Source organism: Blastomonas natatoria (assembly GCF_003201955.1).
Lineage (GTDB): Bacteria > Pseudomonadota > Alphaproteobacteria > Sphingomonadales > Sphingomonadaceae > Blastomonas > Blastomonas natatoria.
In genome coordinates, this window is sequence record NZ_QJJM01000002.1 from 1 (window position 1) to 115,343 (window position 115,343).

Below are 115,343 nucleotides of genomic sequence, written 5' to 3' on the forward strand. Positions count from 1 at the left end.
TCTTGCGATCGGCATCGATGACACGGCACGCCCGCCGTTCGCTCATCCCGTGGCACGCTTGGAGATGAGCGACAGCTTCCCGCTTCGCGGCGGGCGTCAAAACTTTTTTGCCAGAAGATCCTTCAACGCAGCCTGGTCCAGCATCGCATCGGCCAGAAGCCGCTTGAGCCTGGCGTTCTCGCTCTCGAGCTCTCGCAGGCGCCGGGCCTCGGATACCTCTAGGCCTCCATACTTGGCCTTCCAGTTATAGATCGTCGCTTCTGACACACCGTGCCGCCGGGCGAGATCAGCGGTCTTCGCGCCCGCTTCTGCCTCCTTCAGCACCCCAATGATCTGCTCTTCTGAAAACCTTGCACGCTTCATCGTCTGTCATTCCTTCAGGCCAGACTCTAATCGTTCGTGGAGGAAAATCAGGGGGTCACGTCAACCGAGGTCGATTATCGAATGTTTTGCGACAATATCGACTGGGAAAAAATTCCCCTATTGTCTAAGCAGAACCTGACTATACGAGATCTAAATAGACGGCTTTTTTTGCCACAGCGTGATGAGGCTGCCTTAGCAGAAATTATTTCTGCGGCAGGGGAAGTGGGAAAACCAAGAATAATTGTATTTTCTCCTTCTATTTCTCATGCGGAAAAATTTGCAGATATTCTGAGTGCTTCCGGTATCCCTGCGAAGAACATTTCTGGCGTGAAGCGTCTCGACCGCCAGGCAGCCCTCATGGAATTCTCATCTGGACGAATTCAAGCTCTAACTGCCGTGGATCTTTTGAACGAAGGTATCGATGTCCCAGACGTAAATATCATTGCCTTCATGCGCGCGACGCACTCCCGGCGTATTTTCGTTCAACAGCTCGGTCGAGGCCTGCGCCTTGCTCCTGACAAGCCCAAAACCATTGTCTTGGACTTTGTTTCAGACCTTCGCAGAATATCAGAAGTTGTGAGCATGAACGAAGAAGCGAAGCGCTCGGACCCCGCTCCAGAGGCAATCTACATCAAAGATGGGTTCGTAACTTTTAGCGATCAAAAGGCCGAAACGTTAGCCAAAGAGTGGATCGCTGATGTGGCAGATCTCGACGCTAACGATTCGTCAAAACTTGTTTTCCCAGGGATTTGATATGGTGGACATGCCAAGGAAAGTCATGCTCGAGATTAGAGAGCGGATTTTTAATGTTCTTGACGAAAAAGAATATATGTCCACGAAGCGGAAGCGTTCTGGCGAAATAATGGACTCTTTAGTGTCTGATCCGACTATCGGTGCAAGAATAGCCGAGTACTACGGGAAAGAAAGGGTTCGTACCTATATTAAGGATGCCGTTCTCAACAGGTATACAAAGGAGAGAACGAAAGCACCCGATGACTGGACTCCATTCATCAAAGAAATCTTTGGTTCTGAATGCTCGCAAGTTGCGACTTCAAATGGCGTGAGGCTGTTCAGAAGCGAGGATGGTACAATCTTTGTCGCTAGCCACGGCCGCCTTTTGAAATGGGAAACGGCACTTCGAAAGTTGCTGGAATATCGTGCGGCTAACGCCAAGGCCTTGCTTGAACACGGGAAAATTGTCGAGTCTTGCCTTGTATTAATGAGTGGAGGCGCCCCGCAAACTGCAGCTGATGCCGATCTACTTAGAAGCGCACTTGCCAATATCAATGTTAAGGTAAAAGTCCTTTGAGTATGAATGCCGTTCCTGCAGATTTTTTCCGACACACTTTGCGGCAAGCATGCCTGATAATAGAGAGTTTGTATGCAGGCTCTCTCCCACCACCACTATCTTATTGCCAATCAATTAGATGGCCCTTCTTAGGGATGAAAAATCCCCAGCTTCGGCGAGACGACGAGACCCACAATCCGCTAATTTACGCCACGAGTTGTGCCGAATGTTCTGACAACGGACAGTCTTCAATCACCCGTTCATCCTACTAACCTCACGCGATCCCATTGGGTTGCGAACGCTATGGCCAGTTCGGCAAATTTCAGCAATTGCTCCGACTTCATTCATATAACCGCGCAAGCGCTCTTCGGTCCGTCGACGCGGCCGCCTGCCGGACTTCAGATCGGCGACCAGCCGTGGGTCTCCAACTGCCAACCTGCCGAAGGTGCTTGGCGACGTCTGGGTTCGCGCCAGATATTCCTCGATCTGCTCCAGAAGCTCCATAGTCCAGACTCGCTTCGCACTTGCGTTCCTGTTATGTTCTTACTAGGAAGGCTTCCTAGAGTCTAGGATCAATTTTCCTAGGAACCCGCGATAGGATTGGCAGTCATGGACGACGCACGCAGAGCCCTGGACGAACTGATCCAGCAACGAGGCTGCAATTATTCCTCGGTTTCGCGACTGCTCGGGCGCAACGCAGCCTATATCCAGCAGTACATTCGCCGCGGCAGCCCGAGACACCTGGACGAGCAGGATCGCTCGGTGCTCGCCCGCTTTTTCGGGGTGGACGAGAAGGTGCTTGGTGCCCCTGCCCGTCGCTCAGGTCCAGTCGTTGAACTGGTCCATGTGCCCGTTCTCAATGTCGAGGCATCGGCTGGCCACGGCGCTCTGGCCGAAATGGAATCCAAATCGGCGCAATTCGGCTTCGATGAGAAGTGGCTCCGCCGGCTTACCGCCAGCAAGGCTTCGAGCCTGTCGATCATCGCCGTGCATGGCGACTCGATGGAGCCCACCCTCCACGATGGCGACGAGGTCATGGTCGATCTTGCCGATAGCCAGGCCCGTCTGAGAGACGGGATCTATGTCCTGCGGATGGATGACATGCTGAGCGTCAAGCGGATTGCCCTCGAACCGCAGGGCAAGCGCGCTTCAGTTCTGAGCGACAACCCGGCCTATCCGAGCTGGCGCGGCCTCGAAAAACGGACGCTCAACATCGTCGGGCGGGTTCTCTGGTTCGGACGGGCGCTTTAAGGAGGTCATCTTATGCTAGCCCTCCTTGCCGCCTCGATCGTAGCCTCCAGTCAGACCTTCACCTGCACACCAACCCATGTCTGGGATGGAGATGGCCCGGTCTGGTGTGCGGAAGGGCCCCGCATTCGCATCGCTGGCATCGCTGCCCGAGAAATGGATGGCAGCTGCCGCACCAATCAGCCCTGCCCCGATGCCACGGCGATTGAGGCACGCGATGCGCTCGTCCAGCTGATGGGCGGCGCGCGCGGGGCAATCCCGACCGGTCACATTGTGGTTCGAGGTCTGCGGCTGTCGTGCCGCTCGGGAGGTTCCGCAGGCGGAAGCCGCACGGCTGCCTGGTGCCGCCTGCCATCCGGCGCAGATCTCTCCTGCGCGATGATCCGTACGCGAACGGTGCTGCGATGGGACCGGTACTGGAAAGGGCCAGCATGTCGGTAAGCCCCGACCTACACCTTCGTGGTGAGCTGGTTGAAGGGCCGCTTGGCCTCGTGCTCCAGGCAGGCGGCGGCCACTGGGAACTGGATGCGCCGAGATCGGCTCGACGCCTTGTCGGCCGCGAGGTCGAGATCACTGGCCACCGTGCAGGTTTCAACGGCTTGATCTGCAAGCAAGTCTGGCCGGCAGGGACAGCCCAACCTCGCCGAATACAGCTTCCAATCGAACGCCTGTTCGTTGGTGGTTTCGTGATTTACGGACTTCTGGCGACCCTGGCCGGGCTTGCCGGCCAGCTTTCTTGATGCTCAGCGATTGGGAACTCTGGGCCTGTGCCAACCATGTTCTGCAAACCCATGGCGACAAGGCACCGTTGCACGTCGCCGAGCAGATTGGCGCTCTCGCTCTCGCGGACGACCAGGCAGGAATTCGTGCGTGGCAGGCCATCGCCGAGCGGATTGTCCAGCTGACCTCCAACCGTGATGGCGCCCGGCTGCAGTAGCCGAATTCGGCGCTACTGCCTCGTTCATCCGATCGGCGATAGATCGCCTGGAAACAGGCATGCCTGCGCGCTGGATGGGCCACACGCATCGCCTTCGATCCTGAAACCATGCATGCGCTCCACCAGATGGCGGGCAAGATCGACACGGGCACCGCGCTGCACACGCGGATCATCGGCATTGAGGCGAACGAGGGTGTGCTCTGGCGCAACGGCCAGGGCGACTTCGAGGTGGGTCAGAAGAAGGTCGTCAGAGATTCGGCGCATATGCCCATGAGAACAAATAAAGAACTTATTGTCAACCGGCGGCGTGCGGAGAGGTGTGGAAGGGGCGACACTATATGCCGATCTCGAAGGGCTTGGCGATCGAGCGATCGAGCTCTGGAGGCTTGCGTTCAGGCGCAGGCGCACGGTCTTTGGCCTGCCCTTTGGCGGCTGCATCGCGGAGCAGATCAACCGTCTCTAGCGCCGAGCGCTTCATGCCGGCGTTGCGCTCGACCGCCGCTTCGAGTTTGCCGGCATTATCGACATACAGGGTGAGGCCATCGCGCAGCCGCGTAATCGTCACCAGGAACGTCTGCTGGTTGGCCAGATTGCGCTCACGGCTGTCCATGACCGCGATGCCGCGATCGGAGGTGAGCCCCTGAGCCATATGGGCATTGAGCGCATAGGCGAGATCGAGACGGCGGAGCATCGGGTCGCCCTGCTCCAGCCTGTGCTCTGCACCGAGAGATGTCTTCACAACGACCCCGGCGCTGTCGACTGTCCGAGCCATCGTCCGCCGGAACGACTTGGATCCCGCCGTCGGCTTCGGCAGGTTCAGCCTGTCGCTCGCCGTAGAACACGGGCTGGAGAACCGGCGTCGATCACGACCCGACGTTCTTCAAGGTGCGGCTAGATAAGGCGAGCTATGTCGCAGATCTTGGGGCAATGCCCCGGCGCAACGTCCATCGCATCTGGAAAGCGCTGACTTCAGCCCAGCGAAAAAAGGCGATCGAGCTCGGCCATTCCGCACCGCAGGAGTGAGGGTGCGGACAGGCAAAAGTCCGCGACGCAATTTCAGGGCCGCCAGACGATCTGATGGTTGGCGATGTCGCCAATGTTCCAGTTACGCGCGCGCAGCAGCACGAGTTCGGCATCCGTGAAGGCATCGCTCCGCATGGCCAGGCAAACCAAATGGGAAGGGCGAGTCACCGCAACATAATGCTGCTTCAGGCTCTTGCGTAGCTCGGGCTTGTTGGCGGTCAGTCCTGATCTCGCGCCCGTAAGCCAGTCCTTTATCCGAGTGAGGTGCGACCCTTTGTAGTGGGTATCAAAGACGAGCGTGGCGAGATGAGTCTCACCTTTGACAGAATGGATCGAGCCGACCTTGATCCGGACCGCAGGCTCCACGCTCGGGTAGGAGAAGATGTTGCCCGGCGTAGCCAGAGCACCGACCGCTCCCAGCTCGTCGTCCCACGCCATAAATTCATCCGCACTTCCCGCTGCGGCGCCCGCCAGCAAAGCGGTGGCAATATCTGTGATCGGCTTCTTCCAACTCTGCCACACCCGGGCGTTCGTAGGCAGTTCTCCGGCCGCAACCTTCAAGCACAAAAGATGAAACCGTCGGAGTGTCGCAGCATCGTGTTCGAGAAGCCGACCCAGCTGGCGGAAGCGGTTGGCCAGCTTCGGATGTCGAACGGACGGGTTGAGCATCGTCGCCAGCCGCAACACGGCGTCGGCGGCCTTCTCGGTTATGGGACGAACATCTCCTGTTCCGGCCGCGTCCCGGACACCGCGCCTGAGATAGCCGATCAGGGTGGCAGGTCGCCCTTCGATGTGGGCAAGCTCATGATCGTAACCCTCCCAATAATGGGCCACGCAATTTGGCGGGTCCGGTCGATTAGTATCGCGATGGATCGCACCGACAGCAGCGAAGATGCCAGTCGCGCGCTCTGCGGGACTGACACGATTAGGCGCAGCATAGGCCTTCAGCGCTCGCTCCTCGGCGAGAGCGCCTCCGGCATCATTGTCGATGAACAGGTAGAGCTCGCGCACGCTCTCCGGGATCGAAACCAGACCGAACCGCTCGTTTCCAAGCGTCGCCCAGCACGGGATCCCGAAGAGCTGCATTGCTGACAGGGCGCTCTCGATACCTTCGGCAAGACCCAGACGCCCCTGCACTGCCGGCGCAAGTCTGACGGCACCACAGCCAAGGGTGCCAAGCGCACGCTTGGGCCGCTCGAAACCGGCCAGCTTGCCTCTCGCCACGTCGAGAAATGTCCTGTGTACTGCGATAATGCCCATGTCAGTCGTGACTGCCGCCAACATCGCAGGGATAAATTGAACTGCCCCGCGTGGTCCGAGCGGCGTACGTTCCAGGTAACGGAACTGGTCAGATGCGCGCTGGAGACCGCGCTGTGAGAGATATCGTTCGACGGGACTGTCGGAGATCGCCGAAGCCGATTGCCACAAGCGTCGCGCATTGGGGCTGAAGTCACCATGATTGTGCCGATCGGCGGTAAAGGCGCCAGAACCGTCAAAGAGCTCGCGGCTGCGAACGCCCTGGCGATCCAATGCTGCAATGACGTCCTCATTCGAACATCCGGCGAAGCAATGGAACAGGATGGCCTTTCGCCCCAAGGTCACGCTGAGCGACGGTGTGCGGTCGTCGTGGGCGGGACAGCAGCACATGCCCTTGCCCTGGCGCCATGTTCCGTTGAGGCGTTCGACAATCGTGCGGGCGCGGCGTTCGAGTTGATGACTGTTCTTTAGCTGGGGCATCGACCTTCTCCGGTTGAGGTGCCCTCCCCGTGCAGCCTCCGCTCTGCACCAGCGCCAAAACATTTTCCTACGCCCTATGTTCTTTATATGTTCTCTCTCGATTCGGCTATAGAAGGATCGAGAAATGCCACTGAAAACCCTGATGATCGGCAGCATTGGCATCGCCATCGCGTTTGCCACTCCTGCCAGCGCGCAAGACCTGCCGGCTCCCCACATGCCCGAAGAAAGTGACAGCCGCTCCGATGGCATCCGGATTGCAGAGGCATCGAACGGGTTCCAGTTGGTCGAGCATGGGCTCTGGCAATCGGCGCAAGCCGCCCCAGCACCAAGTTCGAGCGTTGCAGAACATGGACGGGTCAACCTGCCGTACAGATACGAGCCCAAGGCCAAAACTGCCCCATCCGGGTTTCGGCGGGCGAGCTACCTGCCCCACGTCTATGCGGCGGAAGCGAAGTATTCATTGCCTACCGGCCTGCTCGACGCGCTCGTCTGGACGGAATCCCGCTATAACCCCCTTGCTGTCAGCCCGGCAGGAGCTGCGGGCCTTGGCCAGCTGATGCCAGCAACGGCAAAGGAACTCGGCGTCTTCAATCGCTTTGACCCCATGGCCAATATCTTCGGCGCGGCGCGGTATCTGAGGCAGATGCTCGACAGGTTCGGCGTGGTTCACCTCGCTGTCGCGGCCTACAATGCCGGTCCAGGTGCAGTCGAACGCGCGGGCGGTATACCGCGGAATGGCGAGACGCCCGGATATGTCCGCGACGTCCTTCGCCATTGGCGCTTTTAGCGGTCTATCCGCAAGTTAGCCGAAACAGAGGCAATCGACGGATTGTTGCCGGGCTGGACCATTTTGCAAGCAAGCGACTGCACGGGAGTTTAGCCGCTTTTGGCCTCGGCTGGGTACTTGGCTACAATCTGCATTACCTCCTTACCCCACAACGCCAACGCCTCGCGCTTCTCGTTGGTATACTGGTGTCGGTGATAGACCCCCGCCACACCGGCCATAGCTGATCCTGACTGGTGATTGAGGACCGCTTCAGAAACCACCAGAGGTATGCCGAGACGCTGGAGGCCAGTTGCCACCGTCCGCCGAATGTCATGCATTGTGAAGTGACCGGCTTCGTAGCCGAGCTTCTCGTCCACGCTTGCTCTGATCCGCTTCCATGCTTTCGAGAGGCCGCTAACGCTGTTCGTGCTGGTGACCTTCGATGCCAACAGAATCTGGGATTGCTTGTGAGCGTCGTCAGGGTCGATCCCTGCGGCCATGAATACCTCTGTGACGACTGCAAGAGCCTGCGCGGACAGCGGCACCACATTCGCTTTGCCATTTTTCGCTCGGTCGCCTGGGACGGTCCAGACCTTCGCCTTGAAATCGAACTCGTCACAAGCTGCATCGAGCACTTCTCCCCGGCGTTGAGCCGTAAGGACAAGCATCTGCACAAGGTGACCGAACGGATAGCCATCCTCGACCGCAGATTGCCATAGCGCCGCGAGTTCTCGGTCGCTGAGTACGCGATCACGAGGTTCATTCCGCTTCGGACGCCACGCGTCCCGGCAGGGATTAGCAGGCATATGCTCGAGTCTGGTGAGTGCCCACGTGTAGAAGGTCGAAAGATGGCGATAGACGATCCGCGCCATCGTCAGGGTTTCCTTGCCCCGCTCGAATGCGATCTTCTCAACAAAGCGGCTCACGTCACCTCGGGTAATGGAGTCCGCGAGGCGGTCTCCCAGCTCGGGCTCAATGTACTTTCGGAAGACCCGATCGAACTCCCTCGCGCTGCGCTTTTTGCCCTCGATCTGCTGGGACAGATACGTCTCGTAGAGCTCGGCGACCGTACCGACGCCCTTTGACCCCTTCCTCTTAGCACCCGGCTTCCTGGCAATGCTCTTGCCCTGCTCGACATCGACAAGCAGATCGCGCGCCTTCTTACGCGCATGGGCGAGGGTAAAACTCGGACCATGGCGTCCGATGGTCACATTCAACCACTTGCCCTGAACCCGCTTGCGCAGAATGTATGTCTTGATACCACTGGCACCCATGCGGAGCCTCAGGCCGGGGACGATACCATCGGCCAGCTCAATCTGACCAGCCGCCGGCGCCTTGAGCCCTGCGATCTTGGCGTCCGTCAAACCTACTTTGTTCGCCATATGTACCTGCTACCTTAGGTAGCTTTTTGTAGTGGATACTGGCGAACATTTCAAGAACAATGCGGACTATAAATCGCAGATTTCCGACATTCTTGGACACATGCGGACGCGCTAGGACCCTCTGATCATGGCTCTTAATCAGCGGGTCCTAGGTTCGAGCCCTAGTGCGTCCACCATTTTTTCCGACAAACCAAATAGCTGTACCTCTCCTCTGCCCAGGAATGGCGAGAGGCATCCCCTGGCAGCGGTCGGGGCAACATCCTGGCTGATTGGCAAAGACGGGAACTCGCAACTCGTGCGGGTCTTCCTTGTCCATTGCCGAGACGGCAAGGCATTACCCTGACCTTGCGTGGCACGCGGCCGATCTGGGCAGCGCACCGCTGGCCGGTCGCCCTGCGACTGTCGATGCCCCTGTTTTCCTGCCCCTTTAGCGGAGTCAGCGATGAAACAGGCGGATGGCAGCAGGCTGGCGGGGTACGGCGGCAGGAACAAGGACGGTGATCGCCTTCGGCATGACCTTGAAATGCGCAGGAGTGGCGGTGACGATCTCGCCGTCGGTATTGATCGGCATGGGACGCCGCGTCTCGATATCGAATTCCACGCAGCGGGCAGTCCGGACCTCTTTCCAGGCGCCATGCGTACCCGTCCGGAATGCCCGTACCATCAAGGCGAGCTTCCACAGGTTGCGCATCTCCAGACTGTAGAGATCCAGCGACCCGTCATCGATGGCAGCCGTCTCTTCCACGACATTGCCACCGCCGTAGAGACGTCCGTTGCCGATCGCGATCTGATAGGTCTTTACCCTCGTTCCGCTACCTTTCTCGACAATCCTGGCGCGAAACCTTCGCGCTCCTGCCAGAATGCGCAGTGCGGCGACGGCATACCCCAGTCGGCCGAACCGTTTCTTGATCGCGGGATCGAGCTTCTGCGCCAGATCGCTGCTGAGCCCGATGCTGGCCACATTGAAGAAGGCATGGCCATTCACCATGCCGACATCGATCTGCCGCGCGTGCCCGGCGACGATCACATCGGCAGCGGCAGCGAAATCGAGCGGGATCGACAGGGTCCGCGCAAGGTCGTTGGCGGTTCCAGCCGGAATGATCCCCAGCGGCAGCCCGCTTTCCATGATCGCCGGGGCCGCCGACGAGATCGATCCATCGCCGCCACAGACAGCAACGAGATCCGCCGATTGATGTAGCCGGGAAATGTCGCGCGCGATTTCGGGCAGGTTGGCAAAGGGTTCGACGATGACGGACAGCCCGCCAGCTTCAAGGCGTGCGCGCACCGGCTCCAGTGCAGCCGCGCCCTGCCGCGATTGTGCATTGTGAAGCAGCAGGACACGCTTGCCGGTATCGGATGGCACGAACAGACCTATCGCAGCAGGAAAAGAGCGCCGTCAGTCATAGCCGGTTCGCGGGCAAAGCCCTGCATAATCTTTGCAGCAGCGTCAGAAATCCAGGTCCAGAGCATTCGGCGCGCTTTTTCGAACGTCGCAAAGCGGACTTTCCACGCAGTCCCGGATCGTTCATCAACGCAGTGTTCGTTCAGAGGAGAAGCTGATGGAGTTTGACGAGGTCATTCTGGGTCGTCGGAGCATTCGCGGTTACAAGCCCGATCCGGTGCCGCGCGCGCTGATCGAGGAAATCCTGCAGATCGCGATGCGAGCCCCGTCGTCGATGAATACCCAGCCCTGGAACTTCTATGTCATCACCGGCGAGCCTCTCGATCGGATCCGGCGCGGCAATACCGAGCGGATGATCGCAGGCGTGCCGCAGTCGCGCGAATTTCGCACCGGAAAGCCCTTTGCGGGACCCCATCGCGAGCGGCAGATCGGAGTCGCCAAGCAGCTGTTCTCGGCGATGGGCATCGCCCGTAACGATGCGGATGCCCGGCAGGATTGGGTCCTGCGCGGCTTCCGTCAGTTCGATGCACCGGTTTGCGTCATCATCACCTATGACCGCGATCTCGATGGCAGCGACGACACGCCATTCGATTGCGGTGCTGTCGCGACGGCTCTGGTCAACGCCGCATGGTCACGCGGGCTGGGCGCGGTGATCAACAGCCAGGGCATCATGCAATCGCCAGTTGTGCGCGAACACGCCGGGATCGCAGACGATCAGGTAATCATGAAGAGCATTGCCCTGGGATGGCCAGACGAGACCTTTCCAGCGAACGCGGTGGTCTCGACCCGCAAGTCGGTGGATGAGGCAGCGGTGTTCGTCGGATTCGAATGATCATCAGCATCATTTGCCTCAGGGATCGTGCGCGACCGGGCTGAAGGGTGAGCAGAAAGCGATGGCCACCAGCATCCTTGCTGGAGGCTAGCACAGCTGTTTGGTTGCTGAACGCGCGGCAAGTGCGGATTGCCCAAATCGAAGATGAGATAATCGTGCAATCCATCGATGTTCGGCTGCAGCAAGGCTGCGCCTGATGCAGACTGCCGGTCCGCTTTCCGAGTAACCGCAATGCCCTTGTCCAGCCTGTTCTCGCCCCTAACCATCGGCCGACTGAAGCTCGAATCGCGCCTGGTGATGGCGCCGATGACGCGGCGGATGAGTCCTGGCGGCATGCCGGGGACGGAGGTTGCGGACTATTACCGGCGCCGCGCAGAAGGCGGCGTGGCGCTGATCATCTCCGAAGGCACGGGCATTGCCGATCCTGCAGCCCTGGCCGAAGCCGGCGTTCCCGAATTCCATGGCGCAGCGCTATCTGGCTGGGCAGAAGTGCTGCACCGCGTCCACGCTGCTGGGGGCAGAATGTTTCCGCAACTCTGGCATGTCGGCAGTGCGCGCAAGCCCGACCAGACCGGTACCCCGCATGTGCCTGCAGTTTCTCCATCCGGCCTGTTCGCACCCGGCAAGCCCAATGGAGAGACACTCGACGATGCGCGCATTGCTGCCATCATCGCAGCCTATGGGGATGCTGCGGCTGACGCACTGCGGCTGGGCTTTGACGGGATAGAGCTTCACGCGGCGCACGGTTATCTGATCGACCAGTTCTTCTGGGTCCCGACGAACCAGCGCAAGGATGTCTGGGGGCGCGAACCCTGGCGCTTTGCGCAGGAGGTCATTCGCGAGTGCCGCCGCCGCACCAGCCCGCAATTTCCCATCTGCCTGCGGTTCTCGCAGTGGAAGCAGCAGGACTATGCCGCCCGTCTGTTCGATGCGCCTGCAGCGCTCGAGCCCTTTGTGGCGGCGATGGCCGACGCCGGAACCGACATCTTCCATTGTTCCACCCGCCGCTTCTGGGAGCCCGAATTCGAGGGCAGCCGGATGAATCTGGCCGGCTGGACGCGCAAGCTTTCGGGCAAGCCCGTGATCACGGTCGGCTCTGTCGGACTGGACGAGGACTTTCTGATCACCCGGGTCGGCGATGATCCCATTCCGGACAGCGCGCGGCTTGATCTGCTGGACGACATGCTGGCAAGCGGGGAAATCGATCTCGTCGCCGTCGGCCGCGCACTGATCGGCGATGCACAATGGGGCAACAGGATGCGCGACGGGCACTTTGACCGGATCACGCCGTTTACGCGCGAAGCGCTGACGCGGCTGGATTAGCCGGGATTAAACAACAGCGTCTGCCCGCCGGTCGCGAGCAGAACGCCCTGCTCGCTCCAGAGCTCGACCCGCCCCTGGGCAAAGCCCGACGCCGCCGCCGCGATGGTGATATCGGCGAGGCACCAGCCCGGTGCTGCGCTGCGCACCATGCGCAGGCTGTTGTCGATGCTGTTGCCTCCGCCGGGCCGCCCGCTCATCCGGCCCAGCGCCACAGGAATGAAATCGGCAAACAGGGCAAGGCTCGCCATATCGATCGGCCCCGTGGCCTTGCGGCGCAGCCAGAAGCGTGCGCGTCCCGCAGGAAGGCAATCCTCGGGAAGTTCGCGGACCTCCATGGTGTCCAGAAAATGCGCGTTGTCATCCTGGCGCGGCAAGCGGGCGCTGGGCAGGCATTGATCGGGCGCAGGGACAAGCGGGGCATCGAGCCATTGCTGCTCGGCAAAGCCTGACCTCTCCCCCAGTGTCACGCCCGCCGACAGAACCAGACGGTTGTCCACCCGCCCGCTGACCTGCGCCTGTACCAGGGTCCGACCGGCCTGCAGGATGTCGACCGTCAGTTCGAGCCTTGCCCCCAGCGGGGTGAAGCTGACGAACTGCAGCGCCCCCTGAACCACGGGGCGCTGAACGGTCTCGGCCGCGGCCTCCAGCGCGAGTGCCAGGCACGCGCCACCGAACAGATAGGCGTGGCCCGGTGGGCCTACTGCCAGCGCCGGTGCAATGTCGATGGCAAAGCGGCCATCGCCCCGGCTCAGAAGATCGGGAAAGGCAGCCGTCATCTATGCTCGCGCAAAGGAGTAGACAGGATCGTCGGGCCAGCGTCCGCCCACGGGCTTGCGCGCGCCAAAGCGCTCGGCCTCGGTGCCAGGGGGCAGCGGCATCTCTTCCACCCAGTCGAACACCACCAGCCGGTTGAGCACGCGCCATTCGCCGTTGCGCTCGACAAACCAGTCGAGATAGCGGCCCTTCATGTCCCATTGGGTCAGCTTGCCATCGGCACCCGGCTGGCGCTGGAAGGCGGAGAAATAGCTCTCGACCGCCGCGCCGCCCTCGCGGAATTCGATCAGTACATTGTGGATCTGGTGAATGCCGCGCTCGATGTGCGGCAGCATCTTCATCGCCCAGTCGACAAAGCCCTCCGCGCTGCCATTATAGGGTCCGTGATTGTCGGTTCCGTCCGGCCAATAGGCAGAGCGCAGCATTGCTTCGTCCGCGCGATCGATGCCGCGGCAATAGCGCATCAGGCAATCACGGATGCGCTCGCGCGCAATCAGCTCGGCGACCTGCGGGTCGGGGGCGGCGGTCATGCTGCAAACCTCATGCGATGGTGATCGATGGAACCGTGCGCGATGGCAAGCATCATCTGACGCTTGAGGTGATGGCTGACGATCAGCTCGTCGCTGAACCCGACCCCGCCGTGCAGCTGTACCGCCTGCTGGCCGACATAGATGCCGCATTCGCTGATCCGCACCTTGGCGGCCGACACCGCGCGCTGGAAGGCGGCATCGCCCTTGGGGATCGACAGCGCAATATGGCACAGCATCGCCCGGGCCTCTTCGCATGCCACGGTCATGTCGACCATGCGGTGCTGTAGCACCTGGAAGCTGCCGATCGGCTTGCCGAACTGTTCGCGGGTCCGCAGATAATCGAGCGTGATCGCACTCACTGCCTCCATTGATCCCACCGCTTCGGCGAGATAGCCGCAACTTGCGCGCGCCACAGCGGCCTCGATATCGGCCAGCGCATCGCCCTGGCTCCCGATGAGCTGGCCCGCAACGCCCTCCAGCTCCAGACGGGCGTGGCGGTGGCCGTCGACAGCTCGAAACCGCTCGACCCTGAGGCCCGGGGCGCTGGCGGAGACGAGGAACAGCGACAGCCCGTCGCGATCCCGGACGCCGCCGGCCGTACGCGCAGGCACGATGAACCATTCGGCATCGCCGCCATCCTCGACATGCGCCTTGGCGCCATCCAGCGTCCATCCTTCATCCGATCCGGTCGCACGGGTGGCGACATGGTGCAGATCATAGCCGCCATCATCTTCCAGCAGAGCAGCCGCGACGATAGCTTCGCCGGCGCCGATCTGCTCGATCAGGTCGTCCTGCACCGCGCCGCCGCGCGCCAGCAGCGCCGGGGCGAGCACGCAACTGGCCATATAGGGGCCAGGCACCAGGTTGCGTCCGAAGCCTTCGCCCAGCGCCATCAGTTCGATGATGCCGCCGCCCAGCCCGCCACATTCCTCGGCGATCGGCAGCAGCAGCCAGCCGAGATCTGCCATCCTGGCCCAGGCATCCGTCTCGCCGCTCCGCCCCTGCCGGATCAGCCGGTGGCGTTCGGTCGGCGGAAAGTGCTCCTGGCCGAAGCGCAGAATGCTGTCGAGCAGCATCGCCTGTTCATCCGAATAGGTAAAACGCATCGCGCTATCCCTTCAGGCCCAGCGCGCGCTGGGCGATGATGTTGTGCTGGATCTCGCTCGACCCGCCATAGATGGAGGTGACACGGGCATAGAGTGCGCCCTGCATCGCATAAGGCATGTCGGCGGGCAGATCATGGCTATTGTCCAGCGGCGCGAAATGCGCGGCGCGCGGCCCCAGCGCGCCGACCCAAAGCGCAGTGCCTGCCTGGCTTAGCTGCGACCAGCGCAGCTTGATCATCGAACCCAGCGGGCCGGAGTCGGTCCCTGCCGCAGCATCGGCCATCACGCGCAGCACCATGGTCTGCAGCGCGGTGACCTCGATCTCATATTGCGCCAGCTTCGCCTTGAAACCCGGCATGTCGATCAGCCGCACACCGCCGATGGTGCGTCTGGATGCCGCCTCGCGGATGGCCTTGACCGTCTGGATCAGGAAGATCGCGACCGATGCGGTGACCATCCGCTCTCGGTCGAGCAGCACCTTGCCATATTCCCAGCCGCGTCCTTCCTCGCCGACCAGATTGGCGGCGGGCACGCGCACATCGTCGAGGAACATCTCGTTGGTGTGGTGCTTTTCGTCCATCGTCGCGACTGGGCGGATGGTGATGCCCGGAGTCTTCATGTCGACCAGCAGCAGCGAGATGCCCTGCTGTCTCTTGGGTTCGTCCGACGTGCGCGCCAGCACGAAACAATGGCTGGCGACATGGCCATAGCTGGTCCAGGCCTTTTGCCCGTTCAGCACATAATCGTCGCCGTCACGGACTGCACGGGTGCGCAGCGAGGCCAGATCGGACCCGGCATTGGGTTCCGAATAGCCCTGGCACCACCAGTCGTCGGCGTTGACGATGCCGGGCAGATAGCGGTCCTTTAGCTCCTGACTGCCATAGGTAAAGATGATCGGCCCGATCAGTTCCAGCCCCTGGTGGAACTGTGCCGGCGCATCCGCCTCGGCCGCTTCGGTCCAAAAGATATACTGGCGGATCGGGCTCCATCCGGTACCGCCATATTCGACCGGCCAGGTCGGCGCCCCCCAGCCGCGCGCGGCAAGGCGCTTCTGATAGGCGACCAGCTCTTCCGGATTCAGCCGCAGGCCGGCGCGCACGCGCGTGCGCCACTCATCGGGGATGCCGGTCGCAAAGAAGGCGCGCACCTCCTCGCGAAAGGCCAGGTCGGCAGGATCGAGTTCAAATTCCATGGGCAGCGCCTGTTGCAGGTTGGAAGGTGAGGCGGCTTTCGGCAATTCCCCGGACGCCGAGGCCGCGGACCACGGCGATCCGCCCGCCATCGGGATGGTCGGTCACCAGATTGTGGCCGGAATTGCCGATCGAGGTAACGTAAAGCGTCTCCATCCCTTCGCCGCCGAAAGCCGGGCACGAGGGAAAGGGCATGGGCATGTCGATCCGGCGAAGCAGCGTGCCATCGGGCGACACGCAGGCAAGCGCCTGATCCAGCACCAGTGCGATCCACAAATTGCCGTCGGCATCCACCGTCGCCCCATCGGGGGCCTGACCGATGCCGGCGAGGTCGATGCGGCCCGTCTGCGCCCCGATCGTGGCGGTTGCCGGATCATAATCATGGCAGCGGATGAAGCCGTCCAGGCTGTCGGCGCAATACAGGCGGCTGCCATCGGGGGAAAAGCAGATGGCATTGGATATGCGCATCCCCTGCGCGACCTCGCGCAACGCTGCATCGGCGGTAAGCTGGAACAGCGTGCCCGTTGCGGTTTCCTGCATCCGGGTATGGCCGCACACATAGCTGCGGCCCTCCCGGTCCACCTTGCCATCGTTGAGCCGCACCGCCCCGCCCTGCGATGGCACCGTCAGTACCGTTTCAGCCGCACCGGTCTGAGTGTCGATCAGCGCAAACCGATCCGCCAGGCCCGCGATCAGGCCGCCATCGCACAGGCCGATGCTTCCGAACATGCTGTCATAGCGCCAGGTGACCGGACCATTTCCGGCTTCGTCCGCACTATGTATGGCCTGGTCCACAGCATCGACCCACCACAGCCGCGCAAGCTCAGGGTCCCAGATCGGACTTTCGCCAAGCCGGCACCGGAAGTCGCCCAGAAAGCCGATATCGATATCCACGTCTGCGCCTCTCCACTGCCGGCCCATGCCGATCGTCTCAGTCAGCAATTATGGCGCGAGATCCGGGCTGCGCACGTGATCCGGCGCGCAGGCCCAGACTATCATGTCCGCGATAGTGCCAAGCTACCCGGCAGCCGGGCGGAATGAGGTGGTCAGATCGCGCAGGATCTCGACGATCGCGTCCTTGCGGTCGGCAATGCGTCCGGCAAGCCCGCCCACACCCAGCGCCAGCGGCACCCCGCCCAGATCGGCGTCGAGCGCCATGGTGATCGAAGATACCGCCGGCGTCGGCCGGTGGGGAACATAGGCATAACCGACCTGACGGACGTGTTCGACATCGCGCATGATCTGCGCGTAGGACACCCGGGCTGCATCGCCAGCATGATAGGCGTTCGAATAGCGGCAAAGCTTCTCGATTGCGCGATCGTCCATCCGGGCCATCAGCGAGAGACCAGCCGATGAGTCCACGAGCTTGCGCATCGCCCCGACCTGAGGTGCCATCTGGAACTCATGGGCAGGCGTCAGCAGGATGATATACTGGATGAACAGGTCGTTGCGGGTGATCAGTGCCACCGTCTCGTCGGTCCGGCGCTGAAGTTCCTCGACCAGCTCGCGATAGGCGCCCTGCGCCTGGATATAGTCGGGCAGCCAGTTGCCCAGTTCGCTGATCCGCGTCGTCGGCAGATAGGTGCGATGGTCGCGGTCGTAATTTAGATAGCCCTTCATCACCATGCTCTTGAGCAAGGCGGTGGTGCTCGATTGGGGATAGCCCAGCGTGCTGTGGATCTCGTGCAAGGGCAGCGGCGTACGCCGCTCCGCGAACAGTTCCAGAACCTCGAAGGTCCGGAGGGCCGATTTCACGGCTGGTTGCGACATTCTCCTCCCCTCCCCATGACTGGTACCGGACATGAGACTGCCCGTCCCTGCGGGCGCCGTAAAGGCGTCAGGCGCGCTGCCTGGCCTGGACCATGCGCAGATTGTTGCCGCCATCGCAGGCGATGACCTGCCCGCTTACCCCATCGGTCTGCAGCAGGGCAGCAGCCAGGTGCGCTGCAGCCATGGCCCTGCGATCATCGGTCGGATCCAGCGCGACCATGTTAACAGTCACGCCTTCGCGCATGAATTCGAGCGCCACGGACCGCATCAGACCGGTCGCGCCTGCGGCAAAACCCGCAGCGAGACTGGCGTCCCAATGGCCGAGCCCTTCGGTTGTGCCTATCAGCACGATGCGCCGATGGCCGGGAACCAGGCCCGAAAGCGTCTCGCCCAGAGCGGCCAGCGGCTGGATCAACCCCGCTTCAAGATCGTCATCACCCAGAGCGGCAAGCCCTGCCCTTGCCGTATGGGGCATGGCATCTACCAGCGCGGCAGGGTCGGCAAGCCCGGCGCCGCACAGATCATGGACTGCGGTTCCGATTGTCGCCGTCAGGCTTTCGGGCGCTGCGATGACCGTCAGCATGGAAACACCCCCAGCGATTTGCCGCCATCGACCAGCAGGACCTGCCCGTTGAGCGATCGGCCCGCTGGCGATGCGAGATATGCCACCGCTTCGGCGATCACATCGGGCGAGAGAGCAGCGCCGCTCGGTTCGAGCGACGTCAGCCGCTCGCGCATTTGCGGCGTGAAATCGGCGATCATGCGCGTCTCCACCATGCCGGGCGCAACCGCGTTGACGCTGATGCCGCGCCAGCGCAGTTCCACGGCCATCGCCCGGGTCATCCCGACCACCGCTGCCTTGGATACGACATAGTGCGCCGCGCCCGCACCGCCCAGATAGCCGCGCGAGGCTATGTTGATGATGGCGCCGCCCTGCATCCGCCGCGCTGCCTCGCGCGCGACCACTAAGGTGCCGCCGGTATTGATCCGCAGCATCTGTTCGAACGCCCTGCGGTCAATCTGCTTCAGCGGCAGCAGCTGCGCGGCTATCCCGGCGCAATTCACAACGATATCGGGGCCCGGGAATGCATCGAGCACGCGCGCCACAGCCTTTGCATCGGTTATGTCGAGCATGGTGGCGGTCACATCGTCCCGCCCGCTTGCCCAGCCCAGCGCCTCGCTATCCCGGTCGGCAGCGATGACGTGCCAGCCCAGAACTGCCAGGCGCTCGGCCACCGCACGGCCTATCCCCTGCGCCGCGCCCGTCACCAGCGCATGAGGGCGCAGCACGTCAGCCAAGGGTCGCCAGCGCCAGTTCGGTCGCGCGGCGATAGTCAGACTTTCCGCTGGCATGGCGCGGCAGCTCATCCAGCACGATCATCCGCCGCGGCAGCTTGTAGCGGGCCAGATCGGCCTCCAGCGCGGCGCGGGCACGCGGCTCTTCAAAGCCTGGGCCGGCGCGGACCAGCGCCACGACAGCCTTGCCCCAGGTTGCATCGGGGATGCCGACAACTATGGCATCCTCGATTCCGGGTGCGCGCTTCAGCGCCTCTTCGACCTCCTCGACGAACACCTTTTCGCCGCCGGTATTGATGCACAGATTGCCGCGCCCGATCAGCCGGATCAGTCCCTCGGGCGTCCGCTCCGCCATGTCGCCAGGGATGGCATAGACGGTGTCGCCGATCCGGCGGTAGGTCTGCGCGGTCTTCTCCGGATCACCGAAATAGCCCAGCGCAAAGGGCGGCCTGCGCGCCAGCCATCCAGTGCCGGGCTCGGCATCGGCCAGCACGCGGTCGGTATCGATATCGATGATCACGGTCTGCCGTCCAGGCTCGAAATAGCCGGTGGGGGTGGAACGCTGGGCCGTTGTCAGCGCATAGCCAAATCCCGAGGCTTCCGATGCGCCCAATATGTCGACCAGCGACAATTGGGGCAGCTGCTGCACCAGACCGCGCTTCACCTCCTCGCTCCACATCAGTCCGGCCGAGGAGATCACCTTGAGGCTGGACAGGTCCCAGCGTCCCGGGTGCGCTTCAAGCGCCTGGAGCATTGGCCGCGCGAAGACATCGCCGACGATCAGGATGCGGGTGACGCGGTGACGCTCGACCTGGTCCCACAATTCGGCGGCGTCGAAGCTGTCCTTTTCCAGCAGCACCGCCGTGCCACCCATCAGCAGCTCGGCCATCGAGCTGTTGAGCCCCGCGCCATGCATCAGCGGACATGCGGGCATGACCCTGCCCGGCGCGGCATTGGCGGCGACCTGGTGGGCATGATCCTCGAGCGTGGTGATTGTGGTACGCACGGTCGGCGATTCCAGCTGGACCTGGCGGGCATCACGCGCCGCCCACATCACACCCTTCGGGCGTCCTGTCGTCCCGCCAGTATAGAGCAGATAGCCATCGGTGGGCGATCGGGTGATGGCGAGCGGGCCTCCATCACCCTGCCCCACCATCGCCTCATAGCCGTCTGCATTTCCGCCGATCTGGACCACGAGCTTCAGGTGATCGAGAGCCGCAGGCAGCGGGGCTACCACGCCGGCAAACTCCTCCTGGTGAAATAGCGCGGCAGCCTGACAATCGGCCAGCACATATTCGATTTCTGCCGTCGTGTACCGATAGTTGATGTTGACGTGCGTCAGCCGCGCCTTGAACGCGGCACAGGCGATCTCGATGAATTCGGGGATGTTGCGCGCAAGAATTGCCACGCGATCGCCGCTTGCCAGCCCCGCAGCCAGCATCGCCCGCGCGAGCCGATTGGTGCGCGCGTCGAAATCCCCCCACAGGATCGTCCGGTCTCCACGCACCAGCGCGGGCCTGTCTGCCGGAACATGGGCTGCGGCCACGTCCAGCAGATCGCCGAAATTCCAGTCGCCGCCGGTCTCGTTCGTCATGGCCAGCCTCAACGTCCCTGGAAGACCGGCGGACGCTTCTCGACAAATGCTGCCACCGCCTCGGCCGCATCATGCGATGTCGCAAGCTTCGCGGTGTTGCCCTGCTCATAGATATAGCCGTCGCGCAGCGTCATGTTCTCGATCGTGCGCATGCTGTCCTTGGCCAGCCGCGTGGCGAGCGGGCTCTTGGCGGCGATGTTGCGTGCCATGTCCATCGCATAGGGCATCAGCTCTTCAGGCGGCAGGCAGGCTTCGATGATGCCGCGCCGGTAGAGCTCCTCGGCAGGGGCGCGATAGCCGGTCAGCATCATCCGGCGCACCAGCGAATGCGGCAGGATGCGCTCGGCATGCTTGCCGCCACCCATCAGGCCGACATCGACTTCGGGCAGGCCGAACACTGCATTCTGCGAGGCGATGATGATGTCGCAACTGGCCACCAGGCCCAGTCCCGCGCCCAGCGCGGGGCCGTTGACCGCCGCGATGGTCGGCTTGGCATTGTCCATGATGCAATAGCTGACCTCGCGCACCTTGCGGTTGCGCGCCCAGCGCGCGCCTGGGGCGGAAAGATCGGGCCGGTTGCGCAGATCGGCCCCGGCGGAAAAGCACTTGCCCTCGCCCGTCAGCACGACAACACGGACATCGTCGCGGTCGTTGAAGGTATCGAACGTGGCGATGATCTCGTCGACCAGATCCATGTTCTGCGCATTCACCGGAGGGTTGTCGATGGTCACCACCGCCACATAGTCCGCGACTTCCAACCTGACCTGACTCATCCTTACCTCTCCCGCAATTTGGCGTGTATCGCGGCAGACTATGGACCCAGCCAAGGCTTGGCACCTGCCGTCTGACCGACGCCCACCACTATTGCATATGCGATTTGCCCGGAGCTCGGCCGGGTCAGGGCATCGGCGCTCCTGATGGGTGACCGCTGGCCAGATAGCCGCCATCGGCCTGCACGGTAGTACCGGTGATATACGAGGCCGCGTCCGATGCCAGAAAAGCGACGAGCGCAGCAATCTCAGAGGGCTGGCCCAATCGGCCCATCGGAATTCGCGCGGTGATGGCCGCCATGTCGCGCACCCCGGCATCGATCATAGCCTCGACCGCTGGCGTGCGGATATAGCCCGGCGCCACGGCATTGACGCGGATGCCATGCTGCGCCCATTCACAAGCCATGCTGCGCGTCAGCATCGTCACCGCCGATTTGGAGGCACAATAGGCGTTGCGGCCGGGCAGCCCGAGCGATGCGGTGATCGATGACAGGTTGATGATGCGTCCGCCGCCATGGTCGCGCATCTGCCGGGCAGCAGCCCGCGCAGCATGGATTACCCCGGCGACATTCACATCCACCGTTCGGCGGAAGTCCGCCAGGTGCTGCTCTGCACTGGGCATCAAGGGCTCCACCACGCCTGCACTGTTGACCAGCAACGCGACCGGCGCCAGCCTTGCGGCGATCTGGGAAAATGCGTCTTCGACCTGGCGCTGGTCGGCGATATCCATCTGCCAGCTGGCAAACCGGTGACCGGATACCGGCTGCTTGTCCAGCACGGCCACCTGCCATCCCTGTGCTGCCAGCTCATCGGCAATCGCCGCGCCAATCCCGCTTGCGCCGCCGGTCACGCAGGCGACATCGCCGGTCCGGTGCATGCGCTGCGGCATGGTCATGGCCGAAGCACGGCCGGATCCACCAAAGGCATCGACCCCGCCATCGACGCTGAGCATGGTCCCGGCAAGATAGCCACGCTGCGAAAGGTGGAACACCGCTTCGGCGATCTCATGCCCCTGGCCCAGTCTGCCAGCCGGGATCGCGCGCGCGACCGATTCCCGGTCGAACCGGCCCTCGCGTTCGAGCGCCAGCAGGATTTCCGTGTCGATATAGCCGGGCAGCACTGCATTGACGGCAATGCCCTTCGGCGCGAGCTCCACAGCCAGGGCCCGGGTCATGCCGATCACTCCAGCCTTGGTCATGCCATAGGCGGCCCTGCCCGGCAGCGCGCGCAGGCCTGCCCCCGAGGCGATGTTGATGATGGCCCCGCTGCCCCGCTCTGCCATTGCCGGGATAGCAGCGCGCGCGGCAAGGAACGGCCCTTGCAGGTTGATGCTGATGAGGCGCTCGATATCGTCGGCAGGCACGTCCAGCAATGGTCGTGCGAAACGGTCGACCACGCCTGCATTGTTGACCAGCACGTCGAGCGGCCCGAACCGGGATCGAATGTCCGCCATGGCGCGCATGACATCATGCTCGGAAGACACATCCATGCACACGGCCATATGTCCGGCACCGAGCGATCGCGCAGCAAGCGTGCACGTCTCGGCATCGCGGTCGGCGAGAACCACCCTGTCCCCGGCTTCGACAAAGCGGCGGGCACAGGCCAGACCTATGCCGCGCGCAGCCCCCGTCACCAGGACCAGCCTCTGCCTCATGCTGTCACCGTGTTCCGCCATGGCTGCCGCTCCTGCGCGATAGTTCTGCTTGGGGGTCGAGCCTCACCTGCACGCGCGCAGGGGTCAAAGGGGGCCGGTAGCGCCCACACCACTATCATAAGCCGAATAATGCAGCCGCTCCCGCCGGTCATGCTGCCGCTCGCCAATCGCATCGGGCTAGGTATCGCCACAACAGGAAGGGATGAACATGGGCGGAGAACTGCAAGGCAAGGTAGCCGTTGTGACAGGTGCATCGCGTGGTCTGGGACGCGCCATTTCAGAGCTTTTTGCCCGCGAAGGCGCCAGCGTGGTCCTGATCGACCTGAAACAGCCCTGGGCGCAGGCAGCAGCCGATGCCATTGCATCCGACAGCGCGACGGCGATCGGCATCGGAGCCGATGTTTCCGACCGTGACGCACTGACCGCCGCCATCGACGATGCCGCCCGCAAGCTCGGCCGGATAGACATTCTGGTCAACAACGCGATGTGGAACAGCTACAATCTGATCCCCGATATCACGCCAGACATATTCGCCCGCATGATGGGCGTCGGGCTGGGCGGGATGGTCTGGGGCATCCAGGCCAGCGTTCCGCACATGCCGGAAGAAGGCGGCGCGATCATCAACATCGGATCGATGGCCGGTCGGCTGGGCAGCGCCGGCGCGCTGCTCTATGCTGCGGTCAAGGCAGGCGTCGATGGCCTGACCCGATCCGCTTCGGTCGAGCTTGGGCCCAGACATATCAGGGTGAATGCGATTGCGCCCTCGACTGTCGCCACCGAAGGGGTGATGGCCATCCTGAGCGAAGAACAGATCGCCAAGCGGGTCACGCAGACGCCGGTGGGCAGGCTTGGCGAAGCGGCAGACATCGCGCAAGCCGCGCTCTGGCTGGCGGGCGGGCGCTCCACCTTCGTCACCGGACAGTCTCTCGCGGTCGATGGCGGCATCGGCCATAGCCTGGTGCGGTGAGCAGGCATGGACCGGAGCCCCTGCGCAAATCGCCATTATGATTATGATGGCTCAATACCCGGCATGGATTGCCTGTTGCGACCCGATGCTGCGAGATCATCAGGCTAGAACAAAGCCAAATTCCGCATAACCGCGCTGCAAAAGACCGTCAGGCCTGCATGTCCTGTCGCGTTTCCTGCACGCGTGCTTGCGACAGGCACAGACAATGAGGGGATGGAGATGAGGGACCACATGATTTCACGGCTGCTGGCCGGGCTTGGCACCACCGCGCTTGCGCTGGCCATGGCATCGCAGGCCGCCGCGCAGGACAGTGCGGCCACTGGCGAGGCCGAAAGCGCACCTGGCTTTGACGAAATCGTCGTTACAGCCACCAAAAAGGCCAATGCACAGAACGTCCAGGACGTGGCGATCGCGATCACCGCGTTCGGAGCGGAACAGCTCGAAAACCAGCATATCCGAACGCTCGACAATCTCAGCTACAGCGCCCCCAACGTGCAGCTCGATGATGTCGGCACCGCGCCGGGCTTTGCCAATTTCTCCATTCGCGGGCTGGGCATCAACAGCTCGATCCCGTCGATCGACCCCACCGTCGGCGTCTTTGTCGATGGCGTGTACATGGGCATCAGCGCAGGGATCCTGTTCGACACTTTCGACCTTGAGGGCGTCGAGGTGCTGCGTGGGCCGCAGGGCCTGCTGTTCGGGCGCAACGTCACCGGCGGTGCGGTCGTCGTCCGCACCTCCACGCCGGGCAACGACCTGAAGGTCGAGGGCCGGCTCGCCGTTGAAACCGGGCTCAACAAGATCGCCAGCGCGGTAATTTCCGGCCCGCTGATCGAGGACAAGCTGGCCGCCAAACTTGCCGTCTATTACAATGACGACGACGGCTATTTCACCAACAGGTTCAACGGCAACAACGATTTCGGCGCATCGGAAACGCTGATCGTGCGGTCCGCGCTGAACTTCACTCCGACCGATACGATCAGCATCGTCGGGCGCTATGAACATGGCCGGGTGCGCGGCGATGGCGCAGTCGTCAGCAATTTCGGCCTGTTCCGGCGCGAAAGCTTCGACATCAGCGTCGATGAAGAGGGCGTGACCCGCAACGACTGGAACCAGGCATCGGTCGAGATCAATATCGACACCGCGTTTGGCGACGGCAAGATCACCAACATCACGGCCTATCGCGATTACAAGGGCTTCGTCGTCAGCGACATCGACTCCTCGCCCAGCTTCACCTTCCACGCCGATACGCTGACCCGGCAGGATCAGTTCAGCAACGAACTGCGCTATGCAGGAACGTTCGGCCGCGTCGATGTAACCACCGGCCTGTACTATTTCGAGCAGGATATCGACTATATCGAACTGCGCCGCCTGGCAGGCGGGGCGCTGCGCATCTCCGGCGGCGGCAAGCAGTCGCAGACCACGTTCGGCGCGTTCTTCTCCACCGACTGGCGGATGACCGACACGCTGACCGTCAGTGGCGGCCTGCGCTATTCGTGGGAGAAGAAGCGGGTGCAGGTGCAGAACCTGGCCGGCAATCTGTGCGACCCGATCGGAACGCGCACCTGCAGCAGCTATGGTTTCCGGGATAGCGAAAGCTGGCAGGACCCAACCTTCCGCGTCGGCCTGCAATGGCAGCCGACCAGCGATACGCTGGCTTATGCCTTTTTCGCGCGCGGCTTCCGCAGTGGCGGCTACAACTTCCGCAACGGCAACCCCGCCGAGGACCCAGGTCCCTTCGATGCGGAAAAGCAGAACAGCTACGAAATCGGCCTCAAGCAGGATTTCGGCAACGTGCTGCGCCTCAATCTGGCGGCCTTTCACAACACGGTGCTGGGCCTGCAGCGCGAGATCATTCTGCCGGTTCTGCCGATCGGCACCACTCAGGTTATCCGCAATTCCGCCGATCTGCGGCTGCGCGGGGTGGAGGCCGAGGCGACCTTGCGGATCGGCGACCATCTGACGCTGAACGGCCAGCTGGGCTATACCGATGCACAATACACCCGCATCTTCTTCGACCTGACTGGCGACCGGGTGATCGATGCGCGCGATTTTGCCTTGCGCCCGCCGCGGCTTGCGCCCTGGACCTATGGCGCATCGGCCAATTTCACGCATGATGTCGGCAGCGCTGGGGAGTTCTCCGCACGCGCAGCCTATGCTCATCGAGATGCGGCATGGTCGAACGACAACAATACTGGCCTGCTCAGCGCCGGCGATATCGTCGACATCAACTTTGCCTTCCAGACCGCCGACCGGCGCTGGAAGTTCTCGCTCTATGGCAACAACCTGCTCAACGACCAGACCGAGGGCAATGTCTCTCCGCTGCCGTTCTTCGCGGGCTCGACCTTCTCATCGATCAACAAAGGGTGGGTGCTCGGGGCGGAACTGATCTTCCGTTACTGAACCCCCTGCCCATGCCGGGCGGTGCACCCTCTAAGCGCCGCCCGGCAACCTCTCTCGGACATAGCCACAAGACCGGAACGCACACATGACCGCCCAACCGCAAGACATTCCCGATAGCGCGCCAACCATCACCGTCGATGCGCTGGTCGTCGGTGCAGGCTTTGGCGGCCTGTATGCCGTGCACAAGCTGCGCGAGATGGGACTTTCCGTCACCGGCGTGGAAGCCGGCGGCGATGTCGGCGGAGTCTGGTACTGGAACCGCTATCCCGGCGCACGCTGCGACCTGATGTGCGTCGATTACAGCTTCGGATTTTCAGACGAAATCCAGCAGGAATGGACCTGGACAGAGCAGTTTGCGGCCCAGCCGGAAATTCTGGCCTATGCCAATTTCGTCGCGGACAAGCTGGCGCTCCGCCCGCTGTTCCATTTCAATACCCGGGTGATCCGCGCACGATGGGATGCCGAAATGCAGCGCTGGACCGCCACGACCGATCGCGGGCAACGGATCGTGGCCAGCTATTGCGTCATGGCAACCGGGCCGCTGTCGATCCCCAAGGACCCTGAGTTTCCCGGGCTGGCGGACTTCAAGGGCGAGCTGCTGCGCGCTGCAAAATGGCCGCATGAGCCGGTCAGCTTCAAGGGAAAGCGTGTCGGGCTGGTCGGCACCGGGTCCAGCGGCATCCAGATCGTGCCCGTGGTAGCGCAGCAAGCCGAAGCACTGCACGTCTTCCAGCGCACCCCCAGCTTTACCATGCCGATGCGCAACAGCCGGCTCGACCCGGACTATGTCGCCGAGCTCAAGCGCCACTATCCCGCCATTCGCGCAGTCGCGCGCGCCAGTCAGCTGGGCGGCGTTCGCCCGGTCACATCGCGACCCTTCTTCTCGATCACGCCATCGCAGCGGCAACGGGTGATGGAAGATGCCTGGGCACGTGGCGGGCTCGACTTTCTGGGCATGTTCTCCGATCTGCTGACCAACCCGGAGGCAAACGAGCATGTCGCAGAGTTCGTGCGCGGGAAGATCGACGAGACAGTCAACGATCCTGTAACTGCGGAAAAGCTCAAGCCGCGCGGCTATCCCATCTTTGCGCGGCGCCCGTGTCTCGATACCGGCTATTACGAGAGCTACAACCTGCCGCATGTCCATCTGCACGATTGCCTGGAACATCCGATCGAGCGGGTAACGGACAAGGGAATTCGCACCAGCGCGGGCGAGGTCGAACTCGATGCGCTGATCCTGGCCACGGGCTATGACGGGCTTTCAGGCGCATTGATGGCCTTTGAGGTCCAGGGCCGCGCCGGGCATGATGTCCGCACCAAATGGGCGGGGGGGGCGCGCTCCTATCTGGGCCTGATGATGGCGGGGTTCCCCAATCTGTTCATGGTGTGCGGACCCAATGGGCCGGCGGCACTGGCGAATATCATCACGCTGGACGAGCAGAACGTGAACTGGATCTGCGACCTGATCGCGCACATGCGCAGCCATGGCATCGCCACGGTGGAACCCCGGCTCGAGGCTGAGGACGAGTGGATGGAAACGGTCTTCGGCCTCGCCCAGCTGACGCTCGTATCCAAGGCAAACACCTGGTACACCGGAACCAATGTCGACGGAAAGCCGCGCGGGCTCATCATGTATACCGGCGGCTTCTTCAAGTATAACGAAGCCTGCACGGCGGTGGCTCAGGCAGGCTATCCGACGCTGGATTTCGGCAAGGTCCCGGTTCAGGCCTGACGGGATCGCGATGTCACAAGGGGCCGGACCGGCAATGCGCCCCGGCCCCTGGCCTGCAGTCAGGCCGCGCTGAGAATGGGGTCCGATGCAGTCGCGCCGCCGGCTTCATGCCGCGCCCGGAAGGAGGCGATCGCGTCGGTCATCACGTCGATGATGTCCTGCTTTGCGCGCGAGATGCGATCGACCAGCCCCCCGACGCCCAGCGCGAGCGGGATCCCGTAAAGGTCTATGTCCAGCGGCATGGCGATGGAGGCCAGCTCCGGCGTCGGGCGCTTGGGCAGATAGGCATGCCCAACCTCGTGGCTCCAGCGCACCTCGCGCATGAGTTCTTCGAACGTCGGCAGCGCGTCACCGCCCAGCGCGTAGTGCCGGGTATAGCGATACAGCTTGTCGATCTCGCGCTGGCGCATGCGGCTCATCAGCGCGATGCCCGATGAGGAATCGACCATCAGCCGCATCGTCCCCTCGCTCGGCGCCATCTTGTATTCGTGATCGGGGGTCTTCAGGATGATGTACTGGATGTAGAGGTCATTCTGCGCAACCAGCCCCACCGTTTCGTCCGTCCGGCGCTGGACTTCGTCGACCAGGCTGACCAGCCCGCCTTCGCGATTCATCATGCTCGGCAGCCAGCTGCCCAGCGCCGCCACCCGCAAGGTTGGCAGATAGGTCATCGTTGCGCGGTTGTAATTGAGATAACCCATCATGACCATGCTCTTGAGCAGATTGGTCGCGCTCGACTGCGGATAGCACAGCGCCCGATAGACTTCATTCAGCCTGAGGGGGCGCCGCTCTTCCATGAACAGCTCCAGAACCTCGAGCGTCCGGGACGCGGACTTCACCTTGATCCGTTGCATCTGTCACCCTCCTAAACGGCTGCCGCTTCATTGTCGGTTGGGTGGAATTCTAGCGGATGGCCCTGCAGAGGCAACGAACCGGGGGCTTATCATATACGTGATGAAGTGGAGCAAGCGGTGCTCGGGTCCTTGATCTTGCACAAGGGCGGCCAGTGACGTCGGATCACGATCCCGCTTTCAGCCCGGATTTGGCAATCTTCCCGAGAGGTCTCGCCCCGCCGGCGGCCTGCGCCGTTTGGCGACGCGCCTGCGGCACTACACGCTGCTGCGAAAGATCATTGCTCCGACAGCATGGCATTGAAATTGTGGTCGAGCCGCTCCGGTGCCGGTCTGCCGAGGCGACTGACGGCCACGGCGGCAATGGTGCTGACAATGAACCCAGGGATGATTTCATAGATGACATCCGTCGGTGCCTGCCCACTGATGGTGAATGGGGCATAAAGCCAGACGAGCACCGTGGTTGCACCGCCAACTATTCCTGCAAGCGCGCCTTCGCGGGTCATGCGGCGCCAGTGGAGGCTCAGCAGTATCACGGGGCCAAAGGCGGCACCGAACCCTGCCCAGGCATTGCCGACGAGCGAGAGAATGCTGCTCGATCTATCGAGCGCCAGGAATACGGCAACGATTGCGACCGCAAGCGTCGCAACGCGGCTGACCAATACCAGCTCGCTCTGGCTTGCGGATTTTCTGAAGAAGGTCTTGTAGAAGTCCTCGGTCAGCGAGCTTGATGACACGAGCAGCTGCGACGAGATCGTGCTCATGATGGCGGCCAGGATCGCAGCAAGCAGGAAGCCCGCGATATAAGGATGGAACAGCGTCTGCGACAGGACGATGAATATCGTTTCGGGATCGGCCAGGATCAAGCCGTTCTGAGTGACATAGGCAAGCCCGCCAACACCGCACAGCACCGCGCCGATGACCGTGACGATCATCCACGACATGCCGATACGGCGGGTCGTCGGCATGTCCTTGACGGAGCGCACGGCCATGAACCGCACGATGATGTGCGGCTGGCCGAAATAACCCAGGCCCCAGGCGAGGCTCGACAGGATTCCGAGCGTGCCGACACCGGCAAACCAGTCGAAATAGTCGGGATTGATGGCGGTGGTCGCCGCCTGTGTTCCGCTCCAGCCACCCACCGCTGCAATGGCGACGATGGGTACCAGCACCAGTGCGAGGAACATGATGCAGCCCTGGACGAAATCGGTCAGGCTCACCGCCAGAAATCCGCCGAACAGGGTATAGAGCAACACGACCGCCGCGGTAAGGACAAGTCCGAAACGATAGTCATAGCCGAACGACGCCTCGAACAGCTTGCCGCCGGCGACCAGTCCTGCCGAGGTATAGAGGGTGAAGAACACGATGATCACCAGCGAGGCGATGACCCTGAGACTGCGGCTGCGATCCTCGAAGCGCTTTTCGAGATAATCGGGGATCGTCACCGCATCGTCCGCGATTTCGGTATAGGCGCGCAGGCGCGGCGCGATCAGGCGATAGTTCGCCCAGGCACCGATCGTAAGACCCACCGCAATCCAGACGGCGCTGAAACCCGCAAGATACACCGCACCCGGCAGCCCCATCAGCATCCATCCGCTCATGTCGGAAGCGCCTGCTGAAAGTGCAGCGACTGCAGGTGGCAGGTTGCGCCCCCCCAGCATGAATTCGGAAACATTGCTCGTCGATTTGCGCCAGGCATAAAGGCCGATGCCGATCATGAGCACGAAATAGGCTCCCAGCGAGACGGCAGTTTCCGAGTTCATTGCGATATTCCGTTCAGTAGTCAGATTGGGTTTGCCTCAGGCAGGCAATGGGTCAGGTACGGGTCTGCCCTGCACCGTGGACGAGATATTTGAAGCTGGTTAGCTGTTCGAGGCCGACGGGACCGCGCGCATGCATCTTGCCGGTGGCGATGCCGATTTCGGCTCCCATGCCGAATTCCCCGCCGTCCGAGAATTGCGTCGACGCATTGTGCATGACCACCGCGCTGTCGACCGCCGTCATGAACCGGCGAGCAGCCTCGTCATTGCGCGTCAGGATGGCATCTGTGTGGCCGGACGAATTGTCGGACACGAACGCGATGGCCTCGTCCAGCCCGCCCACTATTTTCACCGAAGCGATGGCGTCGAGATATTCGGTGCTCCAGTCTTCCTCGCTGGCGGGAAGCAGCCGCGGCTCGATGGCAACCGCCTCGGCATCGCCACGCAGTTCGCAATCGGGCATGGCATCGGCAAGCGCAGGGAGCACGCGATCGGCGACCTGCCGATCGATAACGATGCTTTCGGTCGCACCGCATATGCCGGTGCGGCGAAGCTTGGCATTGCGGATGATCGCTACCGCCTGGGCCACATCCGCATCGGCATGGACATAGCTGTGGCAGTTGCCATCGAGATGAAGAAGTGTCGGCACACGCGCTTCGCGGCGGACGAGCTCGACGAGCCCCCGCCCGCCTCGCGGAATGACCAGATCGACCAAGTCGACGGCGTGCAGCAATTCGGTGACGGCTGCCCTGTCGATGGTAGCGACCGCCTGCACGCAATCGGCGGGCAGACCGGCCTCGACCAACCCTTTGCGCATGCACGCCACGATCGCCGCGGTCGAGCGGATGCTTTCCGAACCACCCCGCAGGATGATGGCATTGCCTGACTTGATGCACAGGGCACTCGCATCGGCGCCGACATTGGGGCGCGATTCATAGATCATGGCAATCACCCCGATCGGCACCGCAACCCGCCGGATATCCAGACCATTGGGCCTTTCAAAACGGGCGAGCTCGCGTCCTACGGGGTCAGGCAGTTCGGCAATGGCATCGATCGCGTCGGCCAGCGCGGCCACCCGGGCCTTGTCCAGCCGCAATCGGTCGACAAACGACTCCGGCTTGCCATCGTCCAGGCCGGCGATATCCTCGGCATTGGCAGCGACGAGGTCGGCGCTCGCGTTGCGCAGCGCGCGCGCTGCAGCACGGAGCGCCGCGTTTCTGGTTGCAGTATCCGCCATCGCGAGTTGCCGTGTCGAGGCCCTTGCAGCCTTGCAGAGCGCAGCAACATGCGCGGTCGTGTCGGAAGAATTCGCCTTGATCGGTTGAATGAAGTTCATGAGAGGTCTTTCCGGCCGTTCAGGCCTGGTTGCATAAATCGAGACGCGGTTGCGTCAGCGCAGTTCCACCGCGCGCTCATAGGCAGCGGTCAAAGTGGCGCAGAACCGCTCGCCCAGTGTTCCGTCCCCGTTGAGCGCTTCGAGCCCTGCGGCTGTCGTGCCGTTCTTGCTGGTGACGCTGGTGCGGAGTTGATCTAGGCTTGATTGCGATCGCTGGGCCATCGCGATGGCACCCGCCATGGTCCCCAGCACAAGCTGCCGGGCGTCTTCCGGGCTGAAGCCCAACTGCATGGCGGCATCGACATAGACCCGGGCAATCTCGAAAACATAGCCCGGTCCCGATCCCGCGACGGCGGTCAGCCGGTCGAGAATGTCTTCATCCGCCACCCACACGGTGGTGCCCGCTGCTGCCATGAGACGTTCAATCAACGCCCGCTGCTCGGTTGTCGCGCGGTTGTCTGCGCACAGACCGCTCACGCCTTCGCCGATTGCAGAGGGCAGGTTCGGCATGACGCGAACCACAGCTGCTCCGCCGGAAAGGGCCTGAAGCCGTTCAATGGAACAGCCGGCCGCGATCGAGGCGACGAACCCATCGGGGGACAGCCTTGATACATAATCGGGCAGCACCTCGGCCACGATCTGCGGCTTGACCGCCACAATGACCAGGTCGAACCCGCTTTTCTCGACCGGAGGTGGCTCACGCAGATAATGGACGGGATTGTCTTCTCCTGAAACACGGAGCTCCTGCATCGGATCGATAACGAAGAATTGTGCATCGGGAAAATCTCTTTGGCCCATGGAGCACCATTGCCTGAGCAACGCGCCACCCATCTTTCCGTTACCAACCAACGCAATACGCAAAGCCACATCCTTCTCTATCAACGCGACGGATCATTTCGACATTTTCGGTCCACGCTCGACCAGGCCGATATCTGGCAAGGAGCACGCATGGCTCCGCGAGACCTTTGGAAACCTGCAACCTTTACAGAGTTGCCATATGTTAATGTAAAGTCTATACGCCCCTATGTCAAAAATGGTTTCCTGTGTCAAATCACGTACCATTTTGCCGATTCAGAGGTCGCCTTTGGGCACCATGCCGATATATCGATTAAATAACAAACAGGATAGATTGTGAGTAAATCAAAGCGTATTGTCATAAAAGTTGGGTCCAGTCTTTTAACTGATCAAAACAAGCTTGTACCGCGCTGGGCTTTTCTTCAACGCCTGATGGAAGATATCGCGCTGTTGTCATCGCGCGGCCATGAGGTGATCCTCTGCTCTTCCGGTGCTGTCGCCCTGGGGATGAAAATGATCGGGGTCACCCCGACAACCGCAGGATTGCGCGACAAACAGGCCGCTGCAGCGTGCGGGATGCCGTTGCTTCTGAACGCGTACAAGCAGATCGGTCACGAACACGATCTCAACATTGCGCAGATTCTGGTGACCTTGGGCGACTTCGGAGACCACCGGCGGTTTCTCAACACCAAGAACACGCTCCACCGGCTGATCGAATCGGGAGTGCTGCCGATCATCAACGAAAACGACACGATCACCACCGAGGAAATCCGGGTGGGGGACAACGATCGGCTGGCGGCCAAGGTGGCGCAGATGGTCCAGGCGCAGCATCTGGTGATCCTGACAGGAGTCGATGGCCTGTATGACCGCAACCCGTCCGAACCGGGGGCGAAGCTGGTCGAAACCGTGCACGATGTCAGCCAGTATCTCGCCGTAACGAGCGAAGTCGGCACACTGGGGACAGGCGGAATGCTCACCAAGATGCAGGCTGCCAACATGGCGCAGAATGCCGGCTGCACCACGCTGATTGCCAATGGCGAGGCAGACAATCCGATCAGTTCGGTCCTTGATGGCACGCGCCCGTGCACTACCTGCGTGGCGCATGCAGAGCCTGCCGACAGCTGGGCAGCATGGCTGACCGATAGGCTGCAGATGGATGGCAGCATCGTGGTTTCGAACGAAGCCGCTCAAGCGATGGCAGACGGCGGGCGCGGCATCGACCGCGACGATGTGCTCTCGATCCATGGAAATTACGTCAAGGGCGATGTCATTCACATCTATGACGAAACGGGGATTGAGCGTGCACGCGGCATGACCGATTTCTCCTCTGAAGAAACCGCGATTCTGGTCCGCAACCGCGACATCCCGGTCAAGCAGCTGATCGGCTACCATTCCCGTGGCGTCCTGGTAGAGATCGACAATCTCATTTGCCTGGACGATCGCCATATCCTTTGGGAGCCCCAGTCAATGAGCGGAGCCGCATGATCTATCGAGACTGATTGCCATTCTGGTGTGACCGGCAGGGCGATCGCCTGGCTGAAATGGGCTTCGGGGCAAGCGCGAAGGACGGGCATGGCTCGGCTGACCGTTCCGCAAGGGCGATCTAGCGCCCGGGCATGTCGCGCAGGCATGGGGCCGGATGATACGCGAAGGGCCGGCAACCAACCCTCGCTGCGCAGATCATGGAGTTACGGGGCGGCTTGCAGGTTCTCGCCGACGCGCTCGAAACTGCCAAGTCCGACGAAGATGCTCCTGCTGCCCGTCACGCCATCGATCAGTTGCAGGGTGTCGCCCGCGCACAACAGGCCGCTAGGAGAACGGATCAGGATGATATCACGCTGGTCGAGTTGGGATGCTCCGAAGCGCAGCCGGTTTATGTACCGCTTCCTGCCTGCCATCTCGTAGATGATGCCGGCGCCTCGGATGATACGGGTGGACCGAATGCGGTGGCTCGCAATGCATGTCGCTGCGGCTGGTGCGTGCCAATCGACATCGTCGGGTACAGGCGGCACGTACATCATCTCGCGCACTGGTTGTCCCGTTGCGGATGGCGCAGGATGCAGCGCCTGAATGCCTGCAGTCAGCCAGATTAGCAGCAGCGACACCTCAGACTCCCATAGTCCCTGAATGCCCGTACTCCCGGAATGGACGTGCACCTTGAGAGGACTGCTAGCAGCGGCCAATCCTCTCAAGGTGCTTCGGGTCCAATCGGGGGCGACAGTGGACCACTGCGGGCCAGCCGGGGTTCGGGCGGGCCACATCAACCAGACGTCGCCGCCTTGCACGACCCGCATGCTTTTTTCGGCTGGTCGAAGAAAACGCGATGCCGGTTTACGGGATGTTGCATGCCGCGGCGTCTGTCTGCATGGACGCCGCCTGTTCCGAAGCCCGCCAACCCCGGATTACCCGACCAATGCCTCCCCAAGGCCTGGAAGCCGTATTGATTGCCGAACGCGAAGCATTGCTGCGCTTTCTGCGCGCTCGCGGTGCGGGCGATGCGGCCGAGGACATCCTGCAGGACCTCTGGCTGCGACTGCGTTCTGCGCAAACCGGCCCGATCCTTGATCCTCGCGGCTATCTTTACCGCGCCGCCAACAACGTGATGCACGACCGGTTCCGTTCAGCACAACGGCACCGCAAGCGCGATGGCGACTGGGTCTCCGTACATGGCGACGCCTCTGCAGCATCGGAGCCCCCCCTGCCCGACCGCATGCTGATCGCGCGCGCAATGCTCGATCAGGCCGAGGCTGCACTGCATGCCGAGGGGGAGCGGGTGCTTCAGATCTTCCGGCTGTTCCGCATCGACGAAATGGGCCAGCGCGCCATTGCCCAGCATCTCGGGCTCAGCCTCAGCACCGTCGAGAAGGATCTGCAAAAGGCCTATCGCACGCTGATGCGCCTGAAGGACGTGCAAGATGCGGAATGAGGTGGACCGGAACGTCTGCAGTGCGAGGCACATACGATGACGAACAGCAATGAACATATCCGCCAGGAAGCACTGGAATGGGCGCTGGCCACGCAGGAGACGGATTTTGCCGGCTGGGCCGCGCTGACCGAATGGCTGGAGGCAGACGCGCGGCACGGTGCTGCCTATGACGAAGCGCTGGCAGCAGGCAACTGGATGGCAGAGCTGGTTGCGACCGCAGCGCCTGCGCAGGTGCGCGCCGCCAATGATCAGCCGCTGGCTCAGCCCCGTCGAAACACGGCATGGCGGCGGCGGGGCTATATTGCCATGGCGGCGGCCTTGCTGGCGGTGCTGCTCATCCCCGTCTGGCAGATGCGACCCCAGCCTTACGATATATCCACCCGACCGGGGGAAACGCGAACGATCGTACTCGACGATGACAGCCGGATTTTGCTGAACGGCAATAGCCGGCTGGCGCTGGACCGGGCCAGGCCGCGCTTTGCCCGGCTGGACGATGGCGAAGCAATGTTCGAGATCCGCCATGACGAGGCCGATCCCTTTGTGGTGGAATCCGGCGATGCCCGTCTGGTTGATGCAGGCACGGCCTTCAACGTGATGCGCAATGGCGCCGCGCTTGATGTTGCGGTGTCCGAGGGTGCGGTAATCGTCAATCCGGATCGGGAGGCGGTCCGGCTGCAGCCTGGCCGCAAGGCGAGGATCGACGACGCTTCGGGCAGGATCACCGTTTCCCAGGTCGCGGTGGCCGAGGTCGGCGGATGGCGCAGCGGACAGTTGAGCTTTGCCGATGCCAGCCTGACCGAAATCGCCGCAGCTCTTGAACGGACGCTCGGAACGCCGTTGACGGTCAGCCCCGCCATCGTCCATCGCCGGTTCAGCGGTGTGCTGCAAGTACAGGACCGTGACGAAAAGGCCCTGCTTGCCGTCGCGCCAGTGCTGGGCACAAGGGCGGTGAAGCGCCCGAACGGATGGGAGCTGGTGGCATCTGATGCCCAACCCTAGAAACCTCCTGCTGCCCCTGCTGGTGGCGGTATTGGTGCCGGCGACCGCCCATGCCGAGACGCCGATCGCGATCCGCATCGCGTCGGGGCGGCTGGACGCCAGCATCGTACGGTTGGGCCAGCAGGCAGGCATCAGCATTGGCCTGGGCGATCGGCAGCTGGCGGCACAGCGGGTGCGCGGGCTCAAGGGGCGGATGACGATCGACGAGGCTCTGGATCGCCTGCTCGAAGGCACCGATGCCCGCGCCGTCCGGCTGGGCAGCGGCCAGTGGCGGATCGTCCGCGCGGCGCGTTCTGCCGGTTCCAGCGGCGCGCCCTTGCGGCTGGCCGTGGCCAGGGCTGTGCGCCCAACGCCGCCTCCCGTGCCTGAAGAAATCGTGGTTCAGGGCGAACGCAGCGACGAAGAGCTCGATCCCCGGCTGCTGCATGGTGCGATCGTGCTGGACGGGGCCTTCGCCCTTCAGGCCAGAGGCCAGGGATCGGACGCGCTGATCGATCGCCTTCCCGGCCTCGGCTCCACCCAGCTTGGTCCCGGTCGCAATCGGCTTTTCCTGCGGGCAATTGCGGATTCCAGCTTCAATGGACCCAGCCAGGCCGTGGTCGGCCAGTATCTCGGCACGGCGCGGCTCAACTACAACGCACCCGATCCCGATCTTCGCCTGATCGACCTCAGCAGCATCGAGGTGCGTCAGGGCCCCCAGGGAACGCTGTACGGAGCGGGTACGCTCGGCGGCGTCATCCGGCTGCTGCCCAATCAGCCCGACAGTACGGATTGGGCTGCCGCACAGTCAGGCTCGGTCTCGGCTACCTGGCACGGCGCGCCTTCCTTCGACGCCAGCGCGATGCTCAACATTCCGATAGTCGAGGATATGCTCGGACTGCGAGCCGTCGTGTATGCCGGGCGCGATGGCGGCTATATCGACGATCGGCTGCGCGGCGAGGATGACGTGAACCGCGTATACACCACCGGCGGTCGCGTCGCGGCACGGCTGGAACCAGGCAACGGATGGACGATCGACGTCATGGGTGCGGCGCAGACCATCGACGCACGCGATGCGCAATATGCCGACCGTCAGGGATCGAGGCTGGATAGGTCCAGCCCGGTCCCGCAGCCCCATCGCAACCGCTTCCGTCTCGGTCAGATGACGCTGGGCAAGGCCTGGGACACGTTCGAGCTGCTGTCGACGACAACCCTCACCGGGGTGCGGCTCGACGAAACCTACGATACCAGCCAGCCGGGCAGTCCACCCAGCCTGTTCCGACAGCGCAGTGAAACGCGGCTGATCGCCAATGAGACCAGGCTTTCAGGCCTCACCGATGGCGGCTTTGCATGGCTTGCAGGAACCAGCCTGCTGATCAACCGCTATCGCATCCGGCGTGAACGGGGCACGATCGCGACCGCCAGCGCGCTGGCGGGGATCGAGAACCGGACCGAGGAGGCCACCGCCTTTGCGGACCTCTCGATCCCGGCATCGGAGCGGCTTCAAATCGGGCTGGGTGGCCGCGTGACCCATGTACGCCTATCGGGCGAAGCACTGGACAATCCGCTGCCGCTGCTGGCGGCGGACTTGCGAACGATCGCGGGCGGGCGCGGGCAGACCGCCTTTCTCCCTTCGATCGGGCTGCGCTATCGCTTTTCCGATACGCTATCGGCCCATGCGCGCTATCAGGAAGGCTTTCGCCCTGGCGGTATCGATGTGCGCAATGACAGGTTCCGCAATTTCGAACCCGACAATGTATCGGCGCTGGAGACGGGTCTTGCCTTCGCAAGTGGTACGTTCAGTGCCGATGCCACCCTCGCCTATACCCGGTGGCGCAACATCCAGGCCGATCTGATCGACAGCGATGGCCTTCCGTCGACACAGAATATCGGAAATGGCCGCATTGTCACCATCGACGCGACCATGGCGTGGCAGCCTGTGGCGGGTGTATCGATAGAAGCCTCGGGCGTGTTCGCCGACAGCCGTCTCGTCACGCCGTCGGCCGGGATATTCTTTGCGCGAACCAACCGACCTGGCAACTCGGTGGTACCAGAAGGTGCCATATTGGTAACAGATGATGCGCTGCCCAATGTCGCGCGCTGGTCGGGGCGAATGGGCGCAACCTGGGGCTCGACCCTGGATCGCGTGGGTGAGCTGACCATCGGCGGTACGCTGCGCTACATCGGCCGCTCGCGGCTGGGCATAGGCCCGGTGCTGGGCAGGCCGCAGGGCGACGTGCTCGACACCAGCCTTTCCATCGAGCTGGCGCAGCCCGGCCGGGCCTTCTGGTTACGTGCGACGAACCTGCTGGACAGCCGGGGCAACCGGTTTGCATTGGGATCACCTTTCACGCTCGCGCTCGGTGATCAGATCACGCCGCTGCGTCCGCGCACCATCACCATCGGGGCCGATTTCAGCTTCTGATCCCGATTTCACAATATCCGCAAATGCTTCGAATATTTGCAGATTTGTCCTACGGGTTGGGCAGTCTGGCAGCGTCTTGGGGATGAACACTCCCCTCCCCTCGCTGAAAGGACGACAATGCGACTCTTGCTGGCCTGCACCTGCCTGACCCCGGTAACCGTGATCCTGCCGTTGGAGGCGGCGTCTGCTGAAACCACCGTCACCACTGCCCGGACGACACCGATCGCCACGGGCAGCGCCAATAACGGCGCGGCCGACAGCATCCGCATTTCCTCTGCCGGATCGATCAAGCCGACTTCCGGCGTCGCGGTTACGATCAACAGCAACCATGGCGTGACGAACGAGGGCACGCTCCAGATTACCGACGCCAGCAACGCTGCGGGAATTGTTGCTAATACCGGAACAGCTGGCACCATCACGAACAAGGGCACGATCACGCTTGACGAAGCCTACAAGCCCGCCGATGCCGACAAGGACGGCGATCTGGATGGCCCTTTCGCACAGGCGCAGAACCGTTTCGGCATTCGCACGCTGGGTGATTTTACCGGATCGGTGATCAATGAAGGCACGATCAACGTTGCGGGCAATGCCAGCGCAGGCATAGCGCTTGACGGACGACTGAATGGCAATCTCACCAGCAGCGGAACCGTCACTTCCGTCGGTGACAATTCCGCTGCCATCCGCGCCGGCACCGTCACCGGCAATGTTGCCGTCAGCGGTACCGTAACCGCAACCGGAGCCAGCAGCGTCGCCCTCGATCTGGCAGGCCCGATCGGCGGTGCGCTCACCATTCAGGGCAGCATAGCCGCGACCGGCTATCGCAATGTCACCGCGCCTGCCGATGTCAGCAAGCTTGATGCCGATGACCTGCTGCAGGGCGGCCCGGCAATCCGTGTGGCGGGATCCGTCGGTGGGGGCATTCTGTTTGATGCACCGCCGCGCGACACCAAGGCCGACGACAAGGATGAGGACAAGGACGGCATCGAGGATGCCAAGGAGGGCACGGCGTCGGTGCTGGCCTATGGCGCAGCGCCCGCCGTCCGCATCGGGTCGGCCGGTCAGGACATCGTGATCGGAGCGGTTGCAGGAACGGCGGCAGCCGGAAACGGCATCGTCAACAATGGCCGGATCGAAGGTATCGGCGTCTACAAGGACGTGGCCGCCACCGGAATGGAGATCGGCGGACAGGGTCAGAGGGTCACCGTCGCGGGCGGCATTCTGAACAACGGCGTGATTGCCGCAAGCTCGCGCGGCGGCAACGCATCTGCCCTGAAGATCGGGCCACTGGCCAATGCTCCCGCCTTGCAGAACAGCGGCACGATCGAGGCAACAGGCGGCGATTCCGCTGTCAGCCAGGTGCGCGCGCTGTTTGTTGACACCACAGGATCACTGACGCGAGTGACCAATGGCGGCAAGATCGCCGCAACTGCCGCCAATGAAGGCTCGGCGGCCGCAATTACCGACCTGTCCGGTTCGCTGAGGACCATCGAGAACAGCGGCACGATCAGCGCGACCAGCGCCAAGCCTGTGGCGGGGCGCGCGGTTGCGATCGATCTGTCCGCGAACGCGTCGGGCACCACGATCCGGCAGACCGCGGCGACGGCAGCTGCAAAGCCTTCCATCACGGGCGACATCCGCCTCGGTTCGGGAAGCGACATTCTCGACATTTCCGCCGGAACGCTCAACGGCGCGATGGCTTTCGGCGCCGGTGACAATCAACTGCTCGCCAGCGGCGAAGCGAGCGTGACGGGCAATGCCGCCTTCGGCAGCGGCGCGGATCTGGTGCAGCTTTCGGGCAAGTCGATGCTCGCGGGCGATCTCGATCTCGGAGGCGGTAGCGACAGGCTGTCGATCAGGGATACAGCCCAGTTGCGAGGTACGATCACCGGGGCATCACAGGCAGCCATCACGGTCTCGGGTGGCTCGCTGCTGCTGACTGCGCCGAGCGCGATGCAGGTTGCTTCGCTGGCGGTCACGGAAAAGGGCACGCTGGGCGTGACTGTCGACGGCAGGACCGGCACGGCGACCCGGATAACCGTGGCCGGAAATGCGAACTTTGCTGCCGGATCGAAGCTGGCAGTCAACCTGACGAGCGTCAGCAAATCGGCGGGCACCTACCAGATCCTCACTGCAGGGACGCTGACCGGCAGCGCCAATCTTTCCAATGCAGACATCACCCTGCCCTATCTCTTCACATCGAGCCTGACGACAAGTGACGCGAGTGGTGCGGTGGCGCTGACCATCAAGCCCAAGGCCGCATCCGAACTGGCGTTCACGGCGTCGCAGGCACGCGCCTATGATGCGGTGTTCAGGGCGCTCGACAATGATGCGGCAGTCGCAGGTGGCTTCCTTGCCCTGACCAGGGCCGAAGAGGCGCGCGCAGCCATGCAGCAGATGCTCCCCGATCATGCCGGCGGCAGCTTCGCCACGGTCACCCAGGGTTCCCGCGCGACCGCGCGTTTTCTCACCGACGCAGTCGCGCCCTATGCCGATCAGGGCGGCTGGGGAATCTGGCTGCAGCAGGCGGCCTGGGGTGGCAGCAAGGATCAGGGGGGCACCGCATCGTTCCGCACCAGCGGATGGGGCGCAACCGGGGGGCTGGAGGTCCAGGCCGGAGAATTCGGCCATCTCGGGCTGTCGCTTGCCTATCTGAACGGCAAGAACGCCGATCGCGATACCGATGGCGAAGTGGTGTCGGACCAGTATGAACTGGCGGCCCATTGGCGCGGCAACTGGGGACCGGTCCGCGCCTTTGCCCGCGGCTCTGCCGCGATCATCGACTTCTCGGGAACCCGCCGCTTTGCTCAGATCGTCGCTGGCAAGCAGGTCGAACGGATCGCGAAGGGAGAATGGTCCGGCGACCTGTACAGCGCTGCAGCCGGAATCGCCTATGAAGCTGAGCTGGGCAAGAGACTGGTCCTGCGGCCGACCGCCGTGATCGACTATTACCGGCTGGACGAGAGCGGCTATGCCGAAACCGGCGGAGGCGATGCATTCAACCTCACCGTCGACAAGCGCAGCAGCGACGAAATCGCGGTCAGCGCGACGCTGGTTGCTGGATATGAACTAGGCAGCCTGATGCCCGGCGATGTCTGGCTGCGTGCCGAGATCGAAGGCGGGCGGCGCCAGATTGTCGGCGGATCGCTGGGTGAAACCACCGCGCGCTTCAAGGGTGGTGATGCCTTCACGCTGCTTGCCGACGCGCGCAGCGATGGCTGGACCGGTGCCGTGCGTATGGTCGGCGGCCAGGACGGTTTCCGCATGGCCGGCGAGATAGGCGCGGAAGAGCAGTACGAACGGCTCGCCCTGGCCGCGCGCGTTTCGCTACGCCTAGGGTTCTGAGTACAAAAAAATGCGGGCCAGCCCATTGCCAGGCTGGCCCGCATCCTCCCGTTCTTTCTACCCGGCCAGCAGCAGCGTGCCACCATCCGGATCAATTCGATCAGAACTCGCTCCAGTCGTCGTCATCGGCCACCGGGCTCAGCGCCAGATTGCCCGATGTCCTCGGAGCAGGCCGGGCCTTGGCGACAGGGCGGCTTGCCGGCGCGGATGCTGCCGAGCTCGACGGGCGGCCCAGTGCGGTCTTGAGGCGGAACCTTCCGACCAGCGATGCCAGCTCATCGGCCTCCGATGCCAGGGTCCGCGCAGCAGCGGTGGTTTCTTCCACCATGGCTGCGTTCTGCTGAGTCATCTTGTCCATGTCGCCGACAGAGTTGTTCACGCTGCGCAGATTGGACGACTGGGTTTCGGCCCCGTCGGCGATTTCTGCGATCATCACGCTCACATCGCCGATGCGGCCCATGATCTGGTCGAACATCTTGCCGGTTTCGGCGACCAGGCCGACGCCTTCCTGAACCTGTTCGGTCGAAGCGGTGATCAGCGCCTTGATGTCCTTTGCGGCATCGGCAGAGCGCTGCGCAAGGCTGCGGACCTCGTTGGCGACCACCGCAAAGCCCTTGCCCGATTCCCCGGCGCGTGCAGCTTCGACCCCGGCATTGAGCGCCAGCAGGTTGGTCTGGAAGGCGATGCTGTCGATGACATTGATGATCTGGCTGATTTCCTGCGAGCTCTTCTCGATCGCATCCATCGCGCTGACCGCCTTGTCGACAACCTGACCGCCGGCATTGGCGTCCTTGTGCACGGCGTCGATCTCGCTGCGCGCGGCCTTGGCACCCGAGGCAGACTCGCCCACCATGCCGGTAACCTTGTCCATCGCGCTTGCTGCGCCTTCGAGGCTTGCGGCCTGCTGTTCGGTGCGATGCGACAGGTCTTCCGATGCAGCGCGGATTTCGCTGGCGCCGTTGTGAACGCTCTGGGCAGAGCTGGCGACGCTCGACAGGCTGGTCTCGAGGCCTTCCACCGTTCGGTTGAAGGTCAGGCGCAGGCCGTCGTAATTGGCAGCGAAAGGCTCGGTGATCTGATAGGTCATGTCGCCTGCGGCCAGAGCCTCCAGACCCTTGCCCAGGGCCGAAACGACATTGGCCTGATCCTGGTCGGCACGGGCCTTGGCCACGGCCGCATCGCGGAACACCACCACGGCGCGGGCCATGTCGCCCAGTTCGTCGGCACGGCTGACATCGACGTCGATCGCGTTCTTGCCTGCAGCAAGGCTGGCCATCGCGTCAGTCAGACGGGTGATCGGCAGTGCAATTGCACGGCTGAGGGCAACGGCGAGACCGATGGCGATACCGATCAGGGCAATGCCGCCCAGGACCAGTGCGATCACCGCCGATGTCAACGCCGATTCCTGTCGGGCCGAATTCTTCTCGATCGATGCCAGTTCGGTGTCGCGAATATCGCGCAGCGGCAGCACCGCCTTGCTTACCAGCACCGCCTTGCCGGCGTTGCGGACAGCCTCAACCGCCTGCTCGCGGCGACCCTGCTGAGTCCACTTGATCAGCTTGTCGCCCCAGTTCTTGCGCCACGCCAGCGTCTCGGTGCGCGCTTCTTCCAGGAGCTTGAGATGCGCCGGATTGACGATCAGCGTCTCGAGTTCCTTGGCAGCCGCATCATATTCGTCACGGCCCTCGTAATAGGACTTCAGATAGCTCTCGTCACCCGTGACCAGGTACCCGCGGAACTGGCTGTTCTGTCGCAGCAGCGAGGTCTCGAGAAGCTGCACCTTGCCATAGATGAGCTGGGAATGATTGTTCTGGTCCGTCGACGACTGGATCATCCAGAGGTTGACGGCGAAGACGATCATCATCAGCGCAGCAGAGCTGCAGATCATCAGGAAGGACAGGCTGAGCTTCCGTGGAATGTTCAGTTTGTTCAGCATGATCAACCCTTTGTGCATGCGAAGCGGGGCGCGGCCCCCGCAGGACCAGACAATGGCGTGGCAAGACTTGCCCGGCGGACCTGCAGGGGCTTGCGCATCAGAAGAAGAACCTTGCAGAGGCGGATACGGTACGGCCGTACATGGTCCGAGCCATGACGACGCCCGAAGCCGGGATCGCGCCTTCAGAGATGCTGGTGATGGCCCGCTCGTTGAACAGGTTGCTGGCGTTCAGGCTGAATTCCAGCTTTTCCATCGGACGGAACTGGGCAAACGCGCCCACCGTGGTGAAGGCCGGCAGGCGGATCAGGTTCACGTCCTGCGCAAAGCTGCCCGTCGTGCCGATCACATTGACGCCGACCGAGAACATGTCGGTGTCGAACTGCGGGCGGATGCCGTAGAGCAGCTTGGGCTGGCCACGCGGAATATTGCCGACCAGCGTTGGCGTTTCCGCACCATCGATCTCCGCTTCGGTATAGGTGGCGTGCGCAGTCACGCTGAACGGACCGCGACGAATTCCTCCCTCGAACTCGAGGCCGTAAGCCTTGTAGGAGCGAGCGACGGTGACAAGCTGGGTCAGACCGGTGGTCGGGTTGGTCAGCAGCTGCGAGTTGGTTTCGTCGGTCAGCGCATAGAAGCCGGTCAGGTTCAGCATGATGCCGTCCTTGCGGTACTTTACGCCCACTTCCGCCTGGCGCAGCACATCATGCCCCGCCACGCTGTTGAGCAATGCGCCGGTGACCGTGCTCACGGCCGGCGTGAACAGGATCTTGTCTGCCCCGGCACGACCGCCGCGGCTGTAGCGTGCGAATACCGAGAACGGTTCGGACACGCGGAAATTGCCGCTGAGCGAGTACGACACATAATCATGGTTGTAGTTGACCGGGAAGGTCACGCCGACGGGAATGAAGGTCACGCGGCTTTCGGGCACCGAGATCGTGCCATTGCCGTTGATATCAAAGGGACGCGCGCCGGTATCGTTGATGATGTTGCCGCGGGCCCGAACGTTATCCCAGCGGATCGAACCGCCGATGGCGATCTTGCCCTTGGCATAGTTGAACGATCCGAACGGCGCCGTGATCTGATAGGTCATGTCGGTGTTCTTGGAATTGCCGAAGCCTCCGGCGCTGCCATAGACCAGGATGCCGCCATCGGTCACCGGAATGCCGGTTGCGGTACGCAGGTTGATCGGCACCGACTGGCCACCGCCAACGGCGTCCTGGAAGAAGGTGGTGAAGCCGATTTCCGAAACATATTCCTGGCTCGAACGGTACAGGCCCGCAGTGGTGGTGAGGTCACCGCCGCCAATGTTCCAGACGCGGCTGACACGCAGGTCGTTCGTCATGTTGCTGACATCGGGCACGTCGGAATCCGCGATGAACGAGAGCGTGAGCAGACCGTTGCCCGATCCGTCAAACGCCTGACCGGCGCGCGGACCGGCTGCAAAGCTGAGCGTGGCGCCAGGGCCGCCGAAGCGGGTCGCAAATGCCGCTGCAGGAGCGGTTGCCGAGGGGAACAAGATGACGCTCCGCAGCGACTGGTCCGCATAGCGGAAGCGGTTGGTGACCGACCATTCGCCCAGGCTGAATTGCGCATCAAATCCCAGCGCCTTGGCCTTGGCATGGGTACCCGTGCTCAGATTTTCGCGCGTCGGCTGGCCCGAAGCCCCGAGGCGCAGAGAATTGGGCAGGCTCGGCGAGAGGAGCGAGTCCGTGCGGCTGTCGAGGCCGCGAGGATCGGCGAAGGACGGATCGCTGTTGGTGCCAGTGACCAGCAGAGGTGTATTGATGAAGCTTGGGGCCCGATCGTCAAGCAGCTTGCCGTAGACCCGGATATAGCCGTTGTTGAACTGCTTGGTGACGTTGAACTTGACCTGTCCGCCGCGCATGGAGTTCATGCCGGTTTCACGCGGACCTTCGCCTTCGCGATAGAAACCGCCGACATGGAAGCGCCAGCCATCGCCAAGGCGCGCGCCATAGTCGAAATCGGTTCGATAACTTTCAAAGTCCAGACCGATCGTGGCCATGATCGATCCGCCCTCGACTTCACCGGTCTTCGAGATCAGGTTGATCACGCCGCCGGGTGCGTTCGATGCAAAGGTGGAAGCCGAACCGCCGCGGATCGATTCGACCTGCGCGATGTTCAGGTCGGCACGCAAAAAGATGTCCGGGGTGAGAGTCAGCAGATCGCCGAATTCGAGAACCGGCAGGCCATCTTCCTGCAGCTGGATGTACTTGGCACCATCATTGACCAGCGGGAGACCACGGACGGTATAGCTGTTGCCTGCCTCTCCGGTGCTGGCATTGACGCGAATACCGGGAATGTTGCGGAACAGCTCGGCCAGCGAACGCGGCGCGATGGTGATGATGTCATTTTCCTTGATCGCGCTCGTCGAGGTAGCGCTGTTCAGGCGATCGCGACCCCGGGCCACACCTGTAGTGACCATGTCGCCTTCATCGACCGTGCGGCTTGCTTCCCAGGCCGTCATCGGCTTGTCTTCCTGGGCGAACGCAGGGGTAACCAATGCCGACATGGCAATGGTGGCGACCGATGCGTAAGCTGAAACTTTGTACTTGAAGAAATTCATGGATTGCCCCTGCTCTTGAAAGCTTTCCAGACGGGCCTATTTGATTCCGATTAAAGCGTGGTTAACAGCGGTTGACGAAGATATTCACCACGGCCGGACCCGGCAGAAATCGCCGAAGACTCGGCTTGAATGCAGCCTTCGGCGCGATGCCACCAACGACAAAGGGCCTGACGCGGACGTCAGACCCTTGATCGTATCGAGCTCATCAATCGCGGCCTCTCATGCCGGCGATCGAAACCGACCGGCATGAAGAGCCGCGATCGATGCGGATCAGAAGAAGAAACGTGCCGATGCGGAAATGGAACGGCCGAAAAGCGGTCGTGTCATGACCACGCCGGACGCCGGGATCGTGCCTTCCGAAATGCCCGTGATGGCGCGTTCGTTCAGCACGTTGTTCGCGTTGATGCTGAGTTCCAGCCGCTCCATCGGGCGGACCTGTGCAAACAGGCCGACCGTGGTGTATCCCGGCATGCGCAGCTGGTTCACGTCCTGGCTGAAGCTGTCGGTCACGCCAATGATGTTCGCACCGATCGTGAACGTTTCGGTATCATATTGCGGGGTCACCCCGAACAGCAGCTTGGGCTGGTTACGCGGGATATTGCCCACCAGCGCAGGATTTTCGGCGCTCTTGATCTCAGCTTCCGTATAGGTGGCATGCGCGGTGACGCTGAACGGTCCGCGACGGAAGCCGCCTTCGAACTCGAGACCATAGGCCTCGTAGGCGCGTGTCACCGAGTTCAGTTCCAGCTGCCCCGTCACCGGGTTGGTCAGGATCTGCGCGTTGGTGTCATCGGTCTTGGCATGGAAACCGGTCAGGTTGAGGACCAGACCGTTCTTGCGGAACTTCAGACCGATTTCCGCCTGGCGGACGCTGTCGTCGCCCGCACCGCTGTCAAGCAGCGCACCCGTAGTGGCGCTGATGGCGCGGCTGAACAGGATCTTGTCTGCCGCAGCACGACCGCCAAGACTGTACCGGGCAAACATCGCAAAGGGCTCTGCTATGCGATAGTTCACGCTGACCGAGTAGGACAGGTAATCGTGGCTGTAGTTGACCGGCTGCGTCACGCCCACCGGTACGAACGAGACCAGACGCTCCGGCGCGGAGATGACGCCGTTGCCGTTCATGTCAAATGTGCGGACGCCCGGGTCGTTCATCACGTTGCCGCGCGCACGGCTGTTGTCCCAGCGCACAGAACCGCCCAGCGCGATCTTGCCCTTGGCGAAATTGATCGAGGCAAAGGGGGCTGTGGTCTGATAGGTGACCGCGTTGTCGCGAATGTTCCCCGCAGCGCCCGGTCCGCCAAAGTTGCGATATCCGCCATCGGTGACGAAACCACCCGCCGCCGTGACGAGGTCGAGCGGAACGGCCTGCCCGCCGCCGACAACATCCTGGAAGAAGGTGGCAAAACCGATTTCAGAGATGAACTTCTGATTGGAGCGATACAGACCCGCCGTGGTGGTCAGGTCACCGCCGCCCACGCTCCAGACACGGCTGATGCGCAGGTCGTTGGTCATGTTGCTCACATCAGGAGCGTCATTGTCCGAGAAGAAGGACAGGGCCACCAGACCATTGCCGCCCGCGGCGCTGAAAGCCTGGCCTGCGCGTGGGCCTGCAGCATAGCGGAACGCTGCACCCGCACCGCCGAAGCGCGAAGCAAACTGCGCTGCCGGCGCCGCCGAAGAGACAACCAGGGTGGTGTTGCGCGTGGACTGATCGGCATAACGGAAGCGGTTGGTGACCGTCCAGTCGCCAAGGCTGAACTGCGCTTCGAAGCCCAGCGTCTTGGCCTGTGCCTCGACGCCGTCGATGAAGTTGCGGCGACGCACCTGCCCGGACGAGCCGAGCGTCAGCACGACGGGCAGCGTCGGCGAAAGCAGCGAGTTGGTGCGGCTGCTGACGCCGACCGGATCACTGAATGAAGGATCGGCATTTGTGCCGGTAACCAGAAGGGGCGTGCCGGTGAAAGTCGGTACGCGATCGTCCAGCAGCTTGGCATAGACGCGGACATAACCGCCGTCGAACTGCTTGGTCACGTTGAGCTTCACCTGGCCGCCGCGCGATGCGTTGAAGCCGGTTTCCCGAATGCCCTCGCCCTCACGGTAGAACCCGCCGATATGGAACCGCCAGCCATCGCCAAGGCGACCGCCATAATCGAAATCGGTGCGATAGCTCTCGAAATCCACGCCGACAGTCGCCATGACCGATCCGCCCTCGACCTCGCCGGTCTTGGAGATCAGATTGATGACGCCGCCGGGAGCATTCGACGCGAAGGTCGAAGCGGAGCCGCCGCGAATGGATTCGACCTGGCCCACGTTGAAATCGGCGCGCACGAAAATGTCGGGCGTCAGGCGCATCAGATCGCCGAATTCCATGACCGGCAGGCCATCTTCCTGAATCTGTATATATTTACTGGCGCCATTCACCATCGGCAGGCCGCGGACGGTGTAATTGTTCTGCGCCTCGCCAGCAGCGGCTTCGACACGGATGCCGGGGATATTGCGAAAAAGTTCAGCCAGCGAACGCGGCGCCAGACGAACGATGTCGTTTTCCTTGATGGCGCTGGTCGAGGTTGCACTGTTGAGACGGTCGCGGCCACGGGCCACGCCCGTGGTAACCATGTCGCCCTCGTCGACAGTGCGGCTTGCCTCCCAGGCCGTCAGAGGTTCAGCTTCCTGTGCAAAAGCGGGCGCGGCAAATGCTGCAGCCGCAATAGCGACAGTCGAAACGCGAAGAAGTGCTCGATAACATTCAGACGTCATTGGTGCCCCCAATAGGATTGAACGAATCGGCGATTAGAATGTTAGATTTAATGAGGTGTTAAGCGCATTTGACCGCCCGAATGCCGCTTAAAACGAGCATATCAGAGCGTCATTCCTGCGCTTTCTAGTGCTAAAACAGCGAATTAGGCCTGGTCTTCAGGCATCACGCTGACCAGAGGGGTGCCTTTGCTCCAGCTTTTATTCTGGCAATGCAGCCTTGGAATCCCTGCAACCGTTTGTATTTCTTATTCTTGCATTTTTTCCGTGATCGAGTGCATTTTTTGCATCTGATGGTCAATAAATGCGCGGCGCGCTGGCAAGCCCTTATCCCGCCATCGAAGACGGCGCCGCGAATGCGGACTCTCGTCGTGCTTGCGTACCGCCGTCTCCCGGTAACCGATGTTCTGATTCCATCGCGAAGCATCTGCGGCGTTAACTGCTTGTTTACGCTGCTTACCTAGCCAATGTTCATAGGTCGGGTGTCCATGCCGACCCTGGCGTTGGCGAGAAACATGTCTGCATTAGCTACCCGAAAAATTCCCAGCGCCGTCGGTCTCTCGGCTCGAGACTTTGTCGCGGACACAGGACAGCCGTCACCGCAGGCCATCGACACGGGCGCGGGCGAACTTTTCCGCCAGGCCGGGATATGCCGATCGCTGGGATCTGAATTTGTCGGCGATGTGCTCGAAGCGGCCGCGCGCCAGCTTCACCATGCCCGCAAGACCGAGGCAGTTATCGTCAGCTGGCCGGGCGACCGGGCTGCTGCTGCGCTGGCAATGCGCCTCAACGGAGCTCTGCATGCCATCGCACGGCGCGGTGTTCTGCCCGATCTCACGGCCCTTTACTGTGGCGACCATGCCGATTTTGACCGGGCGATCGGCGAAGCTCTCGCCAAGTTCGACGACTTCATCCTTCAATGGCTGCGCGATCCGACCCAGACCAACGAGGTGGGGCGCTCGGCCGCGCTGATGGCCGCGCTGATGGTCGCAGCCCGGCAGTATGGCATGCCTTTCGAACTGCTCGAACTCGGGACCAGCTGCGGGCTCAATCTCAACCTGGGTCGCTATGGCTACGATCTCGGCGGCGTTGCGGTTGGCGATCCGCGCTCGAGCCTGCAGATAGCTCCCGAGTGGAGAGGTCCATCGCCTTTGCCTGCCCCGGTGGAGATCCGTTCGGCGCACGGGGTCGATCTGCATCCGCTCGATGCACGCGATGCCGATTCCTGCGAGCGGCTTCTGGCGTTCATCTGGGCCGATCAGGGCCATCGAATCCAGCGCCTCGAACGGGCGCTCGACATCGCCCGAGAGCACCCTCCCCAGATCGACGAGGCCGAGGCAATTGGCTGGATCGAGCGCAAGCTGGCTATCCCGCAGACCAGTGGCACGTGCCGTGTCGTGTTCCATTCGATGTTCCGGCAATATCTGCCTGTACCCGAACAGGCGCGGCTGGCCGATCTGATCACCGCAGTCGGGCAGACGGCAACCCCGGAACGGCCGCTTGCATGGGTCAGTCTGGAATGGACGCCCACCCGAAGCGAAGTGCGGTTGTCGCTGACCTGCTGGCCTGATGGCGAGCAGCGCGTGCTGGCAACCTGCCACCCCTATGGCGAATGGATAGACTGGCGCTGATTCCCGCAAAGCGAAGCCTTGCGCAGGCTCTTCCTGCGCGCCAGTACTGATGGGATGGCAGACCGACCAGATCTCGAAACATTGCTGCTGGGCCCTGTGCTCGCAGAGCGCGATTGCGGGGAATGCACGGCTTGCTGCATCACGCTGAAGGTCGACACTCCCGAACTAAAGAAGCCCGCCGGGACACCCTGCCCGCAACTTGCCGCCACCGGCTGCACCATCCATCCGTCTCGCCCGACCATATGCCGGACCTGGTTTTGTGCCTGGCGGCGCGTTGCCGCCCTGCCCGATGATGCACGCCCCGACCGCTCCGGCCTGATCGTTTCGGTCAGCTTCAACCGCGATTCGCGCAATGCGTTCGAGGCCATTGCGCTGACAGTGCTCGCGCTGCCCGGAAGCGATGCCATAGCCAGCGGGATGGCGGCGCATGTGCTCGATACGCTGTGCGACCGACCGATTGCCGTATGGTTCAGCGATGGGTCACGCAAGATGCTGATGCATCCGGAGAACGACGTTGCCGAAACGGTGCTGTCAGGAGCCACACCACCGCCGCATCTCGCAGCGGAAGTGGCGATATGGCGCGCCCAATATGCCGAGTTCCTTAGGTGATTGCTGCACTCTGACTAACGGTGGACATATCTGTCATCCTGCGCGAAAAGACGGCTTGGCGCATGGGGCGCGACAAAGGCGGGAGCGGATATGAGCGGGATCGACCGGAGGCTGTTCGTGGCAGGCGCGGGCGCCGCACTGATCGGCGCAGTCGGCAAGGCAGCGACTAGCGGAGGTTCAACGAGCGGCACCATCACCCTGCCCTTTGCCAATGGAACGCGTCCGCTGGTGTCGCTGCCCGGCAAGCGCGAAATGATCCTGCTGACCAGCCGCCCGCCGCAGCTCGAAACGCCGTTCAGCGTATTCAATGACGGGCTGCTGACGCCCAATGACGCGTTTTTCGTCCGTTATCACCTGTCGGGCCTTCCGACGGACATCGATCCGCGCAGGTTCCGCCTCGCCATTGGCGGACATGTGGAAAAGCCGCTGCAGATCGGCCTCGAATCGCTGCGCCGCGACTTTCCGGTGAGCGAGATCGTCGCGGTCAACCAGTGCTCGGGCAACAGCCGCGGATTCGTCACCCCGCGTGTTGCGGGCGGCCAGTTGGGCAATGGCGCGATGGGCAATGCGCGCTGGCAGGGCGTGGCGCTGAAGCACCTGCTTGCCAAGGCCGGGGTGCGCGCGGGCGCTGCCCAGGTGACCTTCAACGGGCTCGACAATCCGCCCGCCGATGGCATTGCCGATTTCGTCAAGGCGCTCGATATCGACCATGCGCTCGATGGCGAGGTTATGGTCGCCTTTGCGATGAACGGGGAGGAACTGCCCTTCCTCAACGGCTATCCGCTGCGGCTGGTGGTACCCGGCTTTTTCGGCACTTATTGGGTCAAGCACCTCCATGAAATCAATGTCGTGGACGCCGAGTTTGACGGTTACTGGATGAAGACCGCCTATCGCATTCCCGACAATGACTGCCGCTGCGCGGAGCCCGGTATCAAGCCCGACAAGACCGTACCGATCGCGAGGTTCAACGTGCGTTCCTTCCTGACCAGCCATCAGGATGGAGCGGCGATTGGTGCGGGCAGGACCACCGAATTGCGCGGCATCGCGTTCAGCGGCGGCGATCCGGTCAAGCGCGTGCTGGTGTCGCCCGACAATGGCCAGAACTGGCAGGAGGCGAAGCTGGGCGAATATCTGGGGCGCTATTCGTTCCGCGAATGGAAGCTGGGAATGACCCTTGCCAAGGGCCGCCATGCCTTGCGCGTTCGCGCCGAAACGCAGGGAGGCGAGACACAACCGATGGAACCGCGCTGGCAGCCCTCAGGCTATATGCGCAACGTTGTCGAAACGATCAACGTGGAGGCGCTGTGATGAAAGCCAAGAGTCTGTTCATCGGCCTCGGCCTGCTCGCTGTCGCCGCCGGCGGCGTGACCTGGACGCTGATGGATCGCGAAACGGGACCGGATATCGTCGCCGCGCGGATGGAGCCGGTCAGCTACCCGTTGCCCGAAGAGGCCATTCCCGCCGAACTGTCGGACACCGAGGCGGAGATCGTGGTCAACAACTGCACCGCCTGCCACAGCCTGGAATACATCACCACCCAGCCGCGCGGCATGGGCGACAAGTTCTGGAACGACGAGGTCACCAAGATGGCCAAGGTCTATGGCGCGCCGGTCGAGCCCGGCGATGCCGAAGCGATCGCGAAGCTGCTCGCCGAACGCTTCGGTTAGAAGAGCAGCATCACTACCGCGAACGACGCCGCAAGGCTGGTCAGCGTCGCGATCAGCACCGGGATAGCGGGGCGAACGCCGGTTTCCATCAGCAGGTCCATGCGGCTGCGCATCGCGGTCGCGATCACGGCAATCAGCAGCAGGCCCTTGGACAGGCTGAGCGCCGAATCGCGCACGGGATCGGGCATGGAAACGAGCGAGTTGACCAGAACGACGGCGAAAAAGGCGACGATGAACCAGGGCAAGGCCAGCCGCTTCCACAACGGGCTGCCTTCGGCCTGATCGGCATTGCCGATGACCAGCCCGGTGATGATGACCACCGGCGCCAGCATCGCCACACGCGACAGCTTGACGATCGCAGCATAGCTGCCCGCGCTTTCCGAAAAGGCATAGCCGCCTCCGATCGCCTGCGCGACGTCATGGATCGACGCACCGATCAGGAACCCCGCCTGCTGGTCGCTCAGCTCCAGGTATTCGGCGAGGATCGGATAGAGCGACATGGCAAGCGCGCTCGCCAGCGACACCACGACCAAAGTGATCGCGAATTGCGACTGGTTCAGCCGCTCCCGCCCGATAATGCCATATAGCGCCATCGCCGCGCTCGCACCGCAGATCGCCGTCGCCCCGCCTGCGAGAATACCCGTATAGCGTGACTGCCCGACCAGCCGCGCACCCAGAATTCCGGCGAGAAAGGTCACCGTCATGATCGCCGCCAGCGCGGCAAAAGGCTCGACGCCAAGCGAACCGATCTGCTCGAACGTCACCTGCAGGCCCAGCAGCACCACGCCGAAGCGCAAACAGGTGCGCGAGGCGAAATCGAGCCCCTTGTGGCTGCGCGGATCGCGCGCGATGAAGCTCAGCGACAGCCCGATCAGCAGACCCAGCAGGATGATCGGGAAATTGTAATGCTCGGACAACCAGGCGGCCGCACCGGCAGCGATCGCGCAGACGGCGAGGCCCTGAAAGATCGTGTCGCGCGGTTTGGCGCCCTGAGGCTCAGGCGCGGGCGCAGCTTCTGCCAGGTACATTTCGCCGAAGAGGTCACCGGCTGCGGGGAGCGAATCCCAGTCAATCTCCTGACGCTTCACCTGCATTCCCCCTCCCCAGGACTACGCAATATGTCCTTCGGTGTCATATAAGGCTTTTCTTACGCGCGCGAGCGGTTATCGTGCAAGCAAGAAGCGCCGGGGACAGGTGCATCGGCCGGGAGGACTGCAGGATGAACGAGGCACGACATCAGGGCATGGCACGCGGCGCAGCAATTGCGCTGGTCGCCCTGCTGTTTCTCGGCAACGCGCTCAACTATGTCGACCGTCAGGTTCTGGCGCTCCTAAAGCCCACGCTCGAGGGCGAATTCGGCTGGTCGGATGCGGATTATGCGCATCTTGGCTCCTCGTTCCAGATTGCGGCAGCGGGCACGCTGCTGTTCGTCGGCTGGTTCGTCGATCGCCTCGGCGTGCGCGTCGCCTATGCCATCGCGGTGACCGTCTGGAGCGCAGCCGGCATGGCGCATGCGCTGGCGCAGACGGTACAGCAGTTCGTCGCCGCACGCGTCATCCTGGCTGCAGGCGAATCGGTGAGCACGCCTGCTGGGCTCAAGGCGGCGGCCATGTACCTGCCGGTGAAGCAGCGCAGCATCGCCATCGGGTTGATCAACACCGCGCCCAATATCGGCGCGATCCTGACGCCCCTGCTGATCCCGCCCTTCGCGCTCGCCTTCGGGTGGAAGGCGGCGTTCTGGGTTACCGGCGCGTTGGGCTTTGTCTGGCTTGCAGGCTGGTGGTGGGGCACCCGGGGCCTCAAGCCGCTGGGCGATATTCCCGAGCGCGCGCGCGTCCCCTGGGGCACGCTGCTTTCCGACCGCAAGACCTGGACCGTGATCGGCGCGAAATTCTGCATCGATGCGGTCTGGTGGTTCGTGCTGTTCTGGATGCCCGATTTCTTCAACCGCCAGTTCGGCCTTTCGCAGGGCGAGCTCGGCTGGCCGATCGCGATCATCTTCACCCTCGCCGCCTTGGGCGCGATCACCTCGGGCGGCCTTTACCCGATCCTGCTCAGCCGGGGCATGACCGTCAACGGCGCGCGCAAGACCTCGATGCTGTTCTATGCTTTGGTCGTGCTCGCGATGCCACTCTCGCTCCAGACCGGCGATCCGTGGATCGCGGCGGTGCTGATCGGCCTGGGGCTGTTCGCGCATCAGGGCTTTTCGACCAATGTCTTCGGCATGACCGCCGACATCATCCCCGCCACCCGGGTCGCCAGCGTGATCGCGCTGGGCGCGGTCGCGGGCAATCTGTCGGGCACCGCGATCATCGAGTTCGCGGGCTATTCGCTGGGTAGCGGCATGGGATATGTGCCGCTGTTCGCGATCTGCGGCAGCGCCTATCTGGTCGCGCTGGCGTTCATCCAGCTGATGATCCCGCGGCTGAAACTGGCAGCGGAATAAGGCCAGAGGGGTCAGTGCTCGTCATCGCCAGGGGGCAGCGGCTTGGCCGGGGCCCCCGGCCTGTCGAGCGATGCCGCGACCTTAGGCTTGATCAAGCCCTCCCAGAGCGCCCAGCGGCAGATGCTCGCCACGATCGCGATCCACAGCGGGATATAGACGAGGACCGGAAGATCGATGAACCCGGCATAATCGGCTGTGACCAATGCAAAGCCGATCCACCCCATCACCGTGATGAAGGGTTTCAGGCGGTCGATATGGACTGCCACTCGCGATGCACGTTCAACGATTCGCTCCACGGTAGCAGCATCTCATCATCCAGCCATCCGGACAATGCCGCGAACTTGGCTTGATCCGTTTAGGGGCAATAACGCCCCCGTCATGCAACAAGCACTTGCTCGCCAAGAAGCCTGTCCATGAAACGCACCATATCTCCAGGCCACGCGCTGGTCAGAGTCTGGAATTCATCGGTTCGCGCCGAGTAGAGCGCCCGCAGCGCTTCCTCGTAATTTGGCATGTCACCGCATGCTGCCTGCATGAAGCGATAGGCCGCGTCCCGGCATTCGCGGTCCGTACGGCCCTTCGCACGCTCCTGGTCAATCAGCCTGCGAAGCGTAGCGGATGCACCCCCGGACTGGTTTGCCAACCAGTCCCAATGCTTGGGAAGAAGAGTGACCTCGCGGGCTTGCACACCAAGTTTCGGCCTGCCTGCCGCTCGCGGGGCGACATTTCTGTAATCAAGGTCGGTGACACGACCCGTGCAGTCATCAAAAACGAGGATCGTGCCATCCTGGGCTTCCAGAACCTCAGCCAGAACCCTGGCGACCTCGTCGCGCGGACCAGAGGCAATCTGCCGCCCGTGCTGAAATGCAGTTACGTTGGTCATGGCTTTGCTACCTCGATTTGCGTTGGCGAGGTTTATATCCGGGTAAAATATCCCGGTCAATACTATCCGGGTAATATTAGCACTGCAGCGGCGCAAGTCCCCTGCCCTCCACCGCACGATGCGGAACCCGCAACAAAAAAGGCCCCGGACATGTCGTCCGGGGCCCCATTTGGGTCGCTCAAGCCTGACTCAGCGCAGGCGTGCGCGCAGGCTGATGCCGAAATAGCGGTCCGCGTCGCGCGGGATCTGCAGGCGCTGGCCGGCGCTGACATTGAGCAGCGCATAGGCATTGTCGGTGATGTTGCGCGCGAGGAAGCTCACGCGGTAGTTGTCCTCGGGGTCCGAGAAGCCGATCGAGCCGTTCCAGATGCCATAGGCCGCGATCGGGCCCTGTTCGCCAAGGTCGGAGAACTGCCGGCTGACATGGCGGAAATCGGTGTCCAGATACATCTTGAAGCCGCCCAGATCGCGCTCGTAGCTGGTGCCGATGGTCCAGGTGAACTTGGGCGCCAAGGGCAGTTGGGTGCCGTTGCGCGCATCGGGCGCGTTGGTCGCGGGGTTCGGGTTGAACCGCTTGACGGTGGCGTCGGCATAGGCGCCGCTCGCACGCAGCGTCCAGCCATCGACCGGCACCGCGAGCAGATCGACCTCGAAGCCTTCGCTCTTCACCGAACCGGCGTTGGTCAGGTTCGAGACGACCGCGCCGTTGAGCAGCACGAAGTTGTTCGCCTGGAAGCCGTCATAGGTGACGGTGAAGGCGGACAGGTTGAACTGCACGCGGTTGTCGAGGAACTGCGACTTGAGGCCGATCTCGAACGCGTCCGAGGTTTCCTCGTCGATCGGGATCGCGTTGGTCGGTGCGGTGTGGTTGAAGAACACGTTGAACGCCGGGCCCTTGTAGCCGCGGGTGTAGCTGCCATAGAGCATCACGTCCTCGCTCGGCGTGAACTGCAGCACCGCACGGCCCGAAAGGTTGCCGTTGGAGCTGTCGCCGCGCGAAGTGTTGGTACCGTTGCCGCCCGAAGCGATGGTGCCGCCCGCAGGCGCGCCCGAGACGCCGGGACCGGTCGCAGGCAGACCGGTGGTCGCGTTCACGCCCGGCGCACGGGTGTGGACGAAGCTCAGGTCATCCCAGGTGTAGCGCAGGCCGCCGGTCAGCGCGAACATGTCGCTCAGGCGGTAGGTTGCCTGGCCGAAGATCGCATAGTTACGCGATTCCACAGCGCTGAACGAAGTCGCAGTCGGGAACAGCGTGTTGGTGCGATCATTCACATTGCACGGGCGGCCGCCGGTGATCGGATCGACCGGCAGGGTCGAGGTGGTGCAGGTGATATTGCGGCGGGTGAAGTCCTGCTCGTTGTCCGAGCCCCAGATGAAACCGCCGATCTGGTAGAAGAACGGCTTGCTCTGGTCCGACGCGAGACGCAGCTCGAGCGAGAGCTGCTCGGTGCGGACCTGGCCATTGTCGTGGAGTTCGCCCGTGCCGACGAGCGCGCGCGGCAGGAAGTCGCCTTCGCGAATTTCGGTATTTTCCCAGTTGCGATAGCCCGCGATGACGCTCAGCACATGGCTGGTGAACACGTCGAAATCGGCCGAAGCGGTCAGGCTCCACTGCTTGTCGAGCGTGCGGGTGACGAGGTTGTGGTTGACGAAGCGCTGGTTGACGCCGCGCGCCACGCCGCCGGGCAGGCCGAGCTCGGCATCGAGCACCGCACCACGGCTGACGCCGGTCACATCGGCGCAGCAATCGTCATCGGCCTCGAAATAATCGGCGATGAAGCGGAAGCGCGTGCCGCCATTGTCATAATCGAGAATGCCGCGCGCGCCGTAATGCTCGTAGCCGTTGATGCGGTTGCGGCGGCCACCGTTGATGTTGGTGATGTTGCCGTCATAGCTGCCATAGAAGCCGGTGATGCGGCCAGTCAGGTTCTCGGCGAGCGGGCCGGAAATCGCGCCGCGCAGGCGATATTCGTCATCGTCGAACGCTTCGAGCCGAGCTTCGGCCTGAAGCGTGTCGGTGCCGCCCTTGGATACGATGTTGACGAGACCGGCGGATGCGTTCTTGCCGAACAAGGTGCCCTGCGGGCCGCGCAGAACTTCGAGGCGATCGGCGTCGACCAGGTCCATGAACGCCTGCCCCGAACGGCTGAGCACCACGCCGTCGACCACGGTCGAAACGCTGGGCTCTGCTGCGATCGAGAAGGTGATGGTGCCGACGCCGCGCATCACGATAGCGCTGTTGGCGCTGGTCGTGCCCTTGCGGAACGACACCGAGGGGACAAGCTGGGTCAGGCCTTCAAGGCTGGTAACACCGGTAGTTTCGAGGCGTTCGGATGTGATCGCGGTGATGGCAATCGGAACATCCTGGACGTTCTCGGCAACCTTCTGCGCGGTGACGACGATTTCGCCGATACCGCCCTGATCCTCATCCGCCGATTCCTGCGCCTGGGCAGGCATTGCAAAGGCGAGCGAAAGCGCGGTCGCGGACAAGGCGACGGCACGAATGGAAAACATGTTGATGAGCTTCATGATAACCCCTCCCTGCTGAAATGCGGTCGTAGCGGGGGCTTGCCGCCCCTTGATATGGTCGCCGCGATTGACGCTTGATCTGCTATGACTGCCCCGATATGTCAAGCGGTGTCAGAAAAACGGACAATGGCTGCGGCCATTCCGCCACAGTGCGGCTCAGGATGAGGAAAAGCGCCTTGAAACTGCGGGTGAATGCCCAGATCGACGGTTTCGATCTCCTTTTTGGAGACCGGATCGTGCTGTCGCATCGCACGACCTGTCCTGCGGTGGTCATGGCGCGAGGCAATCCCGAGATCACGATGTTTCGCGGCAATTTCCGCATTTCCGACTCGCCAGCCGACAAGTTAGTTCCGACCGCCTGGCGTCAGGCGGACGGTGGCATCGAATTGCTGCACGACGACGCGCCAGTCGCCACGATTTCGACCAATCTCAACCGGTTGACGATCAACGCGCTGTTGCCGGGTTACGACCGCCTCCGCGTCCGATTCCATGCTGAGCCAAGCGAATGCGTCTGGGGTGGCGGCGAACAGATGAGCTATCTCGCGCTGAATGGCCGCGCCTTCCCGATCTGGACGAGCGAACCTGGCGTCGGACGCGACAAGTCAACCGAACTCACCCGCATCATGGATGCCGAGGGCATGGCGGGCGGCGACTACTGGAACACCAACTACCCGCAGCCGACCTTTCTCACCTCGCGCTGGCTGGCGGTGCATCTCGACGCCAGTTGCTACAGCGTGCTCGATTTCACCGATCCCGGCTGCCACGCAGTGGACGTGTGGAGCAACATGGTCGCCTTCGAGCTGTTTGCCGCTGATGGTCCGCTCGAACTCGTCTCGGTGCTGTCGAAGCGCTTCGGTCGCCAGCCTCAACTGCCCGACTGGGCGATCGGCGGCGCGATCGTGGGGCTCAAATCCGGCGCATCGAGCTTTGACCGGCTCGAACGTTTTATCGAAGCGGGTGCCGCCATCTCTGCCTTGTGGTGCGAGGACTGGGCGGGAATCCGCGAAACCAGCTTTGGCCGTCGCCTGTTCTGGGATTGGCATAACGGAGAGCGCAGTGCCCGGCGCTATCCGGACCTGAAGACGCGCATTGCAGACCTGCATCAGCGCGGCATCAGGTTCATGGCCTATGCCAATCCCTATATTGCCGCAGATGGCGAGCTTTTCGCCGAAGCGGCAGGCGGCGGCCACTTTTGTCTTCGCACCGACAGCGACGACGTCCATCTGGTCGATTTCGGCAAGTTCGATTGCGGGGTGGTCGACTTCACCCGCGAGCAATCCCGCGCCTGGTTCGCCGAGCGCGTGCTGGGGCGCGAGATGCTCGATATCGGCATCGACGGCTGGATGGCCGATTTCGGCGAATATCTGCCCACCGACCTGCGCCTGGCCGACGGCTCCGATCCCATGGAGGCGCACAATCGCTGGCCAGTGCTCTGGGCTGAAGTCAACGCACGTGCAGTCGAAAGCCGCGGCCGAACCGGCGATGCCGTGTTCTTCATGCGGGCGGGCTTTTCGGGCGTTCAGGCGCATTGCCCGCTGCTCTGGGCGGGCGACCAGTCGGTCGATTTCACCCGGCACGACGGCATCGGCACGGTGATTACCGGCGCACTGTCTGCAGGCCTGGTCGGTAACGCCTACAGCCATTCGGACTGCGGCGGTTATACCTCGCTGCATGGAAACATCCGCACCGAAGAGTTGATGCAGCGCTGGTGCGAGTTGGCTGCGTTTGCTCCCGTCATGCGCAGTCATGAGGGCAACCGGCCCGACGACAATCTGCAATATGATTCGAAACCCGACCTGCTCGCCTGTTTCGCGCGCTGGAGCCGGGTGCACCTCCATCTTGCGCCTTATGTGCGTCATCTGTGCAACGAGGCGCGGGACCATGGGCTGCCGGTGCAGCGCCCGCTGTTCCTGCACCACCCCCATGATCCTGCCCTCTTTACGGTGCAGGATCAGTTTCTCTACGGTGCAGATATGCTGGTGGCCCCGGTCGTCGAAAAGGGTGTATCTCGGCGCCGGGTCATTCTGCCCGGAGCGGGTGTCTGGCGGCATGTCTGGACCGGCAACGATTATGCGCCCGGCACCCACGACATCCCTGCCCCGATCGGCCAGCCACCGGTCTTCTATCGCCCTGACAGCGTCCATGCCGCGCTGTTCGAGGGCCTGAACGAGGTGCTGGAGCGATGAGCGAACGGGCGAACATCCGCGATGTCGCGGCCAAGGCGGGCGTGGCGGTCAAGACGGTCAGCCGGGTGCTGAACGGCCACCCCTATGTCAGCCAGGCAACGCGCGACCGGGTGGAGGACGCGATGCGCGCGCTCGATTTCCGCCCCAGCGTCGCCGCGCGCATCCTGTCGGGCGGCAAGTCGAACCAGATCGCGCTGATCTACGACAATCACAGCCCCTATTACATGTTCCAGATCCAGACCGGATGCTGGGATTTCTGCCGCGCCAACCGCATCCGCCTGCTTGCGCAGCCGGTCGATGTCGCGGACCAGCAGGTGGGCGAACAGGTCCGCGGGCTCGTCACCGAAACGCATGTCGATGGCATCATCCTCTCCTCGCCGGTCACCGATTGCGATCCGGTGCTGCGTGCGCTCGAAGCGCTAGACGTGCCGTTCGTCCGCATCTCGCCAGGCACCAACCATGCGCTGACGAGTTCCGTGTTCATGGACGATGCCCAGGCCGCCGACGACATGACCACGCATCTGATCAATGCGGGCCATCGCCGTATCGGCTTCATCAAGGGGCATCCCAACCACATGGCGTCGGACGACCGGCTGTTCGGCTATCGCCGCGCGCTCGATCGCGCGGGCCTGCCTTATGATCCGGTGCTGGTCTGCGATGGCGAGTTCGATTTCGATTCGGGCGTGCGCGGCGGACGCGCGCTGCTCGATCTGCCGCAGCGACCGAGCGCCATCTTCGCCTCGAACGACGATATGGCAGCTGGCGTGCTTGCAGTCGCGCACGATCGCGGCATGGACGTTCCTGCCGAGCTTTCGGTGGCGGGGTTCGACGACACCACGCTCGCGCGCACCGTCTGGCCGCCGCTTACCACCATCCACCAGCCGATGGCGGAACTCGCGCGCACCGCGACCGAAATCCTCATCGCTGGCGGCGACATCACCCATCGCCGCCTTCCGCATCAACTTGTCGAACGCGCCTCGGTAGCGCCCCCAAACAGGACCTTTTCATGAGCGAACTGCCCTTGCCTCCCGCCTTTCGTGCCCTTGGCGGAAGCGACATCATGGTTTCCCCCATCGCCTGGGGCATGTGGCGCCTTGCCGAGAATGGCCGGAGTGCAGCCGAAGCGACGCGCCTCGTCCATGCCGCGCTCGATGCCGGAATCAATTTCCTCGATACTGCGGATATTTACGGCTTTGACGGCCAGGGCGGCTTTGGCGATGCCGAGGCGCTGCTCGGCGAGGTGCTCGCCGCCGATCCGGCGCTGCGCAGCCGCATGGTGCTGGCGACCAAGGGTGGCATCCTGCCTCCCCTGCCCTATGACCAGAGCGCCGATTATCTGCGCACCGCGATCGACAATTCGCTGCGCCGCCTGAAGATCGATATGGTCGATCTGTGGCAGATTCACCGCCCCGACATCCTGGCGCATCCGCAGGAAGTCGCGCGCGTGCTCGACGATGCGGTCAGCGCAGGCAAGATCCGCAGCATCGGCGTGTCGAATTTCACCGTGCACCAGATTGCAGCGCTCGATCATTTTCTCAGCCACAAGCTGGTCACCACCCAGCCCGAGATCAGCCCGCTGCGGATCACCTGCTTCGAAAATGGCGAGCTCGATCAGGCGATGATGATGGGCCTGACGCCCATGGCCTGGTCACCGCTGGGCGGCGGACGCCTGGCAGCGGCGGAGACCGCGCGCGACCGGTTGGTGGCGGCGGCGCTCGACGCGGTGGCCGAGGCGCAAGGCGTCTCGCGCAGCGTCGCGGCCTATAGCTGGCTGATGGCGCACCCGGCGGGGATTATCCCGATCATCGGATCGCAACAGGCCGAACGCATCGCCGAGGGTGCGCAGGCGCTCAAGGTCCGCTGGACCCGGCAGGACTGGTATGCCGTGCTGGTCGCTGCACGCGGCGAGCAGCTGCCCTGATGTTGCGCACCATGCTTCGACAAGCTCAGCATGAGCGGCGTTGGAGCGGCCAATCAACCTCCATCCGCTCAGCCTGAGCTTGTCGAAGGCCCCGCGCCAGACCGAAGGAACCGAAACATGACCCAAGCCCCCGATCAGCAATGCGAAATCGCCTGGTTCTCGGCGCTGTGCGACGATGACTATGAGTTCCTGGGCGTCCCCGACCCTTATCTGCAATCGAGCTGGGAGCATTGCCGCAATATCGTTCTGCGCGCCGAAGAAGGCGGGTTCGACAATATCCTGCTGCCGTCGGGCTATTCGCTCGGGCTTGACACCACCGCCTTTGCCGCGGCCGTCGCCACCCAGGTCCGCCGCATCAAGCTGCTCTGGGCGACGCGCATGGGTGAGGACTGGCCGCCGCAGCTCGCCCGCCGCATCGCGACCCTGGACCGCATCCTCGGCCCCAATGCCGCAGGCACCGGCGGGCGGTTGAACGTCAACATCATCTCGTCCGACATGCCGGGCGAGAAGATCGAATCCGGCCCCCGCTATGCCCGCGCGACCGAGATCATGAAGATCGTGCGCACGCTGCTCAACGGCGAGGCGCTGGACTTCCAGGGCGACTTTTTCAACCTGAAGCTCGATCCGCCGCGGATCACCACGCTGTCGGGCCAATGCCCCGCCTTCTATTTCGGCGGGCTCAGCCATGAAGCGCGCGAATGCGCCGCCGAGGCGTGCGACGTGTACCTGATGTGGCCCGACACGATGGACAAGGTCCGCGACAACATCGCCGACCTGAAGGCGCGTGCCGCCAAATACGGGCGCACGCTCAAGTTTGGCTACCGCGTCCACGTCATCGTCCGCGAGACCGAGGACGAGGCGCGCGCCTATGCCGACCGTCTGCTCAGCAAGCTCGACGACGAGGCGGGCAAGGCCATCCGCGAAAAGTCGCTCGATGCCAAGAATTATGGCGTCCAGCGCCAGCAGGAACTGCGCGGCGCGGCGGATGGCGACGGCTTTGTGGAGGAGAACCTTTGGACCGGCATCGGCCGGGCCCGCTCGGGCTGCGGTGCGGCGATCGTCGGCACGCCCGATCAGGTGCTCGCCAAGCTGCGCGCCTATCAGGCCGAAGGCATCGAGGCGTTCATCCTCTCGGGCTATCCGCATGTGCAGGAAGCCGATATGTTCGCGCGATACGTTCTGCCGCACATCCAGCACGGGCCGCTCGAGATCTGATGGAACAGTTGCCGCATCCTGACGCCAGCATGTTCGACGTCGCCGTGATCGGTGGCGGCGTCAACGGCACCGGTATTGCCCGCGACGCTGCCGGGCGCGGCGCGCGGGTGCTGCTGCTCGAGGCGCAGGATCTGGCCAGCGGCACCTCATCCAATTCCAGCAAGCTGATCCACGGGGGCTTGCGCTATCTGGAGCATTACGAGTTCGGTCTGGTCCGCGAGGCGCTGGGCGAGCGCGAGATCTTGTGGGCGATCGCGCCGCACATCATCTGGCCGATGCGGTTCGTACTGCCTTGGGTGAAGGGCCTTCGCCCGCGCTGGATGCTGCGGCTCGGGCTGTTCCTCTACGACCATATCGGCATGCGCAAGCTGCTGCTCGCGACCGAAACGATCCGGCTCGACCGGCACCCGGCAGGCAAGCCGCTGAAGCCAGAGTTCCGGCACGGCTTCGTGTACTCGGACGGCTGGGTGGACGATGCGCGGCTGGTAGTACTGAACGCACGCGATGCCGCCGACAGGGGCGCTGAAGTGCACACGCGCTGCCCGATGACGAAGCTGGAGCGGGTGTACGATCACTGGCGGATCGACACACCGAAGGGGGTTTTCGCTGCGCGTTCGATCATCAACGCCGCCGGTCCCTCCGTGCTGAGCGTTCTGGGCCGGTCCGGCGAGCAGCCGAAACAGTCGATCAGGCTGGTGCGCGGATCGCACATAGTCGTGCGCAAGCTGTTCGACCATCCGTTTCCGTATTTCTTCCAGCTCCCCGATGGCCGCATCTTCTTTGCTATCCCCTACGAGCAGGATTTCACGCTGATCGGCACCACCGACCGCGACCAGCAGGCGGGCGAGCCGATCGTCGCGAGCGAGGAGGAAATCGCCTATCTGTGCGAAGGCGCGAGCCGCTTCTTTGCGAAGCCGGTGACGCCCGCTGATGTCGTGTGGACCTATTCGGGCGTGCGACCGCTGGTCGACGACGGGTCGGGCAAGCCCGAGGCGGCAACGCGCGGTTATCGCTTCGACCTGACGGCAGAGAACGAAGGCGCACCGATGCTCTCGGTGTTTGGCGGCAAGATCACCACCTTCCGCACCCTGAGCCAGGAAGCCGTCGACAAGCTCGCCAGCCGCATTCCCGCACTACGCGGCGACCATTGGACGCATGCCAGCCCCCTGCCCGGCGGAGACTTCCATGTGGACGAGGCTCCGTTGCAGATTGCAGATTTGCGCAAGCGCTATCCCTTTCTGGAACAAGGCTGGGCCGAGCGGTTGGTCCGCAGCTATGGTACCATCGCTGCGCGCTTCCTGGGTGAGGCCAAGACCCTTGCCGATTGCGGAGAGCATTTCGGCCATGGCCTGACCGAAGCAGAAGTGCGCCACCTGATGGCCAACGAATGGGCGATGACTGCCGAGGACATTCTCTGGCGTCGCACCAAGCTCGGCCTGCATCTTTCATCCGAGCAACAAGCCGCGCTCGAACGCTATTTCCAGAAGGAACCCGTAGCATGACACCCCGTATCGTCGCCATCGGCGGCACCGTCTCGATCGGCAGCACCACCGAGCTCGCACTGCGCACCGCGATGGCGAGTGCTGCGACGCATGGAGCAGAAGTGCAGCTGTTCGACGGGGCGTATCTCGCCGCGCTGCCGCATTACCGATCGAGCGCGCATGCAGGCGCCGAAGGGCGCGAGATGGTCGAGGCGGTGCGCGCCGCCGATGGCGTGCTGCTCGCCGCACCTGGCTATCATGGCACGATCTCGGGGCTCGTGAAGAACGCGCTCGATTATCTCGAAGACCTGTCGAAGGACGCGCGCCCATATCTCGATGGCCGCGCGGTCGGGCTGATCGCCACGGCTTATGGCGACCAGGCGACGATGAGCACGATGCAGACGCTGCGCAGCATCGTCCACGCGCTGCGCGGCTGGCCAACCCCGATGGGGGCGACGATCCGCACCTATCCGGGCCTCTACTCGCCCGACGGCGAGTGCCTCGACGACCGCGCGCGGATGCAGCTCGAGATGGTCGGTCAGCAGGTCGTGCAGGGCGCGACCAGCCTCAGCGCGATGGCGAGGCCCGCCGCATGAGCATCGCGGGCGCGGTGGAGGCCCTCAAACAGGGCAAGGTCATCATCATCACCGGCGATCGGTTCCGCCGGGGAGACATGGACTTCGCCATTGCTGCGCAGCATGCGACGCCCGAGGCGATCAACTTCATGGCGACGCACGGGCGCGGGCTCATCTGCCTCGCGATGCAGCAGGACCGCGCGATGCGGCTGGGCATCGGCTTGATGAATCCTGGCAAGGATCGCCAATCCGGTCGTCCGCTGGGCCGCTCGATCGAGGCCGCCGAGGGCGTCACCACCGGCATTTCCGCCGCTGATCGCGCGCAGACCGTGAAGGTTGCTGTCGCGCCCGAGGCGACCGCGGATGACATCGTCTCGCCTGGCCATATCTTCCCGCTGATCTGCGCGCCCGGCGGCGTGCAGGAGCGCCCCGCCGCTGCCGAAGCCGCGATCGAACTGACGCGCCGCGCAGGCTGCGGCGACGCGGCGGTGATCTGCTCGATCATGCGCGACGATGGCGAGATGGCGCGGCCCGGCGACATTGCCGATCTGGTCGAACGCTTCGGGCTGGAAATCGCAGACATTGGCGATCTGCTCGGCGAGAATGCAGCCACGGAGGCTGCGCATGGCTGACAAGCTGATCCTGGTGCTCGACGAAGGCACCACATCGACCCGCGCGATGCTCTACACGCTGGCGGGCGAGTGGATCGCGACCGAGCAGCGCGACATCACGCAATATTACCCCCAGCCCGGCTGGGTCGAACATGATGCAGGCGAGATCTGGGACCGCACGCTCGAATGCGCGCGTGCGGCAATCGAACGCGCGGGCGGTGCCGATCGGATCGCAGCGATCGGCGTCACTAACCAGCGCGAAACCGTGGTGGCCTGGGACAAGGCGACCGGCCAGCCGCTCGGCAAGGCCATCGTCTGGCAGGACCGGCGCACCGACGAACAATGCCAGCAATTGCGCGCCGATGGGCATGAAGCGCAGGTGCAAGAGAAGACCGGCCTGCTGCTCGACCCCTATTTCTCCGCGACCAAGATGGCATGGATGCTGCGCAACGTGGAAGGTGCGGCTGCGCTGGGCGACAGGCTCGCCTTCGGGACGATCGAAAGCTGGCTGGTGTGGAACCTTACCGGCGGATTGCACATTTCCGACGTGTCGAACGCCAGCCGCACCAGCCTGCTGGCGCTGACAGGCCAGACTTGGGACGATGCCCTTTGCGACCTGTTCGGCGTCCCGCGCGCGGCGCTGCCAGAAATCGTGGCCAGCACCGGGACGTTCGGAACAACCAAGCCCGAACTGTTCGGAGCCGCCATCCCCATTACCGGTCTGGCGGGCGACCAGCAGTCCGCAACCATCGGCCAGGGCTGTTTCGGTGTCGGTCAGACCAAGGCGACGCTGGGCACCGGAGCGTTCATCCTCGCCAATATGGGCCAGACCCCGCCGAAGTCGGAACACCGGCTGCTCGGCACGGTGCTGTGCGAGGTTAACGGCACGCGCAGCTTCGCGCTCGAGGGATCGGTGTTCGTTGCAGGAAGCCTGGTCAAATGGCTGCGCGACAGCATCGGGCTGCTCGGCAATGCGGCGGAGAGCGAGGCGCTGGCGCGATCGGTACCCGATAGCGGCGGCGTGGTCGTGGTCCCTGCCCTGTCCGGCCTCGGCGCGCCTTACTGGCTGCCCGACGCGCGCGGTTCGATCACCGGCCTTTCGTTCGCGACGACACGCGCGCACATCGTTCGCGCCTCGCTCGAATCGGTCGCCAATGTGTTCCACGATCTCGGCCGCGCCTTTGCGGCCGACGGTGCACCCTGGTCGGTGCTGCGGCTTGACGGCGGGATGAGCGCCAATGACTGGATCGCGCAGGACATTGCCGATGTGCTGAACATCCCGTGCGAACGCCCCAGCGATGTCGAGACGACCGCGCGCGGGGCGGCGATCCTCGCCGCGATCGGTTCAGGCCATTACGGTTCGCTCGAAGAGGCGCGCGCGATGGTCTCGCCGATCCAGACGTTCGCTCCCGAGATGGACAGCACGGCGCGCGACCAGCGCCTCAGCCATTGGACCAAGGCGCTGAGCTGCTGACCGATCAGACCTTGGCCGGAGCCAGCCTGGGGCTGAGCAGGTGGACCACCAGCAGCGCCGCCAGATAGGCGCTGGCGCAGATGGCGAACAGGATCTCGTAACTGCCGGTGCGATCGAGAATATAGCCGGTGAACAGCGCCATGCCCATGCCGCCCAGCGCGCCGACCGTGCCGCCGATACCGACCACCGAGCCCACCGCCCCGCGCGGGAACACGTCCGACGGCAGCGTGTAGAGATTTGCAGAGAAGGCCTGGTGCGCCGCCGTAGCCAGTCCGATGATCAGCACCGCGCCCCAGACGCTGTCGATGCCTTGCGCGAACCAGATCGGCGTCACGGCGAGCGCGCAGACGAGCATCGTCGCCTTGCGCGCAAAATTGGGCGTCCTGCCCGCCTTGATCAGCCGCGAGGACATCCAGCCGCCGAAGATCGATCCGCCGTCGGAGATCAGATAGATCGCGGCCAGCGGCAGACCGAAGGTCTTGAGGTCCATGTCATAGCGCTCGAACAGATAGCCCGGCAGCCAGAACAGGAAGAACCACCAGATGGGGTCGATCAGGAACTTCCCTAGCGCATAAGCCCAGGTCTCGCGCACGGTAAGCAGCTTGCCCCAGCCTATCTTCTCGACAGGATCAGCCGGGTCCTGCTGAATCCAGGCGAGTTCGGCGGGGGAGACGCTCTTGTGCTCGGTCGGATGGCGATAGATCGCCCACCAGGCGACCAGCCAGACAAGCCCGAAAATGCCGGTAATGTAGAACGCCTCGCGCCAGCCGAACCATAGCACGAGCGCAGGGACCAGCAGCGGCGTGATGATTGCCCCGACATTCGCACCCGCATTGAACAGGCCGATGGCAAAGGCGCGCTCGCGCTGCGGAAACCAGTCGGTGACCGCCTTGATCCCGGCGGGAAAATTGCCACTCTCGCCGATGCCCAGGCCAAAGCGCGCCGCAGCAAAGCTGGTGACCCCGCTCGCCAGCCCGTGTGCCATGTGCCCGGCCGTCCAGATGATGATGGCGATCGTGTATCCCAGCCGTGCGCCGATCACATCGACAATACGCCCGAAACCGATATAGCCGATGGCATAGGCGACCTGGAACCAGAAGACGATGTTGGCAAAGTCGCTCTCGGTCCAGCCGAACTTCGCAACCAGCGTCGGCTTCAGCACGCCGATCATCTGCCGGTCGATATAGTTGATCGCCGTCGCTGCAAAGAGCAGCCCGACAATCACCCAGCGATAGCGCCCTGCCCTGCCCGCAGCGGCGTCAAGCGCCTGGGGCCGGGTCGCGGTTGCGGCTGTATCACCCATCATTCAGCTCTCCCAAATCCACGCCCGGCTGTTACCGACCCGCGTCCATCCATCGGTTCAGCGCGGCTGTGCCGCGATCACGCGGCAATGCACATCGCCATGGCCGACAAACTCGGCGCGAAATGTCTGGCCCACGCTGATCTCGTGGACGCCGGTAATCGCGCCCGTCGAAACCCACAGGCCGTTCGATACATCGAACCCACGCTCGATCAGGTTGCCGAGCAGGAACCGCACCGCACCATAAGGTCCGTCAAGCATGTTGGCAGCCGTAGCCTTGCCGACCTCCGTACCGTCAATCTCGCTGCGCACGACAATCGCGCACAGATCGACGTCTCGCCATCCCACCAGTTCAGCGCCCCGGACCATGCCGGCATTGTTGCCGAAATCGGACACGGTTACCGCCGGACCGTCGAGGTTGATCCGCGCATAGGGGGAACTCGCAATTTCGACGCCCAGCCGCACATCGTCCAGGATCGCGCGCGTGCCATCGTCATCGGTCGGAACCGAGCCGGAAAAACCCGCAGCGACATGCAGCAGGATTTCCGCCTCGCCCGCGGCGAATCCGCCCTGGAATACAGGCATCTCGGGAATCTCGCCCGACGCTGCATCGACGACGCTATCGGCAAAGATCGGCCCGGACAGGCGATTGGCCCCCAGCGTGCCGTCAAGCGGCGGGTTGATCCGCCCCACCTTCCAGCCGGCGACCTCGCGTCCGTCTATCCGGATGGCGCGGTCCTGGATGGAATAGGCAGCGGCCAGCGCGTCAGGCGCAATACCCGGATAGACGCTCAGCGCCCGGGCCTCGCGGCGCGCGCTGACAAAGGCCTGCGCCACGGCATCAACTTGTGCACTGACCTGCAAATCCGTCCCCATCTTATCGTCCTTCTCTCAATTGCGCTGCCTAAAGGAAACCGGTGTCATTCGCAAGAGGCGCTGTTTTCATCCTGGCGCTGGCTAGAGCGTCACGCCGTTCTTCCAGATGGCAATCGCGCGCTGGCCCCCGCGCTCTGCTGCGGTCCGCTGCCCGCTCGCAATCGCCAGCAGTGTGTCCAGGAAATCGCGATCGACCTGCTCGACAGGCCCGTCCAGTGCAGCCGAAGCGTCGAAATCGATCCAGTGCGCCTTGCTGGTCGCAAGCGCACGGTTGGACGCGATCTTGACCGTCGGCGCTGGGAAGCCGAGCGGCGTGCCGCGCCCGGTGGTGAACAGGACAAGCGTCGCGCCTGCTGCGGTCAGCGCCGTCGAGGACACCGCATCGTTGCCCGGCGCTTCCAGCAGCGCAAGACCCGGCCGGATCGCCTGCCCGCCATAGGCCACGACGCTGGTCAGCGGTGCCGTTCCCGCCTTTTGCACCGCACCTGCGGATTTCTCCTCCAGCGTCGTGATGCCCCCCGCGATGTTCCCGGGCGAAGGGTTTTCCGATACCGGCAGGCCCTGGTCGAGATAATAGCGCTTGAACCGGTTCACCAACGCTGCGGCTTGCTTGAAGGTCTGGGCATCGCAGGCACGGTCGAGCAGAGCCTGTTCCGCCCCGAAGATTTCCGGAATTTCAGTCAGGATCGGGGTTCCCCCCGCCGCTGCCAGCATTTCGCTGAACCGGCCCAGCAGTGGATTGGCGGTCAGGCCCGAAAACCCGTCTGACCCCCCGCATTTGAGCCCGACGACCAGTGCGCTCAGCGGCAGCGGCTCGCGTTCTGCCATCGCTGCCTCGGCCACCATCGCGTCAATGATCGCTGCCGTATCGGCGAGTTCGTCGCCTGCTGACTGCGAGGAGAGGCTGCGCACCTTGTTCCGTGCCGAGGGAGGAATCGCCTCGATCAGCGCCTCGAGCTGGTTCGATTCGCAACCCAGGCCCAGCAGCAGCACGCCTGCCGCATTGGGATGCGCAGCCAGCCCTGCGAGCAAAGCGCGCGTGCCGGCAAGGTCATCGCCGAGTTGCGAGCAACCATGGGGGTGCGGGTAGGCGATGATCCCGTCGATCCGTCCAGCGGCGATCAATGCAGCATGGCGCTGTTCGGCCTGCCGGGCGATCTGCTCCGCAGTCAGCGCCACGCAGCCCACCGTGGGCAATATCCATATCTCGTTGCGGGTCGCAGCCCGACCATCGGCGCGACGATAACCGTGCCAGATCATCGCATCGGTCCGGTTGATCGAGCCTGCGTGCTCCGATGCACCGCCCGCGGCATAGACCTGCTCACCCACCAGCGCCGTAACCAGATTATGGCTGTGGACATGCTCGCCCGGTTCGATGGCAGCACTGGCCCGGCCAATAGGCAGGCCGTACTTCACCACGCGGTCGTTCAGAGAATGAGGCCGGATCGCAAATTTGTGGCCCTCGGGAATGTCGCAGACGAGCGTAACCTCGCTGTTGCCGACTGCAATCCCCGACCCTGCGTCGATGCCGCGCAACGCCACCGCCACCGTGTCTGACGCGTGCACCTGCATCGCATCGGGCATCTGGATATCCCCTCGATCTTGCGACTCTGCGCCGGTCGCTCTGTTATGCCATAGCGCGATGGTAACCGGTGTCAATCCTGCCGGGATTGCGTTTGGTGCAAGGATGCGCTTAGGAGATGGCATACACTGACACCGGTGTAGCAAGTCGATGGGGCGGAACAACAGGTGAGCAAAGCGAAAGAGGGCAAGCCGACGATCAACGACGTGGCCCGCCTTGCCGGGGTATCGAAAAAGACGGTCAGCCGCGTCATCAATCGGTCTGCCCTGCTCAACGCGAGCACCCGGGAGAAGGTCGAGGCGGTCATCGCCGAGCTTGGCTATGTCCCCAATCCTCAGGCGCGCGCGCTTGCGCTCCGGCGGAACTTCCTGATCGGGCTGATCCACGACAACCCCAATGCGCAGATGGTGCTGGGCGTGCAGGAAGGGATATTGTCGGCCATTCGCGACACCGAATTCGCGCTGGTGGTCCGCCCGGTCAATCGGCGCTCACCTGACATGCTCGACGATGTCCGCACCTTTCTGGAGCAGCAGCGACTGTTCGGGGTGATGCTGCTTCCCCCGATTTCCGAGAATGACGCACTGGCGCAGTTGTGCGAGGAACTTGGCGTCACCTATGTGCGGATGGGATCGGTCCGGCTGGATGATGACGAACATATGGTCGCCTCCAACGACCGGGAGGCCGTCGCCAAGGCCGTGGCCTATCTGGTCGGTCAGGGCCATCAGCGCATAGGTTTTGTTGCTGGCCCCGAAGGCTTCCGTTCTGCGGCCGAGCGCGATCTCGGATATCGCGACGCTCTGGAGCGTGCCAGGATAAGACTGGATTCCGCGATCATGGCGCAGGGCAACTACACCTTCGAATCCGGCATCGCCGCCGGAGAGAAGCTGCTCGCGGCCTCCCCTCGCCCCAGCGCCATCTTTGCCAGCAACGACGAAATGGCCGCCGGTGTACTCCATGCTGCGCGCAGCATCGGCATGTCGGTGCCCGAGGATCTGTCGATCATCGGCTTCGATGATACCGCGATCGCAGCGCATATCTGGCCGCCGCTGACCACGGTGCGCTGGCCCATCCAGGCCATGGCCAAAGCAGCGGCGATCAAGCTGATCGACCCTGCCGAGGCGCGCGACCAGCCATCGCATTTCCTTTCCGATCTGATCGAGCGGGCATCGGTCGCCCCGGCCTGAGCCGCCTGGCAGGACCCTCAATAGAGCTTGCACCAATCAATGACACCGGTTACCAAGGCGGCAACAGAACCCCGAACCAAGCCGGGCATGAGTCACTGGATGACCTTCACCCGGACAGGAGAGACGCATGAAAATCGCCCTGATCACCGAGAACAGCCAGGCTGCAAAGAATGGCATCATTCATGAAGCGCTGACCGATGTGGCAGTGCCGCTGGGGCATGAGGTGTTCAACTACGGCATGTATACCGCCGAGGACTCGGCATCACTCACCTATGTGATGAACGGCCTGCTTACCGGCATCCTGCTCAATTCGGGCGCGGCGGATTTCGTCGTCACCGGCTGTGGGACCGGCATGGGATCAATGCTGGCGTGCAATGCGATGCCTGGCGTGTTCTGCGGCCTTGTCATCGACCCTACCGATGCATTTCTGTTCGGCCAGATCAACGACGGCAACGCGATCTCGATGCCCTATGCCAAGGGCTTTGGCTGGGCTGCGGAACTGAACCTGCGCGATGTCTACGCCAAGCTGTTCGATGGCGAGCGCGGCCTGGGATATCCCAAGGAGCGCGCGGCGATCATGGCCAAGAACCGTGGCATCCTCAAGGAGCTCAAGGCCGCCAGTTGCCATGACATGCTGACCGTGCTCAAGACCGTGGATCAGGATCTGCTGAAAGCGGCGGTTGCCGGCGAGAAGTTCGCCGAATATTTCTACCCCAATTGCCAGGATGAGGCGATTGCTGCCTATCTGCGGGCACTGACCGCCTGAAAACACCGCCCGAAATACGGGGAGAGGATCACATGACGAACGGGCTTTTCGACCTTTCCGGTCGCGTGGCTGTCGTGACCGGCGCCAATACCGGCATCGGCCAGGGTATTGCGCTGGCGCTTGCCCAGGCAGGGGCAGACATTGCTGCGGTGGGCCGCACCCCGGCCGACGATACCGCCGCCAAGGTTCGCGCGCTGGGCCGCCGGTGCGAACTGGTATCGGCCGATCTCGGCACCATCGCTCCGGTCCAGGGCGTGGTCGATCAGGTGCTGGAGACGCTGGGCGGGCTCGACATCCTGATCAACAATGCCGGCATCATTCGCCGAGCGGATGCGGTCGACTTTACTGAGGAGGATTGGGACGCGGTGGTTGACACCAATCTCAAGTCGGTCTTCTTCCTCAGCCAGGCGGCAGGCCGTCACATGATCGCGCAGCGCGAGGCGACCGGGCGGCGCGGCAAGATCGTCAACATCGCCTCGATGCTGAGCTTCCAGGGCGGCATTCGCGTGCCGAGCTATACCGCGAGCAAGAGCGGGGTTGCAGGGCTGACCAAATTGCTCGCCTGTGAATGGGCAGCCAAGGGCGTGAACGTCAACGCGATCGCGCCCGGCTATATCGCCACCAACAACACGGCAGCGCTGCAGGCCGACGAGACGCGCAACCGCCAGATCATGGAGCGCATTCCCGAAGGCCGTTGGGGCGACCCGGCAGATATCGGCGGTGCGGCCGTGTTCCTGGCGAGCAATGCCGCGGACTATGTCCAGGGCCATGTGCTCGCCGTCGATGGCGGATGGCTCGCGCGGTGAGCGGAGCCGATCGCACCGGGGCCGTCGTCTGTTTCGGCGAGATGCTGCTGCGTCTATCGCCCCCAGGCGTGCGAATGATGGTGCAGGCGCAGAGCCTCGACATGGTCGTGGGCGGCGCCGAGGCCAATGTCGCCGCCGCGCTCGCGTCGCTGGGGCACGAGACGCGCATGGTGACGCTGCTGCCGTTGAGCCCGCTCGGCGACAAGGCGAAGGCGGACCTCGGCGCGGCAGGTGTGACTACGCGCTTCATCACGCGGGCTCCGGGACGCATGGGGCTGTATTTCCTGGAACCCGGCGCAGGCCTGCGGCCTTCCTCGATAACCTATGACCGTGCGGACTCGGCCTTCGCACTCGCCTCTCCCGCAGCGCTGGACCTGAAGGGCGCACTGCAGGGCGCGGCCCTGCTGCACCTGTCGGGCATCACGCCTGCGCTGGGCCCGGGCGGCGTCGCGCTGGCCGAGGCTGCGGTTGCGGCCGCGCAGGAGGCAGGCGTACCGATCTGCTTCGATGGCAATTACCGCGCGCTCCTGTGGGACGCGTGGGACAGCGATCCGCGCGCCATACTCACCCGGCTTGTCGGCGCTGCGACAATGCTCATCGGCAACCATCGCGACATTTCGCTACTGCTTGGCAAGACGTTCTCCGGCGATGGCGCCGAACGACGGCGCGAAGCGGTAGAAGCCGCGTTCGAGGCGTTTCCGAATCTCGAGCTTATCGCCTCGACCGCGCGTCACGTCGTCAGCAGCGACCATCACCGCATTGCCGCTCGAGTGGATAGCCGGGCCTCGAAGCACCAGACCGCCGAGATTGATGTCACCGGCATCGTCGATCGCATCGGCACCGGCGATGCCTTTGCTGCAGGCGTCCTGCATCAGTTTCTTCAGGGCGGCGATGCGCAGGCCATGGCTGAATGCGGGCTGGCGCTTGCCGCGCTCAAGCACTCCCTGCCCGGTGATTTCTGCCTGATCGGTCCCGCGGAGCTTGCCGCCTTCTCGGCCAGCGGCGGCGATGTCCGGCGTTGAGCTGTCTCGGCGCGCACTGATAGGCATCGGCGCGGCGGTGATTGCAGCCCCTGCCCTCGCCCGATCCGGCGACCCCGTTGTCGGGCGCTATACCGGCATGCGTGAGAACGGGGTGCTCGCCTTCAAGGGCATTCGCTATGGCCGCGCCGAACGCTTCGCTCCGCCCGTGCCCGAACCCTCGACCGGCCCCGCTCTCCGCGCACAGCAATCCGGCCCAATCGCCCCGCAGCGCGGCAATCCCGATCTGCCCCAGTCGGAAGACTGCCTGTTCCTCAACATCTGGACGCCCGAAGCGAACCCGAGGGCCAGGCGCGCGGTCATGGTCTATTTCCATGGCGGCGCGTACAGCAACGGCACCGTCACCGATCCGCTGACGCATGGACAGCGGCTAGCGGCGCAGGGCGATGTCGTGGTTGTCACGGTCAACCAGCGGCTGAATGCGCTTGGCTATGCATGGCTCAAGCCGTTTGGCCAGCGTTTTGCCGATAGCGGCAATCTGGGCCAGCTCGACCTCATCCTCGCGCTGCAATGGGTGCGAGACCATATCGCCGAGTTCGGCGGCGATCCGAGGCGCGTGATGGTTTTCGGCCAGTCGGGCGGCGGGGCGAAGATCGCGACATTGATGGCGATGCCGGCGGCACGCGGCCTGTTCCATAGCGCAGCGACGATGAGCGGGCAGCAGGTCACCGCGAGCGGACCCGGCAACGCCTGGAAACGCACCCAGGCGCTGATGGTGGCGATGAAGCTCGCGCCCGACGATGTCGAGGGCCTGCGCACTGCGCCGACCGAGGCCATCGTCGAGGCGCTGGCTGCGACCGATCCTGTGATCGGCGGGTCCTTGTATTTCGGGCCGGTGCTCGACATGACCAACCTGCCGCGCCACCCCTTCTGGCCCGACGCCGCGCCGCAATCGCTCGCCGTCCCGATGATCCTCGGCAACACGGCGGAAGAAACGCGGGCGTTCATCGATCCACGCGGACCCAAGCTCAAAGGACTCGACTGGACCAACATCGCGCTCCGCATCGCCGCAGAGGTGAAGATCGATCTCGATCCGGAATGGGTCGTCGCCAGCTACCGCGCGCAATTTCCCAATTGGTCCCCCGAGCGGCTCTTCTATGCTGCCACCACGGCGGGCAGGTCATGGCCGGGCCAGGTGATCGAGGCCGACGAACGCGCGAGGGCGGACGCGAAGGCGACATGGGTCTATCAGCTCGACCGCCCCTCGCCGATCGATCCCTTGCGCGGCGCGGCGCATACCGATGACATTCCCTATGTCTTCGGCACATTGGATGCGCCGGGCAGTTATAGCGGTAACGATGAACGCGCGCAGGCGACGCGCGATCTGATGATGAAGGCCTTTACCGGGCTCGCCCGGACCGGCAGGCCGGGGCTGGAGAGCTGGTCGCCCTACACCCTGCCCGACCGCGCGACGCTGGTGATCGGGGACGGCGCAGCAGCGATGGTCAACGATCCCCGCCGGTTCGAGCGGGAGCTTTGGGCGACGGGGCCGTACATTCAGCCGGGCAGCTGAGCGGATCCTTCACCGGATAGGCGATGATCAGCGCGAGCGGCTTGTCGCCCTTTTGCCAGATGCCGACCACCGCGCCGTCATAGAGATAGGCGGTCATACCGGGCTTCAGCACCGCGCGCTGGCCATCGGACACCACCTCGCCCTCGCCTTCGAGCACATAATAGACCTCGTCATGCGCGATCGGGTGTTCGCCGATGGCCGCGCCGATATCGAGCGTGCGGCGGCGGAATTCCATGCGGCGCGGCTGCGGCACATGGTCGCTGATCCGCCAGGCGGTGCTCATGCCGATCGCGCCATGCGGGGGCGGCTCGCGCTTGACGGTATCGAGCTCGTCGACGATTGCCATGGGCGGCGCGGCGGCGAACATCAGCGCAAGAAGCGCGCTCATGGCTGCGAGGTCCGCATCTGCCGATCGCGGGTGGAGAGCGCTTCCTGCGCGCCACCTTTCTGTCCCGGATAGCGACCCGACTTGGGCGTCATCGTCTCGAGATTCCACTCGGCCTCGTTGAACGGCGCGAAGCTCGCCACCGGCGCGGGATAACCGCCAACCTCGCTTTCGTCATCGATGATATCGCCGCGACCTTCGGCCACGAAGAATAGCACGCGAATGTCGTCGGGCGCGCGATCCCAGGGGCGTGCGCCGGCGGTCTGCAGCAGCGAGGTTTCGACCTCACCCGAGGGCAGCACGGCATAGGCGTCCACGCGCGCCAGCGGTGCCTTGGCGGTGATCAGCTTCGCACGCGTTTCGCCATATCGACCCAATTGCGGAAGCGGATTGCCGTGGCGGTCCACCGCGCGATTGTCCTTGCCGAAATAGGCGAGATCGCCATCGCCGCCGAGCATCAGGAACGGCAGCCCTTCGTTGGTGTCGTTGCCTCCGCGCATGACATTGCCGATCGCGGTAATCTCGCCGGTGACATAATCATGCCCCTGCCACTCGAGGTTCATGAGGTTGTAATGCACCGCGCGATGGCCGGGATTGTAGATCAGGTTGTTGACCATCGCCACCTGCGCCCCGCCCTTGACCAGCGGCGACCGCTCCACATTGTGCGCCCAGACATTGCGGTAAAACATTATATTCGTTGCATTATCATGAATCAGCGAGCCCTTGCTGTGCTCGCCCTTGGGGTGGCTCGAATTGGCCAGGCCCTCGGCCGCCAGATTGTCGCGGAACACGATATGGTGGCTGGTGCCCGCACGCCATTGCTCGACGGTATCTCCGGTGAAGCGCGGGCCGGAAGCCGACATGTTCTCGTCCACGCCCCACAGGAAACTGCAATGTTCGACCACAACATTGTGCGCAGCGACAGTGGAAAACGAATCCGCCTCCCAGCCCGACATCCGCGCCTGGCCGTCCGCGCCGGTCATCACCCGGATATGCGAAACCACGACATCGTGTGTGCGCAGATCGATGCCACCCTTGATGATCGTGATGCCCGGCGACGGCGCAGTCTGCCCTGCAATGGTGAGATAGGGCTCGCTGATTTCCAGTGTGCTGCGCCCCAGATCGATCACGCCGCCAACTTCGAACACGACCGTGCGCGGCCCCTTGGCGGCCAGCGCTTCTGCCAGCGATCCCGGCCCCGATTTGGCAAGCGTGGTGACGCGGATGATTCGCCCGCCTGCACCGCCTCTGGTCGGGTCGCCAGGATGCGGCTCGGCGGCGGCATGGCCAAGGCTGGCCAGGGCAAAAGCCCCGATAATGGCGGCTTTCTGCAAGGTCTTGTGCATGGTCTCTCTCCCGTTGCCATGGTTATTGACAGAGCGATGCCGAGAGGGCAATACATAATGACACCGGTTACCTTGGGTGGTCAGCCTCTCTGGCGCTCCCCACAGATGATCGGGAAGAACAGCGGTGTCCGCCCCGGCGAGACATCGGAAGTCGGGAGTCAGGGTGTCAGGGCGTATCGGATGCATGGTGCATCTTCTCCTTTGACACCGGTAGCAATTGCCTGAAAAAGGCGATCAGGAGGGGACAGACATGCGCACTCAGCATCCGCACCGTGTATCGGGCATTTCCATTTTCAAGGTCGCGTTGCTGACCGGATGCGCACTGGGCGCGGCGGGCACCGCCCAGGCCCAGGTTGCCGAGACCGAGCAGCCGACATCGGTCGAGGACGAAGCCCTTGCCGCAGACGAGATCGTCGTCACCGGTTTCCGCCAGTCGCTTGAAGCCGCGATTAACCTGAAGCGTACTTCGGTCGGCGCGATCGACGCGATTGTCGCGGAAGACATCGCCAAGTTCCCCGACCAGAACCTCGCCGAATCGCTGCAGCGCATTCCCGGCATCTCGATCACCCGTGATGCTGGCGAAGGCCGCGCGATTACCGTACGCGGTCTGTCGAGCCAGTTCACCCGCGTCCGCGTCAACGGTCTCGAGACCGTGGCCACTTCGACCGACGGCGCCTCGGCCAACCGCGATCGCGCCTTCGACTTCAACGTGTTCGCCTCCGAGCTGTTCAGCTCGATCGTCGTGCACAAGACCGCCGAAGCCAGTCTCGACGAAGGATCACTGGGTGCGGTGGTCGATCTCAATACCGGCAACCCGCTCGCGGCGAAGGCGGGATTCACTGCGGTCGGTTCCGCTGTGGTCAGCTATAACGATCTGTCCGAATATGCAGGGCCCCGTCTTGCGGGTCTGCTGAGCTGGCGCAACGATGCCGGCACCTTCGGCGTGTCGCTCTCGGCCGCCTATCAGAAGACTCAGGTGCTCGAGCTCGGCAACAACACCGTGCGCTGGGCCCAGGCCCGGTTCGACTCGGTCAACGGCACCCCCTGCTTCCAGCAGAGCGCGACCAACACGGCGGCTCGCCCCAACAGTGGCGGCGTCTATCGTCCGAGTGCAGTCTGCGACCAGGCTGCCCTCGCCTTCCACCCGCGCATCCCGCGTTATGGCGAGGTAAAGCACGACCGCGAGCGTCTGGGTATTACCGGATCCATCCAGTTTGCCCCCACCGACATGACCAAGTTCTCGATCGACGGCCTGTTCTCGCGCTTCAACAGCGACCGGCGCGAGCGCTGGGGCGAGGTGCTGTTCCGCTCGAACGAGCGCTCTATCGACGTCATCAATCCGGTTTACGATTCCAACAACAACATGATCAGCGGCACGTTCAACGATGCCTGGGTCCGCACCGAGCACTACCTGCGCGAAAGCACCACCGAATTCTATCAGGTCGGTGGCAGCTGGGATCAGGACCTGTCGGACAGCTTCCGGTTCACGCTGCTCGGCGGCATCTCGAAGTCGACCGCAGACATTCCGGTGGAAACGACCATCGTGTTCGACGACCGTGACGCGCAGGGCTATAGCTACGACTATACCGACATGAAGCGCCCGAAGCTGACCTTCGGCACCAGCGTCACCGATCCGGGCGTGTTCCAGCTTGCCGAAATCCGCGACCGGCCGTCGGAAATCGTCAACCAGTTCAAGACCGCCCAGTTCCGCACCGAATGGGACGTCACCGACGGCTTCACAGTCAAGGCAGGCGCGATGTGGCGCCGGTTCGAGTTCGATACCGTGGCGTTCACCCGCGATACCGCAGTGTGCGGCAATGGCGGTCTGGACCGCGTGCTCGGCACCATCACCTGCTCGCCCACCAGCCTGTTCGGTCCGACGGCCGTCTACGGCTTCCCGGTCACGCCGCAGCTCTCTGAACTGTTCCAGCTGGGCAAGGCGGGGCAGCCTGCAGGCAACACAAACGCATGGCTCGTTCCCAACCTGGACACCGCAGCCGAATTCACCAGGCTTTACAGCCGCCCGCTCGCGCTGGACGCCGGCAATAATCGCGGCGTGCAGGAAACCACCAAGGGCGGCTATCTGCAGTTTGACGCCAAGGGTGACCTGTTTGGCCTCGAATATGCGCTCAACGCCGGGATCCGATATGTCAAAACCGAACAGTCCTCTTACGGTCTGGTGGGAACGGTCGAAGCGACCATCGAGCGCAGCTATGATGACTGGCTGCCTGCAGCCAATATCGCATTTTTCCCAACGCAGAACCTGATCATCCGTGCAGCGGCGGCAGAGGTTATCACTCGTCCGACGCTGGGCTCGCTGACCCCCGGCGGTTCGGCCGACGGCTTCAACTTCCGCGTCAACAGCGGCAACCCCTTCCTGGAGCCATTCCGGGCCACCAACTATGACCTTGCGATCGAATGGTATTTCGCTCCGCAGGCCCTACTGTCGGTCGCCGGCTTCATCAAGAATGTCGGCAGCTTCACCCAGTCGGCAGCGATCACCGAGGCAACCTTTGCACAAACCGGGCTACCGGTCTCGGTGCTCAACCCATCTTCGCCCGCTGCCCTGAACCCGGCGCTGCTCAGCCAGCCGATCTGGACATTGACCACCACGGTCAACGGTCAGGGTGCAAAGCTGAAGGGTGTCGAAATTGCTGCCCAAATCCCGTTCAGCGCTTTCACGGATGGATTCTTCGGCAACTTCGGTATTCTGGCCAACGCGACGTTCATTGACAGCAGTGCCACCTTTACACTGCAGGGCCCTGCAGTTGCACCGGGAGGCGCACTGCAGCCCGTTACCCGCCGCGCAGCTCTAGCCAACGTGTCGAAGCAGTCGTTCAACGGTACCTTCTACTATGACGACGGCAAGTTCTCGGCGCGCGTGATGGGCACCTATCGCAGCCGCTGGCACGAAGGCGCGAGCGGCACCGGCAATGTCCTGGAAGGCTTTGGCAGCCAGTTCAACCTCGATGCATCGATCCGCTACAAGCTGACCGAATGGGTCGAAGTCTCGCTGGAAGGCAACAACCTGACCGATACCTATCGCTATCGCTTCACCGATTTCGATGCGAACCGGAACTACGAGAACAACCATTTCGGCCGCACCTTCTTCCTGGGCGCGCGCTTCAAATACTGATCACAACCGGGCAGCGGTTCGCCGCTGCCCAATCCTTTGACGGGAGGAGCCGCCATGACGATCGACCGCCGGTCCCTCATGGCGGCTCCGCTCGCCTTGGGCCTTGCCAGCCTGGCGAGCGCGCAGACGCCAGTACCTGAGGTTCCGGGCGGCGCCCTGCCCCCCGGTCTGCCCCAGCCATCCGAGACCATCGACCTTTGGCCAAAGGGAGCGCCGGGAGCCCCCGCGGCGCCGCTCGTCGAAACCGTGCAGGAACGCTCGATCGACCGGCTGGTCACCGACCGCGCGGTATTCGGAATTTCCAGACCCCGCATGGCGGTGTTCCGGCCCGACCAGCCCAATGGCGCAGCGGTGCTGATCACGCCCGGCGGTGGCTATCGCTGGGTGGTGGTCGACAAGGAAGGCTATGAAATGGGCCGCTGGCTGGCAGCGCGCGGCTTCACCGCCTTCGTGCTGTTCTACCGGCTACCCGGCGAAGGCTGGGCGGCGGGACCCGATGTCCCGCTCGCCGATGCGCAGCGCGCGATGCGCCTCATCCGTGCGCGCGCACGCGATTTTGCGATCGACCCCGAGCGCGTTTCGGCCATGGGCTTTTCTGCGGGAGGACATCTGTGCGCGGACCTTTCCACGCGCTTCGATGCAAAAGTCTACGAAGCGGTGGATGCTGCCGACCGCCTTTCCGCAAAGCCGCACAGCGCCGCGCCGATCTATCCCGTCATCTCGATGACCGCGCCCGATGCCCATCCCGGCTCGCGCGATCTGCTGCTGGGCAAGGCGCCGACCGCCATGCGCGAAACTGCGCACTCGCCGCATCGCAACGTGCCTGCCAATGCCCCGCCTTTCTTCCTCCTCCATGCCGAAGATGACGCGGTTGTGCCGGTGAATAACGCATTGCTGCTCCGCGCCGCGCTGAAGGAAAAGGGCGCGCGGGTCGAAACACATCTGTTCGAACATGGCGGCCATGGCTTCGGGCTGCGCAAGGCGATCGGCAAGCCGGTCGAGGTCTGGCCCGAATTGTGGCGTGCCTGGGCGCGGACGACGGGGCTGGCCCTGTGACTTGGCGCCTTCCCCTCCTGACCCGCCGCACCGCTATCGCCTCGGCGGGGCTCACCAGCTTGGGGCTTGCAACATCTCTGCCCGCAAGCCCCTCCCCGGCGCCTGATCCTTCCCCGAAATGGCGCCGGGGCCTGGACAACCAGCGCATTGCCGATCTGGGCGATGGCCGCTTCCTCAACCCGGTCCTCTCGGGCGACCGGCCCGACCCGGCGATCCTCAAGGACGGTGACGACTATTATCTCACCTTTTCCAGCTTCGAATCCTATCCCGGTCTGCTGATCTGGCATTCGCGCGATCTGGTGAACTGGCATCCCCGCAAGCCAGCGCTTACCCGCAATATCGGATCGGTCTGGGCGGTCAGCCTGGAAAAGCATAAGGGCCGCTATTTCATCTACATTCCGGTCAAGGCCAGCCCGCAGAACGACACGTTCGTCATCTGGGCCGACCATATCGACGGCCCCTGGTCCGACCCTGTGCCGCTCAGCCTGCACAGGCATATCGACCCCTGCCATGCCGTGGGCGAGGATGGATCGCGCTGGCTGTTCCTGTCGGGCGGAGACCGAGTGAGGCTTTCCGATGACGGCATGCGCGTGACCGGCGAGGTCGAGCATGTCTACGACCCCTGGCGATACCCGGACGAATGGGATGTCGAGGGGTTCGCTCCTGAAGGCCCGAAAATCCATCGTATCGGCCAATGGTTCTACATGCTCACCGCCGTGGGGGGCACGGCAGGACCTCCCACGGGCCATATGGTCATCGCTGCTCGCTCACGATCGATCCATGGCCCGTGGGAGCAGCATCCTGGCAACCCGCTGGTGCGAACCACCGACATCCGCGAAGCCTGGTGGTCGCGCGGCCATGCCAGCCTGGTGCAGGCGCCGGACAAGAGCTGGTGGAGCCTCTATCATGGTTTCGAAAACGGCTATTGGACGCTTGGTCGCCAATGCCTGCTCGATCCGGTCGAGTTCACGCCCGATGGCTGGTTCCGCATGACTGGCGGCGACCTCTCCGCGCCGATTGCCAAGCCAGACGGCGGGACGGCCCTGCCGCACGGCATGGCGCTGTCCGACGATTTCAGCACCCTCGCGATCGGGACGAAATGGTCGTTCTTCCGCCCCGATCCCGACGAAGCGACCCGCGCAAGGGTGGCCGACAACACGCTGTATTTCAAAGGCAAGGGCCTTGCCCCTTCAACGGGTTCGCCACTGCTGGTGACGGCGGGCGACACCTCCTACCGGTTCGAATGCGATATCGAACTCGCCCCCGGCGGCACGGCAGGGCTGGTGCTGTTCTATGACGACAAGCTCTATGCGGGCCTGGGCTTCGATGCCGAACGCTTCGTGACGCATCAATATGGCATCGAGCGGGGTCGCCCGGTCAATCCGCACGGCGACCGCATGCGCATCCGCGTAACCAACCGACAGCATATCGTCAGCTTCCATACATCGGGCGATGGCGGCAAGACCTGGGCGAAATTCGATCGCGGCATGGAAGTCTCGGGCTATCACCACAATGTTCGCGGCGGCTTCCTCATGCTGCGCCCGGGGCTCTATGCGGCAGGCCCCGGCGAAGCAAAATTCCGCGACTTCCGCTTCACCGCGCTGGACGATTAGCCGAGGCCCGGTACCACCGAGGCCAGCCATTCCGCGAACAGCCGTGCGCGCGGACGTACCCGCCGACCTTCGGGAAAGATCACCCAGATATCGCTGTTGCCCAATGTCCAGTCGGGCAGCAGGGCAACGAGTTCTCCCCGCGCCAGATTGGCACCGACCATCCGGTTGGTCACCATGGCGATGCCCAATCCGGCTAGAGCTGCAGCGCGCAGCCCCTCGGCCGCGTTGACGCGCAGCAAGGGGTCGGCGGGATAGGCGGTCTTGCGCGTACCGGCCCGCTCGAACGTCCAGGCCTGGCGGCTATCGAAGCTCGCAAAGCTGATGATGCGGTGATCGGAAAGGCCATCCGGATCGCCTGGCGACCCCATCTCGGCGAGATAGGCGGGCGATGCGACGAGCATGCGTGCAGCACGGTCGATGCGCCGCGCCAGCAGGCTGCTGTCGCCGAGCGCCCCGGTGCGCAGCGCGAGGTCGACCCCCTCCTCCACCAGGTCGATGCGGCGATCATCGAGGATCAGTTCGATCCGAATGTCGGGATGCTGCGCCTGAAAATCGGACAGCAGCGGGATCACGACCTGGCTGGCATAGACCGGTGGCGCGGCGATGCGCAGACTGCCGCTGAAGGAGCCGGCCTCGTCGCGCGCCGCAGCCTCGGCTGCATCGGCCTCGTCCAGCGCCAGCCGCGCGCCGTCATAGAAGCGCTGGCCCGCTTCGGTGAGGCTGTGGCTTCGCGTGCTGCGCATGATGAGGCAGACGCCCAGCCGCTCCTCGAGCAGCGCGACGGACTTGGACAGCGCGGGCTGCCCGATCCGCAGCTGTCGTGCTGCGCCGGAAAACGAGCCGCAATCAGCCACCGTCACAAAATGGCGCATGGCCTGAAGCCGGTCCATCAATCATTCCTTCCAGGAATGGATGTTAGCTCCTGCGGATATCTACTGCAATGTTCTGGAATGCCCTAATTCCGGTTTGGCCGCAGCCACTAAGGGCTGGGCCAATCGGAGACAGGACATGACCGCTTTCACCATCCACAGCATCGACACCGCCCCTGCAGGATCGAAGGACCGCCTCGCCGCAGTCAAGAAAGGCTGGGGCTTCATCCCTAAGCTGCAAGCGACGCTCGCCGAAAGCCCGGTGGCGTTGAAGGCCTATGACGACCTGTTCGGGCTGATCGCCGCCGAAGCCACGCTGACCCCCGCCGAACAGCAGGTCGTCTATCAGGCAATCAACGTCTTCCATGGCTGCGAATATTGCGCATCGGGCCATACCTTCCTGTCGCGCAAGGCAGGTGTGCCCGAAGACGTGATCCAGGCGATCCGGACCCTTCAGCCGATCACCGATGCCCGCCTGCAGGCGCTGCGCGTCTTTGCCGAAACGGTCGCAGAGCAGCGCGGCTTTGCCGGCGACGCGGCGGTCGATGCGTTTCTCGCTGCCGGCTTCAGCAAGGCACAAGTGCTCGAGGTCGTGACGATCATCGCCACCAAGGTGATCAGCAATTACACCAACCACCTCACCCATACGCCGCTCGAGGATTTCATGAACGATCCCGCACTGCGCTGGGAAGACCCCAAGGGACGGACCCCCCGTCGCGATTGAGGCGGCTGATTGTCCGAGAGGGCATGTCCCCTGGTGGCCGGCAGGCCATCAGGGCATGACCGTTCAGGGCAGTGCGACGGTCTTCACCTCGTCGCCGGAAAAGCGGAGCGTCTGCACGAATTGCCCACGGCGCACCGCCACCTGATTGACCTGCCTCGGGTAGATATCACGCAGGATGGTCGATTGCACAGCGACCGCCTTGGGACGCTGCTTGATGGTTCCTGCATAATCCACACGCACATCACGCACGCCAATCTCGACCGAAGAGACCGACAGCGGCACCTCCACCCCGTCCGCCCGCAGGTGGAAATGCGCAAGCAGATAGGTTTCCAGCTCGGCAATCGCATCGGGATCATCCAAGCTGGTCTGCGCGTTGGGCGCGATCTCGGCGAGCGCGGGTTCCAGATCGTGCGCCTCGAACCGGTGCGAGACCGTGACCTTGCCATCGGGCGCGAGCGTCACGACGCTCATCGCGTCATGTCCGCGATGGGCATTCGCCTGCGGGGCCAGAACAAGGCCAACCACCGCGCCTGCCATTGTCATGACCGAACGCCTCATTTCGGTGCATCATAGGTGCGAAGCGAATCCGGCAAGACCTTCATATCCGAATCCTTCATGCGGTTCTTGCCTTCTTCCGGCGTGTCGATGCCCAGGGTCTTGGGGTCGATCTGACCGGTATAGACATTGTTCGACCGGTCGGCATCGGCGGTCTCCCACAGCGGGTCGACCTCGGCGCGGGTGAGTGTCTTGGGCGTCACGAACTGCCAGGTCACCGCCTTCTGGTTGTAACGCCAGACTTCGGCCGGGATACGCGCGGTCTCGCTCGATCCGTCAGAAAAATCCATCTTCAAAATGACCGGCATGACAAGGCCACCGCGATTGGAGAAGCTGAAGCGATAGAAATTGTCGGTGACCTGGCGTGCCGCCTTTTCCTCCGCCGTCAGGTCGGCAAAGGCCTCTGCCGCCTTGCGCTTGTCTGCCGCAGTGGCATCCAGCGGGTCGATGCTGTCATAGAAATCCCGAGTCGAAGGATCGCGCTCGATGACCGTCTGCTGCCCTGCATTGCGTGCTGCGGTGAGCGATCCGGGTTCGGCATCGCGACGCTTCTTGCGCTCGGCCGCCGCAGCGGTCGCGTCGGCTGGCTCCAGCGTCGCGCGCACCACCTTGTCGAGCGCGATATCGACATGGTCGGTCGAATAGAACCAGCCGCGCCAGAACCAGTCGAGATCGACGCCCGAGCTTTCCTCCATCGTACGGAAGAAATCATAGGGCGTGGGATGCTTGAACCGCCAGCGCTCCGCATATTCGCGGAAGGCGCGGTCGAACAGTTCGCGGCCCAGGATCGTCTCGCGCAGGATGGTGAGTGCCGTGGCGGGCTTGCCATAGCCGTTCGCGCCGAATTGCAGCACCGAATCCGATTGCGTCATCAGCGGCATCTGGTTGGTAGACAGCATGTACTCGGCAATATCCTTGGGCTCGCCGCGCCGCGCCGGATAGTCCTTGTCCCACAGCCGCTCGGCCTGGAACTGCAGGAAGGTATTGAGCCCCTCGTCCATCCAGGTCCATTGCCGCTCGTCCGAATTGACGATCATCGGGAACCAGTTGTGGCCGATCTCGTGGATCACCACGCCGATCAGCCCGTATTTCGCGCGCTCGGTATAGGTGAGATTGCCGGTCTTCTTGTCCTTCACCGGGCGAGGCCCGTTGAAGGTGATCATCGGATATTCCATCCCGCCTACAGGGCCATTGACCGACTGCGCGACCGGATAGGGATAGGGAAAGGCGAACTTGCCATAGACGTCGATGGTGTGCGCGATCGACTTCGTCGAATAGGCATCCCACAACGGCCGCGCTTCCTTGGGGAAGAAGCTCATCGCCATGACCAGCGGCTGCTCGGCATAATCCTGTTTCACGCCCATCGCGTCCCAGGCGAACTTGCGCGACGACGCCCAGCCGAAATCGCGGACGTTTTCTGCGGCAAAAACCCAGGTCTTCTCGCCCGATGCCTTGCTGCGCTCTGCCGCCACCGCTTCTTGCGGAGTCACGACATAGACCGGGCTGGTGGCAGACTTGGCCTGTTCGAGCCGCTGGCGCTGCGCGGCCGTCAGCGCCTGCTCGGGATTCTGCAGTACGCCGGTCGCGGCGACGACATGGTCGGCAGGCACAGTGAGCGCGACGCGATAATCGCCGAATTCGAGCGTGAACTCGCCCGAACCGAGAAACGCCTTGTTGTGCCAGCCTTCATAGTCCGAATAGACCGCGAGCCGCGGGAACCATTGCGCGCCTTCAAAGATGCAATTGCCGTCCTCGCCGGGCTGGGTGAAGCATTCATAGCCCGAACGGCCACCGACCACCTTGTTCTCGACCATCGGAAACGACCATTCGATCGAAAAGCTGGTCTCGCCGCCATTGGCCGCGACCGCCTGGCCCAGATCGATGCGCAGCAGGCTGTCGACCACGGTAAAGGGCAGCGCCCGGCCGCTGGCATCGCGCACGGCAGAGATGGTGAAGCCGCCTTCCCATTCCTGCATACGCTTGATGCGCCGCACTTCGGCAAGGCTGATCTTGTCGCCCGAGACCGTCTCGGTCATCGCCGCGATGGAATCGCGCTTGTAGTCATTCTGGTCGAGCAGCAGCCACAGATAGGGCAAGGCATCGGGCGAATTGTTGACATAACGCACGGTCTGGCTGCCGCTGACCGTGCGCTTGGCCTCGTCGAGCCGCGCCTTGACGTCGTAATCCACCTTCTGCTGCCAGTAGCGATATCCAGGCGCGCCCGACGCGTTGCGATAGTCGGTTGGGGTCGGCCATTCCTCGCCCTCGAGCTGGCGGAACTTGTCCTCGTAGCTGCCCTTGGTCTGCTCGACCGGGCTGGCCATGGCCGGGGCAGCGATCGCACCGACAGCCAGCGCGAACAGGGAAGCGGAAAATCCGGAAATGCGACGCAAGGCGACCCCCTATTTTAGGGGCAGTCGCCCCCATGAATCATTGTTGCCGCTTGCATGTGATACTATCGCATGACGGTCAATGCCCAGACGGCAGGGATTGCGACAAAATGCTGGCCGGAAAATCAGTGCGTTGCAAACTGCTGCTCGGCCGGATCAAGCGGGCTGTGGCTGCCCCAGCAGGTTGTAGGGGTCGATTCCCTGGGCGCGCAGCTTCCGGTGTGCCATCGCGTAATAGCGCGGTTCGTCGATATTCAGCCGCTTGCGGGCCTCTGTCAGCGGCTCGGCGAGCAGCGACAGCATCGATTGTTCGGCGATGCGCGGACAGGCCTTGCCCAGCCGTTTTGCCTCCCCCACCGCCTTGAAAACCGGTGCATCGCTCCGGATGGTCCGCGTGATGTTGAGCGCTGCCATATAGGCGATGAAGATGTTCCCGGGTGAAGGGTTCTGACCATAAGTGAACGCCAGCACCGACGCCTCGCCCAGAGCGTCGCGGCCATATCCGGTCAGCACATGCAGAAGGTCGTGCGTGTCGCGCAAGCGATTGACATACCATTCGACCATGTCGCCATAGCGGCGGTTGCCCTGGAACCGGTCATATTCGGCGACAAGACCAGCCGCAGACAGCCCCTCGCGCTCCATGAAATCGACATAGGCATGCGCGACGCTACCCTTGGGCATCGCGCGCAACCGGTCGTGATCATCGAGGATATCGGGCAGATAGGGCTCGCTGATCCGCAATTCGCGCCCGAAATCGCTGTACACGAAGCTGCGAATTTCATCGACCAGCTTTAATCGCGGCAGGCACTGGAAGATGTGGAAGACCTGCTCGGTGTCTTCCTTGTCCGCGATCAGCTTGCGAAAGTGATGCAGCGCTCTGAACGGGCGGAATTTCGGCACGGGCCGCTCGGGATGACGGAATATCGGTTCGGACATTGTCTACCTCGCACGGCTTCTCACTGACAGTGGTGTCAATAGCATGCGGCGCAAAGGTTGAAAAGTCGTGTCATCCGCCATGACAGATCGTCAGAAATCGATCGCGATGCCCTTGTGCTCCCAATCGCCGAACCGGGTCGGACCCTTGGCCGCCTCTTCGGCGTCACCCTGGGCAATCGGCTGGGGCGCAGGAACCGGTGGCGATTTGCCCCAATGCGCAGGCGGCTTGACATGGTCGGGGCGGCGCGTGGCGCGGGGTGTTTCTGGCATGCTGCGTCCCTTTGGCTGAGCCGGCCGATCGATTGAAAACCGGCGCGGCATTCCTACATTTCTTGCGGGCATATGGGGCGTGCCGGGCGCAATGTGAAGCACCGGGCATGCAACGCGCACACAAGGATTTAGAGGTCAGATGAACGGATTGAAGACCACCATGCTGCTGGCAGCGCTGACCGCGCTGTTCATGGCCCTGGGCTTTACGCTGGGTGGACCGCGCGGCGCCGCCATTGCCTTGCTGTTCGCAGGCGGAATGAACCTGTTCACCTTCTGGAATGCCGACAAGATCGTGCTGAAGATGCACAATGCCGTCGAGGTCAGTGAACAGAGCCATCCTGACTTCTACAACCTCGTCGCCCGGCTGGCCCAGCGTGGCGGGCTGCCGATGCCCCGCGTCTATCTTATCGAACAGGCTGCGCCCAATGCATTCGCGACAGGCCGCAATCCCGAAAATGCGGCGGTTGCAGCCACGAAGGGATTGCTGGCGATGCTGAGCCGCGACGAGATCGAAGGGGTGATGGCGCACGAACTGGCGCATGTGAAGAACCGCGACACGCTGATCATGACCATGGTCGCGACGATTGCGGGCGCGGTCTCGATGCTCGCCAATTTCGGCCTGTTCTTCCGCGACGACAACCGCAATCCCTGGGCGGCGATGCTCGCGGTGCTGGTCGCGCCCTTTGCCGCGATGATCGTGCAGATGGCGATCAGCCGCACGCGCGAATTCGGTGCAGATCGGGGCGGTGCGGAAATTAGTGGAAAACCGCTAGCGCTCGCTTCTGCCCTTGCGCGCATCTCCAACCAGGCGCAGCGCATTCCGAACCCGGTGGTGGAGCGCAATCCGGCTGCAGCGCAGCTCTACATCGTGCCCTCGGGTGTCCGGGCGCTGTTCTCGACGCACCCCGATACTGGCGATCGTATCGCTGCGCTTGAGGCGATCGCACGCGAGCAGGGCGCTGCTCCGGTCGCCCCGCGCCGAGGCAGCGCGCTCGATCCGCTGGGAAGAGGCTGAGCTATACCGAAGTCCTCCCACTGCTTGCTGTGGGAGGATTTGATTTGTTGCGCGACCAAGCCTAACGCCCGCGCATGAACAACCGCCTGTCCCCCCCCGATGCAACGCCCGGCCTGCCAGCCCGCCGAGCAGCGCTCAAGATGCTCGATGCCGTGATGCGCCGAGGCGAGTCCCTCGATGTGGCACAGCACGCAGCCTGCCAGGGCATCGATGACCGATCCGATCGTGCGCTGGCCATGGCGATTGCCGGGGAAGTGCTGCGGCATCTGCCGGGCCTCGACCTGCTGATTGACAGCATGACCCAGTTGCCGCTCGCCGAGGATGCCAAGGCGCGCATGGTGCTGCGGATCATGCTGGCGCAGACTTTGGCGCTGGAAACCCCGCCGCATGCGACCATCGCCACCGCACTACCACTGCTGCAAGGCGGTCCGCGCAAGCTTGCGCATGGCGTCTTCGGCAACCTGATGCGTGCCAATGTCACCCTGCCCGCACCCGAGCTGCCGCCCGCCACCGCCAATCGCTGGACGGCCCTGTGGGGCGAAACGATGGCCGAGGCCGCCAGCGCGGCTCTGGGCAGCCCTCCGCCCCTGGACCTGAGCCTCGCCGATGCTGCACGCAGCGAAGCCACCGCAGCCAAGCTCGGCGGAGTTTCGCTGGCGCCTGGTCATGTTCGCCTGCCCCGCGCAGGAGCCATCGAGCAGATCGAAGGGTTCGAATCGGGCGACTGGTGGGTGCAGGATCTCGCCGCCAGCCTGCCGGCACGGCTGCTGGGTCGCGGCGAAGGACGCAGCGTGCTCGATCTGTGCGCCGCCCCCGGCGGCAAGACCATGCAACTCGCTGCCGCCGGATGGCAGGTAACCGCGCTCGATAATTCGGAAAAGCGTCTGAAGCGCCTGCGCCAGAATCTAAAGCGCACCGCACTCGATGCCGCCACGGTCACTGCCAATCTTCTGGAATGGCGGCCCGACGATCAGGCCGATGCCGTACTGCTCGATGCGCCGTGCAGCGCGACCGGCATTTTCCGCCGCCACCCCGATGTGCTCTACCGCATCGCCCCCCGCCATATCGAGGATCGCGCTGCCCAACAGGCCGAACTGCTGGCGCGCGCATCCAACTGGGTCAGGCCCGGCGGATTGCTGGTTTATGCCGTCTGTTCGCTCGAAAAGGCTGAGGGCGAAGATGTCGTCGCCCGGTTCCTGGCGGACGACAGCCGCTATGCCATCGACCCGGTTCAGCAGCAGGAGCTGCCCGCAGGCGTCGCACCGGATGCTGCAGGTCAGGTTCGCACACTGCCCGGCATGCTTTTAGACGCGGGCGGCTTGGACGGCTTCTTCATGGCGCGGCTGCGACACACCGGCTGACTGTTCCTGCATGGGCCAAATCATGTGGAAAAGGGCGCCAAAGCGCCTTGCCCCACAAGATGTTGAGGTTTAAGCGGCTAAGCCTATGCCGCAGCCGCCATTGATAGCCCCGTCGATCCTGTCCGCCGATTTCGCGCGTCTGGGTGAGGAAGTCCGCGCCATTGACACCGCCGGTGCCGACTGGATCCACATCGACGTGATGGACGGGCATTTCGTGCCGAACATCACCATCGGCCCGGCCGTGGTAAAGGCGCTGCGGCCGCACACGACCAAGCCGTTCGACGTGCACCTGATGATCTCGCCGGTCGATCTGTACATCCAGGCCTTTGCCGATGCAGGCGCGGACATCATCACCGTGCATCCTGAAGCGGGGCCGCATGTCCATCGCACGGTGCAGTTGATCAAGTCGCTGGGCAAGAAGGCGGGTGTGGTGCTCAACCCCGCTACCCCGGCCAAGATGCTCGACTATCTGATCGACGATGTCGATCTGGTGCTGGTGATGAGCGTCAATCCCGGCTTTGGCGGGCAGAGCTTCATCTCCAGCCAGCTGCGCAAGATCGAGGCGATCGCGAAGATGATCGAGAAATCGGGCCGCGCCATCGATCTGGAGGTCGATGGCGGCATTGACACCATCACCGCACCCCAGGCGGTCAACGCCGGGGCCAATGTGCTGGTGGCCGGCACTGCGACGTTCAAGGGTGGGCCGGATCGGTATGCCGCCAATATCCGGGAACTGAAGGGCCAATGAGCGACGTCCTGTCCGAGAATCGCCGGACAGGCGCCCGTGCAGCCGAGGCCAGCGAAGAGGAACGGCGCTTGCCGCTGATCGGCGCAGACCATGAGCCTAGACCAGATCTGATCGATACGGATGGTGCGCGGACAAATGGGCCCAAGCAGCTGGTTCGGGTCGAAAATGATCGCGGGCTGTCGCTAACCGAAAGCCTGGTGCATTATTTCTACCGGCTGACCTGGCGCACGCCGCTGCACAAGCTGCGGTTGAAGGGTCGCTCGCCGCTGCGCCTGCTGGCTGCGCCCGATGATCCGTTCCCAGGCGACGCGCGCCGCGGCAAGGCCATTCGCGCCGGATTTTTCCAGATTGCGGGCCAGCGTATCGAACTCGCCAAGCTCAATTTCGCCACGTTGCAGGCGCCACCCGAAGCACTCGACTATATTCACAGCTTTGCCTGGTTGCGCGATCTCGCTGCCGCCGCGCCGCGCGAAACCTGCGTGCCGATCGCCGAAAAACTGGTCGATGCCTGGCTCGATGCCCATCTGGAAACCGTGGCCGATCCAGCCTGGCGCGCCGACCTTGCCGCGCGCCGCATCCTCAACTGCGCTGCGCACGCGCCCTTGATCCTGTCGAGCAGCGATCTCGTCTATCGCTCGCGGGTGCTGCGCAATTTTGCCAGCACCGCGCGGCATCTGGATCATGTGGCAGACAAGGCGCCCGAGGGTCTGGCACGGGTGACCGCATGGGCGGGGGTCGTCGGTGCATCGCTCCTGCTGCCCGATGGCGAGCCGCGCCGAATCTTTGGCGAAGCGGGGCTCAAGCGCGCAATCGAAGGCTTTATGGGCGAAGATGGCGGCGCATTGTCGCGTTCGCCGATGGCGCAGATCGAAGCGATCCAGGTGCTATCGATGCTGCGTGCCGTCTACGCCGCTCGAAACGAACTGCTCTCGCCGATCGTGGAACTGGCGCTCGGCCGCGCGGTGCCGGCGCTGCAAGGGCTGACCCATCACGATGGCAGCCTCGGCAGCTGGCAAGGCGCGCCCGGGATTTCTGCCGAGAAGATGGCGACGCTCATTCGGGCTAGCGGTATCCGTGCTCGTCCGCTGCGCGATGCCAGGCACTGGGGCTATCAGCGCGTTCCCGCCGGTCGCACGGTGGTGCTGGTCGATGCCGGAACGCCAGCGATTGCTCGCCATGCAGTGATGGGCTGTGCCTCTACCCTTGCGTTCGAGATGAGCCACGGCCCGCACCGGCTGATCGTCAATTGCGGAGGTGCGAGCGCGGTTCAGCCCGACATGCCGCCCGAGCTCGCCAAGGGTCTTCGTGCGACGGCCGCCCACTCCACCCTGTGCCTTGACGACACCAACAGCACTTCGGTGCTGCCCAAGGGCCAACTCGGCAAGGGTGTCGGTCTGGTAGAGCTCGACCGGCGCGACAGCGACGATGCGGCGCGGCTCGACATGACGCATGACGGCTATGCCAAGCGCTACGGCCTGATCCATCGCCGCCTTCTCGTGTTGCGCAGCGACGGCCGCGAGCTGCGCGGCGAAGACGTGCTGCTTCCCTTGACCAGCAGCGGCCTCAAGCGCGGTTTTGGTCGCAGCAAGCACGGCGATGTGCCTTTTGCCATCCGCTTCCATCTTGGCGTGGACGTGGAGGCGCACCTGGCGACCGATGGCTGGGGCGTGTTCCTGCGCGTAGCCGATGGATCCTTGTGGCAGTTCCGCTCTGCCGCCAGCAAGGTAACGCTCGAGGAAAGCCTCTGGGTAGACGAAAACGGGCAGATCAGGCCCAGCCAGCAAATTGTCATGTCCGGCACCGCTTCGGTGGGTGGAGGCAATTACGGCTGGCTCATCAAGCAAATGGGATAATCACGTGACCGATATTGCGATCAAGCGCGCACTGCTTTCCGTCTCCGACAAAAGCGGACTGGCAGAACTCGGCGCTACTCTGGCGGCGCATGGCGTGGAGCTGATCTCCACCGGCGGCACCGCCAAGGCCCTGCGCGATGCGGGCCTTGCCGTGCGCGACATTTCGGAGATCACCGACTTTCCCGAAATGATGGACGGCCGCGTCAAGACGCTGCACCCGATGGTGCATGGCGGGCTGCTGGCCGTGCGCGACAATGCCGAGCATGTCGCCGCGATGGAAGCGCATGGCATCGGCGCGATCGATCTGGTCGTCGTCAACCTCTATCCCTTCGCCGCCACCGTCGCCAAGGGCGCAGAACGTGATGAGATCATCGAGAATATCGATATCGGCGGCCCAAGCATGGTGCGCTCTGCCGCCAAGAACCATGCCTTTGTCACCATCGTCACCGATCCTGCCGATTACGCGACGCTGACGGAAGAAATGCAGGCCAGCGGCGGCGCGACCACGCTGGCCTTCCGTCGCAGGATGGCGGCCAAGGCCTATGCCGCCACAGCCGAGTATGACGCAATGATCGCCAGCTGGTTCGCCTTTGCCGATCAGGGCGAGATGTATCCGGAAAAGCTCTCGGTCCCGTTCCGCAAGGGCCAGGCGCTGCGCTATGGCGAGAACCCGCACCAGAGTGCGGCGCTCTATCTGCCCGCCTTCGCTCCCGGAGGATCGCTGGCCGATCATCGTCAGGTCCAGGGCAAGGAGCTGAGCTTCAACAATCTGAACGATGCCGATGCCGCGCTGGAGCTGGTCGCAGAGTTTCGCGACGGTCCGCCGACCGTGGTTATCGTCAAGCATGCCAATCCGTGCGGCGTGGCAAGCGGTGACAATCTGGTCAGCGCCTACAAGGCGGCGCTGCAGTGCGACAGCGTGTCCGCGTTCGGCGGCATCATCGCGGTCAACCGCCCGCTCGATGGCCCTACGGCCGAAGCGATCAGCGACATCTTCACGGAGGTCGTCTGCGCGCCCGATGCTGATGACGCCGCCAAGGCCGTATTCGCGAAGAAGAAGAACCTGCGGCTGATCCTGACCGGCGATCTGTGGGACCCGGCGCGCGGCGGCATGGCTCTGCGCACGATCGCGGGCGGCGCGCTGGTGCAGTCGCGCGACAATGGCCGGATCACACGCGAGGACCTCAAGGTCGTCACCAGGCGCGCGCCCACCGAGCAGGAACTGACCGACTGCCTGTTCGCCTGGACGGTGGCCAAGCACGTCAAGTCGAACGCGATCGTCTATGCCAAGGATGGCGCAACTGCCGGGATCGGTGCGGGCCAGATGAACCGCCGTGATTCTGCGCGCATCGCCGCGGCCAAGGCACGCGAGGCGGCAGAAACCTACGGCTGGGGCGAGCCGCGCACCGTTGGCTCGTCGGTCGCATCGGATGCGTTCTTCCCGTTCGCCGACGGCCTGCTGGCTGCGGTCGAGGCGGGTGCCACCGCAGTGATCCAGCCGGGCGGATCGATGCGCGATGACGAGGTCATTGCAGCCGCCGACGACGCGGGCCTGGCGATGGTGTTCACCGGAATGCGCCACTTCCGCCACTGATCGGGCGGGCCCGGCGGAGTTCAGCTCTGCCGGGCCAGAACCTCATAGGCCATCACGGCAGCGGCGACCGCGGCGTTCAGGCTGTCCGCCTTGCCCAGCATCGGGATCTTGACCAGCAGGTCGCATTCCGCCTCATAGGCGGGCGGCAGCCCCTGCGCCTCGTTGCCGATGAGCAGGAAGCAGGGCGTGCCATAATCCGCCCCGCGATAATCGAAGCTGGTGTTGAGGCTGGTGCCGACCAGTTGCCCCGGCCCGGCGCGCAGCCAGCGCAGGAATTCGCCCCAGTCGGCCTGCGCTACCGGAACGGTGAACACCGCACCCATGCTCGCGCGAACGGCCTCGACCGAAAACGGATCGACGCACTGGTCGACCAGGATCAGTCCGCCCGCGCCCACCGCGTCGCAGGTGCGCAGCATGGTGCCGAGATTGCCCGGATCGCGCATCGACTGCGCGACCAGCCAGATGCCCGAACGACCGCGATCGAGCGCATCGAGCGATGTCGGCAGATCGGCGAACACGCCCAGCACCGTCTGAGGATTTTCCTTGCCGCTGATCTTTGAAAGAATGTCGCTGGTGGTCTCGTAGATCGTGCCACCCGCCGCGACGACCGCCGCTTCGAGCGCATCGACCAGCGGATGCGGGTCGCGCTGCTGGCCGAGCCACAGCGCTTCGGGAACAATGCCGGCCTCGCGCGCCTCAGTGAGCAGCCTGAGCCCCTCGGCAAGGAAACGGCCCTCGCGCTTGCGATGCTTCTTTTCGCGCAAGGACCGCGCAGCCTTGACTGCGGGGTTGGAAAAGCCGGTGATGAGATGCCGATGAATCGTCATGACAGAGGGGCCGGAAGGACGTTCAGTCCTCGCCGAAACCGTCCATGACCAGGCCGACCAGCTTCTTGAGCGCGGCCTCCTCGCCCTCGCCCTCGACGCGAATGGTGATGCTGTCGCCGCGCGCTGCGCCCAGCATCATCAGGCCCATGATCGAGCTGCCGGTGACCTCGTTATCGTCCTTGCTGACATGCACCTTCACGGTTTGCGGCAGGCGAGCAACGGCGCCTACGAACTTGGCGCTCGCCCGGGCGTGCAGGCCTCGTGCATTGGTGATCTGCACGGTCTGCTGCTGGCTCATTGGGGGCTTTCCTGCCCCAGCAGATCGGACGCGACGCTGATATATTTCTGCCCGGCATCGCGCGCGGCAGCGACAGCATCGCGCACGTTCATCGATCGGCGCGCACCTTCCAGGCGGATCAGCATCGGCAGGTTGACGCCTGCAATCACCTCGACCCGGCCCGCCTCGAGCAGCGAGATGGCGAGGTTGGAAGGCGTGCCGCCGAACAGGTCGGTCAGGATGATGACACCCTTTCCGGTATCGACCCTGACGATGGCCGCGGCAATGTCTGCCCGCCTCTGTTCCATGTCATCGTTCGGGCCGATGTCTATGGTTTCAATATGTTGCTGCTTGCCGACCACATGTTCCATCGCGACCAGAAATTCCTGTGCGAGCCGTCCATGGGTGACGAGAATAAGACCGATCATGGGGGGTGTTTGTACCAGTTGCTGTATCTTGAAATCTCTATGGCTGACGTCAGTCCCTGACCCAAGGCCTTTTCAGCGATCTCTCCCCTGCCCGGCTTTCCGCCATCATGCAGGCGGTGCGGGGCTTTCCTCTATGGCATCTGTGGGTCGTGACGTCAGATTGCGATGCTGGACAGTGGGACAAAAGCCTGCTGCTTGCAAGCATTTGCTGATCTCCTGAGCCACGAACACCGACCGGTGTCTCCCCCCGGTACACCCGATGGCAATATGAACATAAGCCTTGGCCGCCGCCTGATAACGCGGCAGCAGGAATGTCAGCAGATCGACCATGCGGTCGATTGCGCCCTGATAGGCAGGATCTTCGGTGACGAAAGCCCCAACCGGAGCATCGAGCCCGGTCATGTCGCGCAGCGAGCGATCCCAATAGGGGTTGCGCAGAAAGCGCATGTCGAACACCAGGTCGGCGCTGGGCGGCATGCCCCGCGCGAAACCGAAGCTGGTCACGATGATGCTGGTCGGCGACTGTTCGAGCGCGAAACGGCGGCGGATCTCCTGCTGCAGGTCCGACACGGGCATGTCGGTGGTGTCGATGACGTTTTCCGCCCAGCGCCTGAGCGGCTGCAGCCATTCGCGCTCCTCGGCAATTCCTGCTTCTGCCGAGCGGTCCTGCGCAAGGGGATGACGCCGACGGGTCTCGGCATAGCGCCGCTGCAACTCGCGTCCGGCGCAATCTAGAAACAGCGTGCTGATCGCATATTCGGGCCGTTCCTCCAGATCGCGCACCTGGCGAACGATCGATCCGGGATCGAAACCGCGCGTGCGCGTATCGAAGCCGATTGCCAGCGGTCGTTCCTCGCCGAACCGGCGGACGGCATGGGGCGTGTCCATCAGCAACGGGAGCAGCCGGATCGGGAAATTGTCGATTGCCTCCCAGCCCAGATCCTCGAGCGTCTTGAGCGCGGTCGACTTGCCTGCCCCCGAAAGCCCGGTGACCAGCATCACGCGGTGCGGTGCGGTCTCGGCCGGAAGGTCTGGAGATGCGCTCGGTTCAGTCATGGGCCACCCCTGGCACGACACGCGCGAGGCCTTTCCGCGCGTTGCTGCACTAGACCTTCAGCCCATAGGCTTGCAACGCCATTTCCGCCTTGATCGCCAGCACACGGCTGTCGGGGGAAAGCAGGATCTCCGGGATATCCAGCCCCAGCAGCATCCGGTGCTGGCTGCGCTCGATCCAGCGTGGCGCGGCCCGATTGAGTTCGATCAGCAGCGCCACCGGGCTATCCGGTCCGGGCTCGGCCGGCAGCAGACCCAGATTGCGCACTTCGATCAGCCCGCCGATATTGGGAGCAGCCGAGGCGATCAGCCGCTCCCCTGTGCGACGCAACGCCGTATGGTCATCGCTGATCAGCCGGGCGCCGCGATCGATCAGCGCCAGCGCGAGTTCGGACTTGCCGATGCCCGATTCGCCGCTGATCAGCAGTGCTGCGCCGCCAATGCTCACGCAACTGGCCGGATATGTGCAACTGTCCCCCTGCCCCATGCCATCCTCCCCCAATGGTTCCGTTCCGGAAACTGTCCGAATGCTAGCGCCGTGCTCAGGCCGGCGAAATGGGCAGTTCCTGCTGATCCTTGGCAGGCAGGCAGATTTCGAACACGGCGCCCGGCGCCCCATCGTCACGGTCGGCAACGGTGATCGTGCCGTGATGCCCCTCGACGATCGTGCGTGCGATCGCCAGACCCAGCCCGCTATGCTGCCCGAACTCCTCGCCCTCCGGCCGGGCGCTGTGAAAGCGGCGGAAGATGGCCTCGCGCTCGCTGGGTTCGACACCGGGCCCTTCGTCGATCACCCGCACGAGCACCCGCCCGCGCAATTGCGTCGCCTCGATCCGCACCAGACCGCCCGGCGGGGAGAAGGAGATGGCATTGTCGAGCAGGTTCGAGATCACGCGTTCCAGCCGCGTGCCCTCCCCCATCACGACCGCCACGCCGCGCCGCGGCCGTGCAAAGGCGGTTTCGCGGCCATGATTCAGACCGCGCGAACGTCGCAGGTCGAGGAGATTCTCGATCATCTCGCCCAGATCTATCGGCTCGAACCGGGTGCGCGTGAGCTGCGCATCGACCCGGGAGGCTTCGGAAATGTCGGTGATCAACCGATCGAGCCTGCGCACATCGCTGCATGCGATCTCGAACAGTTGCGCACGCAGCCCCTCATCCTTGACGCTGCCCAATCCCTCCAGAGCGGAGCGCAACGAAGCCAGCGGATTCTTGAGCTCATGGCTGACATCGGCAGCAAAGGCTTCGGTCGCATCGATCTTCTGGCGGAGCGCCATGCTCATGTCAGAAAGCGACCGGGCCAGCAGGCCGATCTCGTCACCGCGCGATGGCAGGCGCGGCACCACGACTTCGCGCGCCCGACCGAGACGCACCCGTACCGCAGCGCTCGCCAGCCGCCGCAGCGGTCGAACAATGGTACGCGCCAGGAACAGCGAGAACAGGATCGATACCAACGCGGTCGCCAGCACGATCATCGAAAGATTGAACCGCTCGGCCCGGACGATGCGCGTGATATCGCGGGCGTTGTAGCTGGTCAGCAGCACCCCGTCGCCGCGCGGCAGGGCAATGGCAGCGGTGATCATGGGGGTGCGGTCGGGCGCATAGCGCATGCGGGCCGTCGCCGCCCCGGTCCGCGCCGCCTCGGCCGCTTCCGGCCATTGGCGCATCCGGTCAGGACGGCGTTCGGCAAAACGGTCGACTCGCTGGGCATCGACCAGCCAGTCGAAGCCCTGATCGAGCAGCCGGGCCGCATGACGCTGCCAGGGCTCTTCGGATGGGTCGCGCAGACGATAGGTGGGCGGCGCAAGGGCAAAGCTGTCGAGCACAAGGCCGCCGGCCCGGTTATAAAGGCGGATACGCGAATCATACCGATCGCTGACCGCCTTCACCATCGCCTCGCGACCTCCTCGATCGAGGCTCTGCAAGGCGTGAGCCAGCAGCCAGATGCTCTGCTGTTCCTGCTCCAGCCGCTCCTGGATGATCTGCTCGCGATAGCTGTCGAGATAGAGAAGGCCGCCGCCGAGCATGGCGATGGCGAACACGTTCACTGCCAGGATCCGCCAGGTCAGCGAAACCCGCCTGGTCCAGCCGAGCCGCAGCGAAGGCGGATTATTCTCCGGCGAATCGGTAGCCGGCGCCATACAGGGTATCGATTGCGGAAAATTCGGGATCGACCTCGCGGAACTTGCGCCGCAGCCGCTTGATATGGCTGTCGATGGTGCGGTCATCGACATAGACATCGTCCTGATAAGCCGCATCCATCAACTGGTTGCGGCTCTTCACCACCCCTGGCCGCGCAGCCAGCGCCTCAAGGATCAGGAATTCGGTGACGGTCAGCGTCACGCGCTTGCCGTCCCAGCTGACCATGTGCCGCGCAGGGTCCATCTCCAGCCGTCCTCTCACGATCGGTTCGGCGGCAGGTTCGTCACTGGGCGCATCGGGCGCGCGCATCAGCTCGGCCCGGCGCAGGATCGCCTTGATCCGGGCAATCAGCAGCCGCTGCGAGAAAGGCTTGGTGATGTAATCGTCGGCCCCCATGGCCAGGCCCAGCGCTTCGTCCAGCTCCTCATCCTTCGAGGTCAGGAAGATCACCGGCACGGCGCTATGCTCCCGGACACGGCGCAGCAGTTCCAGCCCGTCCATGCGCGGCATCTTGATGTCGAACAGGCACAGGTCTGGCGGCGTGTCGACAATGGCCTTCAGCGCGGCCTCGCCATCCGAATAGAGCCGCGTGACAAATCCTTCCGCCTGCAGCGCAATCGATACCGAAGTCAGAATATTGCGGTCGTCATCGACCAGCGCAATCACTGCTGCCATGCGTGGTTGAATCCTCTTGGCCCGTCCCGGGTGCCCGGTCGCATATCACAGCCCTAGCGTAAACAGCTATATTCCATTGCCGCAACGCAGCATTTTGGGTCCCTGGCCATAACATTGCACCACCCATGTTATGACACCGGTAGCAGCTATTGACAGACTCCCGACCGCTGGTCTTGGACGATTGCATCACGAGGGAAGGACTGCGTGAGTCGTCTGGAATCGAGAAAGGCTGGCGGGTGCGCGCGAGACCAGCCAAGGGCGGCATCAAATTGGGAGAATTTCAGCAGTGGCCATTAAATCCAAAGTTTCGCTTGCCGATCAGGGCTTTACCGCAACCGACAACCAGCACTGGAATTTGGGCACCGAAGCCCTGGTCGAAGAGGCCCTGCGCAACGGCGAGGGATCGCTGGCCAAGGGCGGTGCGCTGGTCGTCGCAACCGGCAAGCACACCGGCCGCAGCGCCAACGACAAGTTCATCGTCCGCGATGCCGAGACCGAAAACACCGTCTGGTGGGGCAAGACCAATGTTGCGATGACGCCCGAGAATTTCGCCACGCTCAAGGCCGATTTCCTCGCCTTCCTCGCCGAAAAGCCCAAGCTTTACGTGCAGGACCTGTTCGGCGGTTCGCAGCCCGAATACCGCGTAAACGTTCGGGTGATCAACGAATTCGCCTGGCACAGCCAGTTCATCCGCACGCTGCTCGTCCGCCCCAAGGCCGAGGAGCTGTCCGATTTCGCGCCCGAATACACGATCATCGACCTGCCCAGCTTCCGCGCCGACCCCGCCAAGCATGGCACGCGCAGCGAGACCGTGATTGCGGTGAACCTCACCGAAAAGCTGATCCTGATCGGCGGCACTGCCTATGCGGGCGAAATGAAGAAGTCGGTCTTCGGCATCCTCAACTATCTGCTGCCGACCAAGGGCGTGATGCCGATGCATTGTTCCGCCAATATCGGCCCCGAGGGCGACACTGCGGTGTTCTTCGGCCTGTCGGGCACCGGCAAGACCACGCTTTCCGCCGATGCCAGCCGCACGCTGATCGGCGATGACGAGCATGGCTGGTCCGACACCGCCGTGTTCAACTTCGAAGGCGGCTGCTATGCCAAGATGATCAACCTCTCGCCCGAGGCCGAGCCCGAGATCTACGCCACCACCGGTCGCTTCGGCACGGTGCTGGAAAATGTGGTGATGGATCCGGCGACCCGCACGCTCGACTTTGCGGACAATTCGCTCGCCGAGAACAGCCGCGGTTCCTACCCGATCGACTTCATCCCCAACACGTCGAAGGACAATCTGGGCCCGGTGCCGAAGAACATCATCTTCCTCACCGCCGATGCCTATGGCGTGCTGCCGCCGATCGCGCGGCTGACCCCCGAACAGGCGATGTACCACTTCCTGTCGGGCTATACCGCGCGTGTCGCCGGAACCGAAATCGGCGTGACCGAGCCTTCGGCGACCTTCTCGACCTGTTTCGGTGCGCCGTTCATGCCGCGTCACCCCTCGGTCTATGGCAATCTGCTGAAAGAGCGCATCGCGAAGGGCAATGTCACCTGCTGGCTGGTCAATACCGGCTGGACCGGCGGCAAGCACGGTGTCGGCAGCCGCATGCCGATCAAGGCGACGCGCGCGCTGCTCAACGCCGCACTCGATGGCAGCCTGAACAATACCGAATTCCGCACCGATCCCAATTTCGGCTTCGAGGTTCCGGTCAGCGTACCGGGCGTCGACAGTGCGATCCTCGATCCGCGCGGCACGTGGGCGGACAAGGCGGACTACGACGCCACCGCGCAAAAGCTGGTCGGCCAGTTCATCGACAATTTCGCGCAGTTTGAAGAGCATGTCGATGAGGCGGTCCGCGCCGCCGCCCCGCAACGTCAGGCCGTCGCCGCCTGACCCGGCCCGGTTCACGATCGGGCCTTCGTTCTTGAAAGCCCGATCATGACCGACCACAGCATAAGATCTTTCGATTCCAGCACAGCCGTTCGCCACCTTGGCGAGCGGCTGATCGCTTCCTGCCTGCCGCGCGAGGAGTGGACGCACGAGGCGCATGTTGCTGCCTGCTACTGGCTGGTGGCGGAGCGGCCCGATATCTGTCTGGCGAACGACCTGCCCGGCATCATCCGGCGGCACAACGACAGTGCCGGCACGCCCAATACGGACAGCAGCGGCTTCCATGCGACGATCACGCATTGCTATGCGGTTGGCGTGGCGGCGTTTCATCGGCGCTGCGATGGGTCGCAGCCCCTGGTCGATCGCGTCAACGTGCTGCTGACCGCGCCCGAAGGTGCCCGCAACTGGCCGCTGCATTTCTATTCGCGCGAATCCCTGTTCTCGGTCGAGGCGCGGCGTGCGGTAATTTTACCTGATGTGGGTGCCTTGCCCGAGTGATGCCGATGGCGACCCCGGTTGCTCCATGATAACTTCAGCCGTTCTCTGGCGAGAGCCGGAGCATGGCATTGGGCATAGGGAGCAATAGGCATGGATTTCCTCAACAACATCGTCGGCCAGCTGGGCGGCGTGGACAGGATTGCGGGCCTCGCCAAGCAGGTGGGCCTCAGCGAAGCGCAGGTCCAGGCCGCAATGGCCGCGCTCGGCAAGGCCGCGCCCCAGCCCGGCGACACGGTGACCAGCGCAGCACAATCGACCGGCCTGCCGATGGACAAGCTGCAGCAACTGCTCGCCCAGGTCGGCGGCGAGGACGCGCTCAAGAAGATCAGCGGCTTTATCGACCGCGACGGCGACGGCAACCCGGTCAACGACATCATGGGCTTCGCGAAGAAGTTCACGGGGCAGTAAGCCACGTCTCGATCCGCTAGAGGCGACCGCAGGCCCAGCCACCTCTCCCTTCCCGCGTGCGGGAGGGGAGATTGCTGAGGCTCCGCTTCAAATCCTCCCCGAGCTTGTCTCGGGGAGGGGGACCGCCGACCGAAGGTCGGGGGTGGAGGGGAAGCGCGGTGGCAAGGCGTCCAGTCGGAGGCATCACAAAGCTACCCCTCCACCACCCGCTGCGCGGGCAGTCCCCCTCCACCAGCAAGCCGGGGGAGGAGTTGTGAGGATTACTCCGCCGCTTCCCCTGCCTCATCCTCCGCGATCAGCGCGGTGTCGCCATAGCGGGGCAGCGCCTCGATCTCGTCGATCGCCTCCAGTTCGCGCTTGCCGGTCTCGATGTTGAGCGCGGCAAACTTGCGGCCGGTCGACAGAACATTGCGTTCGAAGCTGCCGACGAACTTGTTGTAATGGCCAACCGCGCTCGACAGACCTGAACCCACCCGCTTGAGATGCTCGGCCGAGACCGCTAGCCGATCGTAAAGTTCCTTGCCGAGCTGGCCGATCTGCCGCGCCTCCTGCGCGAGGCCCTCCTGCCGCCAGACGCTGGCGACGGTGCGGGCGATCGCGACGAGGTTGGTAGGTGTAGCCAGCAGCACCTTCTTTTCAAAGGCATAATCCCAGAGCTTGGCATCATGCTCGAGCGCGGCGGAGAGGAAATGCTCGCCGGGGACGAACATGATGACATAATCGGGCGCGTCGGCGAACTGATCCCAATAGGCCTTGCGCGATAGGCCATCGATATGCGCCTTCATCGAAGCGCAATGCGCGGTGAGCGCGATCCGGCGCGCATCGTCGTCATCGGCTCCGAACGCGTCCTGATAGGCGTTCAGGGACACCTTGGCGTCGATCACCAGCGATCGCCCGCCCGGCACCTTGACCACCGCATCGGGGCGAAGCCGCCCGTCCTCGGTATCAACGCTCAGCTCCATCAGGAAATCGGTGCGCTCGGCCAGGCCGCAGCTTTCCAGCACGTTGCGCAGCTGCTGTTCGCCCCAGCGCCCGCGTGCCTTGGGTGCGTTGCGAAGCGAGTTGACCAACCGCGCCGCTTCGGTCTGCACCCGCTCCTGCCCAGCGCGCATCTGTTCGATCAGCCCGGTCAGGTTGCCATAGGCCTCGCTGCGCGTCGCCTCGATCTTCTGGACCTGATCCTCATAGCTTTTCAGCCGCTCGCCGACGGGCGCGAGCAGCGCGCGGATCTTTTCCTCGTTCTTCTCTTCGGACTGGGCAAAGCGCTCGTTCGCGCGGCGCAGGAACGCTTCCTGCGCTTCTCCGAGTAGCTTGTTGCCAACCTCGCCGAACTGCTGCGCCAGCTGCTCACGCGCCTCAACCAGCAAGCGCACCTGCTTTTCGTGATTGGCGGCATCGGCCTTCATCGCGGAAAGTTCAGTGGCGACAGCTTCATATTGCGCGCGAACCGTATCGAGCCGCTGGGCAAGATCATCGGCCTGGCGCGCGCGTTCGCTCGCGGCGGCGAGCTGCCCCTGCAGCGCAGCACCCTGCTGCCGCGCATCGTCGAGCTTTAGCGCCAGATCGTCGGCAAGCTTGGCACGCTCGCTCGCGCCTGCCAGATCGCGGATCGCGGCGTTGAACTGCTCCTGCAGCGTCTTGAGCTGAACCTGTGCCTCGTCGCGCTCCTTGCGTGCATCGCCGACCGGCTTGCCGCCAAGCAACCAGCCCAGGCCGAGCCCGACAATCAGAGCGACAACAATGAGAATGGCGACCATCGGGTCCATATGGGGCTTTCGCGCGCAGGAGTGGAACGAAAGGCGAACCTAGAGTGCGGTGACCTGATTGGCAATGGGGCATTGCCGCCGAATTGGGGACAGACCAGACGAGCCCGCATCCGTCATTCCCGCGAGAGCGGGAATCCCGCTTGTGAACGGAACGCAATGAAAGAAAGCGGGACCCCCGCCTTCGCGGGGGTGACGGTTCAGTCCATTTGGAGATCAGTAGGCGTTCACGCCGCCTTGCGCATCTTCTCGAGCTTTTTCAGCACCATCTGGCGCTTGAGGCGCGACAGGTGGTCGATGAACAGGATGCCCTCGAGATGGTCCATCTCGTGCTGCAGGCAGGTCGCCATCAGCCCGTCCATCGCCTCTTCATGCACTTTGCCGTCAAGGTCCTGCCAGCGCGCGCGGATGCTCGCGGGGCGCTCGACTTCAGCATATTGGTCGGGCACCGAAAGGCAGCCCTCGTTGTAGAGCGACTGTTCGGCGGACGGATCGAGAATTTCGGGATTGATGAAGACGCGCGGCGCCTTGATCGGCTTGCCTTCCTCGTCTTCCTGTTCCTGCAGATCGATCACCAGCACGCGCTTGGGGACACCAACCTGGATCGCAGCCAGACCGATGCCGGGCGCGTCGTACATGGTTTCGAACATGTCGGCGACCAACGTGCGCAGATCGTCGTCGAACGTCTCGACAGGTGTTGAGACGGTCTTCAACCGCGGATCGGGCACTTCAAGGATGGGACGGATAGCCATGCCGCCCAGATATGACTGCAATGCCGCCCGGTCAAGCGGCCTGCACCCGCCTCATGCGCGTCCGAAGCTGCGCGGTGCGGACAATCCAGCCGGCGCCAGAGGGCGACGGCCGAAGGTGCGGCGCTCGACCAGCGGGTTGGCCTCTTTCTCGAGCAGGGTCAGCGATCCGAAATACAGTTCGCGCAGCCCCACCACGTCCTCGAGCAGTTCGTCCGGCTCGGCATGAGTCTCGACGCAATGGCGCGCCATCATCTCGATCTTTTCGGACAACAGGCCCAGTCGCTCGGCACCGAACTGATGCGCCTCGCTCTTCAGCGTATGCGCCGGCAGCACCAGGCGAGCCGCGCTGCGGTCGCGCATCGCCGCCTCGATCGCCTCGACCGATTTGACGCCGTCTTCGCGAAAATAGCCCAGAATCCGCACGAAATCATTGCCCAGCGTCGCCCGTGCCTCGGCATAGGTCGACCAGTTGACCAATGGCACCTCTTCAAACGACATGATGCTTTCTCCCGACATGCCTAAGCACTTGCTCTTCGTTTTACATCGGGATTGGTAAATGAAGTCTTGCGGCTGACTAGCGCATGGCCGATTCAACAACAAAAAGTCATGCCGTCTGCACGGTACGAATAACTTCTAGAAAATCAGCTGTTTGAGAACGGATTTTTTGGTGCGCGATAGGTCAGCCGCACTGGAACCGCGCCAAAACCGAGTTCGCGGCGCAAGCCGTTGATAAGATACCGCGAATAGCTTTCCGGCAGTTCATCCACGCGGGTCCCGAAGATGACGAAGCCCGGCGGGCGCACCTTTGCCTGGGTGATGTAGCGCAGCTTGATCCGCTTGCCGCCCGGAGCCGGCGGCGGGTTGGTTTCAACCGCCATTTCGAACCAGCGATTGAGCTGCCCGGTGGAAACGCGGCGCGACCAGGCGGTGCGCGTCTCGAACGCTACCTTGATCAGCGTGTCGATGCCCTTGCCGGTCACGCCCGAAATGGTGAGCACGGGCACGCCCTTGAGCTGTGCCAGGCCTTCGTCGAGCGCGGCCTTGATTCCGTTGAACAGGCTGGAAGCGTCCTGCGCGACATCCCATTTGTTGATCGCGATGACGAGCGCGCGGCCCTCCTTGATCACATGGTCGGCAATCTTGAGTTCCTGCAGCTCCAGCCCGCGGGTCGCATCGAGCAGCAGGACAACGACCTCGGCATAGTCGATCGCACGCCGGGCATCGGCGACCGAGAGCTTTTCCAGCTTGTCGGTGACCTTGGCCTTCTTGCGCATGCCTGCGGTGTCGATCAACCGGACCTTTCGGGGCGGCGCACCGTCCGCCAGATTCCAAGTCCAGTCGATCGCGATCGAGTCGCGGGTGATACCCGCTTCGGGGCCGGTGATCAGACGGTCTTCACCCAGAATCTTGTTGATAAGCGTGGACTTGCCCGCATTCGGCCGCCCGACGATCGCGAGTTGCAGCGGCGCTGCTTCCAGCGCGTTTTCGTCGATCGATTCGGCATCCAGATGGACATTGGCGAATTCGGTCTCCGCCTCGCCTTGCTCTTCCCAGCCTTCGATCAGCGGGCGCAGCGCATCGAACAGTTCGGCCAGACCCACGCCATGTTCGGCGCTGAACGCGATCGGCTCACCCATGCCGAGCGCATAGGATTCCATGAGGCCCGCATCGGCAGCGCGCCCTTCCGCCTTGTTGCCCATCAGAATGATCGGCGTCTTGGTGGTGCGCAGCCAGCGGGCGATTTCCTCGTCGAGGGGGGTCAGCCCGGCCCTCGCATCGAACACGAAGATCGCGGCCCGTGCGCTGGCGACGGCAGCCTCGGTCTGCTGACGCATCCGGCCCGGCAGCGTTTCGGGGTCCTCGTCCTCATAGCCAGCCGTATCGACGATCTGGAAATGCAAGCCCAGCAATTCGGCCTTGCCGACACGGCGGTCGCGGGTGACCCCGGGCTGGTCATCGACCAGCGCCAGCTTCTTGCCCACCAGACGGTTGAACAGGGTTGATTTGCCGACATTGGGCCGGCCGATGATGACGATTTCGGGTAACATGATGCCGCCTGTATAGCGGAAGGGAGCTTTTGTCTCCCCCCGCAATCAGACCCTCATCAACGATAGGCCGTGATAGTACCGCCGTCGTCGAGAATATACAGCGTGTTGTCTGCCACGATCGGCGGCAGCGACACCTTTTCCTTCAGTTCGAACAGCAGCGAGAACGTGCCGTCCTCCGGATTGACGGCGCCGACCTCGCCCTCGGTATTGACCGTGAACAGACGCCCGCCGGCTAGCACCGGGCCGTTCCAGTAGATCGCGCCTTCCTTCTTCTTTTCCTTGCGATAGCGCTGCAGCTGGGTCGACCAGCGCACCTTGCCCGTGGCGCGCGCGATGCACAGGATACGCGCATCGTCGGTCAGCACGAACAGCCATTCGCCCGCGATCACCGGGGTCGAAATGCCCGCGATGTTGAGTTCCCAGATTCGCTGGCCGGTGACCAGCTCATAGGCGGCCATGCGTCCGCCCTCACCCACCGCATAGACGCGACCGCGATCGATGATCGGATCGGCATCGATATCGGTGAGCGTCGACACCGAGGTCGAGATGCTGGTGCGTGCCAGCGCGTCGGACCACAGGTTGCGGCCATTCTCATACCGATAGGCGATCAGTTCGCCGCTCGAGAAACCGGCGACGACCGTGCCCTGCCCGGCCGCCGGAGCCGCGACGCCGAACACGCCCGCCTGGCCCAGCGATCCGCTCTGGTTCCAGGAGGTGGTACCGTCAGTCTGGTTGAGCGCGATAAGCTGGTTGTCCTGCGTCATCACATAGACCGAGCCGAAAGCCAGGGTCGGTGCGCCGCGCAGCGGCCCGGCCGGCTTGACGCGCCAGATCTGCGAACCATCAGACGGGTTGAGCGCTGCGACTTCACCGACACCATTGGTAGCATAGACGCGGGTTGCATCGACACTGACGCCGCCGCCGAACACCGATGACGATCCACCCTTGTCGGGTTCCAGCGTGACCGACCAGACAAGGGCGCCGGTGGCGGAATCAAAGGCGTGGACCGTGCCGTTGGTATCTATGGCATAGAGGCGACCGTTGAAGACGACCGGAGCAGCCGCCAGCCGCACGCGCAGGCTGGACCCTGCAATCCGAGCGCTCCAGGCGCGCGCCAGATTGTCGCCGATCGTCAGGTGGCCGATGGCCTTTGTGGCGGTACCGCCAGGCTGGTTCCAGTTGGCATTGGTAACAGCAGGCGGCAGGATCACCGAAACTCCTGCAAGATCCTTGTCAACAGCAGCGCCGCTCTCTGCGCGGGTCAGGATCGATGTGCGATTGCCCACGGTGGGCGTAACAGGCTTGTCCTTGCCACCCAGAACACCGCATCCTGCCAGCGTGGCCGACAGCGCGAGAATCGTCGCCCATTTTGCCTTGTGCATTGCCAGTCAAGCTCCCCGAATCATCACAAAATCAACGTCAACGGTAGCGACCCGCAAATTAACTCTTACTGCGCACCCGCCGGTGCAGCCAAGCCCGGCGCAGCCACAGGCGCAGAAACACCCTGTGCCTTGCTGGGATCATCGACCGCGTCGATGCCCATGACACCGGCCAACTGTCGCGCACGTGAACGAATGGTTTCCGGAACCTGCTTGTCCTCGGCCAGCTTCTGGAACAGCGGACCAGCCAGATCAGGCTTGTTCATCCGCATATGCGCGATGGCGACCATTTCACCCGCGCTGCCGAACCAGGGATTGCCCGGTACAGCCAGCGGCTGAAGGCGCGTGATCACGTCCTGCGGCTTCAGGCTGTCATATTCGGCTGCTGTCTGACGGATGAGCGCCAGGTTCCGCAGCGGCTGAGGCAGGCTTTCATCGCCCGCGACCTTGGCGAAGATCGCTGCGGCGCCCTTGGCATCGTCCTGTTCCTGACGGATGCCGGCAGCCAGCAGTTGAGCCGCGGCGCGATAGCCAGGCTGATCGGCGGTTTCCAGGGTCTTGAGCGCGTTGGCAGCACCGGTCAGGTTGGCGTTGCGGACCGCGTCAAGCGCGACCGTCATTTCCTCGCCGCGCACGCCGGCCTCTTCCGCCTGCATGTGCCGATACCAGAACCAGCCACCCAGAGCGAGCAGGATGACCACAATGCCGATCAGCAGGTACCGGCCATAATTCTGGACGATATTGACCATCTGGTCCTGACGCAACGCATCGTCCACCTCGCGCAGAAACAGGTTGTCGCGCGCGGCGTCGGCGTCCTTTTTCGGTGTCAGTGCCAAAAGAGGCTCCTTGGATAAGCTTCAGCAGCCGAAAAGCGTTGGCTCCGGCTCAAGGTCAGCGTCTTTAAACGCGGGTCGCGCCAAAAGCCATGCCAAATTTGCCACGCCGCACCAGCCTCAGAAGCGCTTGCGGAAGCTCAACGAAACGACACGGCCCTGCGGATCGATGAAGCCGGGCTGGTAGCGCAGCGGCACTTCGCCTGCCTCGTTGGTCACCCGCTGCTGCGCGTTGAAGATATTGTCGACCCCCAGCCGCAGCCGCGATCCCTTCAGGAACGGGACGGCCTCGGTCAGCTTCGGCTTGTTGTCGAAATTGACGAAGGCGCGCATGCCGAACGTGGCAATATCGTTGAATCGCAGATCCGTGGCGCCGACCAAGCCACCGCCATCAACGCGTGATCCGCTCTGGTAATTGCCGGTGAAGCGCAGGCCGATACCATTGAGGAACAAGCCTCCTTCCATTTCGACACCATGACGGGGCACGCCGCCGCTCGAACCGATAGCCGAACCATTCAGCAGATCAAGTTCCGCAAGGCCGGGACGGATGCGGATGGTCTCGGCAAAGCGGACCGTGTGATAGACCGAGATGTTCCAGCGGCCTCCGCGACCACCGGCACCGGGGCCGAAACCACCGGAAGGGCCGCGCGGCGGACCGCCTGCTCCGGGTCCGCGGGGAGGACCGCCAGCACCGGCACGCGCGCCGCCCGGGCCATTGGGCGGCGGACCGCCTGCGCCAGCCGCTCCGCGAGGCGGGCTACCGGCACCCCGGCCACCTGCCCCGCCGCGATCATCACCGCCGATACGTCGCGAGAAATTGATTCCGTAGCGCAACCGGTCGCTGGTCACCCGATCATAGTTGATCGCACGCTGATCGATCGCCAGCAGCCTGCCGTCCGTGTCGCGAATGATGCGGTCGGGAAAGGCCGCCTCGATTTCCGGCGTTAGGACCGGGAAAGACGAGGTCGTACCATAGCTGCGGTTGCGGATGAATTCGGCAAGGAAATCCAGGCCCTCGACGAAGGGCGGGCGGTAGTTCAGCGAGATTTTCACGTCTCGGCGTTCCTCCGCCGTGAGCAGTGGATTGCCGCCCGAGATGATAGTCGCCAGCACGGTTTCGTTGCGCGCCAGATCAAAGGTGCTGACATTGGGCGTCACGATCTGCGGGTCGCCCAGCTGGCTGATTCCGGGGGCAGCTTCCTCCCCGATCAGCGACGCCTGCAGGGTCAGCGTGTCGGTAGGCGACCAGTTGAGGCCGTAGCCGAAGCTCAGCAGCCCGCCGATATCGCTGAGCTCGCGATAGCCGAGATTGCCATTGACAGAGAGCTTGCCGAACCAGTCGCTCATATAGGTATCGACCAGTGGTACATCGATATTGGCCGAGACATTCGCCTCGCTGCGGGTCAGCGAGACGCTGCCCTGACCGGCGCGTCTGCTGTCGACAGAATCCTGCAGGCGACGGGCAAAGCCGCCGACCAGGGTCAGGTTCACGGGCCCGGCAGGCAGATCCGCAAGCTTGCCATTGGCAGTCAGCTGAGAGTTGAAAAACTGATTGCGGCTTTGCGCCGTATCGCTGATCAGACCGGGCAATAGCGATCCCAAGGTGCCGGTGAACGGGTTGACCGCACCGGTCGCGCGCGAGATCGCTGCCTGCACCCCGCTGGCATCCACCGGCTGATCGATGATCGTGAGCGTATCGACCCGTGTGTAATCGCCGGTCAGCGCCCATTTCCAGTTGGCCGGCAGCACGCCATTGGCATTGAAGCCGAACGAATAGGTGTCGGTATCGACCGTCCGGGTGATCGTGCGCGGATCACCGAATGCCGTCAGCAGGCTGACATCGCGCCCGAACGGATTGAACGGGTTGGCCGCGGGCACGGTCAGCGTCGCAGTATTCAGGCCCAGCAGCGATGTTGCGAAATTGTTGGTATAGGTCGCGTTGACCTGCACATTGGTATCGGGTCCCAATGTGCGGATATAGGTCGCATTCGCCTGGATGCGGTCCGAATTCGGAACAAGCGTGCGAAATTCGCCCAGGTCGGTGGTGTTCGCAGGAATGTTGAATGCCGACATGGCCGGGGCACCGGTAAGTCCCTGGGGGACACCTGCCAGGCTCACCGGACGACCGGCCAGGGCGCTCAATGCCGGGCTGATTTCTGCCCCCGTGGCAAAAGGCGACGCGCCGACATTGCCGCCGAGCGCGAACGGTGCAGTGCTGTCCGGCTGAATGATCCCGCGCTCGCTTTCGCGCAGGGCGGTCGCCATTTCATATTCGACATCCACGATCAGCCGGGTGTTCTTGCCCAGCTTGGTGAACGTGCCTTCGAACTCCGTCGTGCCATAGCCGCCCTGGGTGGACAGGCCGTTGTCGATCTCGGCTGCAAGACTCTGATAATTGTCGACCAGGATGAAATTGATGACGCGCTGGTCGGGCCGAAATCCGTAT

At 63.4% G+C, this 115,343-nt stretch carries 97 protein-coding genes, 1 tRNA gene and 2 pseudogenes (1 of these 100 running past the window's edge); 48 read left to right on the plus strand and 52 right to left on the minus strand.

The window, feature by feature from the left end; genetic code table 11:
• A pseudogene (locus tag C7451_RS02630) lies at positions 1 to 363 on the minus strand (transposase); the annotation flags it as partial.
• An 81-nt stretch (positions 364 to 444) separates the two neighbouring features.
• Here C7451_RS02630 and C7451_RS02635 point away from each other — a divergent pair.
• The 6 genes from C7451_RS02635 (at position 445) to C7451_RS02665 (ending at position 3,836) form a co-directional block, all read left to right on the plus strand.
• Positions 445 to 1,116, plus strand: a complete 672-nt coding sequence (locus tag C7451_RS02635) for a DEAD/DEAH box helicase (protein ID WP_167398406.1) — start codon at positions 445 to 447, stop codon at positions 1,114 to 1,116.
• 1 nt (position 1,117) lies between these two features.
• Positions 1,118 to 1,672 carry a hypothetical protein gene (locus tag C7451_RS02640; RefSeq protein WP_110297449.1) on the plus strand — a complete coding sequence of 185 codons (555 nt, stop codon included), beginning with the start codon at positions 1,118 to 1,120 and terminating at the stop codon, positions 1,670 to 1,672.
• A 588-nt stretch (positions 1,673 to 2,260) separates the two neighbouring features.
• Positions 2,261 to 2,902 (plus strand): S24 family peptidase, encoded by a 642-nt coding sequence (locus C7451_RS02650; RefSeq protein ID WP_110297451.1) that lies wholly within the window; start codon positions 2,261 to 2,263, stop codon positions 2,900 to 2,902.
• A 12-nt stretch (positions 2,903 to 2,914) separates the two neighbouring features.
• Complete coding sequence (locus tag C7451_RS20170; protein ID WP_110297452.1) at positions 2,915 to 3,340, plus strand: thermonuclease family protein; 426 nt, start codon at positions 2,915 to 2,917, stop codon at positions 3,338 to 3,340.
• The gene (locus tag C7451_RS02660; RefSeq protein ID WP_244181531.1) at positions 3,241 to 3,639 is read left to right on the plus strand and encodes a DUF5818 domain-containing protein; all 399 of its coding nucleotides are present in this window, start codon (positions 3,241 to 3,243) and stop codon (positions 3,637 to 3,639) included. Before C7451_RS20170 ends, C7451_RS02660 begins: the two co-directional genes overlap by 100 nt.
• A complete protein-coding gene (locus C7451_RS02665; protein WP_110297454.1) occupies positions 3,639 to 3,836 on the plus strand; it encodes a DUF6961 family protein in 198 nt (65 codons plus the stop codon). The genes C7451_RS02660 and C7451_RS02665 overlap by 1 nt, the downstream gene beginning before the upstream one ends.
• A gap of 334 nt (positions 3,837 to 4,170) precedes the next feature.
• On the opposite strand, the pseudogene C7451_RS02675 reads toward C7451_RS02665, so the two are convergent.
• Together C7451_RS02675 and C7451_RS20480 are read right to left on the minus strand one after the other, a co-directional pair.
• Positions 4,171 to 4,596 (minus strand): annotated as a pseudogene (locus C7451_RS02675) (MobF family relaxase); the annotation flags it as partial.
• Positions 4,597 to 4,892: 296 nt separating this feature from the next.
• Positions 4,893 to 6,596: a DUF7146 domain-containing protein gene (locus tag C7451_RS20480; protein WP_425266450.1), complete on the minus strand. Its 1,704-nt coding sequence runs from the start codon at positions 6,594 to 6,596 to the stop codon at positions 4,893 to 4,895.
• A gap of 124 nt (positions 6,597 to 6,720) precedes the next feature.
• Here C7451_RS20480 and C7451_RS02685 point away from each other — a divergent pair, with 124 nt between their 5' ends.
• Positions 6,721 to 7,383 (plus strand): lytic transglycosylase domain-containing protein, encoded by a 663-nt coding sequence (locus tag C7451_RS02685; RefSeq protein ID WP_066284904.1) that lies wholly within the window; start codon positions 6,721 to 6,723, stop codon positions 7,381 to 7,383.
• 89 nt (positions 7,384 to 7,472) lie between these two features.
• On the opposite strand, the gene C7451_RS02690 is transcribed toward C7451_RS02685, so the two are convergent.
• The gene (locus C7451_RS02690) at positions 7,473 to 8,744 is read right to left on the minus strand and encodes a tyrosine-type recombinase/integrase (RefSeq protein WP_066284903.1); all 1,272 of its coding nucleotides are present in this window, start codon (positions 8,742 to 8,744) and stop codon (positions 7,473 to 7,475) included.
• 94 nt (positions 8,745 to 8,838) lie between these two features.
• On the opposite strand from C7451_RS02690, the gene C7451_RS19905 reads away from it, so the two are divergent.
• A tRNA-Lys gene (locus C7451_RS19905) sits at positions 8,839 to 8,920 on the plus strand.
• Positions 8,921 to 9,180: 260 nt separating this feature from the next.
• Here the strand turns inward: C7451_RS19905 and C7451_RS02695 are convergent.
• Entirely contained in the window at positions 9,181 to 10,107 is a 927-nt protein-coding gene (locus tag C7451_RS02695; protein ID WP_110297456.1) for a lipid kinase, read from the minus strand.
• 196 nt (positions 10,108 to 10,303) lie between these two features.
• Between C7451_RS02695 and C7451_RS02700 the strand changes: the two genes are divergently transcribed.
• Both C7451_RS02700 and C7451_RS02705 read left to right on the plus strand, forming a co-directional pair.
• Positions 10,304 to 10,978 (plus strand): nitroreductase, encoded by a 675-nt coding sequence (locus C7451_RS02700; protein ID WP_110297457.1) that lies wholly within the window; start codon positions 10,304 to 10,306, stop codon positions 10,976 to 10,978.
• Between the two features lie 231 nt (positions 10,979 to 11,209).
• Positions 11,210 to 12,301 carry an NADH:flavin oxidoreductase gene (locus C7451_RS02705; protein ID WP_110297458.1) on the plus strand — a complete coding sequence of 364 codons (1,092 nt, stop codon included), beginning with the start codon at positions 11,210 to 11,212 and terminating at the stop codon, positions 12,299 to 12,301.
• Here the strand turns inward: C7451_RS02705 and C7451_RS02710 are convergent.
• The 11 genes from C7451_RS02710 to C7451_RS02760 all read right to left on the minus strand — a co-directional run bounded on the left by C7451_RS02710 (position 12,298) and on the right by C7451_RS02760 (position 23,006).
• Entirely contained in the window at positions 12,298 to 13,077 is a 780-nt protein-coding gene (locus C7451_RS02710) for an acyl-CoA thioesterase (RefSeq protein WP_110297459.1), read from the minus strand. The genes C7451_RS02705 and C7451_RS02710 overlap by 4 nt on opposite strands.
• Positions 13,078 to 13,605 (minus strand): nuclear transport factor 2 family protein, encoded by a 528-nt coding sequence (locus C7451_RS02715; RefSeq protein ID WP_110297460.1) that lies wholly within the window; start codon positions 13,603 to 13,605, stop codon positions 13,078 to 13,080. It lies immediately after the preceding gene.
• Entirely contained in the window at positions 13,602 to 14,711 is a 1,110-nt protein-coding gene (locus C7451_RS02720) for an acyl-CoA dehydrogenase family protein (RefSeq protein ID WP_110297461.1), read from the minus strand. Before C7451_RS02720 ends, C7451_RS02715 begins: the two co-directional genes overlap by 4 nt.
• 4 nt (positions 14,712 to 14,715) lie before the next feature.
• Entirely contained in the window at positions 14,716 to 15,903 is a 1,188-nt protein-coding gene (locus tag C7451_RS02725; RefSeq protein ID WP_110297462.1) for an acyl-CoA dehydrogenase family protein, read from the minus strand.
• On the minus strand, positions 15,893 to 16,795 hold the full coding sequence (locus C7451_RS02730) for an SMP-30/gluconolactonase/LRE family protein (protein ID WP_110297694.1): 903 nt from the start codon (positions 16,793 to 16,795) through the stop codon (positions 15,893 to 15,895). The genes C7451_RS02725 and C7451_RS02730 overlap by 11 nt, the downstream gene beginning before the upstream one ends.
• A gap of 123 nt (positions 16,796 to 16,918) precedes the next feature.
• Complete coding sequence (locus C7451_RS02735; RefSeq protein WP_110297463.1) at positions 16,919 to 17,671, minus strand: IclR family transcriptional regulator; 753 nt, start codon at positions 17,669 to 17,671, stop codon at positions 16,919 to 16,921.
• 67 nt (positions 17,672 to 17,738) lie between these two features.
• Positions 17,739 to 18,254, minus strand: coding sequence for a short-chain dehydrogenase (locus tag C7451_RS02740; RefSeq protein ID WP_110297464.1), 516 nt, complete (start codon positions 18,252 to 18,254; stop codon positions 17,739 to 17,741).
• Positions 18,248 to 18,961 carry an SDR family NAD(P)-dependent oxidoreductase gene (locus C7451_RS02745; protein WP_244181568.1) on the minus strand — a complete coding sequence of 238 codons (714 nt, stop codon included), beginning with the start codon at positions 18,959 to 18,961 and terminating at the stop codon, positions 18,248 to 18,250. Before C7451_RS02745 ends, C7451_RS02740 begins: the two co-directional genes overlap by 7 nt.
• Position 18,962: 1 nt before the next feature.
• Positions 18,963 to 20,561, minus strand: a complete 1,599-nt coding sequence (locus C7451_RS02750) for an AMP-binding protein (RefSeq protein WP_110297465.1) — start codon at positions 20,559 to 20,561, stop codon at positions 18,963 to 18,965.
• An 8-nt stretch (positions 20,562 to 20,569) separates the two neighbouring features.
• Entirely contained in the window at positions 20,570 to 21,334 is a 765-nt protein-coding gene (locus C7451_RS02755) for an enoyl-CoA hydratase/isomerase family protein (RefSeq protein WP_110297466.1), read from the minus strand.
• A 124-nt stretch (positions 21,335 to 21,458) separates the two neighbouring features.
• On the minus strand, positions 21,459 to 23,006 hold the full coding sequence (locus C7451_RS02760) for a glucose 1-dehydrogenase (protein WP_208625127.1): 1,548 nt from the start codon (positions 23,004 to 23,006) through the stop codon (positions 21,459 to 21,461).
• A gap of 181 nt (positions 23,007 to 23,187) precedes the next feature.
• Here C7451_RS02760 and C7451_RS02765 point away from each other — a divergent pair, with 181 nt between their 5' ends.
• The 3 genes from C7451_RS02765 to C7451_RS02775 all read left to right on the plus strand — a co-directional run bounded on the left by C7451_RS02765 (position 23,188) and on the right by C7451_RS02775 (position 28,087).
• The gene (locus C7451_RS02765; RefSeq protein ID WP_244181533.1) at positions 23,188 to 23,952 is read left to right on the plus strand and encodes an SDR family NAD(P)-dependent oxidoreductase; all 765 of its coding nucleotides are present in this window, start codon (positions 23,188 to 23,190) and stop codon (positions 23,950 to 23,952) included.
• 231 nt (positions 23,953 to 24,183) lie between these two features.
• The gene (locus C7451_RS02770) at positions 24,184 to 26,355 is read left to right on the plus strand and encodes a TonB-dependent receptor (RefSeq protein WP_244181535.1); all 2,172 of its coding nucleotides are present in this window, start codon (positions 24,184 to 24,186) and stop codon (positions 26,353 to 26,355) included.
• Between the two features lie 85 nt (positions 26,356 to 26,440).
• Positions 26,441 to 28,087, plus strand: coding sequence for a flavin-containing monooxygenase (locus tag C7451_RS02775; RefSeq protein WP_110297469.1), 1,647 nt, complete (start codon positions 26,441 to 26,443; stop codon positions 28,085 to 28,087).
• Positions 28,088 to 28,146: 59 nt separating this feature from the next.
• On the opposite strand, the gene C7451_RS02780 is transcribed toward C7451_RS02775, so the two are convergent.
• The 4 genes from C7451_RS02780 to proC all read right to left on the minus strand — a co-directional run bounded on the left by C7451_RS02780 (position 28,147) and on the right by proC (position 32,901).
• The gene (locus C7451_RS02780; RefSeq protein WP_110297470.1) at positions 28,147 to 28,941 is read right to left on the minus strand and encodes an IclR family transcriptional regulator; all 795 of its coding nucleotides are present in this window, start codon (positions 28,939 to 28,941) and stop codon (positions 28,147 to 28,149) included.
• Between the two features lie 275 nt (positions 28,942 to 29,216).
• Positions 29,217 to 30,701 (minus strand): sodium/proline symporter PutP, encoded by a 1,485-nt coding sequence (gene putP / locus C7451_RS02785; RefSeq protein ID WP_110297471.1) that lies wholly within the window; start codon positions 30,699 to 30,701, stop codon positions 29,217 to 29,219.
• 52 nt (positions 30,702 to 30,753) lie between these two features.
• Positions 30,754 to 32,034, minus strand: a complete 1,281-nt coding sequence (locus tag C7451_RS02790) for a glutamate-5-semialdehyde dehydrogenase (RefSeq protein WP_110297472.1) — start codon at positions 32,032 to 32,034, stop codon at positions 30,754 to 30,756.
• Positions 32,035 to 32,088: 54 nt separating this feature from the next.
• The gene (proC, locus tag C7451_RS02795) at positions 32,089 to 32,901 is read right to left on the minus strand and encodes a pyrroline-5-carboxylate reductase (RefSeq protein ID WP_279629484.1); all 813 of its coding nucleotides are present in this window, start codon (positions 32,899 to 32,901) and stop codon (positions 32,089 to 32,091) included.
• 264 nt (positions 32,902 to 33,165) lie between these two features.
• On the opposite strand from proC, the gene proB reads away from it, so the two are divergent.
• Positions 33,166 to 34,314: a glutamate 5-kinase gene (gene proB / locus C7451_RS02800; RefSeq protein ID WP_110297474.1), complete on the plus strand. Its 1,149-nt coding sequence runs from the start codon at positions 33,166 to 33,168 to the stop codon at positions 34,312 to 34,314.
• A gap of 203 nt (positions 34,315 to 34,517) precedes the next feature.
• Here the strand turns inward: proB and C7451_RS02805 are convergent, their stop codons facing one another.
• Positions 34,518 to 34,934 carry a hypothetical protein gene (locus tag C7451_RS02805; protein ID WP_146215273.1) on the minus strand — a complete coding sequence of 139 codons (417 nt, stop codon included), beginning with the start codon at positions 34,932 to 34,934 and terminating at the stop codon, positions 34,518 to 34,520.
• A 308-nt stretch (positions 34,935 to 35,242) separates the two neighbouring features.
• Between C7451_RS02805 and C7451_RS02810 the strand changes: the two genes are divergently transcribed.
• The 4 genes from C7451_RS02810 to C7451_RS02825 all read left to right on the plus strand — a co-directional run bounded on the left by C7451_RS02810 (position 35,243) and on the right by C7451_RS02825 (position 42,500).
• On the plus strand, positions 35,243 to 35,755 hold the full coding sequence (locus tag C7451_RS02810; RefSeq protein ID WP_110297476.1) for an RNA polymerase sigma factor: 513 nt from the start codon (positions 35,243 to 35,245) through the stop codon (positions 35,753 to 35,755).
• A 36-nt stretch (positions 35,756 to 35,791) separates the two neighbouring features.
• Positions 35,792 to 36,754, plus strand: coding sequence for a FecR family protein (locus tag C7451_RS02815; protein ID WP_110297477.1), 963 nt, complete (start codon positions 35,792 to 35,794; stop codon positions 36,752 to 36,754).
• Positions 36,741 to 39,158 carry a TonB-dependent receptor gene (locus C7451_RS02820; RefSeq protein ID WP_110297478.1) on the plus strand — a complete coding sequence of 806 codons (2,418 nt, stop codon included), beginning with the start codon at positions 36,741 to 36,743 and terminating at the stop codon, positions 39,156 to 39,158. The genes C7451_RS02815 and C7451_RS02820 overlap by 14 nt, the downstream gene beginning before the upstream one ends.
• A 117-nt stretch (positions 39,159 to 39,275) precedes the next feature.
• The gene (locus tag C7451_RS02825) at positions 39,276 to 42,500 is read left to right on the plus strand and encodes an autotransporter domain-containing protein (protein ID WP_110297479.1); all 3,225 of its coding nucleotides are present in this window, start codon (positions 39,276 to 39,278) and stop codon (positions 42,498 to 42,500) included.
• A 100-nt stretch (positions 42,501 to 42,600) separates the two neighbouring features.
• On the opposite strand, the gene C7451_RS02830 is transcribed toward C7451_RS02825, so the two are convergent.
• The 3 genes from C7451_RS02830 to C7451_RS02840 form a co-directional block, all read right to left on the minus strand.
• Positions 42,601 to 44,436, minus strand: a complete 1,836-nt coding sequence (locus tag C7451_RS02830; protein ID WP_244181539.1) for a methyl-accepting chemotaxis protein — start codon at positions 44,434 to 44,436, stop codon at positions 42,601 to 42,603.
• A 97-nt stretch (positions 44,437 to 44,533) separates the two neighbouring features.
• Positions 44,534 to 47,020 (minus strand): TonB-dependent receptor domain-containing protein, encoded by a 2,487-nt coding sequence (locus C7451_RS02835; RefSeq protein WP_341866608.1) that lies wholly within the window; start codon positions 47,018 to 47,020, stop codon positions 44,534 to 44,536.
• Between the two features lie 270 nt (positions 47,021 to 47,290).
• Positions 47,291 to 49,639 carry a TonB-dependent receptor domain-containing protein gene (locus C7451_RS02840; RefSeq protein ID WP_244181541.1) on the minus strand — a complete coding sequence of 783 codons (2,349 nt, stop codon included), beginning with the start codon at positions 49,637 to 49,639 and terminating at the stop codon, positions 47,291 to 47,293.
• A gap of 653 nt (positions 49,640 to 50,292) precedes the next feature.
• Between C7451_RS02840 and C7451_RS02845 the strand changes: the two genes are divergently transcribed.
• The 4 genes from C7451_RS02845 (at position 50,293) to sorB (ending at position 53,684) form a co-directional block, all read left to right on the plus strand.
• Entirely contained in the window at positions 50,293 to 51,408 is a 1,116-nt protein-coding gene (locus C7451_RS02845) for a DUF2332 domain-containing protein (RefSeq protein ID WP_110297480.1), read from the plus strand.
• Between the two features lie 54 nt (positions 51,409 to 51,462).
• A complete protein-coding gene (locus C7451_RS02850) occupies positions 51,463 to 52,017 on the plus strand; it encodes a YkgJ family cysteine cluster protein (protein WP_110297481.1) in 555 nt (184 codons plus the stop codon).
• A gap of 90 nt (positions 52,018 to 52,107) precedes the next feature.
• Complete coding sequence (gene sorA, locus C7451_RS02855; RefSeq protein WP_110297482.1) at positions 52,108 to 53,325, plus strand: SorA family sulfite dehydrogenase catalytic subunit; 1,218 nt, start codon at positions 52,108 to 52,110, stop codon at positions 53,323 to 53,325.
• Positions 53,325 to 53,684 carry a SorB family sulfite dehydrogenase c-type cytochrome subunit gene (gene sorB / locus C7451_RS02860; protein WP_110297483.1) on the plus strand — a complete coding sequence of 120 codons (360 nt, stop codon included), beginning with the start codon at positions 53,325 to 53,327 and terminating at the stop codon, positions 53,682 to 53,684. Before sorA ends, sorB begins: the two co-directional genes overlap by 1 nt.
• On the opposite strand, the gene C7451_RS02865 is transcribed toward sorB, so the two are convergent.
• Positions 53,681 to 54,778: a YeiH family protein gene (locus C7451_RS02865; protein ID WP_167398407.1), complete on the minus strand. Its 1,098-nt coding sequence runs from the start codon at positions 54,776 to 54,778 to the stop codon at positions 53,681 to 53,683. The two genes, sorB and C7451_RS02865, sit on opposite strands and share 4 nt — an antisense overlap.
• Positions 54,779 to 54,903: 125 nt before the next feature.
• Here C7451_RS02865 and C7451_RS02870 point away from each other — a divergent pair, with 125 nt between their 5' ends.
• Entirely contained in the window at positions 54,904 to 56,130 is a 1,227-nt protein-coding gene (locus tag C7451_RS02870) for an MFS transporter (protein ID WP_110297484.1), read from the plus strand.
• 11 nt (positions 56,131 to 56,141) lie between these two features.
• On the opposite strand, the gene C7451_RS02875 is transcribed toward C7451_RS02870, so the two are convergent.
• From C7451_RS02875 to C7451_RS02885, 3 genes are all read right to left on the minus strand, one after another.
• The gene (locus C7451_RS02875; protein ID WP_146215274.1) at positions 56,142 to 56,426 is read right to left on the minus strand and encodes a hypothetical protein; all 285 of its coding nucleotides are present in this window, start codon (positions 56,424 to 56,426) and stop codon (positions 56,142 to 56,144) included.
• A gap of 80 nt (positions 56,427 to 56,506) precedes the next feature.
• A complete protein-coding gene (locus tag C7451_RS02880) occupies positions 56,507 to 57,013 on the minus strand; it encodes a DUF2239 family protein (protein WP_110297701.1) in 507 nt (168 codons plus the stop codon).
• 189 nt (positions 57,014 to 57,202) lie between these two features.
• The gene (locus C7451_RS02885) at positions 57,203 to 59,542 is read right to left on the minus strand and encodes a TonB-dependent receptor (RefSeq protein WP_110297486.1); all 2,340 of its coding nucleotides are present in this window, start codon (positions 59,540 to 59,542) and stop codon (positions 57,203 to 57,205) included.
• Positions 59,543 to 59,718: 176 nt separating this feature from the next.
• Between C7451_RS02885 and C7451_RS02890 the strand changes: the two genes are divergently transcribed.
• The 8 genes from C7451_RS02890 to C7451_RS02925 all read left to right on the plus strand — a co-directional run bounded on the left by C7451_RS02890 (position 59,719) and on the right by C7451_RS02925 (position 69,005).
• Positions 59,719 to 61,728, plus strand: a complete 2,010-nt coding sequence (locus C7451_RS02890) for an alpha-glucosidase (protein WP_244181544.1) — start codon at positions 59,719 to 59,721, stop codon at positions 61,726 to 61,728.
• A complete protein-coding gene (locus C7451_RS02895; protein WP_110297488.1) occupies positions 61,725 to 62,738 on the plus strand; it encodes a LacI family DNA-binding transcriptional regulator in 1,014 nt (337 codons plus the stop codon). The genes C7451_RS02890 and C7451_RS02895 overlap by 4 nt, the downstream gene beginning before the upstream one ends.
• Positions 62,735 to 63,649: an aldo/keto reductase gene (locus C7451_RS02900; RefSeq protein ID WP_110297489.1), complete on the plus strand. Its 915-nt coding sequence runs from the start codon at positions 62,735 to 62,737 to the stop codon at positions 63,647 to 63,649. The genes C7451_RS02895 and C7451_RS02900 overlap by 4 nt, the downstream gene beginning before the upstream one ends.
• Before the next feature lie 117 nt (positions 63,650 to 63,766).
• Positions 63,767 to 64,864 (plus strand): LLM class flavin-dependent oxidoreductase, encoded by a 1,098-nt coding sequence (locus tag C7451_RS02905; protein WP_110297490.1) that lies wholly within the window; start codon positions 63,767 to 63,769, stop codon positions 64,862 to 64,864.
• On the plus strand, positions 64,864 to 66,366 hold the full coding sequence (locus C7451_RS02910; RefSeq protein ID WP_244181546.1) for a glycerol-3-phosphate dehydrogenase: 1,503 nt from the start codon (positions 64,864 to 64,866) through the stop codon (positions 66,364 to 66,366). Before C7451_RS02905 ends, C7451_RS02910 begins: the two co-directional genes overlap by 1 nt.
• The gene (locus C7451_RS02915; protein WP_110297491.1) at positions 66,363 to 66,941 is read left to right on the plus strand and encodes an NADPH-dependent FMN reductase; all 579 of its coding nucleotides are present in this window, start codon (positions 66,363 to 66,365) and stop codon (positions 66,939 to 66,941) included. Before C7451_RS02910 ends, C7451_RS02915 begins: the two co-directional genes overlap by 4 nt.
• Positions 66,938 to 67,552, plus strand: coding sequence for a 3,4-dihydroxy-2-butanone-4-phosphate synthase (locus C7451_RS02920; protein ID WP_110297492.1), 615 nt, complete (start codon positions 66,938 to 66,940; stop codon positions 67,550 to 67,552). Before C7451_RS02915 ends, C7451_RS02920 begins: the two co-directional genes overlap by 4 nt.
• Entirely contained in the window at positions 67,545 to 69,005 is a 1,461-nt protein-coding gene (locus C7451_RS02925) for a glycerol kinase (protein ID WP_110297493.1), read from the plus strand. The genes C7451_RS02920 and C7451_RS02925 overlap by 8 nt, the downstream gene beginning before the upstream one ends.
• Before the next feature lie 4 nt (positions 69,006 to 69,009).
• Here C7451_RS02925 and C7451_RS02930 read toward each other — a convergent pair whose 3' ends face one another.
• From C7451_RS02930 to C7451_RS02940, 3 genes are all read right to left on the minus strand, one after another.
• The gene (locus tag C7451_RS02930) at positions 69,010 to 70,308 is read right to left on the minus strand and encodes an MFS transporter (protein WP_110297703.1); all 1,299 of its coding nucleotides are present in this window, start codon (positions 70,306 to 70,308) and stop codon (positions 69,010 to 69,012) included.
• Between the two features lie 57 nt (positions 70,309 to 70,365).
• On the minus strand, positions 70,366 to 71,181 hold the full coding sequence (locus C7451_RS02935) for a 2-keto-4-pentenoate hydratase (protein ID WP_110297494.1): 816 nt from the start codon (positions 71,179 to 71,181) through the stop codon (positions 70,366 to 70,368).
• Between the two features lie 81 nt (positions 71,182 to 71,262).
• Complete coding sequence (locus C7451_RS02940) at positions 71,263 to 72,765, minus strand: UxaA family hydrolase (protein WP_208625129.1); 1,503 nt, start codon at positions 72,763 to 72,765, stop codon at positions 71,263 to 71,265.
• Positions 72,766 to 72,930: 165 nt separating this feature from the next.
• On the opposite strand from C7451_RS02940, the gene C7451_RS02945 reads away from it, so the two are divergent.
• The 5 genes from C7451_RS02945 (at position 72,931) to C7451_RS02965 (ending at position 78,072) form a co-directional block, all read left to right on the plus strand.
• Positions 72,931 to 73,947, plus strand: coding sequence for a LacI family DNA-binding transcriptional regulator (locus tag C7451_RS02945; protein ID WP_110297495.1), 1,017 nt, complete (start codon positions 72,931 to 72,933; stop codon positions 73,945 to 73,947).
• Between the two features lie 127 nt (positions 73,948 to 74,074).
• Complete coding sequence (locus tag C7451_RS02950; RefSeq protein WP_110297496.1) at positions 74,075 to 74,713, plus strand: RpiB/LacA/LacB family sugar-phosphate isomerase; 639 nt, start codon at positions 74,075 to 74,077, stop codon at positions 74,711 to 74,713.
• 32 nt (positions 74,714 to 74,745) lie between these two features.
• On the plus strand, positions 74,746 to 75,519 hold the full coding sequence (gene kduD / locus C7451_RS02955; protein ID WP_110297497.1) for a 2-dehydro-3-deoxy-D-gluconate 5-dehydrogenase KduD: 774 nt from the start codon (positions 74,746 to 74,748) through the stop codon (positions 75,517 to 75,519).
• Positions 75,504 to 76,541 carry a sugar kinase gene (locus tag C7451_RS02960; protein WP_110297498.1) on the plus strand — a complete coding sequence of 346 codons (1,038 nt, stop codon included), beginning with the start codon at positions 75,504 to 75,506 and terminating at the stop codon, positions 76,539 to 76,541. Before kduD ends, C7451_RS02960 begins: the two co-directional genes overlap by 16 nt.
• A complete protein-coding gene (locus C7451_RS02965; RefSeq protein WP_110297499.1) occupies positions 76,528 to 78,072 on the plus strand; it encodes a carboxylesterase/lipase family protein in 1,545 nt (514 codons plus the stop codon). Before C7451_RS02960 ends, C7451_RS02965 begins: the two co-directional genes overlap by 14 nt.
• Here C7451_RS02965 and C7451_RS02970 read toward each other — a convergent pair.
• Positions 78,005 to 78,460, minus strand: a complete 456-nt coding sequence (locus C7451_RS02970; RefSeq protein ID WP_110297500.1) for a cupin domain-containing protein — start codon at positions 78,458 to 78,460, stop codon at positions 78,005 to 78,007. The genes C7451_RS02965 and C7451_RS02970 overlap by 68 nt on opposite strands.
• Positions 78,457 to 79,803 (minus strand): pectate lyase family protein, encoded by a 1,347-nt coding sequence (locus tag C7451_RS02975; RefSeq protein WP_110297501.1) that lies wholly within the window; start codon positions 79,801 to 79,803, stop codon positions 78,457 to 78,459. The genes C7451_RS02970 and C7451_RS02975 overlap by 4 nt, the downstream gene beginning before the upstream one ends.
• Positions 79,804 to 80,053: 250 nt before the next feature.
• Between C7451_RS02975 and C7451_RS02980 the strand changes: the two genes are divergently transcribed.
• Genes C7451_RS02980 through C7451_RS02990 form a run of 3 tightly spaced genes read left to right on the plus strand, consistent with a single transcriptional unit; the run spans position 80,054 to position 85,608 of the window.
• The gene (locus tag C7451_RS02980) at positions 80,054 to 82,939 is read left to right on the plus strand and encodes a TonB-dependent receptor (RefSeq protein ID WP_110297502.1); all 2,886 of its coding nucleotides are present in this window, start codon (positions 80,054 to 80,056) and stop codon (positions 82,937 to 82,939) included.
• 54 nt (positions 82,940 to 82,993) lie between these two features.
• On the plus strand, positions 82,994 to 83,995 hold the full coding sequence (locus tag C7451_RS02985) for an alpha/beta hydrolase (protein ID WP_110297503.1): 1,002 nt from the start codon (positions 82,994 to 82,996) through the stop codon (positions 83,993 to 83,995).
• Entirely contained in the window at positions 83,992 to 85,608 is a 1,617-nt protein-coding gene (locus C7451_RS02990) for a family 43 glycosylhydrolase (protein WP_425266451.1), read from the plus strand. Before C7451_RS02985 ends, C7451_RS02990 begins: the two co-directional genes overlap by 4 nt.
• Here C7451_RS02990 and C7451_RS02995 read toward each other — a convergent pair.
• Positions 85,605 to 86,498 carry a LysR family transcriptional regulator gene (locus tag C7451_RS02995; protein WP_110297504.1) on the minus strand — a complete coding sequence of 298 codons (894 nt, stop codon included), beginning with the start codon at positions 86,496 to 86,498 and terminating at the stop codon, positions 85,605 to 85,607. The two genes, C7451_RS02990 and C7451_RS02995, sit on opposite strands and share 4 nt — an antisense overlap.
• Before the next feature lie 118 nt (positions 86,499 to 86,616).
• Here C7451_RS02995 and C7451_RS03000 point away from each other — a divergent pair, with 118 nt between their 5' ends.
• Positions 86,617 to 87,201, plus strand: a complete 585-nt coding sequence (locus C7451_RS03000; protein ID WP_110297505.1) for a carboxymuconolactone decarboxylase family protein — start codon at positions 86,617 to 86,619, stop codon at positions 87,199 to 87,201.
• Between the two features lie 63 nt (positions 87,202 to 87,264).
• Here C7451_RS03000 and C7451_RS03005 read toward each other — a convergent pair whose 3' ends face one another.
• The 4 genes from C7451_RS03005 to C7451_RS03020 form a co-directional block, all read right to left on the minus strand.
• Positions 87,265 to 87,744 (minus strand): DUF6702 family protein, encoded by a 480-nt coding sequence (locus C7451_RS03005; RefSeq protein WP_146215275.1) that lies wholly within the window; start codon positions 87,742 to 87,744, stop codon positions 87,265 to 87,267.
• An 11-nt stretch (positions 87,745 to 87,755) separates the two neighbouring features.
• A complete protein-coding gene (locus C7451_RS03010) occupies positions 87,756 to 90,149 on the minus strand; it encodes a M1 family metallopeptidase (RefSeq protein ID WP_244181547.1) in 2,394 nt (797 codons plus the stop codon).
• 153 nt (positions 90,150 to 90,302) lie between these two features.
• Complete coding sequence (locus C7451_RS03015; protein WP_110297507.1) at positions 90,303 to 91,082, minus strand: Coq4 family protein; 780 nt, start codon at positions 91,080 to 91,082, stop codon at positions 90,303 to 90,305.
• A gap of 90 nt (positions 91,083 to 91,172) precedes the next feature.
• Positions 91,173 to 91,352 carry a DUF1674 domain-containing protein gene (locus tag C7451_RS03020; RefSeq protein WP_110297508.1) on the minus strand — a complete coding sequence of 60 codons (180 nt, stop codon included), beginning with the start codon at positions 91,350 to 91,352 and terminating at the stop codon, positions 91,173 to 91,175.
• Positions 91,353 to 91,491: 139 nt separating this feature from the next.
• Between C7451_RS03020 and C7451_RS03025 the strand changes: the two genes are divergently transcribed.
• The 5 genes from C7451_RS03025 to purH all read left to right on the plus strand — a co-directional run bounded on the left by C7451_RS03025 (position 91,492) and on the right by purH (position 97,923).
• A complete protein-coding gene (locus C7451_RS03025) occupies positions 91,492 to 92,367 on the plus strand; it encodes a M48 family metalloprotease (protein WP_110297509.1) in 876 nt (291 codons plus the stop codon).
• A gap of 74 nt (positions 92,368 to 92,441) precedes the next feature.
• Positions 92,442 to 93,728, plus strand: a complete 1,287-nt coding sequence (locus C7451_RS03030; RefSeq protein ID WP_110297510.1) for an RsmB/NOP family class I SAM-dependent RNA methyltransferase — start codon at positions 92,442 to 92,444, stop codon at positions 93,726 to 93,728.
• 85 nt (positions 93,729 to 93,813) lie between these two features.
• Positions 93,814 to 94,476 (plus strand): ribulose-phosphate 3-epimerase, encoded by a 663-nt coding sequence (gene rpe / locus C7451_RS03035; protein ID WP_110297511.1) that lies wholly within the window; start codon positions 93,814 to 93,816, stop codon positions 94,474 to 94,476.
• Positions 94,473 to 96,329, plus strand: a complete 1,857-nt coding sequence (locus C7451_RS03040) for a heparinase II/III family protein (protein WP_110297512.1) — start codon at positions 94,473 to 94,475, stop codon at positions 96,327 to 96,329. The genes rpe and C7451_RS03040 overlap by 4 nt, the downstream gene beginning before the upstream one ends.
• Positions 96,330 to 96,333: 4 nt before the next feature.
• Positions 96,334 to 97,923, plus strand: a complete 1,590-nt coding sequence (gene purH, locus C7451_RS03045) for a bifunctional phosphoribosylaminoimidazolecarboxamide formyltransferase/IMP cyclohydrolase (RefSeq protein ID WP_110297513.1) — start codon at positions 96,334 to 96,336, stop codon at positions 97,921 to 97,923.
• Positions 97,924 to 97,943: 20 nt separating this feature from the next.
• On the opposite strand, the gene C7451_RS03050 is transcribed toward purH, so the two are convergent.
• The 7 genes from C7451_RS03050 to C7451_RS03080 all read right to left on the minus strand — a co-directional run bounded on the left by C7451_RS03050 (position 97,944) and on the right by C7451_RS03080 (position 103,325).
• On the minus strand, positions 97,944 to 98,750 hold the full coding sequence (locus C7451_RS03050) for a TrmH family RNA methyltransferase (protein WP_110297514.1): 807 nt from the start codon (positions 98,748 to 98,750) through the stop codon (positions 97,944 to 97,946).
• Between the two features lie 22 nt (positions 98,751 to 98,772).
• On the minus strand, positions 98,773 to 99,048 hold the full coding sequence (locus C7451_RS03055; RefSeq protein WP_110297515.1) for an HPr family phosphocarrier protein: 276 nt from the start codon (positions 99,046 to 99,048) through the stop codon (positions 98,773 to 98,775).
• Positions 99,045 to 99,455: a PTS sugar transporter subunit IIA gene (locus C7451_RS03060; RefSeq protein WP_110297516.1), complete on the minus strand. Its 411-nt coding sequence runs from the start codon at positions 99,453 to 99,455 to the stop codon at positions 99,045 to 99,047. The genes C7451_RS03055 and C7451_RS03060 overlap by 4 nt, the downstream gene beginning before the upstream one ends.
• Before the next feature lie 105 nt (positions 99,456 to 99,560).
• Positions 99,561 to 100,511: an RNase adapter RapZ gene (gene rapZ / locus C7451_RS03065; RefSeq protein WP_110297517.1), complete on the minus strand. Its 951-nt coding sequence runs from the start codon at positions 100,509 to 100,511 to the stop codon at positions 99,561 to 99,563.
• Between the two features lie 49 nt (positions 100,512 to 100,560).
• Positions 100,561 to 100,956 (minus strand): HPr kinase/phosphorylase, encoded by a 396-nt coding sequence (locus C7451_RS03070; protein ID WP_244181548.1) that lies wholly within the window; start codon positions 100,954 to 100,956, stop codon positions 100,561 to 100,563.
• Positions 100,957 to 101,050: 94 nt separating this feature from the next.
• Positions 101,051 to 102,649 (minus strand): sensor histidine kinase, encoded by a 1,599-nt coding sequence (locus tag C7451_RS03075; RefSeq protein WP_110297519.1) that lies wholly within the window; start codon positions 102,647 to 102,649, stop codon positions 101,051 to 101,053.
• The gene (locus tag C7451_RS03080) at positions 102,618 to 103,325 is read right to left on the minus strand and encodes a response regulator transcription factor (RefSeq protein WP_110297520.1); all 708 of its coding nucleotides are present in this window, start codon (positions 103,323 to 103,325) and stop codon (positions 102,618 to 102,620) included. The genes C7451_RS03075 and C7451_RS03080 overlap by 32 nt, the downstream gene beginning before the upstream one ends.
• A gap of 286 nt (positions 103,326 to 103,611) precedes the next feature.
• Here C7451_RS03080 and C7451_RS03085 point away from each other — a divergent pair, with 286 nt between their 5' ends.
• The 3 genes from C7451_RS03085 to C7451_RS03095 all read left to right on the plus strand — a co-directional run bounded on the left by C7451_RS03085 (position 103,612) and on the right by C7451_RS03095 (position 106,122).
• Positions 103,612 to 105,219, plus strand: coding sequence for a phosphoenolpyruvate carboxykinase (locus C7451_RS03085; protein ID WP_110297521.1), 1,608 nt, complete (start codon positions 103,612 to 103,614; stop codon positions 105,217 to 105,219).
• Positions 105,220 to 105,264: 45 nt separating this feature from the next.
• Positions 105,265 to 105,714 carry a hypothetical protein gene (locus C7451_RS03090; RefSeq protein ID WP_110297522.1) on the plus strand — a complete coding sequence of 150 codons (450 nt, stop codon included), beginning with the start codon at positions 105,265 to 105,267 and terminating at the stop codon, positions 105,712 to 105,714.
• Positions 105,715 to 105,804: 90 nt separating this feature from the next.
• A complete protein-coding gene (locus C7451_RS03095) occupies positions 105,805 to 106,122 on the plus strand; it encodes a hypothetical protein (RefSeq protein WP_110297523.1) in 318 nt (105 codons plus the stop codon).
• Between the two features lie 260 nt (positions 106,123 to 106,382).
• On the opposite strand, the gene C7451_RS03100 is transcribed toward C7451_RS03095, so the two are convergent.
• From C7451_RS03100 to C7451_RS03130, 7 genes are all read right to left on the minus strand, one after another.
• Positions 106,383 to 107,888, minus strand: a complete 1,506-nt coding sequence (locus C7451_RS03100) for a DNA recombination protein RmuC (protein WP_110297524.1) — start codon at positions 107,886 to 107,888, stop codon at positions 106,383 to 106,385.
• A gap of 224 nt (positions 107,889 to 108,112) precedes the next feature.
• Positions 108,113 to 108,637 carry a peptide deformylase gene (def, locus tag C7451_RS03105; protein ID WP_110297525.1) on the minus strand — a complete coding sequence of 175 codons (525 nt, stop codon included), beginning with the start codon at positions 108,635 to 108,637 and terminating at the stop codon, positions 108,113 to 108,115.
• 51 nt (positions 108,638 to 108,688) lie between these two features.
• Positions 108,689 to 109,135, minus strand: coding sequence for an Hpt domain-containing protein (locus C7451_RS03110; protein ID WP_110297707.1), 447 nt, complete (start codon positions 109,133 to 109,135; stop codon positions 108,689 to 108,691).
• Between the two features lie 143 nt (positions 109,136 to 109,278).
• Complete coding sequence (gene der, locus C7451_RS03115; RefSeq protein WP_110297526.1) at positions 109,279 to 110,685, minus strand: ribosome biogenesis GTPase Der; 1,407 nt, start codon at positions 110,683 to 110,685, stop codon at positions 109,279 to 109,281.
• A gap of 56 nt (positions 110,686 to 110,741) precedes the next feature.
• Positions 110,742 to 112,067, minus strand: a complete 1,326-nt coding sequence (locus C7451_RS03120; RefSeq protein ID WP_110297527.1) for a PQQ-like beta-propeller repeat protein — start codon at positions 112,065 to 112,067, stop codon at positions 110,742 to 110,744.
• A 65-nt stretch (positions 112,068 to 112,132) separates the two neighbouring features.
• Positions 112,133 to 112,900: a tetratricopeptide repeat protein gene (locus C7451_RS03125; protein WP_208625130.1), complete on the minus strand. Its 768-nt coding sequence runs from the start codon at positions 112,898 to 112,900 to the stop codon at positions 112,133 to 112,135.
• Between the two features lie 117 nt (positions 112,901 to 113,017).
• Positions 113,018 to 115,343 carry the 3' portion of a TonB-dependent receptor plug domain-containing protein gene (locus C7451_RS03130; protein WP_110297528.1) on the minus strand. 509 nt of this gene lie beyond the right edge of the window, so the window shows 2,326 of its 2,835 coding nt (coding positions 510-2,835); its start codon lies beyond the right edge, outside the window; the stop codon is at positions 113,018 to 113,020.

Coding starts and splice junctions, on each gene's coding strand:
- C7451_RS02710 (WP_110297459.1), bottom strand. CDS start 13,077: ATGACGGCTGCCTTTCCCGATCTTCTGAGCCGGGGCGATGGCCGCTTT.
- C7451_RS02725 (WP_110297462.1), bottom strand. CDS start 15,903: ATGGAATTTGAACTCGATCCTGCCGACCTGGCCTTTCGCGAGGAGGTG.
- C7451_RS02870 (WP_110297484.1), top strand. CDS start 54,904: ATGAACGAGGCACGACATCAGGGCATGGCACGCGGCGCAGCAATTGCG.
- C7451_RS02980 (WP_110297502.1), top strand. CDS start 80,054: ATGCGCACTCAGCATCCGCACCGTGTATCGGGCATTTCCATTTTCAAG.
- C7451_RS02835 (WP_341866608.1), bottom strand. CDS start 47,020: ATGAATTTCTTCAAGTACAAAGTTTCAGCTTACGCATCGGTCGCCACC.
- der (WP_110297526.1), bottom strand. CDS start 110,685: ATGTTACCCGAAATCGTCATCATCGGCCGGCCCAATGTCGGCAAATCA.
- C7451_RS02830 (WP_244181539.1), bottom strand. CDS start 44,436: ATGCTGAACAAACTGAACATTCCACGGAAGCTCAGCCTGTCCTTCCTG.
- C7451_RS02930 (WP_110297703.1), bottom strand. CDS start 70,308: ATGGGTGATACAGCCGCAACCGCGACCCGGCCCCAGGCGCTTGACGCC.
- C7451_RS03005 (WP_146215275.1), bottom strand. CDS start 87,744: ATGACAATGGCAGGCGCGGTGGTTGGCCTTGTTCTGGCCCCGCAGGCG.
- C7451_RS02845 (WP_110297480.1), top strand. CDS start 50,293: ATGTCTGCATTAGCTACCCGAAAAATTCCCAGCGCCGTCGGTCTCTCG.
- C7451_RS02810 (WP_110297476.1), top strand. CDS start 35,243: ATGCCTCCCCAAGGCCTGGAAGCCGTATTGATTGCCGAACGCGAAGCA.
- C7451_RS02880 (WP_110297701.1), bottom strand. CDS start 57,013: ATGACCAACGTAACTGCATTTCAGCACGGGCGGCAGATTGCCTCTGGT.
- C7451_RS02635 (WP_167398406.1), top strand. CDS start 445: ATGTTTTGCGACAATATCGACTGGGAAAAAATTCCCCTATTGTCTAAG.
- C7451_RS03025 (WP_110297509.1), top strand. CDS start 91,492: ATGAACGGATTGAAGACCACCATGCTGCTGGCAGCGCTGACCGCGCTG.
- C7451_RS02840 (WP_244181541.1), bottom strand. CDS start 49,639: ATGGTTACCACGGGCGTGGCCCGTGGCCGCGACCGTCTCAACAGTGCA.
- C7451_RS02895 (WP_110297488.1), top strand. CDS start 61,725: ATGAGCGAACGGGCGAACATCCGCGATGTCGCGGCCAAGGCGGGCGTG.
- C7451_RS02925 (WP_110297493.1), top strand. CDS start 67,545: ATGGCTGACAAGCTGATCCTGGTGCTCGACGAAGGCACCACATCGACC.
- C7451_RS02685 (WP_066284904.1), top strand. CDS start 6,721: ATGCCACTGAAAACCCTGATGATCGGCAGCATTGGCATCGCCATCGCG.
- C7451_RS02960 (WP_110297498.1), top strand. CDS start 75,504: ATGGCTCGCGCGGTGAGCGGAGCCGATCGCACCGGGGCCGTCGTCTGT.
- C7451_RS02885 (WP_110297486.1), bottom strand. CDS start 59,542: ATGAAGCTCATCAACATGTTTTCCATTCGTGCCGTCGCCTTGTCCGCG.
- C7451_RS02790 (WP_110297472.1), bottom strand. CDS start 32,034: ATGAACTTCATTCAACCGATCAAGGCGAATTCTTCCGACACGACCGCG.
- putP (WP_110297471.1), bottom strand. CDS start 30,701: ATGAACTCGGAAACTGCCGTCTCGCTGGGAGCCTATTTCGTGCTCATG.
- C7451_RS02640 (WP_110297449.1), top strand. CDS start 1,118: ATGGTGGACATGCCAAGGAAAGTCATGCTCGAGATTAGAGAGCGGATT.
- C7451_RS20170 (WP_110297452.1), top strand. CDS start 2,915: ATGCTAGCCCTCCTTGCCGCCTCGATCGTAGCCTCCAGTCAGACCTTC.
- C7451_RS02715 (WP_110297460.1), bottom strand. CDS start 13,605: ATGACCGCCGCCCCCGACCCGCAGGTCGCCGAGCTGATTGCGCGCGAG.
- C7451_RS02750 (WP_110297465.1), bottom strand. CDS start 20,561: ATGACGAACGAGACCGGCGGCGACTGGAATTTCGGCGATCTGCTGGAC.
- C7451_RS03020 (WP_110297508.1), bottom strand. CDS start 91,352: ATGCCAGAAACACCCCGCGCCACGCGCCGCCCCGACCATGTCAAGCCG.
- C7451_RS02935 (WP_110297494.1), bottom strand. CDS start 71,181: ATGGGGACGGATTTGCAGGTCAGTGCACAAGTTGATGCCGTGGCGCAG.
- C7451_RS03040 (WP_110297512.1), top strand. CDS start 94,473: ATGAGCGACGTCCTGTCCGAGAATCGCCGGACAGGCGCCCGTGCAGCC.
- kduD (WP_110297497.1), top strand. CDS start 74,746: ATGACGAACGGGCTTTTCGACCTTTCCGGTCGCGTGGCTGTCGTGACC.
- C7451_RS02760 (WP_208625127.1), bottom strand. CDS start 23,006: ATGGCGGAACACGGTGACAGCATGAGGCAGAGGCTGGTCCTGGTGACG.
- C7451_RS03110 (WP_110297707.1), bottom strand. CDS start 109,135: ATGTCGTTTGAAGAGGTGCCATTGGTCAACTGGTCGACCTATGCCGAG.
- C7451_RS02720 (WP_110297461.1), bottom strand. CDS start 14,711: ATGCGTTTTACCTATTCGGATGAACAGGCGATGCTGCTCGACAGCATT.
- C7451_RS02850 (WP_110297481.1), top strand. CDS start 51,463: ATGGCAGACCGACCAGATCTCGAAACATTGCTGCTGGGCCCTGTGCTC.
- C7451_RS02825 (WP_110297479.1), top strand. CDS start 39,276: ATGCGACTCTTGCTGGCCTGCACCTGCCTGACCCCGGTAACCGTGATC.
- rapZ (WP_110297517.1), bottom strand. CDS start 100,511: ATGACTGAACCGAGCGCATCTCCAGACCTTCCGGCCGAGACCGCACCG.
- C7451_RS02910 (WP_244181546.1), top strand. CDS start 64,864: ATGGAACAGTTGCCGCATCCTGACGCCAGCATGTTCGACGTCGCCGTG.
- C7451_RS02690 (WP_066284903.1), bottom strand. CDS start 8,744: ATGGCGAACAAAGTAGGTTTGACGGACGCCAAGATCGCAGGGCTCAAG.
- C7451_RS02780 (WP_110297470.1), bottom strand. CDS start 28,941: ATGCAACGGATCAAGGTGAAGTCCGCGTCCCGGACGCTCGAGGTTCTG.
- C7451_RS02815 (WP_110297477.1), top strand. CDS start 35,792: ATGACGAACAGCAATGAACATATCCGCCAGGAAGCACTGGAATGGGCG.
- C7451_RS02770 (WP_244181535.1), top strand. CDS start 24,184: ATGATTTCACGGCTGCTGGCCGGGCTTGGCACCACCGCGCTTGCGCTG.
- C7451_RS03000 (WP_110297505.1), top strand. CDS start 86,617: ATGACCGCTTTCACCATCCACAGCATCGACACCGCCCCTGCAGGATCG.
- C7451_RS03075 (WP_110297519.1), bottom strand. CDS start 102,649: ATGGCGCCGGCTACCGATTCGCCGGAGAATAATCCGCCTTCGCTGCGG.
- C7451_RS02920 (WP_110297492.1), top strand. CDS start 66,938: ATGAGCATCGCGGGCGCGGTGGAGGCCCTCAAACAGGGCAAGGTCATC.
- C7451_RS03030 (WP_110297510.1), top strand. CDS start 92,442: ATGAACAACCGCCTGTCCCCCCCCGATGCAACGCCCGGCCTGCCAGCC.
- C7451_RS03120 (WP_110297527.1), bottom strand. CDS start 112,067: ATGCACAAGGCAAAATGGGCGACGATTCTCGCGCTGTCGGCCACGCTG.
- C7451_RS02650 (WP_110297451.1), top strand. CDS start 2,261: ATGGACGACGCACGCAGAGCCCTGGACGAACTGATCCAGCAACGAGGC.
- C7451_RS03095 (WP_110297523.1), top strand. CDS start 105,805: ATGGATTTCCTCAACAACATCGTCGGCCAGCTGGGCGGCGTGGACAGG.
- C7451_RS02705 (WP_110297458.1), top strand. CDS start 11,210: ATGCCCTTGTCCAGCCTGTTCTCGCCCCTAACCATCGGCCGACTGAAG.
- C7451_RS03015 (WP_110297507.1), bottom strand. CDS start 91,082: ATGTCCGAACCGATATTCCGTCATCCCGAGCGGCCCGTGCCGAAATTC.
- C7451_RS02765 (WP_244181533.1), top strand. CDS start 23,188: ATGAACATGGGCGGAGAACTGCAAGGCAAGGTAGCCGTTGTGACAGGT.
- def (WP_110297525.1), bottom strand. CDS start 108,637: ATGGCTATCCGTCCCATCCTTGAAGTGCCCGATCCGCGGTTGAAGACC.
- C7451_RS03055 (WP_110297515.1), bottom strand. CDS start 99,048: ATGAGCCAGCAGCAGACCGTGCAGATCACCAATGCACGAGGCCTGCAC.
- C7451_RS02940 (WP_208625129.1), bottom strand. CDS start 72,765: ATGCCCGATGCGATGCAGGTGCACGCGTCAGACACGGTGGCGGTGGCG.
- C7451_RS02700 (WP_110297457.1), top strand. CDS start 10,304: ATGGAGTTTGACGAGGTCATTCTGGGTCGTCGGAGCATTCGCGGTTAC.
- C7451_RS02905 (WP_110297490.1), top strand. CDS start 63,767: ATGACCCAAGCCCCCGATCAGCAATGCGAAATCGCCTGGTTCTCGGCG.
- C7451_RS02915 (WP_110297491.1), top strand. CDS start 66,363: ATGACACCCCGTATCGTCGCCATCGGCGGCACCGTCTCGATCGGCAGC.
- C7451_RS02970 (WP_110297500.1), bottom strand. CDS start 78,460: ATGAGCGCGCTTCTTGCGCTGATGTTCGCCGCCGCGCCGCCCATGGCA.
- C7451_RS02665 (WP_110297454.1), top strand. CDS start 3,639: ATGCTCAGCGATTGGGAACTCTGGGCCTGTGCCAACCATGTTCTGCAA.
- C7451_RS02740 (WP_110297464.1), bottom strand. CDS start 18,254: ATGCTGACGGTCATCGCAGCGCCCGAAAGCCTGACGGCGACAATCGGA.
- sorB (WP_110297483.1), top strand. CDS start 53,325: ATGAAAGCCAAGAGTCTGTTCATCGGCCTCGGCCTGCTCGCTGTCGCC.
- C7451_RS02985 (WP_110297503.1), top strand. CDS start 82,994: ATGACGATCGACCGCCGGTCCCTCATGGCGGCTCCGCTCGCCTTGGGC.
- C7451_RS03080 (WP_110297520.1), bottom strand. CDS start 103,325: ATGGCAGCAGTGATTGCGCTGGTCGATGACGACCGCAATATTCTGACT.
- C7451_RS02865 (WP_167398407.1), bottom strand. CDS start 54,778: ATGCAGGTGAAGCGTCAGGAGATTGACTGGGATTCGCTCCCCGCAGCC.
- C7451_RS02965 (WP_110297499.1), top strand. CDS start 76,528: ATGTCCGGCGTTGAGCTGTCTCGGCGCGCACTGATAGGCATCGGCGCG.
- C7451_RS02975 (WP_110297501.1), bottom strand. CDS start 79,803: ATGCACAAGACCTTGCAGAAAGCCGCCATTATCGGGGCTTTTGCCCTG.
- C7451_RS02820 (WP_110297478.1), top strand. CDS start 36,741: ATGCCCAACCCTAGAAACCTCCTGCTGCCCCTGCTGGTGGCGGTATTG.
- rpe (WP_110297511.1), top strand. CDS start 93,814: ATGCCGCAGCCGCCATTGATAGCCCCGTCGATCCTGTCCGCCGATTTC.
- C7451_RS02775 (WP_110297469.1), top strand. CDS start 26,441: ATGACCGCCCAACCGCAAGACATTCCCGATAGCGCGCCAACCATCACC.
- C7451_RS03060 (WP_110297516.1), bottom strand. CDS start 99,455: ATGATCGGTCTTATTCTCGTCACCCATGGACGGCTCGCACAGGAATTT.
- sorA (WP_110297482.1), top strand. CDS start 52,108: ATGAGCGGGATCGACCGGAGGCTGTTCGTGGCAGGCGCGGGCGCCGCA.
- C7451_RS20480 (WP_425266450.1), bottom strand. CDS start 6,596: ATGCCCCAGCTAAAGAACAGTCATCAACTCGAACGCCGCGCCCGCACG.
- C7451_RS02755 (WP_110297466.1), bottom strand. CDS start 21,334: ATGAGTCAGGTCAGGTTGGAAGTCGCGGACTATGTGGCGGTGGTGACC.
- C7451_RS02735 (WP_110297463.1), bottom strand. CDS start 17,671: ATGTCGCAACCAGCCGTGAAATCGGCCCTCCGGACCTTCGAGGTTCTG.
- C7451_RS03090 (WP_110297522.1), top strand. CDS start 105,265: ATGACCGACCACAGCATAAGATCTTTCGATTCCAGCACAGCCGTTCGC.
- C7451_RS02900 (WP_110297489.1), top strand. CDS start 62,735: ATGAGCGAACTGCCCTTGCCTCCCGCCTTTCGTGCCCTTGGCGGAAGC.
- C7451_RS03050 (WP_110297514.1), bottom strand. CDS start 98,750: ATGACGATTCATCGGCATCTCATCACCGGCTTTTCCAACCCCGCAGTC.
- C7451_RS02995 (WP_110297504.1), bottom strand. CDS start 86,498: ATGGACCGGCTTCAGGCCATGCGCCATTTTGTGACGGTGGCTGATTGC.
- C7451_RS03100 (WP_110297524.1), bottom strand. CDS start 107,888: ATGGACCCGATGGTCGCCATTCTCATTGTTGTCGCTCTGATTGTCGGG.
- C7451_RS02950 (WP_110297496.1), top strand. CDS start 74,075: ATGAAAATCGCCCTGATCACCGAGAACAGCCAGGCTGCAAAGAATGGC.